Annotated in this window: 109 protein-coding genes and 1 pseudogene (2 of these 110 running past the window's edge); 28 read left to right on the top strand and 82 right to left on the bottom strand. The window is 66.0% G+C overall.

What is annotated here, in order from left to right:
* From CXY78_RS19215 to CXY78_RS19145, 15 genes are all read right to left on the bottom strand, one after another.
* On the bottom strand, window positions 1-617 hold the 5' portion of the coding sequence (locus CXY78_RS19215) for a YggS family pyridoxal phosphate-dependent enzyme (RefSeq protein WP_199182642.1). Its footprint begins 100 nt before the window's first position; only the first 617 of its 717 coding nucleotides appear in the window; the start codon lies at window positions 615-617; its stop codon lies off the left edge, out of view.
* 93 nt (window positions 618-710) lie between these two features.
* A complete protein-coding gene (ftsZ, locus tag CXY78_RS19210; protein WP_092339767.1) occupies window positions 711-1,922 on the bottom strand; it encodes a cell division protein FtsZ in 1,212 nt (403 codons plus the stop codon).
* Window positions 1,923-2,332: 410 nt separating this feature from the next.
* Entirely contained in the window at window positions 2,333-3,229 is an 897-nt protein-coding gene (locus CXY78_RS19205; RefSeq protein WP_233206243.1) for an FtsQ-type POTRA domain-containing protein, read from the bottom strand.
* Window positions 3,230-3,521: 292 nt separating this feature from the next.
* Window positions 3,522-4,943 carry a UDP-N-acetylmuramate--L-alanine ligase gene (murC, locus tag CXY78_RS19200; RefSeq protein WP_104090729.1) on the bottom strand — a complete coding sequence of 474 codons (1,422 nt, stop codon included), beginning with the start codon at window positions 4,941-4,943 and terminating at the stop codon, window positions 3,522-3,524.
* 61 nt (window positions 4,944-5,004) lie between these two features.
* Complete coding sequence (locus CXY78_RS19195) at window positions 5,005-6,096, bottom strand: glycosyltransferase (RefSeq protein WP_104090727.1); 1,092 nt, start codon at window positions 6,094-6,096, stop codon at window positions 5,005-5,007.
* On the bottom strand, window positions 6,093-7,478 hold the full coding sequence (gene ftsW, locus CXY78_RS19190; protein WP_104090725.1) for a putative lipid II flippase FtsW: 1,386 nt from the start codon (window positions 7,476-7,478) through the stop codon (window positions 6,093-6,095). Before ftsW ends, CXY78_RS19195 begins: the two co-directional genes overlap by 4 nt.
* A 5-nt stretch (window positions 7,479-7,483) precedes the next feature.
* Window positions 7,484-8,968 (bottom strand): UDP-N-acetylmuramoyl-L-alanine--D-glutamate ligase, encoded by a 1,485-nt coding sequence (gene murD / locus CXY78_RS19185; RefSeq protein WP_092339763.1) that lies wholly within the window; start codon window positions 8,966-8,968, stop codon window positions 7,484-7,486.
* Entirely contained in the window at window positions 8,968-10,059 is a 1,092-nt protein-coding gene (gene mraY, locus CXY78_RS19180) for a phospho-N-acetylmuramoyl-pentapeptide-transferase (RefSeq protein WP_092339762.1), read from the bottom strand. The genes murD and mraY overlap by 1 nt, the downstream gene beginning before the upstream one ends.
* Complete coding sequence (murF, locus tag CXY78_RS19175; protein ID WP_092339761.1) at window positions 10,056-11,465, bottom strand: UDP-N-acetylmuramoyl-tripeptide--D-alanyl-D-alanine ligase; 1,410 nt, start codon at window positions 11,463-11,465, stop codon at window positions 10,056-10,058. Before murF ends, mraY begins: the two co-directional genes overlap by 4 nt.
* On the bottom strand, window positions 11,466-13,010 hold the full coding sequence (locus CXY78_RS19170) for a Mur ligase family protein (RefSeq protein WP_104090724.1): 1,545 nt from the start codon (window positions 13,008-13,010) through the stop codon (window positions 11,466-11,468).
* A 15-nt stretch (window positions 13,011-13,025) separates the two neighbouring features.
* Window positions 13,026-14,843, bottom strand: a complete 1,818-nt coding sequence (locus tag CXY78_RS19165) for a penicillin-binding protein 2 (protein WP_092339759.1) — start codon at window positions 14,841-14,843, stop codon at window positions 13,026-13,028.
* Window positions 14,844-14,870: 27 nt separating this feature from the next.
* Window positions 14,871-15,437 carry a hypothetical protein gene (locus CXY78_RS19160; protein ID WP_092339758.1) on the bottom strand — a complete coding sequence of 189 codons (567 nt, stop codon included), beginning with the start codon at window positions 15,435-15,437 and terminating at the stop codon, window positions 14,871-14,873.
* Complete coding sequence (rsmH, locus tag CXY78_RS19155; protein ID WP_104090722.1) at window positions 15,434-16,405, bottom strand: 16S rRNA (cytosine(1402)-N(4))-methyltransferase RsmH; 972 nt, start codon at window positions 16,403-16,405, stop codon at window positions 15,434-15,436. The genes CXY78_RS19160 and rsmH overlap by 4 nt, the downstream gene beginning before the upstream one ends.
* 98 nt (window positions 16,406-16,503) lie before the next feature.
* Window positions 16,504-16,935 carry a division/cell wall cluster transcriptional repressor MraZ gene (gene mraZ / locus CXY78_RS19150; protein WP_092339873.1) on the bottom strand — a complete coding sequence of 144 codons (432 nt, stop codon included), beginning with the start codon at window positions 16,933-16,935 and terminating at the stop codon, window positions 16,504-16,506.
* A 276-nt stretch (window positions 16,936-17,211) separates the two neighbouring features.
* Window positions 17,212-17,589: a DUF3040 domain-containing protein gene (locus tag CXY78_RS19145; protein WP_092339756.1), complete on the bottom strand. Its 378-nt coding sequence runs from the start codon at window positions 17,587-17,589 to the stop codon at window positions 17,212-17,214.
* A gap of 119 nt (window positions 17,590-17,708) precedes the next feature.
* Between CXY78_RS19145 and CXY78_RS19140 the strand changes: the two genes are divergently transcribed.
* Window positions 17,709-18,887, top strand: a complete 1,179-nt coding sequence (locus CXY78_RS19140; RefSeq protein WP_104090721.1) for a polyprenyl synthetase family protein — start codon at window positions 17,709-17,711, stop codon at window positions 18,885-18,887.
* 44 nt (window positions 18,888-18,931) lie between these two features.
* Here CXY78_RS19140 and CXY78_RS19135 read toward each other — a convergent pair whose 3' ends face one another.
* On the bottom strand, window positions 18,932-19,264 hold the full coding sequence (locus tag CXY78_RS19135; protein ID WP_369827365.1) for an Rv2175c family DNA-binding protein: 333 nt from the start codon (window positions 19,262-19,264) through the stop codon (window positions 18,932-18,934).
* 209 nt (window positions 19,265-19,473) lie between these two features.
* Here CXY78_RS19135 and CXY78_RS19130 point away from each other — a divergent pair, with 209 nt between their 5' ends.
* Window positions 19,474-20,790, top strand: coding sequence for a LysM domain-containing protein (locus tag CXY78_RS19130; protein ID WP_104090719.1), 1,317 nt, complete (start codon window positions 19,474-19,476; stop codon window positions 20,788-20,790).
* 82 nt (window positions 20,791-20,872) lie between these two features.
* On the top strand, window positions 20,873-22,834 hold the full coding sequence (gene pknB, locus CXY78_RS19125) for a Stk1 family PASTA domain-containing Ser/Thr kinase (RefSeq protein WP_104090718.1): 1,962 nt from the start codon (window positions 20,873-20,875) through the stop codon (window positions 22,832-22,834).
* A gap of 626 nt (window positions 22,835-23,460) precedes the next feature.
* Here the strand turns inward: pknB and CXY78_RS19120 are convergent.
* The 3 genes from CXY78_RS19120 to CXY78_RS19110 all read right to left on the bottom strand — a co-directional run bounded on the left by CXY78_RS19120 (window position 23,461) and on the right by CXY78_RS19110 (window position 26,647).
* Complete coding sequence (locus CXY78_RS19120; protein ID WP_092339752.1) at window positions 23,461-24,831, bottom strand: class II 3-deoxy-7-phosphoheptulonate synthase; 1,371 nt, start codon at window positions 24,829-24,831, stop codon at window positions 23,461-23,463.
* 99 nt (window positions 24,832-24,930) lie between these two features.
* Complete coding sequence (locus CXY78_RS19115) at window positions 24,931-25,620, bottom strand: 1-acyl-sn-glycerol-3-phosphate acyltransferase (RefSeq protein ID WP_092339751.1); 690 nt, start codon at window positions 25,618-25,620, stop codon at window positions 24,931-24,933.
* Between the two features lie 82 nt (window positions 25,621-25,702).
* Window positions 25,703-26,647, bottom strand: coding sequence for an ROK family glucokinase (locus CXY78_RS19110; RefSeq protein WP_104090716.1), 945 nt, complete (start codon window positions 26,645-26,647; stop codon window positions 25,703-25,705).
* Window positions 26,648-26,821: 174 nt separating this feature from the next.
* On the opposite strand from CXY78_RS19110, the gene CXY78_RS19105 reads away from it, so the two are divergent.
* Complete coding sequence (locus CXY78_RS19105; protein WP_104090715.1) at window positions 26,822-28,654, top strand: long-chain fatty acid--CoA ligase; 1,833 nt, start codon at window positions 26,822-26,824, stop codon at window positions 28,652-28,654.
* A 155-nt stretch (window positions 28,655-28,809) separates the two neighbouring features.
* On the opposite strand, the gene CXY78_RS19100 is transcribed toward CXY78_RS19105, so the two are convergent.
* The 3 genes from CXY78_RS19100 to CXY78_RS19090 are packed head-to-tail and all read right to left on the bottom strand — an operon-like array spanning window position 28,810 to window position 34,131.
* Complete coding sequence (locus CXY78_RS19100; protein WP_092339748.1) at window positions 28,810-29,301, bottom strand: peptide deformylase; 492 nt, start codon at window positions 29,299-29,301, stop codon at window positions 28,810-28,812.
* A 54-nt stretch (window positions 29,302-29,355) separates the two neighbouring features.
* Window positions 29,356-30,690, bottom strand: coding sequence for a MinD/ParA family protein (locus tag CXY78_RS19095; protein ID WP_233206242.1), 1,335 nt, complete (start codon window positions 30,688-30,690; stop codon window positions 29,356-29,358).
* A gap of 36 nt (window positions 30,691-30,726) precedes the next feature.
* Window positions 30,727-34,131, bottom strand: a complete 3,405-nt coding sequence (locus CXY78_RS19090) for a pyruvate carboxylase (RefSeq protein ID WP_104090713.1) — start codon at window positions 34,129-34,131, stop codon at window positions 30,727-30,729.
* A 78-nt stretch (window positions 34,132-34,209) separates the two neighbouring features.
* Between CXY78_RS19090 and CXY78_RS19085 the strand changes: the two genes are divergently transcribed.
* Window positions 34,210-35,022 carry a ParA family protein gene (locus CXY78_RS19085; RefSeq protein ID WP_104090712.1) on the top strand — a complete coding sequence of 271 codons (813 nt, stop codon included), beginning with the start codon at window positions 34,210-34,212 and terminating at the stop codon, window positions 35,020-35,022.
* 116 nt (window positions 35,023-35,138) lie between these two features.
* On the opposite strand, the gene CXY78_RS19080 is transcribed toward CXY78_RS19085, so the two are convergent.
* From CXY78_RS19080 to CXY78_RS19050, 7 genes are all read right to left on the bottom strand, one after another.
* The gene (locus CXY78_RS19080) at window positions 35,139-35,690 is read right to left on the bottom strand and encodes a MerR family transcriptional regulator (protein WP_092339744.1); all 552 of its coding nucleotides are present in this window, start codon (window positions 35,688-35,690) and stop codon (window positions 35,139-35,141) included.
* 288 nt (window positions 35,691-35,978) lie between these two features.
* The gene (locus CXY78_RS19075; protein WP_369827364.1) at window positions 35,979-36,677 is read right to left on the bottom strand and encodes a MerR family transcriptional regulator; all 699 of its coding nucleotides are present in this window, start codon (window positions 36,675-36,677) and stop codon (window positions 35,979-35,981) included.
* A 29-nt stretch (window positions 36,678-36,706) separates the two neighbouring features.
* Complete coding sequence (locus CXY78_RS19070; RefSeq protein ID WP_092339870.1) at window positions 36,707-37,141, bottom strand: FHA domain-containing protein; 435 nt, start codon at window positions 37,139-37,141, stop codon at window positions 36,707-36,709.
* Between the two features lie 190 nt (window positions 37,142-37,331).
* Window positions 37,332-37,949, bottom strand: coding sequence for a CDP-alcohol phosphatidyltransferase family protein (locus tag CXY78_RS19065; RefSeq protein WP_233197507.1), 618 nt, complete (start codon window positions 37,947-37,949; stop codon window positions 37,332-37,334).
* Window positions 37,950-37,979: 30 nt separating this feature from the next.
* Window positions 37,980-38,495 (bottom strand): NUDIX domain-containing protein, encoded by a 516-nt coding sequence (locus CXY78_RS19060; protein ID WP_092339743.1) that lies wholly within the window; start codon window positions 38,493-38,495, stop codon window positions 37,980-37,982.
* Window positions 38,496-38,551: 56 nt separating this feature from the next.
* Complete coding sequence (locus tag CXY78_RS19055; RefSeq protein ID WP_092339742.1) at window positions 38,552-39,100, bottom strand: adenine phosphoribosyltransferase; 549 nt, start codon at window positions 39,098-39,100, stop codon at window positions 38,552-38,554.
* Between the two features lie 9 nt (window positions 39,101-39,109).
* Complete coding sequence (locus CXY78_RS19050; RefSeq protein WP_092339741.1) at window positions 39,110-39,679, bottom strand: MarR family winged helix-turn-helix transcriptional regulator; 570 nt, start codon at window positions 39,677-39,679, stop codon at window positions 39,110-39,112.
* Window positions 39,680-39,761: 82 nt separating this feature from the next.
* On the opposite strand from CXY78_RS19050, the gene idi reads away from it, so the two are divergent.
* Genes idi through CXY78_RS19010 form a run of 8 tightly spaced genes read left to right on the top strand, consistent with a single transcriptional unit; the run spans window position 39,762 to window position 45,843 of the window.
* Entirely contained in the window at window positions 39,762-40,301 is a 540-nt protein-coding gene (gene idi / locus CXY78_RS19045; protein WP_092339740.1) for an isopentenyl-diphosphate Delta-isomerase, read from the top strand.
* A complete protein-coding gene (locus CXY78_RS19040) occupies window positions 40,294-41,340 on the top strand; it encodes a polyprenyl synthetase family protein (RefSeq protein WP_158252881.1) in 1,047 nt (348 codons plus the stop codon). The genes idi and CXY78_RS19040 overlap by 8 nt, the downstream gene beginning before the upstream one ends.
* Window positions 41,340-42,248 (top strand): squalene/phytoene synthase family protein, encoded by a 909-nt coding sequence (locus CXY78_RS19035; protein ID WP_092339738.1) that lies wholly within the window; start codon window positions 41,340-41,342, stop codon window positions 42,246-42,248. The genes CXY78_RS19040 and CXY78_RS19035 overlap by 1 nt, the downstream gene beginning before the upstream one ends.
* Window positions 42,245-43,903, top strand: coding sequence for a phytoene desaturase family protein (gene crtI / locus CXY78_RS19030; protein WP_104090710.1), 1,659 nt, complete (start codon window positions 42,245-42,247; stop codon window positions 43,901-43,903). Before CXY78_RS19035 ends, crtI begins: the two co-directional genes overlap by 4 nt.
* On the top strand, window positions 43,900-44,223 hold the full coding sequence (locus tag CXY78_RS19025) for a lycopene cyclase domain-containing protein (protein ID WP_092339736.1): 324 nt from the start codon (window positions 43,900-43,902) through the stop codon (window positions 44,221-44,223). Before crtI ends, CXY78_RS19025 begins: the two co-directional genes overlap by 4 nt.
* The gene (locus CXY78_RS19020; RefSeq protein ID WP_092339735.1) at window positions 44,220-44,540 is read left to right on the top strand and encodes a lycopene cyclase domain-containing protein; all 321 of its coding nucleotides are present in this window, start codon (window positions 44,220-44,222) and stop codon (window positions 44,538-44,540) included. Before CXY78_RS19025 ends, CXY78_RS19020 begins: the two co-directional genes overlap by 4 nt.
* The gene (locus CXY78_RS19015) at window positions 44,533-45,432 is read left to right on the top strand and encodes a prenyltransferase (RefSeq protein WP_092339734.1); all 900 of its coding nucleotides are present in this window, start codon (window positions 44,533-44,535) and stop codon (window positions 45,430-45,432) included. The genes CXY78_RS19020 and CXY78_RS19015 overlap by 8 nt, the downstream gene beginning before the upstream one ends.
* Before the next feature lie 33 nt (window positions 45,433-45,465).
* Window positions 45,466-45,843, top strand: coding sequence for an RNA-binding S4 domain-containing protein (locus CXY78_RS19010; RefSeq protein ID WP_092339733.1), 378 nt, complete (start codon window positions 45,466-45,468; stop codon window positions 45,841-45,843).
* Window positions 45,844-45,893: 50 nt separating this feature from the next.
* On the opposite strand, the gene csrA is transcribed toward CXY78_RS19010, so the two are convergent.
* From csrA to CXY78_RS18845, 33 genes and pseudogenes are all read right to left on the bottom strand, one after another.
* Complete coding sequence (csrA, locus tag CXY78_RS22220; protein WP_104090708.1) at window positions 45,894-46,271, bottom strand: carbon storage regulator CsrA; 378 nt, start codon at window positions 46,269-46,271, stop codon at window positions 45,894-45,896.
* Between the two features lie 9 nt (window positions 46,272-46,280).
* Window positions 46,281-47,279, bottom strand: a complete 999-nt coding sequence (locus CXY78_RS19000; RefSeq protein WP_104090707.1) for a hypothetical protein — start codon at window positions 47,277-47,279, stop codon at window positions 46,281-46,283.
* Window positions 47,254-49,305: a flagellar biosynthesis protein FlhA gene (locus tag CXY78_RS18995; protein WP_092339730.1), complete on the bottom strand. Its 2,052-nt coding sequence runs from the start codon at window positions 49,303-49,305 to the stop codon at window positions 47,254-47,256. The genes CXY78_RS19000 and CXY78_RS18995 overlap by 26 nt, the downstream gene beginning before the upstream one ends.
* Window positions 49,302-50,444, bottom strand: a complete 1,143-nt coding sequence (locus tag CXY78_RS18990; RefSeq protein ID WP_092339729.1) for a flagellar biosynthesis protein FlhB — start codon at window positions 50,442-50,444, stop codon at window positions 49,302-49,304. The genes CXY78_RS18995 and CXY78_RS18990 overlap by 4 nt, the downstream gene beginning before the upstream one ends.
* On the bottom strand, window positions 50,444-51,202 hold the full coding sequence (locus CXY78_RS18985) for a flagellar biosynthetic protein FliR (RefSeq protein WP_092339728.1): 759 nt from the start codon (window positions 51,200-51,202) through the stop codon (window positions 50,444-50,446). Before CXY78_RS18985 ends, CXY78_RS18990 begins: the two co-directional genes overlap by 1 nt.
* Window position 51,203: 1 nt before the next feature.
* Window positions 51,204-51,479: a flagellar biosynthesis protein FliQ gene (fliQ, locus tag CXY78_RS18980; protein WP_092339727.1), complete on the bottom strand. Its 276-nt coding sequence runs from the start codon at window positions 51,477-51,479 to the stop codon at window positions 51,204-51,206.
* The gene (fliP, locus tag CXY78_RS18975) at window positions 51,476-52,354 is read right to left on the bottom strand and encodes a flagellar type III secretion system pore protein FliP (protein ID WP_369827362.1); all 879 of its coding nucleotides are present in this window, start codon (window positions 52,352-52,354) and stop codon (window positions 51,476-51,478) included. Before fliP ends, fliQ begins: the two co-directional genes overlap by 4 nt.
* The gene (gene fliO / locus CXY78_RS18970) at window positions 52,351-52,806 is read right to left on the bottom strand and encodes a flagellar biosynthetic protein FliO (RefSeq protein ID WP_092339726.1); all 456 of its coding nucleotides are present in this window, start codon (window positions 52,804-52,806) and stop codon (window positions 52,351-52,353) included. The genes fliP and fliO overlap by 4 nt, the downstream gene beginning before the upstream one ends.
* Window positions 52,807-53,514 (bottom strand): flagellar motor switch protein FliN, encoded by a 708-nt coding sequence (gene fliN / locus CXY78_RS18965; protein WP_092339725.1) that lies wholly within the window; start codon window positions 53,512-53,514, stop codon window positions 52,807-52,809.
* Window positions 53,511-54,422, bottom strand: a complete 912-nt coding sequence (locus tag CXY78_RS18960; RefSeq protein WP_174775005.1) for a flagellar motor switch protein FliM — start codon at window positions 54,420-54,422, stop codon at window positions 53,511-53,513. The genes fliN and CXY78_RS18960 overlap by 4 nt, the downstream gene beginning before the upstream one ends.
* A gap of 72 nt (window positions 54,423-54,494) precedes the next feature.
* Window positions 54,495-55,352: a flagellar motor protein MotB gene (locus CXY78_RS18955; protein WP_174775006.1), complete on the bottom strand. Its 858-nt coding sequence runs from the start codon at window positions 55,350-55,352 to the stop codon at window positions 54,495-54,497.
* Entirely contained in the window at window positions 55,349-56,215 is an 867-nt protein-coding gene (locus CXY78_RS18950; RefSeq protein ID WP_104090705.1) for a motility protein A, read from the bottom strand. The genes CXY78_RS18955 and CXY78_RS18950 overlap by 4 nt, the downstream gene beginning before the upstream one ends.
* The gene (locus CXY78_RS18945; protein WP_104090704.1) at window positions 56,215-56,448 is read right to left on the bottom strand and encodes a flagellar FlbD family protein; all 234 of its coding nucleotides are present in this window, start codon (window positions 56,446-56,448) and stop codon (window positions 56,215-56,217) included. Before CXY78_RS18945 ends, CXY78_RS18950 begins: the two co-directional genes overlap by 1 nt.
* Before the next feature lie 134 nt (window positions 56,449-56,582).
* A complete protein-coding gene (locus tag CXY78_RS18940; protein WP_104090702.1) occupies window positions 56,583-57,506 on the bottom strand; it encodes a hypothetical protein in 924 nt (307 codons plus the stop codon).
* 115 nt (window positions 57,507-57,621) lie between these two features.
* The gene (locus tag CXY78_RS18935) at window positions 57,622-58,830 is read right to left on the bottom strand and encodes a flagellar hook protein FlgE (RefSeq protein ID WP_104090701.1); all 1,209 of its coding nucleotides are present in this window, start codon (window positions 58,828-58,830) and stop codon (window positions 57,622-57,624) included.
* A 64-nt stretch (window positions 58,831-58,894) separates the two neighbouring features.
* The gene (locus CXY78_RS18930) at window positions 58,895-59,380 is read right to left on the bottom strand and encodes a flagellar hook capping FlgD N-terminal domain-containing protein (RefSeq protein ID WP_369827361.1); all 486 of its coding nucleotides are present in this window, start codon (window positions 59,378-59,380) and stop codon (window positions 58,895-58,897) included.
* A gap of 10 nt (window positions 59,381-59,390) precedes the next feature.
* Entirely contained in the window at window positions 59,391-60,833 is a 1,443-nt protein-coding gene (locus tag CXY78_RS18925) for a flagellar hook-length control protein FliK (RefSeq protein ID WP_104090700.1), read from the bottom strand.
* Window positions 60,830-61,486: a C40 family peptidase gene (locus tag CXY78_RS18920; protein WP_104090699.1), complete on the bottom strand. Its 657-nt coding sequence runs from the start codon at window positions 61,484-61,486 to the stop codon at window positions 60,830-60,832. The genes CXY78_RS18925 and CXY78_RS18920 overlap by 4 nt, the downstream gene beginning before the upstream one ends.
* The gene (locus tag CXY78_RS18915) at window positions 61,483-61,932 is read right to left on the bottom strand and encodes a flagellar export protein FliJ (protein WP_092339718.1); all 450 of its coding nucleotides are present in this window, start codon (window positions 61,930-61,932) and stop codon (window positions 61,483-61,485) included. The genes CXY78_RS18920 and CXY78_RS18915 overlap by 4 nt, the downstream gene beginning before the upstream one ends.
* Window positions 61,929-63,266, bottom strand: coding sequence for a FliI/YscN family ATPase (locus tag CXY78_RS18910; protein WP_104090697.1), 1,338 nt, complete (start codon window positions 63,264-63,266; stop codon window positions 61,929-61,931). Before CXY78_RS18910 ends, CXY78_RS18915 begins: the two co-directional genes overlap by 4 nt.
* Window positions 63,263-63,880 (bottom strand): FliH/SctL family protein, encoded by a 618-nt coding sequence (locus CXY78_RS18905; protein WP_104090696.1) that lies wholly within the window; start codon window positions 63,878-63,880, stop codon window positions 63,263-63,265. Before CXY78_RS18905 ends, CXY78_RS18910 begins: the two co-directional genes overlap by 4 nt.
* On the bottom strand, window positions 63,870-64,886 hold the full coding sequence (fliG, locus tag CXY78_RS18900) for a flagellar motor switch protein FliG (RefSeq protein WP_092339715.1): 1,017 nt from the start codon (window positions 64,884-64,886) through the stop codon (window positions 63,870-63,872). The genes CXY78_RS18905 and fliG overlap by 11 nt, the downstream gene beginning before the upstream one ends.
* Entirely contained in the window at window positions 64,883-66,499 is a 1,617-nt protein-coding gene (gene fliF, locus CXY78_RS18895) for a flagellar basal-body MS-ring/collar protein FliF (RefSeq protein ID WP_092339714.1), read from the bottom strand. The genes fliG and fliF overlap by 4 nt, the downstream gene beginning before the upstream one ends.
* Window positions 66,499-66,804 (bottom strand): flagellar hook-basal body complex protein FliE, encoded by a 306-nt coding sequence (gene fliE, locus CXY78_RS18890; RefSeq protein ID WP_092339713.1) that lies wholly within the window; start codon window positions 66,802-66,804, stop codon window positions 66,499-66,501. The genes fliF and fliE overlap by 1 nt, the downstream gene beginning before the upstream one ends.
* Window positions 66,804-67,193, bottom strand: coding sequence for a flagellar basal body rod protein FlgC (locus CXY78_RS18885; protein WP_092339712.1), 390 nt, complete (start codon window positions 67,191-67,193; stop codon window positions 66,804-66,806). The genes fliE and CXY78_RS18885 overlap by 1 nt, the downstream gene beginning before the upstream one ends.
* Window positions 67,190-67,531 carry a flagellar basal body protein gene (locus CXY78_RS18880; RefSeq protein ID WP_092110173.1) on the bottom strand — a complete coding sequence of 114 codons (342 nt, stop codon included), beginning with the start codon at window positions 67,529-67,531 and terminating at the stop codon, window positions 67,190-67,192. Before CXY78_RS18880 ends, CXY78_RS18885 begins: the two co-directional genes overlap by 4 nt.
* Window positions 67,532-67,710: 179 nt before the next feature.
* Entirely contained in the window at window positions 67,711-68,022 is a 312-nt protein-coding gene (locus CXY78_RS18875) for a hypothetical protein (RefSeq protein ID WP_104090695.1), read from the bottom strand.
* Window positions 68,015-68,443: a flagellar export chaperone FliS gene (gene fliS / locus CXY78_RS18870; RefSeq protein WP_104090693.1), complete on the bottom strand. Its 429-nt coding sequence runs from the start codon at window positions 68,441-68,443 to the stop codon at window positions 68,015-68,017. The genes CXY78_RS18875 and fliS overlap by 8 nt, the downstream gene beginning before the upstream one ends.
* Window positions 68,444-68,448: 5 nt before the next feature.
* Window positions 68,449-69,828 (bottom strand): flagellar filament capping protein FliD, encoded by a 1,380-nt coding sequence (fliD, locus tag CXY78_RS18865; RefSeq protein WP_104090691.1) that lies wholly within the window; start codon window positions 69,826-69,828, stop codon window positions 68,449-68,451.
* A 171-nt stretch (window positions 69,829-69,999) separates the two neighbouring features.
* Entirely contained in the window at window positions 70,000-71,190 is a 1,191-nt protein-coding gene (locus CXY78_RS18860; protein WP_369827357.1) for a flagellin, read from the bottom strand.
* 281 nt (window positions 71,191-71,471) lie between these two features.
* Complete coding sequence (locus CXY78_RS18855; RefSeq protein WP_104090688.1) at window positions 71,472-71,813, bottom strand: hypothetical protein; 342 nt, start codon at window positions 71,811-71,813, stop codon at window positions 71,472-71,474.
* Between the two features lie 68 nt (window positions 71,814-71,881).
* Window positions 71,882-72,715, bottom strand: coding sequence for a sigma-70 family RNA polymerase sigma factor (locus tag CXY78_RS18850; protein ID WP_092339705.1), 834 nt, complete (start codon window positions 72,713-72,715; stop codon window positions 71,882-71,884).
* A gap of 220 nt (window positions 72,716-72,935) precedes the next feature.
* Window positions 72,936-74,234: pseudogene (locus CXY78_RS18845) on the bottom strand (ISL3 family transposase).
* 233 nt (window positions 74,235-74,467) lie between these two features.
* Between CXY78_RS18845 and CXY78_RS18840 the strand changes: the two are divergent.
* The 4 genes from CXY78_RS18840 to CXY78_RS18825 are packed head-to-tail and all read left to right on the top strand — an operon-like array spanning window position 74,468 to window position 77,761.
* Window positions 74,468-74,953: a flagellar protein FlgN gene (locus CXY78_RS18840; protein ID WP_104090687.1), complete on the top strand. Its 486-nt coding sequence runs from the start codon at window positions 74,468-74,470 to the stop codon at window positions 74,951-74,953.
* Window positions 74,954-74,987: 34 nt separating this feature from the next.
* Entirely contained in the window at window positions 74,988-76,439 is a 1,452-nt protein-coding gene (gene flgK, locus CXY78_RS18835) for a flagellar hook-associated protein FlgK (RefSeq protein WP_104090685.1), read from the top strand.
* 3 nt (window positions 76,440-76,442) lie between these two features.
* On the top strand, window positions 76,443-77,366 hold the full coding sequence (flgL, locus tag CXY78_RS18830) for a flagellar hook-associated protein FlgL (protein ID WP_104090684.1): 924 nt from the start codon (window positions 76,443-76,445) through the stop codon (window positions 77,364-77,366).
* Window positions 77,363-77,761: a flagellar assembly protein FliW gene (locus tag CXY78_RS18825; protein ID WP_104090682.1), complete on the top strand. Its 399-nt coding sequence runs from the start codon at window positions 77,363-77,365 to the stop codon at window positions 77,759-77,761. The genes flgL and CXY78_RS18825 overlap by 4 nt, the downstream gene beginning before the upstream one ends.
* Before the next feature lie 62 nt (window positions 77,762-77,823).
* Here the strand turns inward: CXY78_RS18825 and sufU are convergent, their stop codons facing one another.
* The gene (gene sufU, locus CXY78_RS18820; RefSeq protein WP_104090681.1) at window positions 77,824-78,318 is read right to left on the bottom strand and encodes a Fe-S cluster assembly sulfur transfer protein SufU; all 495 of its coding nucleotides are present in this window, start codon (window positions 78,316-78,318) and stop codon (window positions 77,824-77,826) included.
* Complete coding sequence (locus CXY78_RS18815; RefSeq protein WP_104090679.1) at window positions 78,315-79,655, bottom strand: aminotransferase class V-fold PLP-dependent enzyme; 1,341 nt, start codon at window positions 79,653-79,655, stop codon at window positions 78,315-78,317. Before CXY78_RS18815 ends, sufU begins: the two co-directional genes overlap by 4 nt.
* A gap of 95 nt (window positions 79,656-79,750) precedes the next feature.
* Here CXY78_RS18815 and clpS point away from each other — a divergent pair, with 95 nt between their 5' ends.
* Together clpS and CXY78_RS18805 are read left to right on the top strand one after the other, a co-directional pair.
* Window positions 79,751-80,035 carry an ATP-dependent Clp protease adapter ClpS gene (clpS, locus tag CXY78_RS18810; RefSeq protein ID WP_092339698.1) on the top strand — a complete coding sequence of 95 codons (285 nt, stop codon included), beginning with the start codon at window positions 79,751-79,753 and terminating at the stop codon, window positions 80,033-80,035.
* Window positions 80,032-80,577 carry a DUF2017 family protein gene (locus CXY78_RS18805; RefSeq protein ID WP_233206241.1) on the top strand — a complete coding sequence of 182 codons (546 nt, stop codon included), beginning with the start codon at window positions 80,032-80,034 and terminating at the stop codon, window positions 80,575-80,577. Before clpS ends, CXY78_RS18805 begins: the two co-directional genes overlap by 4 nt.
* Here the strand turns inward: CXY78_RS18805 and CXY78_RS18800 are convergent.
* The gene (locus tag CXY78_RS18800; protein WP_233197506.1) at window positions 80,559-82,052 is read right to left on the bottom strand and encodes an NAD(P)/FAD-dependent oxidoreductase; all 1,494 of its coding nucleotides are present in this window, start codon (window positions 82,050-82,052) and stop codon (window positions 80,559-80,561) included. The genes CXY78_RS18805 and CXY78_RS18800 overlap by 19 nt on opposite strands.
* Window positions 82,053-82,289: 237 nt before the next feature.
* Between CXY78_RS18800 and CXY78_RS18795 the strand changes: the two genes are divergently transcribed.
* The 5 genes from CXY78_RS18795 (at window position 82,290) to CXY78_RS18775 (ending at window position 89,446) form a co-directional block, all read left to right on the top strand.
* Entirely contained in the window at window positions 82,290-83,120 is an 831-nt protein-coding gene (locus tag CXY78_RS18795) for an FAD binding domain-containing protein (RefSeq protein WP_233197505.1), read from the top strand.
* The gene (locus CXY78_RS18790) at window positions 83,117-85,972 is read left to right on the top strand and encodes a molybdopterin-dependent oxidoreductase (protein ID WP_233206240.1); all 2,856 of its coding nucleotides are present in this window, start codon (window positions 83,117-83,119) and stop codon (window positions 85,970-85,972) included. The genes CXY78_RS18795 and CXY78_RS18790 overlap by 4 nt, the downstream gene beginning before the upstream one ends.
* A 354-nt stretch (window positions 85,973-86,326) precedes the next feature.
* The gene (locus CXY78_RS18785; RefSeq protein WP_104090674.1) at window positions 86,327-86,920 is read left to right on the top strand and encodes an amidohydrolase family protein; all 594 of its coding nucleotides are present in this window, start codon (window positions 86,327-86,329) and stop codon (window positions 86,918-86,920) included.
* 31 nt (window positions 86,921-86,951) lie between these two features.
* Window positions 86,952-87,857 (top strand): factor-independent urate hydroxylase, encoded by a 906-nt coding sequence (gene pucL / locus CXY78_RS18780; RefSeq protein ID WP_104090673.1) that lies wholly within the window; start codon window positions 86,952-86,954, stop codon window positions 87,855-87,857.
* A 176-nt stretch (window positions 87,858-88,033) separates the two neighbouring features.
* Window positions 88,034-89,446 carry an amidohydrolase family protein gene (locus tag CXY78_RS18775; RefSeq protein ID WP_104090671.1) on the top strand — a complete coding sequence of 471 codons (1,413 nt, stop codon included), beginning with the start codon at window positions 88,034-88,036 and terminating at the stop codon, window positions 89,444-89,446.
* Window positions 89,447-89,510: 64 nt separating this feature from the next.
* Here the strand turns inward: CXY78_RS18775 and uraH are convergent, their stop codons facing one another.
* From uraH to CXY78_RS18740, 7 genes are all read right to left on the bottom strand, one after another.
* Window positions 89,511-89,912 (bottom strand): hydroxyisourate hydrolase, encoded by a 402-nt coding sequence (uraH, locus tag CXY78_RS18770; protein ID WP_104090670.1) that lies wholly within the window; start codon window positions 89,910-89,912, stop codon window positions 89,511-89,513.
* Window positions 89,909-90,082: a hypothetical protein gene (locus CXY78_RS21135; RefSeq protein ID WP_158252880.1), complete on the bottom strand. Its 174-nt coding sequence runs from the start codon at window positions 90,080-90,082 to the stop codon at window positions 89,909-89,911. Before CXY78_RS21135 ends, uraH begins: the two co-directional genes overlap by 4 nt.
* Window positions 90,083-90,096: 14 nt before the next feature.
* Entirely contained in the window at window positions 90,097-90,948 is an 852-nt protein-coding gene (locus CXY78_RS18760; protein WP_233197503.1) for a MurR/RpiR family transcriptional regulator, read from the bottom strand.
* Window positions 90,945-92,222: an allantoate amidohydrolase gene (locus CXY78_RS18755; protein ID WP_104090667.1), complete on the bottom strand. Its 1,278-nt coding sequence runs from the start codon at window positions 92,220-92,222 to the stop codon at window positions 90,945-90,947. The genes CXY78_RS18760 and CXY78_RS18755 overlap by 4 nt, the downstream gene beginning before the upstream one ends.
* A complete protein-coding gene (locus CXY78_RS18750) occupies window positions 92,219-92,857 on the bottom strand; it encodes an alanine--glyoxylate aminotransferase family protein (RefSeq protein ID WP_104091011.1) in 639 nt (212 codons plus the stop codon). The genes CXY78_RS18755 and CXY78_RS18750 overlap by 4 nt, the downstream gene beginning before the upstream one ends.
* Before the next feature lie 146 nt (window positions 92,858-93,003).
* Window positions 93,004-94,188 (bottom strand): amidase family protein, encoded by a 1,185-nt coding sequence (locus CXY78_RS18745; RefSeq protein WP_092339861.1) that lies wholly within the window; start codon window positions 94,186-94,188, stop codon window positions 93,004-93,006.
* A gap of 4 nt (window positions 94,189-94,192) precedes the next feature.
* Window positions 94,193-95,275, bottom strand: a complete 1,083-nt coding sequence (locus CXY78_RS18740; RefSeq protein WP_104090665.1) for an acetamidase/formamidase family protein — start codon at window positions 95,273-95,275, stop codon at window positions 94,193-94,195.
* Between the two features lie 220 nt (window positions 95,276-95,495).
* On the opposite strand from CXY78_RS18740, the gene CXY78_RS18735 reads away from it, so the two are divergent.
* Complete coding sequence (locus CXY78_RS18735; RefSeq protein ID WP_104130783.1) at window positions 95,496-96,092, top strand: NTP transferase domain-containing protein; 597 nt, start codon at window positions 95,496-95,498, stop codon at window positions 96,090-96,092.
* Between the two features lie 80 nt (window positions 96,093-96,172).
* Here CXY78_RS18735 and CXY78_RS18730 read toward each other — a convergent pair whose 3' ends face one another.
* The 3 genes from CXY78_RS18730 to CXY78_RS18720 form a co-directional block, all read right to left on the bottom strand.
* Entirely contained in the window at window positions 96,173-97,486 is a 1,314-nt protein-coding gene (locus CXY78_RS18730; protein ID WP_104090662.1) for a glycosyltransferase, read from the bottom strand.
* Window positions 97,483-99,801, bottom strand: a complete 2,319-nt coding sequence (locus CXY78_RS18725; protein ID WP_104090660.1) for a glycosyltransferase — start codon at window positions 99,799-99,801, stop codon at window positions 97,483-97,485. The genes CXY78_RS18730 and CXY78_RS18725 overlap by 4 nt, the downstream gene beginning before the upstream one ends.
* A gap of 432 nt (window positions 99,802-100,233) precedes the next feature.
* Window positions 100,234-101,628, bottom strand: a complete 1,395-nt coding sequence (locus tag CXY78_RS18720; RefSeq protein WP_104090659.1) for an OFA family MFS transporter — start codon at window positions 101,626-101,628, stop codon at window positions 100,234-100,236.
* Window positions 101,629-101,835: 207 nt separating this feature from the next.
* Between CXY78_RS18720 and CXY78_RS18715 the strand changes: the two genes are divergently transcribed.
* Complete coding sequence (locus CXY78_RS18715) at window positions 101,836-104,136, top strand: FdhF/YdeP family oxidoreductase (protein WP_092339687.1); 2,301 nt, start codon at window positions 101,836-101,838, stop codon at window positions 104,134-104,136.
* A 6-nt stretch (window positions 104,137-104,142) separates the two neighbouring features.
* Here CXY78_RS18715 and fdhD read toward each other — a convergent pair whose 3' ends face one another.
* The 7 genes from fdhD to CXY78_RS18680 all read right to left on the bottom strand — a co-directional run bounded on the left by fdhD (window position 104,143) and on the right by CXY78_RS18680 (window position 113,688).
* Window positions 104,143-104,994 (bottom strand): formate dehydrogenase accessory sulfurtransferase FdhD, encoded by an 852-nt coding sequence (gene fdhD, locus CXY78_RS18710; RefSeq protein WP_104090657.1) that lies wholly within the window; start codon window positions 104,992-104,994, stop codon window positions 104,143-104,145.
* A gap of 50 nt (window positions 104,995-105,044) precedes the next feature.
* Complete coding sequence (moaA, locus tag CXY78_RS18705) at window positions 105,045-106,163, bottom strand: GTP 3',8-cyclase MoaA (protein WP_104090656.1); 1,119 nt, start codon at window positions 106,161-106,163, stop codon at window positions 105,045-105,047.
* A 144-nt stretch (window positions 106,164-106,307) separates the two neighbouring features.
* Entirely contained in the window at window positions 106,308-107,525 is a 1,218-nt protein-coding gene (fdhA, locus tag CXY78_RS18700; RefSeq protein ID WP_092339684.1) for a formaldehyde dehydrogenase, glutathione-independent, read from the bottom strand.
* 181 nt (window positions 107,526-107,706) lie between these two features.
* On the bottom strand, window positions 107,707-109,728 hold the full coding sequence (locus CXY78_RS18695) for a PhoX family phosphatase (RefSeq protein ID WP_233206264.1): 2,022 nt from the start codon (window positions 109,726-109,728) through the stop codon (window positions 107,707-107,709).
* Window positions 109,729-109,912: 184 nt separating this feature from the next.
* On the bottom strand, window positions 109,913-111,271 hold the full coding sequence (locus CXY78_RS18690; protein ID WP_104090652.1) for a GntP family permease: 1,359 nt from the start codon (window positions 111,269-111,271) through the stop codon (window positions 109,913-109,915).
* Window positions 111,272-111,300: 29 nt separating this feature from the next.
* The gene (locus CXY78_RS18685; RefSeq protein ID WP_092339681.1) at window positions 111,301-112,473 is read right to left on the bottom strand and encodes a glycerate kinase; all 1,173 of its coding nucleotides are present in this window, start codon (window positions 112,471-112,473) and stop codon (window positions 111,301-111,303) included.
* Window positions 112,474-112,548: 75 nt separating this feature from the next.
* Window positions 112,549-113,688, bottom strand: a complete 1,140-nt coding sequence (locus CXY78_RS18680) for a sugar diacid recognition domain-containing protein (protein ID WP_158252879.1) — start codon at window positions 113,686-113,688, stop codon at window positions 112,549-112,551.
* Window positions 113,689-113,911: 223 nt separating this feature from the next.
* Between CXY78_RS18680 and CXY78_RS18675 the strand changes: the two genes are divergently transcribed.
* Both CXY78_RS18675 and dnaE read left to right on the top strand, forming a co-directional pair.
* Window positions 113,912-114,184, top strand: a complete 273-nt coding sequence (locus CXY78_RS18675) for a hypothetical protein (RefSeq protein WP_092339679.1) — start codon at window positions 113,912-113,914, stop codon at window positions 114,182-114,184.
* Window positions 114,181-115,343, top strand: partial view of a DNA polymerase III subunit alpha gene (gene dnaE / locus CXY78_RS18670; protein ID WP_104090651.1) — the start only. 2,332 nt of this gene lie beyond the right edge of the window; 1,163 of the gene's 3,495 nt are visible here — the first part of the coding sequence; the start codon lies at window positions 114,181-114,183; its stop codon lies beyond the right edge, outside the window. Before CXY78_RS18675 ends, dnaE begins: the two co-directional genes overlap by 4 nt.

The raw sequence follows: 115,343 nt of genomic DNA, 5'->3' as shown, positions 1-115,343 counted from the left end.
AGTGCGGTGGCGTCCGGGGCCTGGCCGCGGATCTGTTCGCTGAACTCGCGTACCTGGGCAAAGGCCCGTCGCGGTTCAGCGCCGAGCGGCGCCACGGCCATGAGGCCGAGCAGGACGAGGCCCGGTGTGGCCTGAACGCTGTCGACGAGGGCCGGCAGGTTCGCGGGATCCACACCGCCGCGAGCCGCGTCATCCGTTAAATTCACCTGAATGAAGCAGTCAACGCTCGCTTCCTCCGAGCCGAGAGCGCTCACCAATGACTCTCGATCAATCGAGTGGATGACGTTGGCGTAGGCCCGCACCTGGCGCGCCTTTTTGCCCTGAATCTGACCGACGAAGTGCCAGACGAGGTCGAGATCAGTGAGCGACGCTGCCTTGCCCTGCGCCTCCTGGTGTCGGTTCTCCCCCAGGTTGCGAACACCCAGGGCGTAGAGCTCTTCGATCAATGAAATCGGGTGAAACTTGGTGACGACGATCGTGGTGATGTCGGCCGGGTCACGGCCAGCCTCACCCGCGGCGTCGGCGACGCCAGCGCGCACGGTCTGCAGACGGGTGGCCAGATCGCTCGGTGCCGTTATGCCCGGTGCCGGTTCGGCCGCCGCGTCAGGAAGTGCCATGCTCATGCTGCTCTGTTCGTCACGTGCGATTAAGGCAGTGCGCCCGGGGTCGACATTCTGACACATCGTCCCCGGGACTACTGTAAACGCGCCTTATTTGAGGAAGTCGGGGATGTCCAGGTCGTCGGCCTCTTCTTCAAAGGCCGGGTCGGCCACGGTCACGCCGTTGCCGGCGTCGGAGCCGCCCCAGACGGAGGCCGCGAGCTCGCCGTCGCTGTAGCTGCCCGAGTCGGTCGCTGGGGTTCCCGTGGCGCTGCCAGCGGATGCCGCAGCTCCGGCGGCAGCCGTTCCGGCGCCGGCCGCGATGCCAGCCGCGACGAGGTCGGCACGGCGAACCTCGACCGCCTTGGCGCCGGGCTCGCCGCCGTCGAAGCCGGCGGCGATGACGGTGACCCGTACCTCGTCACCCAAAGTGTCGTCGATGACGGCACCGAAGATGATGTTGGCTTCGGGGTGCACGGCTTCCTGCACGAGGCGGGCCGCGTCGTTGATCTCGAAAATACCAAGGTTGGATCCACCCTGGATCGACAGGAGCACGCCGTGCGCGCCGTCGATCGAAGCTTCGAGCAGGGGCGAGGCGACGGCCAGTTCGGCCGCCTTGATGGCACGGTCGGCGCCGCGAGCTGAGCCGATGCCCATGAGGGCCGAGCCAGCACCCTGCATGACCGACTTGACGTCGGCGAAGTCGAGGTTGATCAGGCCGGGGGTGGTGATCAGGTCGGTGATGCCCTGCACACCGGCGAGGAGCACCTGGTCGGCGGTCGCGAAAGCTTCGAGCATGCTGATGCCGCGGTCGCTGATCTCGAGCAGGCGATCGTTGGGTACGACGATGAGCGTGTCGACCTCGTTCTTGAGCGAGGCGACACCGGTCTCGGCCTGCGCCTGGCGACGCTTGCCCTCGAAGCCGAACGGCTTGGTGACGACACCGATCGTGAGGGCGCCGATCGACTTGGCGATGCGGGCGACGACGGGGGCGCCACCGGTTCCGGTGCCACCACCCTCGCCGGCGGTGACGAAGACCATATCGGCCCCGGCGAGGGCTTCCTCGATCTCCTCGGCGTGGTCCTCGGCGGCGCGGCGACCCACCTCAGGGTCAGCACCGGCACCGAGGCCGCGGGTGAGGTCACGACCGACGTCGAGCTTGACGTCGGCGTCGCTCATGAGCAGGGCCTGGGCATCCGTATTGATGGCGATGAACTCGACACCGCGGAGGCCCAGTTCGATCATGCGGTTGACGGCGTTGACGCCACCACCGCCGATGCCGACAACCTTGATGACGGCTAAATAATTTTGATTGTTTGACACGTCCGGCCTCCGGGTGGAACCCTAAACCTCTAGTCGAAGTTTAAAGTTATGCTGAGTATGCAATTCCTGATTACGAAAGTATGCGGGCGCGGCGCGTCGCTGGGGAGGCGCGCCCGCGTGTCGCGAAGAACTCGAAGAATCCGTTGCCGCGACCCGTTGCGGGGCTCCGCGCGAACCCCTTCACGCCCATTTTGGGTTTCACGCGCCCATATACTGCTCGCGCGCGCGGCACGCCAGCTGCGCCAGCCGCGCAAGCAGCTTTCAGCCGCTCGTGCAGCATCGCGGCGCGCCGAATCTTGCCGAGCGGTTGCCGCCCTTCACCGCGACCGCGCCCGAAACAGGTGGCCGTTACGGCGGTTACCGTAGCGCGCATCCGTTTCGGGCACGGTCGCGAGGCGGAACGCCGAAAATCAGCGCAGCACGGCGCTGTCGGGCGAGGAGACGTCGTATTCGTTCACGGTGCCGGCTGGGTGGCCCACGAGCAGGGCGGCCAGCACGACGGCCTTGTACTCGGATTTTTCCGGGCTGCCCCAGACCACGCGTTCGCCACCGAGCAGGCTCAGGGTGACGTCGTCGGTAGTGACCGCGGTCACCGAGTCCAGCTGGGTGCGAATGCTCTCCGGCAGCACGGCGAGGACCGCGGCAGCGGCCTTGAACCCGGCGCTGGAGATGCCGTCCGGCGCGTCGATCAGCGGGTAGCCTGCCGCGCGTTCCGGCGTCGTCTCGATGACGACACCGGCGGCATCGACCAGGTCGAATCCGGTCGGTCCGGTCAGCACGCCAACCGGCACCCGCTCGACAATACGCACCACGAGTGTGCCGGGCGGGCGACTCTCCGTGACGTAGCTCTGGATGAGCGTGAACTTCGACAGTTCGCCCTTGACCACGCCGCTGTCGATGAGCGGCAGCGGGGTGCCGAGCTGATCGGCGAGGGCCGCTGACACATCCGCCGCCGGAATCCGGCTGGTGCCGACGACCTCGATCGTGCGCAGGGCCATCAACGGTGAGTAGGCCGCCCCGATGATGAGCCCGAAGGCAAGCACGATCGAGCCGACTCCGAGAATCCACGCTGTGCGCTGGCGCCGGGTGCGTCCGGTGAACCGTCGCACCTCGGCGCGTTCGAAGCGTTTGCGGGCGCGCTGGGCCGCCCGCAGCACCGACCGGGCCGCGCGGGCGCCGGGCGTGCCGCCGGAGGCCTCTCCAAGCGATTCTGCCTTTCTGCCCGCCCGTGCCGATGACGGGGCCGAGTCAGACGGCACCGGTTTGACCGTGACCCGCGAAGCGGATGCGCCTCCCCCGGCCAGCACGATCGGTTCCGTCGTAGTGTCGGAGGGATCAAAGGGTTTCGGCGTAGATTTGAGCGCTGCGACGCCGCCGCGCGTTTTCTTCGGTTTCGCCGGCGTTGGAGCCCGTTTCGTCGGCGCTGGAGCCCGTTTCCTTGGCGGTCGGGCTGACGCCGGAGCGTCGTCAGATTCTGCGAGTGGCTGCACTGCCGGCTTGGCGCGCGGCGATTTCGCGGCCGGGGCCGCGGTCGGGGTCGGGCGCGCTGGCTGCGGCTCGTTCGGTCGGTCGAAGCCGGCCGGCCGCCTCACCGCCGCCTCATCCGCGTACTTTTTCGAGCGAGGCGAGCAGCTGGGGCACGATGCGGTTCACATCGCCGCAGCCGAGGGTCACGACGAAGTCTCCGTCGCGGGCGATGCTGGCAAGGTAATCGGCGGCATCCTGCCAATCGGGCACGTAGGCGACGTGGGACGGGTCGCGGAATCGTTCGGAGACAAGCGCACCGGTGACCCCGGGCTCCGGGTCTTCGCGGGCGCCGTAGATGCCGAGCACGATGGTCTGGTCGGCGAAACTTTCGAGGGTCTCGGCGAATTCCCGCGCGAACAGACGGGTGCGGCTGTACAGGTGCGGTTGGTGGACCGCGATGATGCGCCCCTCACCGACCACGGTGCGGGCGGCGGCGAGGGCTGCGGCCACCTCGGTCGGGTGGTGGGCGTAGTCGTCGTAGACGCTGACACCGCCGACCGTTCCGTGCAGCTCGAACCGGCGCTGGGTGCCGCCGAACCCGGCGATGGCATCGAGGCTGGCCGCCGGGTCGAAGCCGAGGCCGACCAGCACGGCGAAGGCGCCGGCCGCGTTGATGGCGTTGTGCTTGCCGGGGATTCGCAGGGTCGCGTTGTAATCCTGACCACGCCAGGAGACGCTGAAGCTGACCGGACCCGTCGTGGTGATGGAGTGCACGCGCACGGTGGAATCCGGGTGCTCGCCGAACGTCATGACGCGGGCGGCGGCATCCGCTGCGCTCAGGCCCGCGGTGATGGCCCCGGTGACCCGTACCGCGCCGACGTCGTCGGAGGAGATCACGACGAGCTCCGTTGCGTTGCGGCTGAATTCGACGAAGGCGGCCTCGAAGGCTTCGAGGGAGCCGTAGTGGTCGAGGTGGTCTGGATCGACGTTCGTGACCAGGGCGACGGCCGTGTGGTACAGCAGAAAGGAGCCGTCGGATTCGTCGGCTTCGACCACGAACAGGTCGTCGGTGCCGCTGGCGGAACTGACTCCGAGCGATTCGATCACGCCGCCGTTGACGAAGCTGGGGTCCTGGCCGAGGCCGAGCAGACCTGTGACGATCATGCCGGTGGAGGTGGTCTTGCCGTGCGCACCGGCCACCGCCACGAGCCGGTGCGCTCGAATGAGCCAGGCGAGGGCTTGCGCCCGGTGCAGCACCGGAAGGCCGCGTTCATTGGCGAGCACGTACTCGGGGTTGTCCTGCCAGAGCGCTCCGGTGACCACGAGGGTGTCGGCCTCACCGACGTTGGACGCTTCGTGCCCGATGAACACGGTCGCACCGAGATCGCGCAGCGCCGTGACGTTGGGCGAGTCCTTCGCGTCTGAGCCGGTGACGGTGTAGCCCTGGTCCAGAAACAGACGAGCAATACCGCTCATGCCCGATCCCCCGATGCCCACGAAGTGCACACGTCCGAGCTGGTCGGGAATGGTCAGAGTGAGGTCTGGTGCGATCACGGTTGTGCTCTTTCTCGATAGCAGTTAGAGGCAAATTAAAACAGATGCTGCGGGAACTACGTTACGCGTGCGAACGCCCGATGGGCGCGAGCGCGCCCTGCACCAGGTCGAGCATGCGGGCCGTTCCATCACGCGCACCAACGGATGCCGCCCCCCGCGCCATAACGCCCAGCCGCGCCCGGTCACCCAACAAAGTCACCAACTCACCCTGAACGAAGGCCGGCACGAAGTCCGCATCAGCGATCACCACGCCCCCTCCCGCTGCCAGCACGGGCGCGGCGTTGAAACGCTGTTCACCATTGCCGACCGGATACGGCACGTAGACCGCCGGAATACCGAGCGCACACAGTTCGCTCACCGTGGCAGCGCCCGCGCGCGTCACGGCGAAATCGGCGGCGGCGAGGGCGAGATCCATGCGGTCGCAGTACGCCAGCAGGTGGTAATCCGGCAGCTCGGGGTCGGCGACCTCGGCTTTCGACCCGGTGATGTGCAGCACCTGCCAGCCGGCGGCCGCGATCTCCCGCGCCGAGGCGACCATTGTGGCGTTGAGTGTGCGAGCACCGAGCGACCCGCCGGTGACGAGCAGCACGGGGCGTTCCGGGTCGAGGCCAAAAAATGCCAGCGCCGCGGGCCGCGCCTCCACCCGGTCGAGTTCTTCGATTTCGGGCCGCAGCGGCATGCCCACGAACCGGGCGTGCCGAATTGGCGTGCCGCTGAAGGCGACTCCGACGTGCCGGGTGAAGCGAGCGCCGAGTTTGTTGGCCAGCCCGGGCCTGGCGTTGGCCTCGTGAATGACGATCGGCACCCCGGCACGGCGGGCGGCGAGGTAGGCCGGTGTGGAGACGTACCCGCCAAAACCGACGACGACATCGACGTGCCTTGAGCGGATGACGTCTCTCACCAGTCGCACGGCGGCGCTGAAGCGCGGCAGAAAGCGCAGGGCGGCCCGATTCGGGCGGCGCGGAAACGGCACCCGGGGAACGACGATGAGTTCGTAGCCGCGCGCGGGAACCAGGCGAGCCTCGAGGCCCTCGGCGGTTCCAAGAACCAGCACCGTGGCATCCGCTTCAAGAAAACGGATGCGGTCGGCGACGGCGAGCAGGGGGTTGACGTGGCCGGCGGTTCCGCCGCCCGCGAGAAGGTACGTGGTCATGCCCGGTTAGCCTCAATGGAGTCGGTGAAATCGTTCTGGGGTTCGCTCGAGCGGTCACCGCGCGCAAAGGAGAGCACGATGCCGATCGCGACCAGGGTGGTGAGCAGAGCGGTGCCACCGGCCGAGATCAGCGGCAGCGGTACGCCCAACACGGGGAACACTCCGAGCACCACGCCGATGTTGACGAAAGCCTGGCCGATGATCCAGACCATGGCGGCGGCCGTGGAGACCTTGGCCTGCACGGTCGTGGCGGTGCGCATGACGCGCAGAAAGGCGAAGGCCAGCAGAATGAACATGCCGAGCACGACTATGCAGCCGATCAGGCCGAGCTCTTCGCCGATGATGGCGAAGATGTAGTCGTTGTCGGCGGCTGGCAGCCAGGACCATTTGGCCTTGGAGTTGCCGAGGCCGACGCCGAAGACGCCGCCGCTGGCCAGCGCCCAGGTGCCGTGCAGCGGTTGCCAGCAGCTCGAGGAGATCTCACCGCTCAGCTCGGTGCAGCCCTCGTTGAGAAAGCTCATGATGCGGGTCAGACGGTTGGGGCTGGCAATGGCCAGAACGATAGCGCCACCCACTCCCACCAGCAGGGGCACGGCGAGCAGGCGCAATTTGACGCCGGCGAAGAACAGAGCGCCGAACAGAATGCCGGCCATGATCATGGTGGTTCCGAGGTCGCCGCCGATCATGACGAGCAAAGCGGCGCCGCCACCCACCCCGAACACCGGAATGAACACGTGCTTCCAGTCGTCGAGCTGGTGCTGTTTCTTCGATAGAATCACACCGAGCCAGATGACCAGGGCCACCTTGATGCCCTCGGACGGCTGGAACTGAATGCCGAAGATGTTCAGCCAGTTGGTGTTACCGCCGGTACCGCGGCCGAGCCCGGTAGCCACCACCAGAAACTGAAAGAAGCAGGTGATGAGCATCGCCGGCCAGGCCACGCGCCGCCAGAACGCGAGCGGCAGTCGGCTGACCACGAGCATGAGCGGAATACCGATCAGCGCGAACATGCCCTGACGCAGCAGTCCGCCGAAGAAGCCCATGTCGGCCAAAAACGAGTCCACCGACGACGACGACAGCACCATGACGAGGCCGAAGATCACCAGGAACAGGGTGGTGCCGAGCAGCAGAAAGTAGTTGCCGCCCTCGGACTTGAACACCCGCCCGAGGTTGATCCGCACCTGTGGTCCGCCCGGGCCGTCCGATGCCGCCGGTTTTTCGGGTGCCCCGGGCGGGCGCCCCGCAGCGGCACGGGAACCGGAGGCCGGCCGTGATCCGGGCGTGGATCGTGAACCGGCAGCAGGTCGTGAGCCGGAGGCCGACGCCTGCGCCTGCGTGGTCGGCCGGGTGCGGGAGGAGGGGTTACGCGGCACCTGTACCATCCGCGTCACCTACCCAAAAAGTCGTGTACTGCCTGATTGAAAAGTCGCCCGCGTTCGACATAGCTCTCGAATTGGTCCATCGATGCGGCGGCCGGTGCCAGCAGCACCGTGTCACCGGCCCGAGCGAGTTCGGCGGCCAGCCGCACAGCCCGCGTCATGACTAGTTCAGTGTCGTCCGGGTCGATCTCATACACGGTCAGGTCGGGGGCGTGTCGCGCGAATGCCTGGCGTAATGCCAGGCGGTCCACGCCGATGATGATCGCGCCGCGCAACCGGCCGACGTGCTTCTGCACGAGCTGGTCGATATCCACGCCCTTGAGCAGCCCGCCGACCAGCCAGACCACCGACTCGTACGCGGCCAGGGAGGCGTCGGCGGCGTGCGGGTTGGTGGCCTTGGAATCGTCGACCCACTCGACGCCGTCGCCGATGGCGACCGTTTCGATGCGGTGGGCGTCGAGGTGGAAGGTTTCCAGCGCCGTGTGAATGGTGGCCGGCAGGGCTCCGTACGAGCGCGCGAGGGCGCTCGCGGCAAGCACATCCATGATCACGTGCGGCGCACCGAGTCCGGCCGCGACCAGGTGCGGCACGGTGGTCAATTCCAGGGCGCGTTCGAACCGGTCCTCGAGAAAAGCGCGGTCGCAGACGATGCCGTCGACGATGCCCAATTCGCTCGGTCCGGGCACGCCGAGGCCGATACCGATGGCCCGGGCGCCGTCCTGCACGTCGGCGTCCTGCACCATCGCGAGGGTCGCGGCATCCGCTGTGTTGTAGACGCAGGCGACAGCCGTGTTCGAGTAGACCTTGGCCTTGGCAGCTCGATAGGCCTCGGCCGACCCGTGCCAGTCCAGGTGGTCGTCGGCAACGTTCAGGCAGAGGCTTGCCCAGGGCCGCAGGGCGCCCGGACCGCTCAACGGCAGGTGGTGCAGCTGGTAGCTGGAGAGCTCAACGACGAGCACGTCCCAGCCGGCGGGATCGCGGATGGCGTCGAGCACGGGCACACCAATATTGCCGCAGGGGGCGACGCGGCTGCCGTGGGCGGCGAGCATGCTGGCGGTGAGCTGCACGGTGGTGGTCTTGCCGTTGGTGCCGGTGACGAGCAACCACTCGGCAGGCGAGCCGACCTTGTCGCGCAGCCGCCAGGCCAGTTCGATGTCGCCCCAAACTGGCACGCCGTTCTCGTGCGCCCAGACCAGCAGTGGGTGGTCGGGGTGGAAGCCGGGCGAGACGATGATCACGTGCGGATGTTGCGCCGCGAGTTCCGCGGGCACCTCGCGCAGGTCAGCCTGCACGAACGGCACGCCGAGCACCGTGAGCAGGTCGAATCGTTCGTCGGGGCCGGGCGACGCGAGCACGAGCACGTCGGCGCCGAGTTCGGCGAGGGTGTCGGCGGCGGCGAAACCGGTCACTCCGAGGCCGAGCACGGCGACGCGCAGGCCCTTCCAGTCGGCGTGCCAGCTGGTGAGTGTGTTCAGGCGATCAGCGTCGCTCATTAGCGAGACAGCCACTCGAGGTAGAACGACCCGACGCCGGCGGCGACGAGCAGGCCGCCGATGATCCAGAACCGCACGACCACCGTGACTTCGGCCCAGCCCTTGAGTTCAAAATGGTGATGGATCGGGCTCATCAAAAAGATGCGTTTACCGTGGGTGATTTTGAAGTACGCACGCTGCACGATCACGGATCCGGCTTCCATCACGAAGAGGCCGCCGATGAGCACGAGGAGCAGTTCGGTGCGGCTGAGAATAGCAAGGGCGGCCAGCGCGCCACCGAGGGCGAGCGACCCGGTGTCGCCGAGGAAGATCTTGGCCGGTGAGGTGTTCCACCAGAGGAACCCGATCAGCCCGCCGACGATGGTCGCCGAGACGATGGCGAGGTCGAAGGAGTCGGGGCCGAGGTAACACTTGAACTGGTCTGAGGCATCCGCTCCCCCAAAACAGCTCTGGTTGGACTGCCAGAACCCGATCACGACGAAGGAACCGATGGCGAAAATGGAGGCCCCGGTGGCGAGGCCGTCGAGGCCGTCGGCTACGTTGACCCCGTTCGACGTCGCGGCGACGATCAGGCAGATCCAGAGCAGGAACACGGCGATACCGATGAAGGTGCCGAGTTTCATGAAGTCCAGCGGCAGGTCGCGAATGAACGAGATGCTGGTCGAGGCAGGCGTCTGGCCGTTACGGTCGACGAACTGCAGCGACAGCACACCGAAGGCGCCGGCCACGATGACCTGCCCGAGTACCTTCGACCAGCCGCCGAGGCCGAGGCTGCGCTGGTTGCGGGTCTTCAGAAAGTCATCGAGAAAACCGACCAGGCCGAGGCCCACCATCATGAACAGAACGAGCAGCGGCGACGGGGTGAACGGTCGTTGTTCGATCAGCATGGCTGTGAAATAGCTGATCAGCACGCCCAGAATAATGATGATGCCACCCATGGTGGCGGTGCCGCGTTTGGCGTGGTGACTCTTGGGGCCGTCGTCGCGAATGAACTGACCCCAGCCTAACTTCTTGAACAAACGAATGAACAGCGGGGTCAGAAACAGGGTGAACGCGAGCGAAAACGCTCCGGACAGCAGAAGGACTCTCACGAGAACAAGTCTCCCAGTCGATCGCCGAGGAATCGCAGACCCGCGGAGTTGGATGACTTCACGAGCACGGTGTCCCCCGGATTCACGCTGGTGCGCACGAGTTCGAAGGCTTCGTCGGGCGTGTCGACATACGCCGATTCGCCGTCCCAGGACCCCTCGTTGATGGTACTGATGTGCATGCGGCGGGCGGCGGGGCCGACCACGATTATCTGGGAGATGTTCAGGCGCACGGCGAGCAGTCCGACGCGATCGTGCTCTTCACCGGCTAGTGCACCGAGTTCGGCCATCTCGCCGAGCACCGCGATGGTGCGCCGTCCCGGAGTGCCGATCTGGGCGAGCGTCTTGAGCGCTGCGCTCATGGAGTCGGGGCTCGCGTTGTAAGCGTCGTTGATGACGGTGACGTCATCCTTGCCGCCGAGCACCTCCATGCGCCAGCGTTCGGCCCGGGTGGTTGCCTCGAGAGCGGCGACGATATCACCGAGTGATACCCCGAGCACCTCCGCAGCGGCGGCCGCGGCGAGGGCGTTCATCACGTGGTGCTCCCCGAGCACCGGGAAGGTGACCGGTGCTCTCTGCCCGCTCGCCAGGTGCAGGGTGAAGGTGGTGCCGGTCCGTCCGGAGTGCAGGTCGCTCGCCCGCACATCAACCTGACCATATTCGCCGAAGCGAACGACACGTGCCGGGGTCATCGCCTGCATCTGCGCGACGCGCGGATCGTCGGCATTCAGCACCGCGACATCCGTGGGAAGAAGGTGGGTGACCATCTCGGATTTGGCGCGCACGGTGGCGTCGAGGTCGCCGAACTCGCCGGCGTGGGCGAGACCGATGGTGAGCACGATGCCGACGTCGGGGCGCGCCAGACGCACGAGGTGCGCGATGGCGCCCTCGCTGCTGGCACCCATCTCGATCACCAGGAAACGCGTGCCCGGGGTCACCTCGAGCATGGTCATCGGCGCGCCGACCTGGTTGTTGAAGGAGCCGCGCGGGGCGACGGTCGGGCCCACCCGCTCGAGCATGCTGCGGAGCAGGTTCTTGGTCGTGGTCTTGCCGTTGGAACCGGTGACCGCCACGATCTTGAGCGCTCCGTCAGCGCGCACGCGGGCGACGACCGTGGAGGCGAGGGCACCGAGTGCGGCGACGACGTCGGCGACGACGATCTGGCTGACCGGCAGGTCGAGCAGGCGTTCCACGATGAGCAGCGCGGCGCCCTGCGCGGCGGCGACGGGCGCGAACACGTGCCCGTCGGTGACGGCGCCGGGCTTGGCGACGAAGATCGAGCCGGGTTCGATCAGGCGGGAGTCGGTCTGCACCGATCCGTCGATCAGGTCAGCGGCGGTGGCCGCGCCGGTCAGGTGCAGCGCACCGTCGACGGCGTGGCTGATCTCGGCCAGGGAGAGGGCGATCATTTACAGCCACCCAGCGTCGCGGAGCGCCTGGCGGGAGTCGTCCCTGGCCGAATACGGCAGTTTCACGCCTTGTACCTCGTGGTAGTCCTCGTGGCCTGGGCCGGCGTACAGAATGGTGTCTCCTTCGTGTGCGAGTGACAACGCCGTACGGAATGCCGTACGGGGGTTGGCCACCTCGTAGAACTCGCCGTCTGGCACGGCGTCGCGCGCTGCTTTCAGCAGTACGGCGCGGATGCTCGCGGCGTCTTCAAATCGCGGGTGAAAGTCGGTCACGACCACGATATCGCTGCCCTGGGCTGCAATTCGGCCCATATCGGCGCGTTTCGTGGTGTCGCGGTCACCGTCGGCGCCGAACAGCATGATCAGCTTGCCCGGCGTGAACTTGCGCAGGGCCGCGAGGGTGTTCAGGAACGCATCGGGGCTGTGTCCGTAGTCGATGTAGACGAGCGGGCCCAGGTCGCCGGAGATGCGCTCGGCGCGCCCGGGGATGAACGCGACGATGCCGCCGTCGCGGTTCAGCGTGTGCTGGATCGCGTCGAGGTCGAATCCGCTCTCGACCAGCATGACGATGGCCAGGGCGGCGTTGGCGGCCATGTACCAGCCGAGCAGCGGCACCCGGGTGTGCAGGCGGCGACCGTCGGGACCGTCGAGTACGAAGTCGGTGTGGGACGCGGTTTCACCGACCACGGTCATGCGCCAGTCGGCGTCTACATCGGCCCGGTTGGTGATGGTCGTCACCGGAATGCGGCATTCGTCGGCGACGCGGCGGCCCCAGTCGGTGTCGACGGTGATCACGCCGCGGTGCGAGCGGTCGGGTTGGAATAGCTCGAGCTTGGCCTGGAAGTAGTCGTCCATCGCGGCGTAGTCGTCGAGGTGGTCGTGGCTGAGGTTGGTGAATGCGGCGATATCGAAGACGAGGCCGTCGACCCGGTAGCGGCTGAGGGCCTGCGCCGAGACTTCAATGCCGACGGCGCGCACTTCGGCCTCGTTCATGCGGGCCAGCAGGGCGTGCAGTTCGCTGGCTTCGGGCGTGGTCAGCGAACTCGTGACGGCGAGGTCGCCGATACGACGTTCGGCGGTGGAGGTGAGTCCGGAGACGACGCCGAGTTGGTTCAGGATGCCGAACAGCAGGTAGACCACACTGGTCTTGCCGTTGGTGCCGGTGACGGCGAACAGGGTCGCGGGATTGTCGTCGGTGCGGTAGATCCAGGCGGCGACGGCGCCGAGCGCGGCGCGGGCATCCGGTGTCAGCAAAACCGGCAGGCCGCTGGCCGCGGCGAGCAGCGCTCCGGCCTCGTCGGTCAAAATAGCCACAGCCCCGGCTTCAGCGGCCGCCGCGGCGAAGGTGGCACCGTGCTGGTGTGCCCCGGCAACGCCGACGTAGAGGTCGCCTGGTTGCACCGTGCGCGAACTCAGGCTCACTCCGGTGACTTCGAGACCGTCGATGTCTCCACGTAGTTCCAGATCAAATTCGGCAACCAATCCCGACAAGGACCGCGGAACGGGGTGCTCGGGACGGAGAGCCGACGGCGCCAATTCAGACACGCAGGGCTCGCTTTCTTACCAGGTGGAAGGGAGGTCAGGCGCAGTCGCGCCCGAGGGAACCGCCCGGTACTTTTTCAACACCTGGCTCATGATCTCCTGGAAGACCGGAGCCGGTGCGGCAGACGTATTCAGTTTAACAGGGTCGGCGATGTTGACCGAGACGACATACTGTGGATCGTCGGCCGGTGCGAAGCCCGACACCGACACCAGATACCCGTTGGAGTACCCGCCCTTGCCGTCCGGCATCTGCGCTGTTCCGGTCTTGGCGGCCACGCGGTAGCCCGGAATGTTCCACTTACTCTGCACCCAGCTCTTCTGGTACACCATCTCGAGCACGTCGCTGGTTTCGTTCGCCGCCGTCTCGGACAGCACCCGGGTTCCGGTGGCATCGGGCACGTTAGTCATGGTGCCATCAGCCTGACGGCAGCCCTCGACCAGCTGTACCGGCATGCGAACACCGTCATTGGCGATGGTCTGGTAGATGCTCGCGACCTGCAGCGCGCTCGTTGTCAGACCCTGTCCGAACATGGTCGCGTAGCTGGTCTGGTTGTCCCACTCGTCGACCGGGTGCAGAATTCCGCCGTCTTCGCGCGGAAAGCCAGTTTCAGTCGGGGTGCCAACGCCGAACGCCTTCATGTAGTCGTAGCGCTGCTGGTCGGTGAGTTTCTCACCGAACTTGGACATGCCGGTGTTGCTCGAGTCGATCAGCACGCCGGTGAGGGTCATGTTCTGGTCCGGGTGCGAATGGCTGTCATTGATGTTCGCGCCGTTGGCCGGCAAATACCGGTAAGGCGCGACGATTCCGGTCTGCAGGGTGGCGACGCCGGAATCGAGAACGGATGCCGCGGTCAGCGCTTTGAAGGTCGAGCCGGGTTCGAAGGATTGGGTGAAGGCCCGGGAGCCGCGGTCTTCGGGGTTCTCGGTACCGCCGACGTTGTTCGGATCGACCGAAGGGTAATCGGCAACGGCGAGGAGCTTGCCGGTCTTGGCGTCCAGCACGACAGCGGTCGCCCAGGCCGCCCCGGTTTCCTGCGCCCGGGCCGCGAGGGTCTGCTGCACGAACCACTGGAGGTCGGAGTCGATGGTGGTGACGACGTCACCGCCGTCGACGGCGGCGGTGCTCGTGACGCTGCTGCCGGGGATGCGCACGCCGTCGGCACCCTTTTCGTAGGTTTCCTTACCGTTGGTCGAGGCCAGGCAGGCATGCTGCCCGGATTCGAGGCCGGCCTGCGGCACGCCCTCCCCCGAAAGATAGCCGAGCATATTGCCGGCGACGGCGCCGTTCGGGTAGACCCGACTGGGACTGTTCTCCGAGTAGGTCCAGGGAATGTGCAGGTTTTGCACGGCACGGAGTACGTCGACATCGACTTTCTGAGCGATGTAGGCGAAGTTGGCCTCGGCGTTTGCCTCGAGGGCGGTGGAGATGGTCAGCAGAATGGCGTCGCCGGTCTGGCCGGTGGCGGCACCGATTTCGGCGGCGGCGTCGGCCACCGAGATTTCGACCTTCTTACCGTCGACGGTTCGTTTGAAGGGCGTCGCGTTCACGGGCGACATGGTGATGTTGTACCGCATGACCGTTCCGGCCAGCACGACACCGTTGGTGTCGACGATCTCGCCGCGGGAACCGTAGACGACCTGGCCGACCGAGCGGTTTCCTACTGAGTCTTTGGTGAGCGAATCGGCCTGCACGACCTGGATATCGACCAGGCGCACCAGGAACACGGCGATGACGGCGAACAGCACGAGGATGGTGACAAGCGTGCGACGACGGCTGGACCGCGAATTGGTCGGGTTGTTTCGGGCACTACTGCTTCGGGTATTGCGCACGCTCATCTGCCCATCATGGTCGAGTCACGGAAACTATCGGGTAGTGGGCGCCGCGAGTCCCGCAGGAACTACCGGTGCGCTCGTGATCGCAACAGCACCGGCGGCCGCCGGATCCGCCGGAAGCTGTGACAGCAGGGTACTGCCGTTCAGCAGGGCGTTGGGAACAAGGCTGGCCGCTCCGGCCTGCGAGCCCGACGCCGAGGCCGGAGCGCCCAAAACAGCGCCGTCAGAGAGGCGCAGGTAGACGGGGTTGGAGTTGCTGACCATGCCGAGGCCCTCAGCGTTGGCGGCGAGGCTCTGCGGGGAGGATACCCGCACGAGGTCTTCGCTCACGCTCGCGGCCGTGCGGCCGAGTTCCGACTGACTCGACTGCAGGCTGGAGATTTCATACGCGCCCTGGGAGATGCCGACGCTCAGCAGCAGCTGGGCGACCATGATGGCAGCCATGCCTGCTACCGCGGTGAGGGCGTAGAAGATGCGCGGGCGGGCACGGCGGCTCGGCGTCGGCGAGACCAGTCGAAACCCACGCCGTGCCGGTGCGCTGGTCTCGAACGGTTCAGGTTCGAAGGAAAAGGCGACGCGTGCCAGGTTGTCGCTCATGCGGCGGCCCTTCTCAGTCGTTCAGCTGCGCGCAGCCGAACCGGCGTCGCGCGGGGGTTGAGTGCTTTTTCTTCGTCGGAGGCCAGTTCGGCACCGCGGAGCAGGAGGGTAAACAGCGGCTTGTGTTCGGGCAGTTCCACCGGAAGCCCGGCCGGAGCGGTGGAGCCGGATGCCGCGGCGAGTGCCCGCTTGACGATGCGGTCTTCGAGTGACTGGTAGGCCATGACGACGATGCGGCCACCGACCTGCACGCGGTCTAGCGCAGCCGGAATGGCCCGTTCGAGCACGGCCAGTTCCTGATTGACCTCGATGCGCAGCGCCTGGAACACGCGCTTGGCCGGGTGGCCGAGACGCTGGATGGCGACCGGGGTGGCCTTGGTGATCACGTCGACCAGTTGCGCGGACCGCACGAACGGTATCGTTTCGCGGGCTTCGACGATGGCCTTGGCATACCGGGCCGAGAGTTTCTCTTCGCCGTAGTCCTGGAAAATGCGCTTGAGATCGCGTTCGCTGTAGTCGGCGAGGATGCTCTCGGCGGTGAGGCCGGCTGTGCCGTCCATGCGCATGTCGAGCGGGGCATCCTTGGAGTAGGAGAAACCGCGTTCGACGCGGTCGATCTGCAGGCTGGAGACGCCGAGGTCGAAGAGGACGCCGGCGACCTCGGTGATACCGAGTCCGTCGAGCGCGTCGCCGATACCGTCGTAGACGGTGTGTACGAGGTGCACCCGGCCTGCGAATCCCTTGAGGCGCTCTTCGGCAATAGCGAGGGCCTCGGTGTCGCGGTCGAGGCCGACCAGGGTTAGTTCCGGAAAGCGCGAGAGGATCGCTTCGGCGTGGCCGCCCATGCCGAGTGTGGCGTCGACGAGCACGGCGCCGGGCTTTGTGAGTGCCGGAGCGAGCAGCTCGACGCAGCGTTCGAGCAGCACCGGGGTGTGGATTTCATTGCTGGGGATTTCGTTACTGGCCATAATGCCGGGCTAGTCCGTGAGGTCTGATTCCCCTCCATTTCGTCCTGGCACCGGGGAAGTGTGTCAGGGCAAAACGGCTGGGAGTCAGGCGCCAAGGGCTAGAAAAGTCCCGGAATCACCTCCTCCGTCGTGTTGGCGTACGAGGTTTCCTGCTCGGCGAGGTAGGTGGCCCACGCTTCGCTGTCCCAAATCTCGACTCGGCTGCCAGCACCGATGACGGTCAGTTCCCGGTCAAGCCCCGCATAGCTGCGGAGGTTGCCGGGGATGGTGACGCGGTTTTGTTTGTCGGGTGTTTCCGAACTTGCGCCCGACAGGAACACCCGGAGGTAGTCGCGAGCCTGCTTGCTCGTGACCGGCGCCTGGCGGATCTTGTCGTGCAGGGTTTCGAATTCGCGGGTGCTGAACACGTAGATGCAGTGTTCCTGCCCCCGCGTCATCACCACACCGGTGGAGAGCTCTTCCCGAAACTTCGCGGGAAGAATAATGCGACCTTTTTCGTCGAGCCGGGGGGCGTAGGTGCCAAGGAACACGCTCACCCCTTTCTTCCGGCCAGATTCAGGTGTGGCTCCACTTTACTCCACCTTCAACCACTAACCTAGGTTTTTACGCCAATTTTCAGAATTGATCGCCAAATTTGCCCGAAATCACTGGGGACTAACAGTGGAGGGAAATGGAGCGACAGTTCTAAGAACGGATGCTTTCGACCCGCTTTTGGGCACAAAAAAAGGGCCGATCAGATGATCGGCCCTACAGCGCAGCGATTTATTGAGTTATGGGTGCCCGGTGGAGGTTAGCGCGAGTAGCCGCTACTGACCATCCTGGCGACGGTCCCACCGGTCGTTCAATCGTTCCATGAAACCCTGGTTGGACTTGGCCTGCGCCGGACGGCGACCGGGTGACGATGGTCCGGGCATCGAACGAATGGCCTTGCCGGGCGTCACGGCGATCAGCACACCGCCGAACATAACGATGAAGCCGAGAATGCCGAGCCACAACTGCGCAATGGCTACACCCGCGATGAGAGCGACAATGCCGGCGACGGCGAGCAGTACGCCGATCGCGATGGAACGATAGTTCGGGCGAAGCCTGGACACTCCAACGCTGGCGACAAAGTCGGCATCGTTGTGATAGAGGCTGCGCTCCATCTCTTCAAGGAGTCGCTGCTCCTGTTCCGAAAGCGGCATCTCATTCCCTCCAGTTACGGGATCGAGCGGGTGGGTAGACTAATTCGAACCGACCAGAATCGAATGACCCGGTTCGAATTATCTCATTCTAGCCCCGCCAGGATGGCTAGGCTATACGGGTGCCTGAAAGCAAACGCCTGGTCGACTTGGTTCAATCTCGCATCGACGAGTACCTCATGTCCCGCGAACCAATTGTGACCCTGATCAGCTCCGATTTGACTCCTCTAATCGACTACTCACGGCAGTTTCTCAGCGGTGGAAAGCGGTTTCGAGCCCAGTTTTGTTACTGGGGTGCGCGGAGCGTTCTGCCGCAGGATTCCGGCCCCGAATCGGGCCAGCCAACGGCCATCCAGCCGTCAGTCAGTGCGGACGACGAGGCCGCGGCATCCGCTGCCCCGGTACCCGCCGCAGGCGGCCTGGCCGCGGTGGTTTCGGCCGCCAGCGCGCTGGAGATTTTTCACGCCGCGGCACTCGTGCACGACGACATCATCGACAACTCAGACACCCGTCGCGGAGCTCCGAGCGCCCACAAGCTGTTCGAAAGTTTGCACGAGCGAGAGGGTTGGGCTGGCGACTCCGCCTCGTATGGTCGGGCGTCGGCGATTCTGCTCGGCGATCTACTTCTGGGCTGGAGCGATGAGCTGCTCGACGAGGGGCTGGACGAGCTGGCCGATCGGGCTTCGGCACGGCGCGCCAGGCTCGAATTCAACTTCATGCGCACTGAGGTCACGGCCGGGCAATACCTGGACATTCTCGAGGAGCGCGCTTGGCTGGCCCAGCCGGAAGCCGAGTTGCTCGATCGGGCACTGCGCGTGATCGTCTACAAGTCAGCCAAGTACAGCGTTCAGGCCCCGCTGGTGATCGGAGCGGCCCTGGCCGGAGCCTCGGCCACGCAACTGAACTCGCTGCGTGCCTTCGGCCTGCCGCTTGGTATGGCCTACCAGCTTCGCGACGACCTGCTCGGCGTGTTCGGCGACGCCGCCGTGACCGGCAAGCCGAGTGGCGACGACCTGACCGAGGGCAAGCGCACGGTGTTGATCGCGCTGGCGCGGGAACGTCTGAGCGACGCCGACCGAGCATCGCTCGACGCCCAGCTCGGCAACCCCACGCTCAATACCGCCCAGATTCGCGCCTTGCAGCAACTCATCAGCGCCAGCGGTGCCGTCGACCGGGTCGAGGCGCTCATCGAAGCTCAGGTGGCTGAGGCTGTCGCGGCGCTCGAGACCGCGCCGATCAGCGCCGGGGCCAGGCAGAAGCTGCTGGACCTGACCGATCGGGTGACACGCCGGGCGTTCTGAGGGGCAGTTCGGCCGGCGCCCGGCCGGTCCGGGCGAGTGCCCGGTTAGGCGAGTGCCTGGGCGACGCGACGCACCTCGGCCTTGCGACCGGCCCGAAGGGCTTCGATCGGGGGCACGCCCAGGCTGTCGTCGACCTCAAGCAGCCAGGTCATGGCCTGCATGTCGGTGAAGCCGTCGTCGGCCAGCACGAACAGCGTGCCGCGAAGTTCGGGAACGGGAGCGCCGTCACGCAGAAACAGGGAAGGAACCGACACAACGTTGTCCCGCCGGATGGCCAGCAGGTACTTGTCGTCGATCAGGTGCCGCACGCGGCTCTGGCTCATTCCGAGCAGGTTGACTAGGGCAGGAATAGTAAGCCACTCGGGCTCTGAAGACACATCACTCACTCTTTTAGCTTCCCATGATTTGGGTCCGAGGCAAAACCTTCGGGCACTTTTTCCTCGCGAACCGGCCATTTCATGTCGCCCATTCAATTGACTCCCCCTCATAATTGTGAAAACCTCGCAGTGGGGATTGCTGCATTCGAGACGATGCTGTACGAACTTGCTGTACGGGTAGCGCGCGTGCGCACAATGAACGGAGCACCATGTCGACCAAGGTGAAAACGAATACGACGGATGCCGCGGCGTCCGCCGCACGAAACGCGACCGTTCCCGAGACGGTTGGCGTGGCCTTCTCGGGCAGTGACGCTGCTGCGAAGCGGCGGGCGAAGAAGCCCGGTGACTCGCATTCCCGCTCGGCATTGCTGACCGTGCCGATCGTGCTGGTCAGCACGCTCGCGATCAGCCTTAACCTGGCGGCGCCGGCCCAGGCTCAGGCCCTGGCTAAGAAGCCGCTCAAGTCGAAGCTCGCCGAGGCCACTCCCGTTCTATCGGTGACCGCGGTGGCAGCCGCCGTTCAGGTTGCGCCCGCCCAGTATTCGGTCGTTGACGGTGACACGGTGAGCGGAATTGCCGCCCGGTTCGGCCTGTCGACGGCGGCCGTGCTGGCGCAGAATGGTCTCGATTCCCGGGCCCTGATCTTTCCGGGCCAGGTTTTGACCCTGACCCAGGCGGCGGCGCCGGCCGCCGTCGTGGCCGCGCCGGCCGCATCCGCTGCCAGCTACTCGGTGCAGAGCGGCGACACCATCAGCGGTATCGCCGCCGCGCACGGGCTGAAGACCGCTGACGTTCTGGGGGCCAACGGCTTGACCGGGGCCAGCGTCATCTACCCCGGCCAGGTCATTGTGCTCGCCGCAGCACCAGTGTTGGAACCGGCCGCCTACGTCGAGCCGGTCGCCGAGATTGCCGCAGCAACGACCCACACCATCGCGTCGGGCGAGACCATCACCGCCGTGGCCAACGCGGCCGGGGTCAGCGTGCAGGCTGTGCTCGACGCCAATGGCCTCGGCTGGTCAAGCATCATCTATCCCGGACAGGTTTTGACCCTGCCGATCACGGTGGCGCCGGCATCCGTGGCGGTCACTTTCCCGGTGGCGACGTCCGGGGTGGTCACGCCCATGTCGGAGGAGATGCGACAGAACGCGCAGACGATTGTTTCGGTCGGGCGGGGCGCCGGCGTGAGCAATGCCGGTCTCGTTGTGGCGCTGGCGGCGGCCGCCCAGGAATCCGGGCTGCGCAACGTGGACTACGGCGACCGGGACTCGCTCGGTCTGTTCCAGCAGCGGCCGAGTGCCGGCTGGGGTACCCCGGAACAAGTCATGGACCCGGTGCGGGCCAGCCTCGCCTTTTTCGGTGGCGCGAGCAACCCGAACCCGAACGTGACCCGCGGTCTGCTCGACATCGCGGGCTGGGAATCGATGACCGTGACCCAGTCGGCGCAGGCCGTGCAGATCTCGGCCTACCCCGACTATTACGCCAAGTGGGAGGCGTCAGCGCAGGCCTGGCTCAACCAGCTCGGCTAGCCGGGCGGCCGGTCCCGACCTGCATGCCGCGCCCCTGCGCGCCGTGCAGTGGTGCCGTCGCCGAATTCCGTAGAATCAAGGAGTGAGCGTTCCCTCGACCGACCCGATGATTGGCCGTCTTATTGACGGCCGGTATCAAGTGCGCTCGCGAATTGCACGCGGGGGCATGGCCACGGTGTACCTCGCCACCGATCTGCGCCTCGAGCGCCGGGTCGCGATCAAGATCATGCACGGCCATCTCGCCGATGACAGCGCCTTCAAGATTCGGTTCATCCAGGAGGCGCGCTCGGCCGCCCGCTTGGCCCACCCTAACGTTGTGAACGTCTTCGACCAGGGCCAGGACGCCGACATGGCCTACCTCGTCATGGAATATCTGCCCGGCATCACCCTGCGCGACCTGCTCAAGGATTATGGCCGGCTTACCCCGGAGCAGACCCTCGACATTCTCGAAGCCGTGCTCAGCGGCCTGGCCGCCGCACACAAGGCCGGCATCGTGCACCGCGACGTCAAACCCGAGAACGTGCTGCTGGCTGACGACGGCCGTATCAAGATCAGCGACTTCGGGCTGGCGCGCGCGGTCAACAACAACACCGCGACCGGCCAGGCCCTGCTCGGCACCATCGCCTACCTCTCCCCCGAACTCGTCACCCGGGGCATCGCCGACGCCCGCAGCGACATCTATGCGCTCGGCATCATGACCTTCGAGATGCTCACCGGCGAGCAGCCTTATGTGGGCGAAGCTCCGATGCAGATCGCCTACCAGCACGCCAACGACACAGTTCCGATGCCGAGCAGTAAGGTCGCCTCGGTTCCGCACGAGCTCGACGAGCTCGTACTCTGGGCTACCGCGCGCGATCCGGAGGACCGTCCCCGTGACGCCAGGGTCATGCTCGACCAGCTGCACGATGTGAGCGCGCTCGTGCGCGGCGGTACCCAGGAACTGGCCCTGCAGTCGACTATGGTGCTGCCCGCCAGCCTGCGCACCGGGGCGAACGCGGTAGCGGACGCCGAAACCCAGGTGCTCGGCGCCAAGCTCGCTCCCACAAAACCTCCCGCCGCGACCCTGCTGGGCCTTCACCCGGCCGGCACCGCCCCGGTCGGTCCGCCGGACAGCGGCGACCTGCTCAGCAAGAAGGCCGACAAGCGCAAGCGTCGCGGCTTCTGGTTGTTCGCCCTGGTGATTCTTCTCGCCGCCGCGCTCGGCGGAACGGGCTGGTATTTCGGCTCCGGCCCGGGCTCTGACGTGTCCGTGCCCGACTTCGCGGCGGCCTCCCCCGAGGCTGCGTCCGCGCAGCTGACCAAGCTCGGCCTCAAACCCGAGCTGGCGGGTGCTTTCAGCGCCACTATCGCCGAAGGGCTCGTCATCGGCACCGATCCGGATGCCGGCAGTCGCGTCCCCAAGGACAGCACGGTCACGGTCATCGTCTCCCAGGGGCTGCAGCCCATCACGCTGCCCGCGCTGGCGGGTTTGACACAGGAGGCGGCATCCGCTGCGATTACGGATCTGAAAGCCGTCGTCGGCGCTGTGGACCCGGTCTTCGATGGTGAGGTGGCGGAGGGTTCGGTCATCTCGGCGAGCAAGGAATCTGACGGCGCCGATGTCTCGGCCGGCGGTGAATACTTTGAAGGCCTGACCGTGAACCTGGTCGTGTCGCTCGGCGCCATTCCGAATGTCGACGGCAAGACGGTTGCCGAGGCCACCGACATCCTGGTCGGCAAGAACCTGCTCGTGGTGTCGGGAGAGCAGACCTACAACGACACGGTCGCTGAGGGTGACGTGGTCACGTCGCAGATTCCGGAGGGGACGCTACGTGAGGGTGCCACGATCACCCTGGTGATTTCGAAGGGTCCTGAGCCGGTCATTGTGCCCAATGTCGTGGGGATGTCCTGGAGCGACGGCAAGGCTGCGCTGACTGCGCTCGGCTTCGAATTGATGTATGACATCCGACTCGATGCCGTCGGACTGTTGCTGAAGATTTCAGCGACTGACCCGGTAGCCGGTACGTCCGTCGCAAAGGGAAGCAAGATTGCAATAAGCCCGTAGGTCTGGGCCCGGAACTCACTTGGAAGCTGGCTGGCTCCACCCACAGATGCGGTGACCGCATTCATATTCGTGGGGGCGGGCCAAATCCAATGCGAAGAGCAGCCAAATACGAGGCCACATGGCCCCAATCCTTCCGGGGCAAATGACGTCGTCAAAGGGGTGCAGGTGGTCGGGGTCGGCATCCGCTCACCGACCCGTGAGTTTTGGTCACCGAGGTGTGAGTCTTAGCCCGATTTCGGCCGTTGAATCGTTCAAAACTCACACCTCGACGATGCCCCACCTCGAAAACTCACGGCTCGATCAAATCCGTGGCTTCAGAGCGGCTTCGGGGAAGCGGCGGAGGCGGGTTGTCCGCGGGGTTGCGAGTTTTGCGGTGTTTCGGCGGCCTTGCGCACGCTGGCTGTTGAGCCTGTCGAAACACGCGCAAGGCCACCGGAACATCGCAATGTTTGAGCGAGGAGCGGATGACCCGCCTCCTTGTGCTGGCCGCCTCGTGAACGTTCCGGGCGGAACGACGCAACTCGCCGCATCCGCTCACCGGGCCCACCTTATGGCCACGGGCCCAGTTTATAAGCTGGGCCCGGGGACGGGGCCTGGGCCCCGTCCAGAGAATGGGGCGGGCGGGGCTAGCGGGCGGCCAGCTCCTCGGCCACCAGGAAGGCCAGTTCCAGGGACTGCATGTGGTTCAGGCGCGGGTCGCAGAGCGACTCGTAGCGGGTCGCCAGGGCGGCCTCGTCGATGTGCTCCGACCCGCCGAGGCACTCGGTGACGTCGTCGCCGGTGAGCTCCACGTGAATTCCGCCCGGGTGCGTGCCGACGGCGCGGTGTGCCTCGAAGAAGCCCTTGACCTCGTCGACGACGTCATCGAACCGACGGGTCTTGTAGCCGGTCGGTGTGGTGACACCGTTGCCGTGCATCGGGTCAGTCACCCACAGCGGTGTCGCCTCGCTCGCCTTGATGGCTTCGAGCAGCGGCGGCAGGGCGTCCCGAATCTTGCCGGAACCCATGCGCGTGATGAAGGTCAGGCGACCGGGTTCGCGGTTCGGGTCGAGCTTGTCGACCAGGCGCAGCATGTCGTCGGCCGAGGTGGCCGGGCCGAGCTTGACACCGATCGGGTTGCGTACCCGTGACAAAAAGTCCACGTGCGCGCCGTCGAGGTCGCGGGTACGCTCCCCGATCCAGATGAAGTGGGCAGAGGTGTTGTACGGCGTTCCGGTGCGGGAGTCGATGCGGGTCATCGGGCGCTCGTAGTCCATCAGCAGGCCCTCGTGGCTGGTGTAGAACTCCGTTCGGCGCATCGCCTCGAAGTCGGCGCCGCAGGCGATCATGAATTTGATCGCGCGGTCAATCTCCTTGGCCACCTTCTCGTACTGCTGGTTGGCCGGGTTGGCGGCGAAGCCCTGATTCCAGCTGTGCACCTGACGCAGGTCGGCGAAGCCACCCTGCGTGAACGCACGAATCAGATTGAGGGTCGACGCCGACGTGTGGTAGGCCTTGACGAGCCGGTCCGGGTCGGCCTCGCGCGACTCGGGCGTGAACGGGTAGCCGTTGACGATATCGCCGCGGTACGCCGGCAGCGTCACGTCGCCGCGGGTTTCGAAGTCGCTCGAGCGGGGCTTGGCGAACTGGCCGGCCATGCGCCCCATCTTGATCACCGGCATCGACGCACCGTAGGTGAGCACGACGGCCATCTGCAGCACGGTCTTGACCCGGTTGCGAATCTGATCGGCCGTGGCCCCGCTGAACGTCTCGGCGCAGTCGCCGCCCTGCAGCAGGAAACCCTGCCCGCCGGCCGCCTGAGCGAGCCGGTCGCGCAGAATGTCGACCTCACCGGCGAAGACCAGCGGCGGCTGCGTCGCCAGTTCAGCGGATGCCGCAGCCACCTTGGCCGCGTCGGGCCAGGTCGGCTGCTGCTTGATCGGTAGGGTGCGCCAGTGGTCCAGACCCGTGATGACAGAGGCTTCTGCGGCAACAATGGGCTCGGTGGGGTCTACCACGGGATAGTTCCTGTTTTCTGTACTGGACCGGTGACGCGCACCGAACCGAAATGGATGAGGTGCCGCAGCGCGCAAAGCGCAGACAGCACTTCTGGCAGCCTAGCGCGAAAGGCTGGCCCGCTTCTCTTTGACCGAGGAGGCGTAGACGTCGACGTACTCCTGCGTGCTGAGTCGCTGCAGTTCGTACATGAGCTCGTCGGTGACGCTCCGCAGCACGAACCGGTCGCCCTCCATTCCCTCAAAGCGGGTGAAGTCGAGCGGTGTGCCGATCACAATGCCGATCCGCCGCACCTGCGGAATCCTGGTGCCGGTCGGCATGGCCTTCTCGGTATCAATCATGGCCACCGGAATGACCGTCACGCCCGATTCCAGCACCATGCGGGCTACCCCGGTGCGCCCGCGATACAGGCGGGAGTCCGGGCTGCGAGTGCCCTCCGGATAGATTCCGAGGATGCGACCCTCGCCGAGTACCCGCAGGCCGGTATTGAGCGAATCCTCCGAGGCTTTACCGCCCGACCGGTCGATCGGAAGCTGCCCGGCGGCGGTGAGAAACTGCCGGGTCGCCCAACCTTTCAGGCCTTTGCCGGTGAAATAGTCGCTCTTGGCCAGAAACGCCACGCGGCGCGGCACGACCAGCGGCAGAAACACCGAGTCGATGAACGACAGGTGATTGCTGGCCAAAATGACCGGCCCGGTCTTGGGAATGTTCTCCAGGCCGATGATCCACGGTCGAAACAGCGAGAGCAGCAGCGGGCCGATGACGATGTTCTTCATGATCCAATAGAACACTCGCACTCCTTTATCCGACTAGAAAAGCTTAGTCCGCCCGCCGCATCGAAGCGGATGCCGCCCCGACGTCCATAGCGCCCGATCAACGCACCGCGTGCAGCCGGGCCAAATCGGCCGCGCCGACCACGCCGGCGTCATTCACCAGCTGGGCGATGGCGAACTCCGCTTCGGGGTGGTAGCCGCGCGCCGGCAGGTAGTCGAGGTAGGCCGCGCGAATCGGTTCGAGCAGCAGGTCGCCGGCGGCCGCCACTCCCCCGCCGAACACGAACACCTGCGGGTCGAGTACGGCGCCGAGGCTCGCGCAGGCCTGCCCGAGGGCACCGCCGAGCTGGCGCAGGGCAGCGAGGGCGCCGCCGTCACCGTCCTGGATCAGACGCCCCACCTCTTTGCCGGTGAGTTTGCCGCGCCGCTCGCGGGCGCCGGCCAGGCCGAGACCGATGCCGCCGGCATCCGCGAATTCGTTGGCGATGCGCAGCAGCGCCCGACCGGAGCCATATTGTTCCAGGCAGCCGTGCGCGCCACAGCCGCAGGGCAGCCCGTCGGGAACCACCCGGAGGTGGCCGAGTTCGGCGCCGGCACCGAAGCCGCCGCGGAACAGGGCATTATTCGTCACGATCGCCCCGCCGACGCCGGTGCCGACGGTCAGGGTGACCATGTCGGTGTACGGCCGGCCCGCGCCGAAGCGAAACTCAGCCCAGCCGGCCGCATTGGCATCGTTTTCGATGATGATGGGCAGGTCGAGCCGAGCCTCGAGCTTGTCGCGGAACGGCTCGTTGCGCCAGCTGATGTTCGGCGCGTAGTAGACGGTCGACTGGGCGGCGTCGATGAACCCGGCCGCAGCCACCCCCGCAGCGACGACAGCTTCACCCTCGGACAGAGCCAGAATCATTGCGACGACGGTGTCTTCGATCTCGCCCGGGTTGCCGGGCGTGGTCGGCTGCCGGTCAGAGCGGATGATGGTGCCCGCCTCGTCGACCAGCGCCCCGGCAATTTTGGTGCCCCCGATATCGATACCTATGGCGTGCACGGGGCACCTTTCGTTCGGGGCGATCGGGAAGTGGGCTCGCGGCACGGGGCGGCTGCCAGTGACACCCTCTAGAGTGTAGTAAACCAGTTTGCCGCTGGACGAAACACCCGCTCAACGCAGAATTCTTCGGCGCTCGAGCAGGCGGCACGTTCAGCCGGTACCAAAGGAGTTGCCGTGAAACAGTTTGATATGCCCGCCGTCGTTCCCGCCGATCCTGGCGCCAACATCACCGACCTGCTCATGGACCGCCTCGCCGCGTCTCCCGACCTCATTCTGTTCTCGCTGCCGCGGGGCGGCCAGTGGCTTCCCGTGACCACTCGGGAGTTCCACACCCAGGTGGTGGCACTGGCCAAAGGTTTCGTCGCCGCAGGCATCGAGCCCGGCGACAAGATCGGGCTCATCTGCAAGACCCGCTACGAGTGGACCCTGATCGACTTCGCCGTCTGGTTCGCCGGAGCAATTCTGGTACCGGTCTATGAGACCAGCTCGCCCAGCCAGGTACAGTGGAACCTCAGCGACTCCGGCGCCATGGCGGTCATCGTCGAAACCGCAGACCATTTCGCGCGCTTTGACGAGGTGCACCCGGAGCTGGCCGCCATTGGTTCGGTCTGGCAGATCGACCTGGGCGACCTCGACAAGCTCGTGGCCGGGGGCGTCGAGGTGACGGACTCCGAGATCGAACGCCGCCGCAACCTCGCCGTCGGCGACGACATGGCCACCCTCATCTACACCTCCGGTTCAACCGGCAAGCCCAAGGGCTGCGTGCTCACCCACGCGAACTTCCTCGAGACCAGCCGCAACGCTGCGGTAGCCCTGAAGGAAGTCTTGGTTCACCCCGAGGGCGCCTCGACCCTGCTGTTCATCACGACTGCCCACGTCTTTGCCCGATTCATCTCGGTCTTGTGCGTGCACGCCGGCGTGCGCGTCGGGCACCAAGCTGACACCAAAACGCTCCTGGCCGCGCTCGGCAGCTTTCAGCCGACCTTTCTACTCGCAGTGCCGCGGGTGTTCGAAAAGGTCTACAACTCGGCCCAGCAGAAGGCTGTCGCCGGCGGCAAGGGCAAGATCTTCGATGCTGCGGCCCACGTGGCCGTTGAGCATTCCAAGCTGGTGCAGGCCGAAACGGCGATTCCGCTCGGCATGAAGATCAAGTTCGCGCTGTTCGACAAGCTCGTCTACAGCAAGTTGCGGGCCGCGATGGGCGGCAAAGTCGTTTGGGCGGTCTCCGGTTCGGCGCCGCTGGGTGCTCACCTCGGTCACTTCTTCAAGAGCCTGGGTATCGTCATTCTCGAGGGCTACGGTCTGACCGAGACGACGGCCCCGGCCACCGTTGGGCTGGCCACCCGGGCCAAAATCGGCACTGTCGGGCCGCCCCTGCCGGGTGTCTCGGTGCGCGTCATGGACGACGGCGAGATCGAGGTCAAGGGCGTCAACGTCTTCAAGGAGTACTGGAAGAACCCGCAGGCCACCGCGGACGCCTTCGATGACGGCTGGTTGAAAACCGGCGACATCGGTGACTTCGACGCCGACGGTTTTCTCACCATCACCGGACGCAAGAAGGAAATCATCGTGACGGCCGGCGGCAAGAACGTGGCCCCGGCGGCGCTCGAAGACCCCATTCGCGCGAATCCGCTGATCGGCCAGGTCGTCGTCGTCGGCGACCAGAAGCCGTTCATAGGCGCGCTCATCACGCTGGACCCCGACATGCTGCCGGTGTGGTTGAACAACAATCAAGAGGATGCCGGAATGTCGCTCGCGCAGGCATCCGTCAATAAGACTGTGCTCGCGGAGATTCAGCGCGCGGTCGACCATGCCAATGAGGGTGTGTCGCGGGCGGAGTCGATTCGTAAATTCACGCTGCTGGCGATTGAGCTCACCGAGGACAGCGGGCATCTAACGCCGAAGATGAGTATCAAGCGCAATATCATTCTGCGGGACTTCGCCGGTGAGATTGAGGCGATGTACTCTGGGGCGCCGGTTACTGAGGGGATTTCGCTACGCGAGTAGTTTGAGGGCGGGCCCGGCTCACTTTCGTTGTGGGTCGGGTTCGGTGCAGGTAATTGGTGGGTAGGGCTCGGGAAAAGCATTCCGCTCCCCGCTCCCTCACATTCGGACCGCTCAAGGCTTCGCCCGAGCTCGCTGTCCGGAATCCTGGGTGGGGGCTAGAACCAGGTGGACTCTCGGATTTCCTTCATCGCGGCCTTGCGGTTGTCCTTGTCGAGGCGGTCGATGTAGAGGTAGCCGTCGAGGTGATCGGTTTCGTGTTGTAAAGCCTGGGCCATGATGCCGGTGCCGGAGAGCTCGATGAGATTATTGTCGAGGTCGATGCCGGTGACCCGGGCGAACGGGTAGCGCTTGGTGGGGTACCAGAGTCCCGGAACGGAGAGGCAGCCCTCGTCGACGAGGTCGGGCTCTCCGGAGAGTTCAACGACCGTGGGGTTGAGGATGTAGCCGATGACACCGTCGACGTTGTAGCTGAACGCTCGCAGGTTCACGCCGATCTGCGAGGCCGCGACGCCGGCCCGCCCAGGCAGTCGCACGCTGTCGACCAGGTCCTGCACCAGGCCGCGCACCCGGTCGTCGATCCCGTCGATGGGGTCGGAGACGGTCTTCAGCACCGGATCTCCGAAGAGACGGATCTGGCGTTCGGGCACGGGGAGACTCCTCGGTAGGCGGGTGGTGTGAAAGACGAACGAGCGCGCGGCTCGCTACAGGTTGCGGTCGGTGGGGAGCCCCTCGACGACCAGTTCGGCGAGCGTTCGTGCTGCCAGCCGGGTGATCGGCTTGAGATCTTTGTAGGAGACGACGCTGCCGGCGGCAAGTTGAGGGTCGTAGGGGATGCGCACGATCTCGCGTACGCGGGAGCGAAAGTGCGACTCGATTTCTTCGAGGCGAACCAGGTTGGTGCCCTGGGTGGCGGTGTTGAGGGCGACGATCGCGTTGCGCACGAGGTCGCCGTAGCCGTTGGCTTCGAGCCAGGTGAGAGTTTCGGAGGCCAGACGGGCCTCGTCGACGCTGCCGCCGGAGACGATCACGATGGAGTCGGCGCGCTGCAGGGTGGCCCGCATGACCGAGTGCACGATGCCGGTACCGCAGTCGGTGAGCGCGATCGAGTAGTAGCGGGCCGCGAGGTCGGCGACGACGTTGTAGTCGTTCTCGTCGAACGCCTCGGAGAGCAGCGGGTCGGTGTCGGAGGCGAGAATGTCGAGGCGGGTTTCGTCGCGGGAGACCAGAGCGGAGAAGTCGGTGAAGTTGCCGATCGACGCGGCCTTGGAGACGACGTCGCGCACGGTCGACCTGGTCTGCTTGCTCACGCGTTCGGAGAGTGTGCCGCGGTCGGGGTTGGCGTCGATGGCGATGATGCGGTCGTCGCGGGCATCGGCCAGGGCCATTCCGAGCAGGGTCGTGACCGTGGTCTTGCCGACGCCGCCCTTGCGGGTGAGAATCGGAACGAACCGCGTGCCGCCCTCAAACTGGCGGCGGATGCGCTCGTCCATCTCCTTGTAGGCCTGCACCTTGGCGGAGTCGCCCAGGTTGACCAGGTGCAGAGTGAGGGCGTAGACGAATTCGGGCCAGGAGCCCTGCGGCGCCTTGCGGGTCTTACGGTTGACCGCGAGCAGGCGATCAGAGGTGAGCATGGCGGCCGACTCGGGGGCCGTGCTGTTTTCGGTACGGATGCGGTCGCGCCGAACTGTGGAGGCGGCATCCGCTCGGGAGAGCGATTCGATGGCCGAGCTAGCCCCTGCTGAACGGGCCGGCGCCGGCGTCGAGATTTCAACGGTGTGGGTGGCCGGGGTGGACACGATCCGGGTCGTGTCGAGGCCGGTGCCCCTGGCCGACCGGCCCACGGCAGGCACCGAGCGGCGGGGCCCGACCGGCACCTCGATCGGAACGCTCAGGCTCTCGGGCAGGGACGCAGCGAGGTTGTCGATCGTGTGCGGCGGCAACTCGCTGTGATAGTCGTCGCGCTCGTCACGGGTTCGCTTGGCGGCAGACACCGGTCGCGCGGGCGCGCTCTCGTCGTCAGTACGTTTGTCTGGCACGGGTACATCCTCAACTGGTCGATAACGGCCCTAATCTTAGCGCGGACGCACAACCACGAGCAGATCGCCCGCATCGACCTGCTGGGTGAGCGGGACGGCGACACGTTCGATGGTTCCGGCGATCGAGGTGGTGATCGCCGCTTCCATTTTCATGGCTTCGATCGACGCGACGCTTTGGCCGGCTTCAACGTGAGCGCCTTCCTCGACCTGCAGGGTGACCACGCCGGAGAAGGGTGCGGCGATCTGGCCGGGCTGGTTGGCATCCGCTTTTTCGGCGATCTTGGTCTGCACCGTGATGCTCGTGTCGCGCACGAACACCGGGCGCAGCTGGCCGTTGAGGATGGTCATGACGGTGCGCATACCCTTGTCGTCGGCTTCACCGATGGCTTCCAGGCCCACGTAGAGTCGCACGCCCTTAGCGATTTCGACGGCGTGTTCCTGGCCCTGCTGCAGGCCGTAGAGGTAATCGACGGTATCGATGACGGACAGGTCACCGTAGCTTTCCTTGACCTGTTCGAACTGGCGGGTCGGCGCCGGGAACAACAGCTGGTTGAGCATCGCGCGACGTTCGGCACTCGATGCGCCGAGGGCGGTGCGCTCCCCCGCGGTGATCTCGGTGACACCAACGCGTACGTCGCGGCCCGCGAGCACCTTGGTGCGGAACGGCTCCGGCCAGCCGCCGGGCAGTTCGCCGAGCTCGCCAGCCATGAATCCGATGACGGAGTCGGGCACGTCGTACTTGTCAGGGTTCGCCTCGAAGTCGGCCGGGTCGGCCTTCACCGCGGCGAGGTAGAGGGCGAGGTCGCCGACCACCTTCGAAGACGGGGTCACCTTGGGCACGCGGCCGAGGATAGTGTTCGCGGCGGTGTACATGTCTTCGATTAGTTCGAAGTGGTCGGCCAGGCCGAGCGCGACGGCCTGGGTGCGCAGGTTGGAGAGCTGCCCGCCCGGGATCTCGTGCGAGTAGACCCGGCCGGTCGGGGCGGAGAGGCCCGATTCGAACGGCGTGTACAGGGTGCGCACGGCCTCCCAGTACGGTTCGAGGTCGGTCGTGGCCTTGAGCGAAATGCCGGTGTCCCGTTCGGTGTGAGCGAGGGCCGCCACCAGTGAGGATGCCGACGGCTGGCTGGTCGTGCCGGCCATCGGAGCCGAGGCCACGTCCACGGCGTCGGCGCCCGCACGGGCTGCGGCGAGCAGGGTGGCCAGCTGGCCGCCCGGAGTGTCGTGGGTGTGCACGTGCACGGGCAGGTCGAAGCGTTCGCGGAACGCGCTAACGAGCTTCTCGGCTGCGCTCGGGCGGAGCAGCCCGGCCATGTCCTTGATGCCGATGACGTGGGCGCCGCTTTCGACGATCTGGTCGGCCAGGCGCAGGTAATAGTCGAGGGTGTAGAGGTTCTCGGCCGGGTCGAGCAGGTCGCCGGTGTAGCAGACGGCAACCTCGGCCAGGGTGGTACCGGTGTTCAGCACCGCGTCGATGGCCGGGCGCATCTGTGACACGTCGTTGAGGGCGTCGAAGATGCGAAAGATGTCCACGCCGGTGTCCGTGGCCTCTCGCACGAACGCGTCGGTCACCTCGGTCGGGTACGGGGTGTAGCCCACCGTGTTGCGGCCGCGCAACAGCATCTGCAGGTTAATGTTCGGCAGGGCTTCCCGCAGGGCGGCGAGGCGTTCCCACGGGTCTTCGCCGAGAAAACGCAGCGCCACGTCGTAAGTAGCGCCGCCCCAGCCCTCGACCGAGAGCAGCTGCGGGGTCAGCCGGGCCACATACGGTGCCACGGCCACGAGATCTTTGGTACGCACCCGGGTCGCCAGCAGCGACTGGTGGGCATCCCGGAACGTCGTGTCGGTGACGGCCAGAGCGGTTTGGGCCCGAAGATCGGCGGCGAATTTGGTCGGGCCGAGCAGCTGCAGCTTCTGGCGGGAGCCGTCGGGGGCCGGGGTCGTGATGTCGAACTGCGGCAGCTTGTCGCGCGGGTGCACCGTGGTCGGCGGCACGCCGTTGGGCTGGTTGACCGTGACCTCGGCAAGCCAAGTGAGAATCTTGGTGCCGCGGTCCTTGGATTCCCGGCCGCGCAGCAGCTCGGGGCGCTCGTCGATGAACGAGGTGCTCAAGTCGCCGGCGGCGAAGTCGGGGTCGTCGAGCACCGCCTGCAGGAAGGAAATGTTGGTGGAGACGCCGCGGATACGGAACTCGGCCAGCGCACGCTTGGACCGCACCACGGCGGCTGCATAATCACGGCCGCGGCAGGTGAGCTTGGCGAGCATCGAGTCGAAGTGCGGGCTGATCTGCGCGCCCGTGTTGACCGTGCCACCATCCAAGCGGATGCCGGCGCCGCCGGGTGACCGGTAGGTGGTGATCTTGCCGGTGTCCGGACGGAACCCGGCCGCGGGGTCCTCGGTGGTGATGCGGCACTGCAGTGCCGCGCCGCGCAGGCGGATCTCGCCCTGCGTGAGGCCGATCTCGGCCAGGGTCTCCCCCGCCGCGATGCGGATCTGCGCCTGCACGAGGTCGACATCGGTGACCTCTTCGGTCACGGTGTGCTCCACCTGGATGCGCGGGTTCATTTCGATGAACACGTGCTGGCCGGCGCGTTCGCCGACGGTGTCGAGCAGGAACTCCACGGTGCCGGCGTTGACGTACCCGATGGAACGGGCGAACTTGATGGCGTCGGCGTAGAGCTGCACCCGGATCTCATCGCTCAGGTTCGGCGCCGGAGCGATCTCGATGACCTTCTGGTGGCGACGCTGTACCGAGCAGTCGCGCTCGAACAGATGCACCGTCTCACCGGCGGCATCCGCCAGAATCTGCACTTCGATGTGACGGGGGCGCAGCACTGCGGCCTCGAGGAACATCGTGGCGTCGCCGAACGCGCTGTTCGCCTCGCGCATGGCTTCTTCGAGGGCTCCGCGCAGCTCGCTCTTCTTGGCGACGCGGCGCATGCCGCGCCCGCCACCGCCAGCGACGGCCTTGGCGAAGATCGGGAAGCCGATTTCGTCGGCCTGGCTAATGAGCAGTTCGACGTCGGTCGATGGCTGCGTCGATTTCAACACCGGAACGCCGGCCGCAATGGCGTGCTCTTTCGCGGTGACCTTATTGCCGGCCATTTCGAGCACGTCGGCGCCGGGGCCGATGAAGGTGATGCCGGCCTGGGCGCACGCATCGGCGAGCTCGGGGTTCTCCGACAGAAAACCGTAGCCGGGGTAGATGGCGTCAGCGCCACATTCCTTGGCCACCCGGATGATTTCACTCACGTCCAGATACGCGCGAACCGGATGCCCGGTCTCACCAATCTGGTACGCCTCGTCGGCTTTCAGACGGTGCAACGAGTTGCGATCCTCGAATGGAAACACCGCCACAGTCTTGGCTCCGAGCTCGTACGCCGCGCGCATGGCACGGATCGCGATCTCTCCGCGGTTGGCAACAAGGATTTTCTCAAACATGCAAGCCTTTCGAGGGCGTACGGGGCGCACAGCTAACGGTTAGGTTCTCTAACACTAGTGAAGGTAACCTTGCTACTCATGCACGTACTCAGCGTAAGTTCCCTCAAGGGTGGTGTCGGCAAGACCACTGTGACCCTTGGTCTGGCTTCTGCTGCCTTCGCCCGCGGCGTGCGCACACTCGTCGTGGATCTCGATCCGCAGTCTGACGTGTCAACCGGTATGGATATCCAGGTAGCCGGTCACCTCAACGTTGCCGATGTTCTCGGCTCGCCCAAGGAAAAGACGGTGCGCGCGGCTATTGCCCCGAGCGGCTGGACCCGCAACCGTCCCGGCACGATCGACGTCATGATCGGCAGCCCGTCGGCGATCAACTTTGACGGGCCGCACCCGAGCATCCGCGATATCTGGAAACTCGAGGAAGCGCTCTCGACGATCGAGAAAGACTATGAGCTCGTGCTCATCGACTGTGCACCGTCGCTCAACGCCCTCACACGCACCGCGTGGGCCGCGAGCGACCGCGTCGCGGTCGTTACAGAGCCCGGCCTGTTCTCGGTTGCTGCAGCAGACCGTGCGCTGCGCGCGATCGAAGAAATTCGCCGAGGCCTCAGCCCGCGCCTGCAGCCGCTCGGCATCATTGTGAACCGGGCCCGCACGGCGTCGCTCGAGCACCAGTTTCGCATCAAGGAGTTGCGCGACATGTTTGGGCCGCTCGTGCTCAGCCCGCAACTGCCGGAGCGTACGTCGCTGCAGCAGGCGCAGGGCGCCGCGAAGCCGCTGCACATCTGGCCGGGCGACAGTGCGCTCGAGATGGCGGGCTACTTCGACCAGTTGCTCGACCGGGTGCTGCGCACGGCGCGCATCGGCGAGTACGTCGAGGCCCCTGCGGTCTAGTTCGAACCTAGGCTTCTGCGAGGTCTCTAAATCGAGCCTGGGCTTCTGCGCAGATGCAGCTTGGCCAGAATTCCAGCGCACCGCGAATGGCGGCACCTGGGACCGAAAAGCGGATGCTAGGAGATTTTGCGGGTGGAACGACGGGCGGCGAGCTCGTCGGCGGGGTCGACCGGATGCATGTCGAGTTCGACCAGGCTAGTCTCGACCTCGCGGAGAACTTTGCCCACGGCGATCCCGAAGACGCCCTGGCCGCGGCTGACCAGGTCGATGACCTCATCGTTGGAGGTGCACAGGTACACGCTTGCGCCGTCGCTCATGAGCGTGGTCTGGGCGAGGTCGCTGATTCCCGACTCGCGCAGCTGGTTGACCGCGGTGCGAATCTGTTGCAGAGAGATGCCGGTGTCGAGCAGACGTTTGACAAGCTTGAGCACGAGGATGTCGCGAAAGCCGTAGAGGCGCTGGGAACCAGAACCGGCCGCGCCACGCACTGTGGGTTCGACCAGGCCGGTGCGGGCCCAGTAGTCGAGCTGACGGTAGCTGATGCCGGCCGCACGCGCGGCGACAGCGCCGCGGTAGCCGGAGTTTTCATCAAGCTCGGGCATGCCATCGGTGAACAGCAGTCCTAACGAGTAACGCGAAGCGTCAGCGTCAGGCTTGAGCTCACTCATATGGGTTGCCTCTCGGGGGTTACGCGGTGCCGTGACCTGCAGCTGCGATGAAGCGAGCGTAAAGCCACTGTGTTGCGGAATTATCTGTGGTGCGGATGTGAACGGAATACTGATGTTATGACGATGTCCTGCTGTGCATCGCTCTACCTACGGTACCGAGGTGAAGTGCCTCGCAGCATGACATTCGCGTGACCGATTTGGCGTGTCGGTCGAGTGCAGGCGGCCCCGCCAGGAAGCGACCGGATCAAATCGACGACGGTGTCTCTTGAACCTGAATCAGTCTACGACCTAGTTGGTCAGTCGGCCCAGTGCGGAGCGAATCAGGCTGCCTCGAATGACCTCGAGTTGCCCGGCGATCTCGACCGCCATTTCAGCTGCCTTCGCCCGGCTGGAGGCGTCTTTACGCCGGGCGAGCGGCACGAGCGCACTTTCGATGAGGCCGAGTTCGCGTTCCGCCGCACCGCGAAAGCCTCGGAGGTGCCGCGGTTCGATTCCACTGCGTTGCAGCTCGACGAGGGCCCGCAGCACGTGCAGCACGCTGTCGCCGTAGTGTTCGGCGGGCAGAATGATCGACGCGGAGACAGCATCGTGCAGGAGCGTGGCGGATGCCCCGGCTTCGCGCAGCAGTTCGTCGCGGGTGAGACGACGCGACGTGCCGAGCATCGACGCTCCGGGGGTGGTTCCGCCAGGCAAGACCGGCGACAGCCCGGCATCCAGATCATCCAGATAGGAGCGGATGACCTTCAAGGGAAGGTACTGATAGCGCTGCATCGACAGGATCAGTCGCAGGCGATCGACGTCGCTGGTGCAGAACTTGCGGTAGCCGGATTCCGTGCGGGCCGGGGCGACGAGGCCCTGTTCCTCGAGAAAGCGCAGCTTCGACGGAGTCAGTTCGGTGAATTCCGGGGTGAGGCGTGCCAAGACCTGGCCGATACTCAGCAGCGGCGCTGATCCCGGAGCTTGCCCTTGAGCTTCCGACACAGACACGGAACGAGCCTGGGCGGAGTTTGCCGCCACTACTCGCTCGCCGCGCGGGCGAGGTCGAGGCGCGACGCGTAGAAGGTGAGACGAAACTTGCCGACCTGCACCTCGGCGCCGTCGGTCAGAGCGGCGGTTTCGATGCGCTCACCATCGAAGTACGTGCCGTTGAGCGAGCCGAGGTCTTTCACCGTGAAGGTTGTGCCGTTACGCAGGAACTCGGCGTGCCGACGCGAGACCGTGACGTCGTCGAGAAAGATGTCGGCGTTCGGGTGGCGACCGACGCTCGTGAGATCGGCGTCCAGCAGAAAACGGGCACCGGCATTGGGTCCGCGACGAACGACCATGAGCGCCGACCCGGAGGGCAGAGCGGCGATGGATTCCTGTTCCTCGGCCGTGACGTTCGAGTTGATCGACGCGATCTGGGCGGCGAACTCCTGGCTGAAATTCATCGTTGTGTCGGTGCTGAGCATGTCGTGCACCGTGGTCGATTCGCCGGGCGTCTCGACACCGGTGGAGCCAGGAGTGGAGGATGCTGGGGTGGACTGCGCCTTGCTGGGCATTGCTTCGCCTGTCGTCGGGTTTTCGGGCTGATCTGTGGGCACGGGCTCGTTCTGCTCCTCGGAATTATTCTTTCCGGCTAGATCGACCATCATGCACCTCCTATCGTTCCAGCGTATCGGAAGATACACCCGGGGCGACCCTTGGCAGCCGAATCACTCGCATCGTTTCAATGGCATAAATAATGCCGGCCCACCAGTACAGAAAAGCGCCCCAGAGGCCGAACGCCCAGCCCATCGGCTGCGACCACCATTCCAGTGCAGGAAAGGCCTGTCCGAGCATGATCATCGGCAGGGCGTAGAACAGGCAGAAGGTCGCCACCTTGCCGAGGTGGTGCACCGGCAGCGGGCCAAACCCATAGTTTGCGAGGATGACGCCCAAGGCCAGCAGAAAGACGTCACGCCCCACGATGACCAACACAATCCACCACGGGACCAGATCGCGCCAGGCGAGTCCGATCAGAGCCGCAAAGATATAGAGGCGATCGGCGGCCGGGTCCAGCAGTTGGCCGAGGCGGGTGATCTGGTTCCAGCGCCGCGCGAGAAACCCGTCGAGCCAGTCGGTGAAACTGGAGATGCTGAGCACGACCAAAGCCCAGGCATCCTCTCCCTGGGCGAGGAGTACGAGAAAAACCGGCACCAGTACCAGCCGCAGCAGGCTCAGCACGTTGGGCAGGGTGAGCACCCGATCGCTCACCACCCCGTTCACTGCCGTCGTCACGAGAAAGAGTCTATCGAGTGGGGCCAGATTTCAATCCAGCCGCCCCCGCAGCGTGGGCCAGCTGGCAGCGAAACCGGGATGAAGGGCGAGCAGATCAACGGAACCAGCCGGAACCCAGCGCAGGGCGATGCTCTCCTGGTCGCTGATCACCGGTTCGAACTCCTCGGTCGCCTCCACGACGACGGTCGTGTACGACCAGAATCCTAGGTCGAATAGGGACGTGAATTTGACCTGCACCAGGTGCGCTGGCACGCCGGCCTCTTCCCTTGCTTCGCGCAGGGCGGCGTCGATCGCACTTTCGTTCTCGTGGCGAGCTCCACCCGGAAGCCCCCACGTATCGCCGAAATGACTCCAGACGGCGCGATGCTGCAGCAACACTCCGAGGCGCGGATGATGAACGAGGAGTCCGGCCGCACCGAATCGGCCCCAGAATTTGCGACCATCGGGAGCGTGAACCCAGGCGTCGCCGCTGTCCCGGCCCGGGCCGACCGGCGGGACGGCCGCCCCGCGCGCGACGCTCGCATCGACACCCGAACTCTCAGTCATGCTCCAAGCATGCCCCACGCAGCCCTGAGGTTCGTGCGAAATTTGGCTCAGCTGACCTAGATCGACATGATCGCGTGTACCGCCGTGGTGCCCAGACGCTCACGACCGTGCAGGTCGGTCAGCTCGAGCACGACACCGACGCCGGTGAGGGTGTAGCCGGCCCGATCGATGAGACGGCTCGTGGCCGCGATTGTGCCACCCGTGGCGAGGACGTCGTCAAGGATGAGAACGCGGCTGCCGGCCGGCAGCTGGCCGATTTCGAGTTCGAGTCGGGCCGAGCCGTATTCCAACTCGTATTCTTCGGTCAGCACGGTGCCTGGCAGCTTGCCGCCCTTACGCACGGCCAGGACAGCCACGTTCGCCGCGTACCCAACAGCGGCCGCCAGCAGAAAACCGCGAGCCTCGATACCGGCTACGGCATCGAATCGGCCTCGGTGCTGGTCGGCCAGGTCGTCGATGATCGCGCGAAAAGCCACCGCGTCGGCGAATACCGGGTTGAGGTCGCGGAACAGGATATCGGGCTTGGGAAAATCGGGGTACGAGGCCAGCAGGGCCTCAACGTAGGAGGCGGCAGATTTCGGCGCAGTGGCAGAGAGTTGAGTCACTGATCCATCTTAAGCGGATGCCGGCTCTCCGCCCGGCGCTGCAGCGGCCGCCGCTTCCCGGGCCACTGTGTCCGGGTGCGGCATCATGGCGATGGCGCTCATCGCGTCAAGAAAATGCACAACGGCCGCCTGGTGGTCGGCGGCGAGCCCCACGGCGACCTGCATGAGCTGCTCGTGCGTGCCCGACAGCGCCTGCCGCATCTGCTCGTGCGAGGACGAGGTAGCGAACAGGCGCTGGGCCCGACCGTCATCCGGGTTCACCTCCCGGCGAATGTGGCCAGACGCCGTGAGTCTGGAGAGGAGCTTCGCGGTGGCGGCCGACGAGATGTTCAGGAATTCGCTGAGATCCTTGGGGCTGGCGACGCGGTTTTGGCGTTCGCAGGCGATGAGGTGACGGATGGCCATCAGGTCTGTTTCATTGATCTGCATCTCAGCCTGGGCGCGGTGACGCATCGCGGCGTCGGCCACGCGAAACCGGCGCACGGCACGCAAAACCTCCATGGCCGAAGAAACTCCGGCGTTCTTGGGGTCGTACCAGTACGTCCCGGGCGCTGGGGGGTTACTCTCATCGTGGGACATATCCCCATGGTAACGTGGGCAGTCGCTAACTTGGTTAGTTATTTCCGATCATGTTAAGGTTAAAAAGAGAAGGGGAGCACACGTGCACACCGCCAATACCCTTGATGAGCACGTAATCCTCCTCGATGACGAGGGCCGCCACATTGGTACCGCGCCGAAGCACAGCATCCACGGATCGGACACCGTCCTGCACCTGGCGTTCTCGTGTTATGTCCTCAATCCGCTCGGCGAAGTGCTCGTCACTCGACGGGCGCTGACCAAGAAGGCTTGGCCGGGTGTCTGGACCAACTCGTTTTGTGGGCATCCGCTTCCCACCGAACCGCTGACGCAGGCCGTCACACGCCGGGCCGGATTTGAACTCGGGCTCGACCTCGACCACATCGATCTCGCACTCCCCCTGTTTCGGTACCGTGCCACCGACAGTAATGGCATCGTCGAGAACGAGATCTGTCCCGTCTATCTGGCCACGACCGTCGCCGAACCCACGCCGAACCCCGACGAGGTCGCCGAATACGCCTGGACCCGCCCCGCAGACCTGTACCGGGCAGTGACGGATGCCCCGTGGGCGTTCAGCCCGTGGATGGCTCTGCAGGTGCAGCAGCTGGACACTTTTCGTGCTTGACACGGTTGCGACGGGCGTCGAAACCGATCTGACCCGGTTTTTCGCGGCCGCACGACTGCGCGCGAGCGACTACGGCGAGCACTATGTGGCGTTGTGGGATTCCCTGGAGCAGGCCAGCAGTGGCGGCAAGCGCGTGCGCCCCGCGCTCGTGCTCGCCGCCTATGCCGGTTTCGGTGGTCGTGATCAGTCCCTGGTAGCACCGGTCGCCGTGAGCTTTGAGCTGCTGCACACGGCATTTCTGATTCACGACGATGTCATCGATCGCGACCTGGCGCGTCGCGGGGTCGCCAACATTGCCGGGCGTTTCAACGACCGGGCGCTCGCGCACGGAGCCGTTGCCGACCAGGCCGGGGTCTGGGCGGCGGCGGCCGCTATTCTCGCCGGCGACCTGGCGCTCAGTGAGGCGCATCGTGCGCTGGCCAAGCTGCCGGTCGACGTGCACACCAGGCTGCGGCTGCTCGACCTGCTCGACCGGGCGGTGTTCGTCTCGGCCGCCGGGGAATTGGCCGACGTGACCAACAGTTCGGCGCAGCATCCGCTCAGCGTGGAGGAGGTCATCACCACCCTGGAGAACAAAACCGCCGTCTACTCCTTCGAAGCGCCTCTCCAAGCCGGGGCGGTGCTTGCCGGAGCCTCGGCCGAGGCGATTCGCCTGCTCGGGCGGTACGGACGTCTCGTCGGGGTGGCCTTTCAGCTCACCGACGATCTGCTCGGGGTGTTCGGCGACCCGGTCAAGACCGGCAAGAGCGTCACCGCCGACCTGCGCGAGGGCAAGCAGACCGCGTTGATCGCCCACGCCGGCGGCACCGAGAGCTGGTCGCTGATTGCACCGTATCTCGGCAAGATCGACCTCAGCGAGGAGGAAGCGGAACGGGCGCGGGAGCACCTGCGCGCCTGCGGTGCGAAAGCGGCCGCTGAGGGGCTGGCCTACGACCATTCTCGACTGGCAGTCGACACGCTCGACCCGGCGATCATTCCCGCCGAGCTGCGGGCAACCCTGATCGAGTTGGCCGAGGCCGCCGTGAATCGGGCCCGCTGATGACGCCGCTGCGAGCTGTATCGGCTCGAACGGTCTCTGACACGAATCTGCTCAAATACGCGGAGACCGCGCGGGCCAGTTCCGCGACGGTGATCGGACACTATTCCACGTCGTTCGGCCTTGCCGCCCGGCTGCTCGACTCCCGGGTGCGCACCCCGGTACGAACGATCTATGCCCTCGTGCGCATCGCCGACGAGATCGTCGACGGAGCCGCCACCGAGGCCGGCGTCGGGATAGAGGAACAGCGGCAGCTGCTCGACGAACTCGAACTAGAAACCGAACGTGCCATCGTGCGTGGTTACAGCACCAATCTGGTCGTGCACGCCTTTGCCGCTACGGCCAGGCAGTGCGGAATCGACTCCAGCCTGATCGCCCCCTTCTTCGCGTCGATGCGCCGTGACCTTGACCCGACCCCGTTCAGCGCCGAGGGCGTAGCCGAGTACATTTACGGTTCAGCCGAGGTGATCGGGCTCATGTGCCTGCGCACTTTCGTGCACTGGTCCCCGCGCAACGACTCCGAACTCAGTGTGCTCGAAGACGGTGCACGCCACCTCGGCGCGGCTTTTCAGAAGATCAATTTTCTGCGCGACTTGTCCTGTGATCGCGAGGTCCTCGGCCGCAATTATTTTCCGGGGATCGACCCGCTGCACCTCACCGACGCGCAGAAGAACGTGATCCTCGACGACATCGATGCCGACCTCGCAATTGCCAGTGCCGTTCTGCCGCTGCTGCCTGCTGGCTGCCGGCGCGCCGTCGCCGCCGCACAGGGCCTGTTCACCCGGCTGTCCCGACGGCTGCGGTCGACCCCGGCCAACCAGTTATTGCGCTCCCGCGTGCGGGTGCCGGATGGAGAGAAACTAATGATCGCCCTGAACTCCACCATCGGCCGCGGCGCGTGGAAGCGATGACACGCACTATCGTGATCGGCGGCGGGATCGCCGGTCTGGCCAGCGCCGCCCTGCTTGCCAGGGAAGGCCACGACGTCACCCTCCTGGAATCCCGCGCCGAACTCGGCGGCCGGGCCGGCCTCTGGGAGACCGAAGGATTTCGCTTCGACACGGGCCCATCGTGGTACCTGATGCCGGAGGTGTTCGACCACTTCTACCGTCTGTTCGGCTCCAGCGTGGCCGAGCAGCTCGACCTCGTGAAACTCGACCCCGGCTACCGGGTGCTCTTTGAGGGTGACCCTGTTCCGGTGGATATTCGCGCCGACCGGGCCGCAAACATCCGCTTGTTTGAATCGGTGCAGCCGGGGGCCGGACGGGCGCTCGATCGGTATCTCGACTCGGCGACCGAAACCTATGACATGGCCGTGAAGCGATTTCTGTATTCGAGCTACGAATCGTTCCGCCCGTTCCTGGTGCCCGACGTACTGCGCCGGCTCGGGCGACTGGCGCGCCTGCTGCTGCAACCACTCGACAAATTCGTCGCGGGCTTCGTGACTGACGCACGGCTGCGTCAGATTCTCGGGTACCCCGCGGTCTTCCTGGGTTCGGCGCCCAACCTCACGCCGTCGATGTATCACCTGATGAGTCATCTCGACCTCGCCGACGGAGTGCTTTACCCGCAGGGCGGATTCAGCACGCTGATCGACAGCATCGCAGCGATAGCCCGATCCGAAGGCGTTCGAGTGATCACCGAAGCTACGGTCACAGCTGTTCGGGTGAACGGTGACAAAACCGTCGCCGGGGTCAGCTACCGGGATTCCGCTGGGCAATCGGTGAGCCTCGACTCCGAAAGCGTCGTCTCGGCCGCCGACCTGCACCACACCGAAACCGAATTGGTGCCGACCGCATTGCAGACCTACCCGGAACGCTGGTGGCAGAAGCGCCGGTCGGGCCCGGGAGCCGTGTTGGTCATGCTCGGCGTGAGCGGTGAGCTCCCCCAGCTGCAACACCACTCACTGTTTTTCACGACGGACTGGGGCAAGAACTTCGGCCAGATCTTCGGTAAGACGACATCGGTGCCGTCGCCCGCGTCGCTGTACGTCTGCATGCCGAGCGCGACCGACCCCTCGGTCGCACCGACCGGCGACAGCAACCTGTTCGTGCTCGTGCCCGTTCCGGCCGATGTGACCCTCGGTGCCGGCGGCATCAACGGTGCCGGTTCAGTCACGATCGAGCTGATTGCGGATGCCGCCATCGCGCAGGTCGCCCAGTGGGCCGGAATCCCCGACCTCGCCGCCCGCATCACGGTGCGACGCACCGTCGGCCCGGCCGACTTCGCCGATGACCTGAATAGTTGGAAGGGCGGCGCTCTCGGGCCGGCCCACACGCTACGACAGAGCGCCTTCCTGCGTGGATCGAATATGTCGAAGAAGGTTTCCGGCCTGTATTACGCTGGCGGTACCACGATTCCCGGCATCGGACTGCCGATGTGCCTGATCAGCGCCGAAATTCTGCTCAAGCGGATACGCCACGACACCACCACCGGACCGCTGCCCGAACCGCTGCCGGCCCGGCCAGGCCGGCCGGCCGTGCCTGGTGGGTTCGGAGGATTCGGAGGATTCGGAGGATTCGGAGGATATTCCGACACCCCAGCGGAGTCTGCGCCGCCCTCGTGAGCGTTCTGTACCTGCTGACGCTGCTGGTCTCGCTTGGAGGCATGGTGGTGCTGGACTGGCGTTTTCGGCTGTTCTTCTGGCGTTCGCCCGGCCGGGCAGCCCTGGTGCTCGGTATCGGTGTGCTGTTCTTTCTCGGTTGGGACCTCGCCGGCATCGGCCTGGGCATCTTCTACCGCGGGGAAACATCGCTGATGACCGGCGTGCAGCTGGCGCCGGAACTGCCGCTCGAGGAATTCTTCTTTCTCACTTTTCTCTGCTACCTCACCATGAACCTGGTGCAGGGGGCCCGGCTGGTTCAGGGCCGGCGGGCTACCAAGTGACCTACCTGCTCCTGAACGCGGTCTTTCTCGCCGTCGCCGCACTCGTAGCCGCAGTGGCCGCCCTACGCCGGTTGATTTCGGCCCGCTTCGTTGCGGGCGTTGCCTCCGCGCTGCTGCTGACCCTGGTACTCACGGCCCTGTTCGATAACCTGATGATTAGGGCTGGATTGTTCAGCTATGACCCGGAGCACATTTCGGGCCTGTTCGTTCTTCTCGCCCCGATCGAAGATTTTGCCTACCCGCTCGCCGCGGCGATTCTGCTTCCGGCGCTGTGGACATTGGTGGGCGGCACCAGGTTAGGACAAACGGATGACTGAGCAGCTCGGCACTTCAGGGTGGAAGACCCGGCAGGTTGTGCAGTCGTCGCGGCCGCTCAGCTGGATCAACACGGCTTTTCCGTTTGCCGCCGCCTACGTTGTGACCACCGGGCGTGTGGACGCGACGCTGATCGTGGGCACACTGTTCTTTCTGATTCCGTACAACCTGCTGATGTACGGCATCAACGATGTTTTTGATTACGAGTCCGATTTGCGAAACCCCCGGAAGGGCGGCGCCGAGGGGGCACTGCTGCACCCCGCACTGCACCGAACGGTGATTGCCGCGGGCGTCCTCAGCTGTGTGCTTGTCGGCGGTGCGATGGTGTGGTTGGTGGGGGCTGGACATCCGCTCTCCTGGGTCGTGCTTGCCGTCAGCCTGTTCGCTGTGGTGGCGTACTCGGTGCGCGGGTTGCGGTTCAAGGAACGGCCCATTCTGGACTCGATCACCTCGAGCACCCACTTTGTCAGCCCCGCCATCTATGGCCTCGTCGTGGCCGGTGCCACCGTGAACTTCGGGCTGCTGGCCCTGCTCGCCGCCTTCTTTCTGTGGGGCATGGCCAGCCACGCCTTCGGTGCCGTGCAGGACGTCGAGCCCGACCGCCAGGCCGGAATCGCGTCCATCGCGACAGCGCTCGGCGCCTGGCCGACGGTGCGCCTCGCGATCACCTTCTGGGGTCTGGCCGGTCTGCTGATGCTCGCCACCCCCTGGCCAGGGCCGCTCGCCGCGGTGCTGTCCTTTCCCTACATTCTGGCGGCGCTGCCGTTCTGGTCGGTCAGTGACGAGCTGTCCGAGAGCGCCAACCGCGGCTGGAAACGATTTCTCTGGCTCAATTTCTTCACGGGTTTTGTCGTGACCATGCTGCTGATCCTCTGGGTGCGGCAGGGCGGCTGAGTTTCGACTCGGCCCGTTGGCTAGAGTGAAGGGATGGAGCTTACCTCTGCCCGCGTCGACAGTTGGAGCTGGGGCGTGCGCTTGTTCAAAACCCGATCGATGGCCACAACCGCCTGCCGCGCCGGGCACGTGCGGGTGAACGGCGACAAAGCCAAAGCCGCGCAGGCCCTGCACATCGGTGATGAGGTTCGTGTGCGCAGCGACGGTTTCGACCGGGTGCTGATTGTGTCGCGTCTCGTGGTCAAACGGGTCGGCGCCGTGATCGCCGCCGAGTGCTACGTCGACAAGACTCCCCCGCCACCGCCCCGCGAAGAGGTCGCACTCGTGCCGATGCGCGACCGCGGCGCCGGGCGCCCGACCAAGCGCGAGCGCCGAGAGATCGACGAGCTGCGGGGCCATGTCAACGAGTGAGCACTACGACAAACGCACGTCAAAGCGGATGCTGCGCTTGCGCTGACCGCTCAGGCGTGTGTCGGCGGGTGCGGCAGAGCCGGCCTGGGCCGGGGCTCGGCTGATTCCGGCGCTGGGGCCGGTATCGGCGCTTCCGGTGTTACTGCGGGTGCTGGCTGCGCCTGGCGCGACTGGGCCGACTGGGCCGACTGCAGCGCGGCGAGAACGCCGAGGGATCGTTTGATGCGATCTTCGGCGGCGGTGTCGATGTGGCTCGCCGCGAGGTTTGCCTCGCTGACCGCGCGCACGACCTCGTCGCGTTGAATCTTCACGCCCCGCGGTGCGTCGATGCCGATGCGCACACTGTCGCCGCGGGCGTCAAGCACGGTGATGACGATATCGTCACCGATGAGGATCTTTTCCCCCGGTTTGCGTGTCAGAACGAGCATCGTTCCAGCCTACCGTTCGCGCTCGGTGGGTCGAGAATGCGGCGGTGCAGCCCGGCGGCCGGTCGGCGCCGCCGCGACCCGCCCGTCCATCCACTCCACCGGCAGTCCCAGGTCGTCGACGGTGGCCGGCGAGGTCGTGAATTGGCGACCGAGCGCGGCCACGGCGTGCACCTGAATGGCGGTGACGACCATATTGACCCAGCGGATGGTGTCCTCGGGTTTTCGACTCGCGTCGACGACCACCCAAACCTGGTCGGCACCGATTGCGGTGAGGGTTGCCGCTCGAGCGAGAGCGTCGGACGCGGGTTCGAGGCCGTAGGCGATGAAGGTGCTGTGGCCGATATCCACGCCGTGGGCTCTGGCCAGCATGGCACCGCGCCGGTCGTCGACCCGCTCGATGCGCTCCTCCAGCAGGGTGCCGGCGATGCGCAGCTCGCCCGCACCGGCCACGCGCAGCATAAGACGAGCGATCGTGAGTGGGTCTTCCTCGAGCCCGACGATCAGAACCAGGTCTCCGGGCCGAGTGAGCGGGGCCGGTACCGGGGGTCGGGCCAACGCCGGGCGGGCGGTGCTCGGTGCTGGTGCCGAGCCCCGGGCGGGAACTGCGTCCGCGACCGGCTCGGGTGCGGCATCCGGAACCACATCGCGGCCGGTCGCGAAGGTGAGTTCGTCCATGAGCTTGGCGAAACCGTCAGAGGTCGTCGAGAGCTGCGGCGACGGCTGGGCCGGGTGGAGTTGGAATTCAGCCTCGTCGGCGTCGTCGAGCAGCGCCGCTATACCCAGCCGGGCCGAGATATCAAGGCCGGCATGCGCCGACTTCTTACGCTCTGCCGGCTCCAGCACCTCGACGGTGATCTCGTAGTGCTGGCGCGCGAAGAATCCGCGGATCCCGCCGACTGTGACCCGTTCGGCGGCGATGATGGTGGCGTTGGCACCGTGCTCGGCGACGACGCGTTCCTGCAGCTCCCGCAGGGTCGGACCCTCAAGCAGAAATCGTTTCGGCTCCACGGACCACACCCACTGTCTCAATGGTCACATTCGCCGATGTTACTTCCTGATACGACAATACCGGCAGACCGCCGGTCTGCGTGGAGATGAGGCGGCGGATGGCTGGCCGCAGCGCCGGAGCGCACACCAGCACAGCAGTCTGCCCGCTCGCCTCCACCTTGGCCACCGAGCTGCGCACCGAGGCGAGCACCGTCTCCAGGCGCGCCGGATCCATCAGAATCTGCGTGCCCTGATCGGAGGGGCGCAACCCCTCGAGCATGGACTGTTCGAGAGTGGGGTCGATCATGATCACGCGCAGCAGCGTGCCATCGAGATACTGTGCGGTCAGCGCCGGGCCGAGCGCCTGCCGCGCGGCCTCAACCAGACCCTCGGCATCGTTCGAGGCCTTCGCGCGCAGCGAGAGCGCCTCGTAGATGCGCGGCAGATCGTTGATCGGAATCTGCTCGACCAGCAGGCCCTGCAACACCCGCTGCACCTCGGCGAGGGAGAGCAGACCGGGAATGAGGTCGTCGACGGCCGAGGGATTGACCTGTTTGACGCCATCCGTGAGCACTCGCACGTCTTCCCGGGTGAGTAGTCGGGCCGCGTTCGTGGTGATGATCGAAGACAGGTGGGTGACCACGACCGAGACCCGGTCGATCACGGTGGCTCCGGTCATCTCGGCGCTGTGCCGCATTTCGCTCGGCACCCATTTGCCGGCCAGGCCGAACACCGGCTCGATCGTGACCTGCCCCGGCAGGGTGTCCAGGGCGTCGCCGAGGGCGAGTACTTTGCCGGCCGGGGCCAGGCCGCGCCCATATTCGACGCCGGCGATGCGAATCACATAGGTCGACGACGGCAGATCGACGCTGTCCCTGGTACGCACCGGGGGCACGACCACGCCAAGATCCATGGCGATTTTGCGCCGGAGGCCCCGTACCCGAGCGAGCAGGTCGTCGGAGGCGCCGGAGACGAGATCGACCAGGTCAGGCGAAAGCATGATCTCAAGCGCGTGCACGCGCATCTGCTCGATCAGGTCTTCGGTGGTGTCGGTCTTGGGAGCGCTCTTCTCCGACGCCGTGCTGGCCTCGATGCTCGCCTGTTTGCTGACTTCGCCGGCCTTGATTCGTTGGGCGATCAGCATGAGCGCCATCCCCACGATGAGGAACGGCAGCACCGGCATACCAGGGATCAGCGCCATGAGCACTGCTGCGGCACCGGCGATGGTCAAGGCGTTCCGCGACTGCGTCAGCTGAGCGGATGCCGTCGAACCGATGTCGGTCTCCGCGTTCGAGCGGGTGACGATCATACCGGTGGAGACCGCCATGAGCAGTGCCGGAATCTGGGTGACGAGGCCGTCACCGATGGTCAGCAGGGCGTAGGTGTTGACCGCCTCGCCGATCTCCAAACCCCGCTGCAGCATGCCGATCGCGATGCCGCCGATGATGTTGATGATGATGATGATCAGGCCGGCGATCGCGTCACCCTTGACGAACTTCGACGCACCGTCCATGGCGCCGTAGAAGTCGGCCTCGGCCGAGACTTCAGCTCGACGATCCTTGGCCTGCGCATCCGTGATCAGGCCGGCGTTGAGGTCGGCGTCGATGGCCATCTGCTTGCCCGGCATGGCGTCGAGGGTGAATCGAGCCCCGACCTCGGCCACACGCTCGGCACCCTTGGTGACGACAACGAACTGGATGACGACAAGAATCAGAAAGATGACGGCACCGATGATGATCGAGCCGCCGACGGCGACGTGCCCGAACGCCTCGATCACCTGGCCGGCATAGCCTTCGCCCAAAACCAGACGAGTGGATGCCACGTTGAGACCGAGACGAAACAGGGTCGCCACCAGCAGCAGTGACGGAAATACCGAGAAGTCCAGCGGCTTCTTCACGAACATGGTGGTGAGCAGGGTGACCAGGCCCAGCATGATGTTCAGGATGATCAGGATGTCGAGCAGACCGGCCGGAATCGGCACGACCAGCAGCAGAATGATGCCGACCACGCCGACCGGAACGGCGAGCTTGATGAGATTGCGATTCACGAGCGGCCTCCGGCAGTCTGCGGTGTTGATGAGGATGATGGAGCAAACGGTGCAGCGGCCAGTGCGCTCATGGTGTGGGTTCCCGCCGTGCTCCCCCGCTTCTTCAGTGCCATGACGAAGGCGAGCACCCTGGCGACAGCGTTGTACAGTTCCGTGGGTATCTCGTCGCCGATCTCGCACGCAGCGTGCAGCGCCCGCGCGAGCGGCACGTCCTGCACGATGGGAACGTGATCGGTGTCGGCCTGCGCGCGGATGCGAGCGGCCACATGACCGACCCCCTTGGCGACCACACGCGGCGCCGATTTGCCCGGCTCGTATTTGAGGGCGACGGCCACGTGGGTGGGGTTTACCAGCACGACATTGGCATCGGTCACCGAGGCGATCATGCGGTTGCGGCTCATCATCAGCTGCCGGGAGCGGCGCTGCGATTTGATCAGCGGGTCGCCCTCCGAGGCCTTGTTCTCGTCCTTGACCTCTTTTTTCGTCATCATGGTTTTCTTGCGGTTGCGTTTCATGATGACGAAGATGTCGGCGGCAGCGAGCACGAGGCCGGCCGCGACGGCGGCCTGCAGCAGCGCGGCCGTTCCGCCGCCGGCCGCGATGAGCAATTCAGAAACCGGCAGCCCTCCGGCGGTCAGCAGCACCGGCATCAGGCCCTGAATCACCGAGTACAGTACGAAGCCCACGGCGGCCGTCTTGGCGAGAACCTTGACGCCTTCCCAGAGTGCCTGGGTGCCGAACACGCGTTTCATGCCCGTGACGAGATTGAACTGCTCGAACTTTCCGGCGAATTTCTTGAAGTGGATGCCGCCCTGCAGCATTGCTCCGCCCAGCACGACGACGAGCACCACGACGAAAAACGGCGTGAGAATATCGGTCAGCGAGGCCAGCCCGTTGCCGAGGGCTTCAACGGCCACGCTGGGATCTGGATTGCGGGCGAGCGTGCCGATCAGATACATCTGGTCCGTGCCCGCATCGCCGCCGGCCGCGATGGTGACTGGCAGCATGAGACCGGCCGCGCCAACGCCGAGCCAGGCGGTGACATCCTGCGATTTGGAGAGTTCGCCCTTTTCGCGCACCCTCTTCATACGTTTTTGGGTGGCTTGTTCGGTCTTTTCGCCGGAATCGGTGTCGGACACTACCTCACCCCCATGAGCGCATCGAGGGCCTGCCCGGTGAGGGAAGAGACGATGCGCGGCAGGGCCACGAACACCGTCGCGGCGAGGCTCAGCGTGATGAGGATCTTCAGCGGAAAGCCGAGGGCGAACGCGTTGAGCGCGGGGGCGACCCGAGTGAGCAGGCCGAGGCCGGCATCCGCTAGAAACAGCACGACGAGCAGCGGGCCGGCGATCTGCACGGCGGCGAGGAACATCTGGGTGGTAGCGGCGATCATGGCCTGGGCTGGCGCGGCCAGGTCGATGCCCGAGCCCAGCGGAATGGCGGTGTAGCTGCGAAACAGACCGCCGAGCACGAGTTGGTAGGCGCCAGAGGCGAACATGAGTGCGAGGGCGGTCATCTGGAACAGTCGGGTGAATTGGGCGCCGTTGACCATCGACTGCGGGTCGAAACCCTGCGCCATCTGGAATCCGCTGAACATGTCGATGAGGCCACCGGCGGACTGAACGGCGGCGAAAACGAGAAAGACCAGGAAGCCCAGGGTGGCGCCGACCAGGATTTCCAGGATCAGGGCTCCGACGAACCCGGCGGTGTCCTGGGAGACGTACTCGGCGGTGACCCGCGGTGAGACGGCCAGGGCCAGTCCGATGGCGAGCATAGCTTTGATGCGGGCCGGAAAAGCACGGTAGGAAAACGGCGGTGCGATGACCAGAAAAGCCACCATGCGCACACCGGCCAGCATGACCGCTTCGATCCAGGCGAAATTGAGGTTGAACTCCACGTCAACCTCCGCCGAGCAGCGCGGGAATCTTCTCGAACATCGAGTTGGTGAAGGCGACCGATTCGGCGATCATCCAGTGGCCGCAGATCAGCAGGGCCAGGGCGACGGCGACCGCTTTCGGCACGAACGACAGCGTCACTTCCTGAATTTGAGTGATCGACTGCATCAGCGAGATGGCAAAACCCACCACGAGCGCGGTGATCAGCACGGGAGCCGACAGTTTCGCGGCCAGAATCAGCGCCTGCAGGCCGATATCGAGCACCGCATTGGTATTCATGTGGCCAGCTGATAACTGCCGATGAGGCTCGTGATGATGAGCCCCCAGCCGTCGACGAGTACGAACAGCAGAATCTTGAACGGCAGCGAGATCATGACGGGCGGCAGCATCATCATGCCCATCGACATCAGCGCCGCGGAAACCACAATGTCGATGACCAGGAACGGGATGAAGATGACGAACCCGATGATGAAGGCGGCGCGCAGTTCAGAGATCATGAACGCCGGAATGAGGGTGAGCAGGGTCACGTCGTCGGGATTGTCGGGGTTGGGCTGGTCGGCGGCCCGAGTCATCAGGGCGAGGTCTTCGCCGCGGGTATTGGCCAGCATGAACTGCCGCAACGGCTCCGAACCGAGGTTCAGGGCATCGGTGAAGTTCAGCGAACCGTCGAGGTAGGGCTGAAGTGCCACGTTGTTGATGTCGGTCAGCACGGGAGCCATGATGAAGAGCGACAGAAACAGGGCGAGGCCGGCGAGCACCTGGTTCGGTGGAATCGACGGCAGCGCGAGGGCGTTCCGGGTCATGGCCAGCACGACGAAGATCTTGGTGAAGCTCGTCATCATGAGCAGCAGAGCCGGGGCGACGGACAGCAGGGTGATACCCAGCAGGGTGACGATCGCTGACGAAGGTGCACCGTCGGGTCCGTTGATGTCCACGCTCAGCCCGCCGCCGCCGGTGTCGGACGGGTCGGTGGGGTCGGTCGGCAGGGTCGGGTCGATGGGGCTGTCCGGCATGGCCGGGTCGACTGGCAGGGCGTGCACGACGCTCACGCTCAGCCAGACGAGGGCTGCGGTGATGACGAGACCACAGAGAATCAGCAGGCCGAGCCGGGCAGAGGCCTGACGGTGTACCTGCCGGTCGACCGCGGAGTTCACCGTCCCTGCCGAAGCAGCGCGGCGGTCTGGCGCCAGGTTGATGGTGACAGGATCGACCCGGCCAGCGGGGCGGGGCGGGTCGGCGTCGGGGCCGGGGCGGCGTCATCCGCTTCGGCCGTGGCCAGGGAACGGGCAAAGGCGTCGCTCGCGTCGGGGCTGCCGAGCGCTGCAACGGCGGTCTCGAGGGTCGACGTGGAGACGGCAGCGACGGATTTTTCGTGCAGCACAGTCACGGCCTGCTCGGTCACGCCGAGAACGAGACGAGTTCCGTCGACCTCCACGACGACAACGGATGCCTTCTGCCCGATGGGTTGCCGGCCCACGACGGTCACCGGGTTAGCGATACCGTGCGCGCGTGCCCCGCGCGACAGTCGTCGCTGCAGGTACCAGAGCAGTGCGAGAACCACGCCCAAGGACAGGACGACGCGCACCGCGACTATAAGGGTGTCCACTTACGACAGGCCATCCGCGACATCGAGAATCTGGGTGATACGCACGGCGTAGTCCTGGTCGACGACGACGATTTCACCGTGCGCGATCAGACGGCCGTTCAGCAGAATATCGGCCGGTGCACCGGCGGAACGGTCCAGTTCGATGACCGCGCCGGGCTTCAGCGACAACACGTCGCGCACGGACATACGGGTGCGCCCGATCTCAACGGTCAGGGACATTTCGACGTTGCTGATACGCCCGAGGTTTCCCATGGCGACGCGGCTAGAGGCCGTAACGGGCCCGCCGACAACGCCGTTCTGGCGCACTCGAATGGCGAACCAGCCGGTCACGACGCCGCCGGCACTCAGCTCGAAGACGTCGGTGTCGTCGGCGGCGAACAGCGCCGAGGCGTCTTCTACCCTCGAGTCGCCGAGCACGCCGATTCCGAGCACGCCGGAGGCGCTCTCCAGGGCCGGACGCAGAACATCCTGGCTGGAGACGAGCTGGGAGTTCGCCCCGGCTGCGGCGTCGAGGGAGGCCGAGTCGCTCAATACCACGGCCAGGTCAGCGGAGGTCGTGCCCACAAACGAGGCGACCACGGCGGAACCAGCGCGCGAGCTCAGCTCGGCACTGCCGGTATGTGGCACCGCCAGCAGCGGCACCGACGTCGGCAACACGCGGATGAGAGCGTCAACGGCGACCTCGGGAATGGATCGGGTAGAAATCATTGAGCTGTCTCCTCGGTATCAATGACGATGCAGGCCAGCCGTGAACCGTTTGCCCCCACGGCCGCGCGGGCGAGCGACTGGCCGTCGACGGTCAAATTGAGCGGACGATGCTGGGGATGCGGAACGTGCAGAACATCGCCGACGGCCAGCGTCAGAATGCGACTGGGCAGTACGTGGGCCGTCTCCAGCCGGAGCGACACGTCGACCGGTACGGCCGCGATCTGGGCCTGCAAAAATTCGGCGGCATTCGACGTGGTGCTGGTGGGGTTCGCTTCGCCGAGTTGCGGCATCAGCGCCGCAGCAGGGATGGCCACCGTCGCCGTCGCGGTCACCTTCTCCACCCGAATGGCAAAGGTCGCGACCACCATCAGGTCGCCGGTTGCGGCCGCCTGGGCAAACTGGGAGTTGTACTGGATCGCCTCGACCCCCATCTCGTCGACGAGCAGCGGTCCGAAAGAATAACGCAGGTCTTCGAGGCTTTCGGCGATGAGCTTGCGAATCAGGGCGAGCTCGATCTGGGTGAAATTGCGTTCGGCGATCACGGGGATGCTGCTGTTGCCGCCAAGCATGTGGTTCACCCAGGTGAGTGCCGACGTGGTCGGAAACTGGATGACGGCTCGGGCTTCGAGACCGGCGACCGTGCACAGCACCATGGCCGTTTTCGGCGGCAGAGAGCCCGCGTACTCGTCGTAGGTGGCCATGAGTACCTGCTCGCAGGTGACCATGCAGAGCACGCGCACACGTGCGGTCAGCTGGGTGCCCCACTGCCGGGCGAACGTCTCAAAGGCCAGTTCCAGAACACGAGCGTGTTCCCGAGCCAGGGTGGTGGGACGCCGAAAGTCGTACAGCTCAACGCTCTTCGCCGCTTTCGCGGGCGCACTGCTGTCGACCTGATCCTGGACTGTCACGTTGGGACTATCGGCGGGGTCAGTCGAATGGTAAGGAGTCTCAGCCCGCGGATGCAGCGCGTATGTTCCGGGTCAATCCTTCCCGGCCACACCGGGGATGAGCGCCCGCACGCTGTCCGGCTGGTCCGACAGCAGCACGACATCCACCCGGCGGTTCTGGGCCATGTCGTCGAGGGTTGATCCGGTGTTCACCGGCTGAGCCGAGCCGAAGGCGACAGCGGATATCATCTCTCCGCCAATCCCACCCTGCTCCACCAGACGACGCAATACCTGCGTCGCCCGGCTCGCGGACAGTTCCCAGTCCGTGGCAAACGTCGCGGACTGGCCGTGTTTGTCGGCGTGCCCCTCGACCGATATCTTCTGCCCGCTGGCCACCATCGCCGGAGCGGCAGCGTCGAGCACCGCAGTCGCCGCCGCGGTGAGCTGGGCGCTGTCCGGTGCGAAGAACGTCTCGCTGCCAACCAGGCCCAGGGTCAGGCCACGGTCGGTGATGTGAAACTCGACCAGTTGGGCCACACCGGCTGCGGTCAGATTGGCGGTCACAGCAGCCTCCAGCTGATCGAGCTTCGCCACCTCCTTCTCGGCCGCTTCGGCGTTCGCGGTGGCCACGGCCGTGGCCTCTGCCGGGTCGATTGCCTCGGACGAGTGGGTGACTTCCGTGGGTGATTCGCCCTGGTTGTCGATGAGGTCGGCCGGAACGACGACTCCCTCGGCGGTATCCACCTTGCCAGCATCGACGGCACCGAAGCCGGTGGCAAGGGAGTTGGCCAGTTGCTCGTACTTGTCTTGGTCGACAGTCGACATGGCAAACAGAACGATGAACATGCACATCAGCACCGTGACCATGTCCATGTAGGAGGCCATCCACCGCTCGTCGGGGTGGACGTCCTCTTCTTCGACCATTTTGCGCCGCTTGGCGCGCACACTCATGCTGCTTCGGGAAGGTCTTTGTCTTTACCCTTTCCCTTACCCTTGGCTTTGATCTTTCCGGCGGGTGAGGCAGCATCCGCCTGAACGTCCTTGCCCTTGGCGCCGACCTTGGGCAACAGCTCGGCCGGAACCATGGCCCGCAGTCGTTCACCGAGCAGCCGCGGCTGGCTTCCGGCCTGCACGGCCAGGGCGCCTTCCATGACCAGGGTCATGCGGTCGACGTCGAGGTCGGCAAGACGGCGCAGCCTGGAGCCGATCGGCAGCCAGATGAAGTTGGCGGACAGCAGGCCCCACAGTGTCGCGACGAACGCGGCCGCGATCATCGGGCCGAGGGTAGCGGGCGTGTCGAGGTTTTCGAGGACGTGGGTCAGAGAAACGACCGTGCCAATGATGCCGACAGTCGGGGCGTAGCCGCCGAGGCCGGTAAAGAATTTGGCCGCGTTGCGGTTGGAGCGTGCCTTGGTTGCGATCTCGTCTTCGAGCAACATGCGCAGTTCGTCACCGTCGGTGCCGTCGGCGATGTTCTGCAGGGCCCCCCGCAGAAACGGATCCTTGACGGTGTCGGCTTCCTGGTCGAGGGCGAGCAAGCCGGAACTTCGAGCGGTTTCGGCCAGGCCGACGACCTGGTCGATGACGGACTGCGGGGGCGTGGTCTTCCCGCGGAGCGCACCCGGCAGCGCCTTGAAGGCAGAAGTGAAATCCTTTATTGTGCCGCCAGCGAGCCCGACCGCGATGGTGGCGCCGAAGACGAGGATCATGGGAGCCGGCAGCAGGATTGACATGACCGAAGAATGCTCGAGGGTGATCATGGCCAGGAGCGCGCCAAAGGCGAGCACCAGACCGATCAGAGTTGCGGGATCCACTAGAGCTTCCTGGGGCCTCGCGGCAGGTCCCCGGCGCTCGGGTCGTACGCGAGCGCGATCACGTGCGCCCGGTAGCTGGCGATCTTCTCGATCACTTCTTCCATGGACTCGGTGACGATGAAGTTGGCACCGTCCACCATGACCAGGGTGGTGTCCGGGTTCGCATGAATGCGTTCGATCAGGTCGGGGTTAATCGCAAAGTGACTGTCGTTCAGCCGCGTTAGTACGATCATGTGCTCATCCCTGGGTCAGAACACCGCAAGCGAGGTGTCAATCAGTACTGTCGGCTGTTTGTGGACCGGCGTAAGGCATCCGCTCAGTGGACAATTTTGACGGGTGCGCGGCCCTGCCCACCCACGAAAATCGTCTACTGAGCGCGGCGGGGTGTGCCACACCATCCACGACGGCTCAGATTGCGCGCGATTCGAGCCACGAGTTGGGACTCCTGACGCAGATCGTCGGCGTTGACGCGGGTGACGTGCAGCCCTTCCGACTCGACGTCGGCTGTACGGGTGAGGTCGCGGCGCCACTGTCGTTGGTCGGTGCGATGCTGATCTCCCTCGTATTCGAGGAGCTCGCCGAATTGTTTGAAGTACAGGTCGGCACGACACAGGAACCGACCCGATGCGGCAAAGATGTTTTCGTTGACGAGGGGTTGAGGGAGCCCGTTCGTCACCACGATCACACGCAGCTCGGATTCGGGCGACGACTCGCTGCGCTCGTCCAGCAGTGAGAGGGCACGGCCCAGGAGCAGCTTGCCGCGCCGGTGGCGTTCAACGGCCTGGACCAGTTCGTTGATGGTGACCAGCGGTGAACTCCAGCGGATGAGGTAGTCCCCGACCGCTACGAGCTGCCGCAGGGTAAGGCTCTCCGCGAGATCGCACCAGGTGCGCGCCGGGCATGTGACGCTGAATCCGAACCAGTCGAACAGCTCGTCGTCATCAACCGCCATGGCATGGCCGGCGACGCCGTTCACACGCAGGGCACGCCCCGGCAGCGGAACGGTGACGTGCAGGGTGTTCATGGTGGCGAGCTGGGGCGGCAGCGGCGCTCCGAACAGGAGCGCGGCCGTGTGGTGGCTGAAGAACGCGCCCACGGGCATCCGCTGTGCGAAGGCGTTGCACAGGTCTCGCGTGCTGGCGTGAGCTGATGCGGGTGCGCGCACGCCCCAGAACGGGCGGGCGAGGTCGCTGGCCCGCAGGCGACCGGGTGACAAGCCGTGCGCAGCGCCCTGGGACACGGCGAATGGGCCGGCAAGGAGGTGGGGCGGGAGCATTCGGCGCGTGGTCATGCCATGAGGATGCCGCATTCTGCCCCGAGGTCTGATGGTTATGCACAGGGCGGCGTTCACTCGACACAATTGTGGGGTGCGGACGGTTCCGCACCCCACAAACGTGTCTACTGAACTAGCGCTTGAGGTTGGTCAGCTCTTGCAGGACCTCGTCCGAGGTCGTGATGATGCGGGCGTTGGCCTGGAAACCGCGCTGGGCGACGATGAGGTTGGTGAATTCCTGCGACAGGTCGACGTTGGACATTTCGAGGGCACCGCTCGTGAGGGAGCCCATGCCGGCCGCGCCGGGGGTGCCGAGTTCGGCCGCACCCGAGTTGAACGTGGCGCGGTAGGCCGAGGAGCCGGCCTTCTCCAGGCCGCCCGGGTTGACGAAGTTAGCGAGGGCGATGCGACCGATGGCCTGCTGCTGGCCGTTGCTGAACAGGCCGACGAGGGTGCCGTCGGCGCCGAGCGTGTAGCTGTTGAGCGTGCCAGCCTCGTTGCCGTCGTCGGTCTTGCCGGCGACCGTGGCGAGGCCGGAGAAGCCCTTGAGTTGGGCTAGGTCCATATCGATGCCGTCAACTCTCAGGGCGCCGGAGGCGGTGAAGTTACCCGTGGGGCCGTCGGCGTCGGTCTCAGCGGTGAGCTGCACGGGGGTCGGCGTCGTGCCGTCCGCCAGCTTGGATTGCCCAACAGTCCAGCCATCGTCATCCGGTGCACCCGTGCGAGTGAAGGTCAGCGAGATCGTGCGAGAGTTGCCGAGGTCGTCGAAGACGTCGACGGTGCGTGTGAGCGTGCTATCGACCGCAGAATCCGACGGCAGGTTGCCGGTGAATGTTGCGGCGGTAGAGGCCTTAGCCGGCACGATTGCGCCGACGGGCAGGGTGATATTGCTGGTCGCCCCGCCAGCGTTGACGACGCCGTTGAGGGCGCCCCAGCCCTGCACGATCGCGCCGTCGGGCGAGACCAGTCGGCCGGCCGAATCGAAGTTGAATGACCCAGCGCGGGTGTAGAGGGTTTCGCCGCCGAGCGAGGTGACGAAGAAGCCGTCACCGGAGATCATGAGGTCGGTGGTTTTGCCGGTGGACTGTGACGATCCCTGGGCGAAGTTGGTGGAGATTCCAGCGACCTGTACGCCGAGGCCGACCTGGGCGGGGTTGGTGCCACCGGTGGTGGCCGTGGCGCCGCCGGCGGCCTGGGTCAGCTGTGACAGGGTGTCCTGAAACTGGGCCGCGGACGCCTTGAACGCTGTCGTGTTGACGTTGGCGATGTTGTTGCCGGTCACGTCGAGCATGGTCTGGTGTGAACGAAGGCCGGAGATGCCGGAGTAGAGAGAACGAAGCATGGGGTGCTGCCTTTCAGAAAAGAACTATGCGGTGAAGTAGGTGGGGTCGAGGACAAGCCGCGGATCAGGCCGCGGTGGTCGCCCCCGCTGAATCTTCGGAGTCGTCGGTGTCGTCAACGGCGGCGGTGGCGCGCGTCACGCCGGAGATGACATCGAGGGCGATGGGTTCCCCGTTGACCGTGACCATGGGCACCGGGCCAGCGAACGAGACGGACGAGGCGAGCCCGGTGATTTCGTCGCCATCGGCATTGGTATAGGTGACCGTCTCCCCCACCAGCGCGGCCGCCGAGGTGCGCATCTGCAGGGAGAAGCCCTCCTGGCTCGCGGTGGCCATTTCGGTGAGCTTCTCCATCATGGCGAGCTGGGTGGTCTGGGCGATCATCTCGTTGGTATCCATCGGCGAGCTGGGATCCTGGTTTTGCAACTGGGTCACCAGCAGCGACATGAACACCTCCGAGTCCATGGACTGGTTGGGCGTACGCGTCGTGGTCGTGGACGTGTACATTCCGGTCGGAGCGGCGGCATTGCCTGCCAGGGCATCGATTGTCACGGTTGTTCTCCTAAGCCAGTACGTCGATAGTGTGGGTGGACCCGAATCGGGACGCGCGGTTCTCCAGCGGAGTGTCCGGTGCTCGCTCGGCGGGACTCCGAGCGTTGGGATTGCGCCCGTCGGCCTCCGAGCGGGGCTGGCGGGTGGCGCCGGGATCGCCGGCCTGGCTGTCGCTCGACAGGTCGAGCTGGGCGCTCAGCCCGGAACCGGCGAGGTCCCGGCGCAGGTCAGGCAAAATCACGCGCAGCGCATCACGGGCCAGATCGGTGGGAGCGAACAGCTCCACCCGAATGCCCTCCCCCGTCACATGCGCCCGCACGGTGACCGGCCCGAGGTTGTCGGGCGTGACGCTGATGGTGAGCACGTGCTCGCCCGGCGCAGCATTGGTCAGCGAGAACAGCGGCTTCATGATCTGCGCAGTGAGCGGCACGGCGGCAGCCGGCGCGGGCGCTGCAACCGGCGTGGCTGTGCTGGTCGCCAGCGGGGTCGGTGCAACGCTGGGCAGAGCGGATGCCGTCGGCGCGACGGCCTCCGTGCTCGTGGCGTGCAGCCGCACGGAGTCGGGCAGCGCGGAGCGCGCCGACCCGTCGGTGGCCGCGGCGAGGCTTTGTGCCCCACCTGCAAGGCTTTGTGCCCCACTGGTCGGCGCGGCGGGGTTCTGTGCCGTGCCGGGCACGGGCGGCGCGGCGGCCGGACTGAGTGCGCTCGCGGGCGTCGCTGAATCTGCGGTTGTCGAAGGGGCCTGGGCCGGCAGCGCCGCGGCATCCGCTTCGGGGGACGTTGTCGGTGCGGCACTGGAAGCGGCTGCACCGGCGTCGGCGGTGCGCCCCTGGGCGGCCCGCACAGCAGCGACCGGAACGGCGGCGGCGGCCACTGCGACGACCGCCGCCGCAGGCGGGACGGCGGCGGTATCAGCAGCGGGCACCGCAGCGGCGGCGTTCGCTGCGGCGTTCGGCACAGCCGTGACTGCTCCAGCGACGGGGGCGGAAGCTACACTCGAACCGCCCGCCGTCGCCGGCGCGGCAACCGACGCGGTTAGGTCGACATTGGTGCTCGCCACGGCGTCAACCGACGGGCCGGGAGCAGCAGTGCTGCCCGCGGTACTGTCGGCTACGGTACTGTCCGCCGCCGGGGACGCGGCTGCGGCAGCGGCAGCGGCAGCCCAGGTCAGAGCTGGGGAAAACGCCACCGGGGCGGTTGCATCCGCCGGGGAACCGGCCGCAGTGGCCTCGGCCGCGGAATCCTGCGCGGGGTCCGTCTTCTGCTCCGTTGACGACATCGCCGTCTTAGGGCCCGATGTCGACGAGGCGGCGCTGCGATCGGTGAGGGTGTCTTGCAGAATAGAGCCGAACGCTTCAGCGCCCGACGAAGCCGAGCCCTGACTGGTCTCGCGCTGGACCGGCGCGGTGGCCGGAGCGGCAGCCGGCCGAAATTGGCCGAGGGTGAGGGTCATAGTGTGCTTCCCGTGGCGGTTGAATTCTGCTGGGCGAAAGCGGCGAAGGCGGCGCTGAGCATGTCGGTGGAGCCGGTGCCGGCGGCCTGGGTGGTGACGGGGATGATGCGGCGGATAGTGGTGATATCGGCATCCGTCATGTAGGCCTCGCGCAGGCACACGGTGCGGCCCGGATACGGGGCGTGGATGACCTTGTTATCGCCGGCGTAGATGAGAATGTGGTCGCCACCGCCGGTGACGATGAGGTCGCCCGGCTGGGCTTCGGCGAGGGAGGCGACTTCGGTGCCCATCTTCATCTGACCAGAAACGAGGCGTGGCAGTTCTATTCCGATATCGGCATATACGGTTTGAACGAGTCCGGAGCAGTCCATTCCGCTGGAATCTTCTCCGCCGAACACGTAGGGCACGCCAAGATATTTCTCAGCGGACGCCACGACGTCGGTGCCGGTCGCGCCGTTGGCCGATCCGGTCGCACTGGTTGCACTCGTTCCGAGCGCCGCAGCGAGGGTTGCCGCGAAACTATCAGCCGAAGCGGATGCCGCTGCGGTCGTCGCTGCGGCCGTGGTCGTGACCCGTTCGGTCGACACGCTGGAGAGCTGCTGCAGGGTCGCCTGAATCTGGCTGATTCTGCCCATGGCCGCGATCATCGTCATGGTGTCTCCCCCTTGTTCAGGCTTGCCGAGCGGCTGCGGTGCCAGCGAGCTCCGGCAATCTCGTCGAGCACGGTCTGCTCGGCGTGCAGGTCTTCGGCCAGCACTGCGGCCGCGTGCCGGTCATGCAGTTTCTCGAGCGCGACCGACTCGGCCCGGGCGGCGTTGTAGTTGGACTGGGCGGAATCGAGGGTCTCCTGGTGGTTACGCCCCATGGCGTCGAGCTCAGCGAGCATGCTGCGCGACGACGACCGGGCCGCGGCCATGGCGTTGAGCGCGGCGATGGTCTGCGGAGTGTTCCCAAGAGCGCCTAGGGCCGAGCGGGCACGACCTCGGCGGGCCTGGAGCGCGGCCACGCGGGCATTCGCCTCGGCGAGGTCGAGGGCGGCCTGGTTCTGCTGCAACTTGCGCAGACGCAGCAGCCCGGCCAACGGAAAGAGGCGGCTCATGCGACAGCCCCGAACGCGCGGGTCAGCCGCGTGAGCTGGGACCAGGCCTGGTCGCTGGGAGTCTGGTCGTCCATCCGCTGCTGGAGAAAAGCGTTGATGGCCGGGCCGTTCTCAACGGCCGCATCGACCAGCGGGTTCGTGCCGGGCCGGTAGGCGCCGACGTCGAGCAGATCCTGCGCGCCCAGGCGGGCCGCCATGACCTTGCGCAGCGTCGTCGCGATCTGGTTGCGTTCGGGGCTGTTGACCCGGGAGGCAACGCGCGAAATGGAGGCCAGCACGTCGACCGAGGGAAAATGGCCGATGATAGCGAGCTTGCGGTCGAGAACGACGTGGCCGTCGAGGATAGAGCGCGCCGCGTCGGCGATGGGTTCATTGTGGTCGTCGCCGTCGACGAGCACCGTGTACATTCCGGTGATCGAGCCTGTCTCACCGGTACCGGCACGTTCCAGCAGCCGGGCCAGCACCGAGAACGTCGACGGCGGGTAGCCGCGAGTGGCTGGCGGTTCGCCGACCGAGAGCCCGATTTCGCGCTGGGCCATGGCCACGCGGGTGAGCGAGTCCATCATGAGCATGACGTCGGCGCCCTGGTCGCGAAACGATTCGGCGATGCGGGTGGCGGTGAATGCGGCGCGCAGCCGCATCATCGCGGGTTCGTCGGAGGTCGACACGACGACGATGGAGCGGGCCAAGCCTTCTGGGCCCAAGTCGTCCTCAAGAAACTCGCGAACCTCACGCCCGCGCTCCCCCACCAGTGCGATGACCGAGACCTGGGCATCCGTTCCGCGGGCGATCATCGACAGCAGGGACGACTTTCCAACGCCGGAGCCGGCAAACAGGCCCATACGCTGACCGCGGCCAACCGTCGTGAGAGTGTCGAGAACGCGCACGCCCAGGTGCAGCGGGGTCGTGATGCGCGCCCGGTGCATGGCCGAGGGGCTGTCATGTTCCAGGGAGACGAAGCCGTCTGAATCGAGCGGGCCCTTGCCGTCAAGGGGGCGGCCCAGGCCGTCGATGACGCGCCCGAACAGGCCACGGCCGGTGGGCACGACCAGCGGCGAGCCAGCCGATCGCACGCGGGCACCGGCCTGCAAACCGGTGATGCGGCCAAGCGGCATGCATCGGATTCCGGTCTGGGTGGTGGCGACGACTTCAGCGTCGATACCCGCCTGGCCCGGTCGGGCGCCGAGCGTGACGATGTCACCAATCGCCGAGCGCAGGCCTCGCACCTCGACGCCCAGACCGACAATGGACGACACGACACCGACCCGCTCCGGGCGACCGGCTTCGATTGCCTGCACGAGCTGCGTGGCGCGTGGGCGCCAGGTGGTGATCATGCTTCGACCTCGGCGAGAGCGGCCTTTGCGCGGGCAAAGGCCGTGCTGATACGCGCGTCGAGAAAGCCGTCGCTGAACTCGGTGATGGCGTCACCGCGCTTGAGTCGGGAATCCCCAACAAAACGGATGCTCTCCAGCGCGCGCGTCTGCGCGCCCAGCACCACGAGGTCATCCGGGTGCATGCGAATGCTGTGCACCTCGCTGCGGTCGAGCTGGTCTGGCTGGTGCAGCGCACGTTCCAGAGCGCGGCGGGCCGACGGTTCGGTATGGCTGAGTTCACAGCCGAGAATGGCTTCGGCCAGTTGCAGGGACGTGTTGACGAGCGTGGCTTCCGCCTGCTGAATGAGCGGAATGCTTCGTTCATTGAGGGCGCGGGCGGCGGCAGCGAGCAAACGCACCGCGCTGTTGACCTGCGCTTCACCGTAGCGTTCGTTCTCGGCGTGCTGGGCGTTGATCTCGTCGGCGCGCCTGGCGACGTCTGCGGCCGCCAGCCGTAGCCCCTCGGTGTACCCGGCGGCGTGACCCTCGGCACGCGACTGCTCGTCGACGCGGTCCTGCTCCTCGTCGCGCAGTCTCGGAAAGGCCATGCGGCCAAACCCGGTGTCAGTTGACATATTCGTCCTCGGCACCGCGTTGCACGGTGATGCTGCCCTGCGCTTCCATGTCGCGAATAGCGCGCACGATTTCGGCACGGGCGTCTTCGACCTGACGCATCCGCACCGGTCCGAGGCTTTTGGTTTCGTCGTCGAGTACGTCGCGGTTGCGCTCGGAGAGGTTGGCGCGGATGACCTCGGTGACGGCATCGGACGTGCCCTTCATGGCCATGGCCAGCACGGTCGTGTCGATGCCGCGCAGTACCTGCTGCACGTCCCGGCTCTCCAGTTTGACGATGTCGGCAAAGGTGAGCATGCGAGAACGAATCTCTTCGGCCAGGGCCGGGTCACGTTCCTCGAGGCCTTCCAGAAGTGCACGCTCGGTGGCGGCATCCGCTCGGTTGATGATGTCGACGAGCGGCTGAATTCCGCCGACCACTTCGATGCTCTCGCGCGCGACAATTTTACCGGTGCGAAGTTTGAGCGTGTCCGTCACGACCCGAATGGCTTCGGGCGTCGCACTCGACATAGTGGCGATGCACTGGGCGACGTCGGTGCGAAGGCCCGGTTCCATGCTGGCCAAAATAGCGGATGCCTGGTCGCGTCGCAGGTGCGCCAACACCAGTGCAATGGTCTGGGGCATCTCGCCGTCGAGCAGGTTGAGCACATCGCCGGGCTCGGAGGGATCCAGAAATTCAAAAGCCTTGCCGGCCATGGAGGTGGCGACGCGGTTCATGACACCGGCCGCGCGTTCGGCACCGAAGGAAGCCTCAAGCAGACCGACGGCGAACTCGTGCCCGCCGCGGGACAGCCGACGACCCTTCAAGGTGATTTCGTGAAATTCGTTGAGCGTGGACTCGGCGACGGCCGGGTCCACGTTGCGCAGCTGCACGATTTCGCCGGCGATGACTTCAGCTTCGATGTCGCTGAACTGCTTCATCACCTCCGTTGCGCGCTGACGATCCATGTTCATGAGTACGACGGCAACTTTCTGGGTGCCGGTCAGTGCTGTGCCTGGCTCGTTCATGCGCGCTGCCGGTCATCCATCAGGCCACGCAGGAACTCGGCCGTGCTGCGCGGGTCGGACTGCGCCAGGGAATCGATCTCGGCGCGGCGCAGGTCGGTGTCGGTCGGTACGAATTTGACGGTCGGGATGATTTTGGTGGGGGTGTCGGTCGGATTGTCGAGGAATAGGGAGCCGGCGGATGACGTCACCGAGAGCGGGACGGTGGCCTCTCCGAGGGCGTTCTGCATTGCGGTGAGATCACCGATCTCCACCGATTCACGGCTCTGGCGACGTGACCGGCGTGCGTAGAGAATGAGGCTGACCACGAGGGTGATGACGATGCCGGCGGTGATCACCGACACCCGCAGAATCTCGGCGAACCGTGCGGCGGCCGCGGCATCCGCTGCTGCTTTGAGCGCTGCAGCTGCTGCGGCGGCGCCCGTGGTGTCGAAGGCCATGACTTCGACGGTCACGGCGTCGCCGCGCACGGCGTCGATGCCGGCGGCCGAGGTCACAAGGGAGGTGATGTCGGCAACGTTGAGGTTAGCGGCGGCATCGGCATCGACGGCCACGGAGACCGTCTGCCGGGTGATCGCTCCGGCTGGAATGGTGCGGTTCTCGGTGACCTTGTTCACGGCGTTGTTGCGGGTCGTCGACTCGCTTGAGAAGGTGCCATCGGTGGCGCCATCGGCCACGGCGGCCGTGTCGGATCCGAGCACGCCAGCGGCGCTGCCGCCGGTTCCCGAGTAGGTCTCGGTGTCGACGGATTCATTGAGAGCCAGTGCTTCGGTCGGGCTCGTGAAGGACTCTTCGACCCGTTCGGCCGATTCGTAACTCATGTCGGCGGCGACGACGACGGTGGCGTTGCCAGCACCGACGACCTTGTCGAGCATGGCCTGCACGGCGCTGCGCACGCGGGTCTCATAGTCCGAGGCCTGCTGATCGGCTCCCCCGGTGGCGCCGACGCCGACGGCGGAGAGCACGGTTCCGGTGGAGTCGACGACGGCAACGTCGGCGGCGGTCATGCCGTCGATCGAGGCGCTGGTCAGGTGCACGATCGCCTGCACCTGGTCGTTGGAGAGGGTGACGCCGTTCTGGGTTTCAACGAAAACGGATGCCGTCGGGTCGTTCTTCTGCGACACGAACACGCTGTCTTCGGGGATGGCAAGCTGCACGGAGGCCATCTTGACACCGTCGAGGGCACCGATGGTCTTGGCCAGTTCACCCTCGAGCGCTCGCTTGTAGGTGACCGACTGCTGGAACTCGCTCGAGGTCACGCCCATGGTGTCGAGCAGGGAGTAGCCGCCGGTGCTCGAGGTGGGCAGGCCGGCCGAGGCCGACTTGATACGTTCGTCGTAGACGCTCGCTTCGGGCACCAGAATCGTGGCGCCGCCGTCGGCAAGCTCATATTCGACGCCGTCGGTGCGCAACTGCTCGACGATGCTGTTGGCGTCTTCGCCGCTGAGGCCGGAGAAGAGGGGCGTGAAAGCCGGCTTGGTGACCCACATGCTGAGTGCGGCGATGCCGAGCACGAGCACGGCGACGCCGATGATGGCGACAGTGCGCTGGGCAATGGTGAACTCGCGAATCGCGTTTCCGAAGCGCTTGAAGACGCTGGTGACTTGCCGGGGCATCAGGCTTGCATCCTCATGATCTCGTTGAACGCGTCGACGCCTTTGTTACGCACGGCGGCTACGAGTTCCATGGTCACCTGGGCGCGGGTGGCCGCGATGGTGGCGGTGTGAATGTCACCCAGGTCACCAGTGACAGCCTGGATGGCGAGGGTGTTGGAGGTGCCTTGCAGCTGCTGCAGGTTGTCGACGGCACCGGAGAGGGCGGTGCCGAAGCCCGAGCCGTCGGTGCGCTGGGTGGCGGTCGTGGCTGAGCTGCCCATGACACCCGAGAGGGCGGTGGTTGCGTTGATGGCGCCAAGTGGCATCAGCCACGTCCGATCTGTAGTGCGGCTTCATAGGCGGTCTTGGCCCGGTCGACGACGGCGGCGTTGGCCTGGTAGCCGCGCTGGGCCATGATGAGGTGGCCCATCTGCTCGGCCATGTCGATATCGGGGTAACGCACGTAACCATCGGCATCGGCGAGCGGATGCTCCGGCTCGTACACCAGGGTTCCCTCGGCACCGCCGAAGGCGGCCGTGGTACTGGCGCCCACGTTGCCGGGGCCTTCCTGCGCGAGGATATAGCGTTCCTGAAAGGCAGCATCCGTTGTGGCGGTCACGGTGTTGGCGTTGGCGAGGTTGTCGGCGATGGCGTCGAGCCACTTGCGGTGCAGCGTCATGCCGCTGCCGGCGATGCCGATGGCGTCGACCATCAGGCGGTCTTCATCGCGGCGCGAATCGACGAGACCGGGCCTTCGACGGCCTTGGCGGCGAACTGGTAACGCAGCAGCGCGTCGATGTTGGCGAGGGTCTCGGTGTCGAGGTTCACGTTGTTGCCGTTGAGCAGCGTCGGGTCGAGCGAACGCTCCGTCGTCGCGGCCGAAACGCCGTTGCCGTCAGCGACCGATTTGGCCAGTGCGTTCTCGAACGAGACGACCTTGGCGTGGTAATCGGGGGTGTTGATATTGGCGATGTTGTTCGCGATGGTGCGCTGGCGTAGCGCGAGGCCGTCCAGGGCGCTGGTGAGAGCCAGGGAGGTCACGGAATCAAGCATGATTACCCGCTTCGTCGACAAAAAGACAAGACGGCCAATCCGTGGCCCGGTGGTGAGCAATCCGTGCTCACTCCTTGCTATCGGTCGCCCCGACAGATGGGTAAGGAGTTCGTAAGAACATTCCCCAAGTTTGTTGCGCTACGGCGTGTCGCCGGTGTTTCACTACCCTCAGACGGGGGTCACCCGTTCACATCCAGATAAACGGATGCCCGCGCGTCGCGCTCCGGAGGCACCGACCGTATCGCTGCGAGGTGCTTCAGGGTGAGGGTGCGCGCCTGTTCGAGTTCCCCGATGAGCTTCTGCTGGTTGTGCAGCAGGTCCTGCGCGCGCTCGGCGAGTTCCGGCGGAATGTTTCCGAGCACCGTCGGCACCGTCCACTCCCCTACGGCCGCGACACCATCGCTGGTCGAGCCTCCCATCGACCGCGCCGCAGCATCCAGCCGATTCTCGAGGTCGTCGAGCGCGGCCTCCCAGACGGCCAGACTAGCCAATGCCCAGTTCACCACTCAAGCGCGCGATCGGTGCTGGCGCCGCCGGCAGCAGCTCGGCAGCTTCGTGCCAGGTGAGCCGCAGCGGTTCGAGCAGCGAGATGCACTCGCGGGTGCGGGCCGAGTCGCGGTGCGTATTCGCACTGACCATGGCGGTCGAGACATAGGTATAGAGCGAGAACAGCCCCTCGCCGCCGTCCCAGGCGTCGACGTTGAGCGAGGTGCTCAGCTCCGACACGATCGCTTGGGCGTGAAGCAGGTTGTCTGACGCGATCTGCCAGTCCTGGCGTTGCTGGGCCGCTTCGGCGCGGTTCAGGTCGAGCAGCAGGCGGTCGTAGAGCATGGTGAGCAGACGAACCGGGGTGGCCGACAGAACCGCGTCGCGGTTGTAACGCGAACGCTGGGCGTTGGTTCCCATTGTCATAGTCATCATTTTCCGTTCGCGCTGTTGAGACCGTCAACCTGGGCGGTGAGCCAGGCGGATTGGGCGTTCATGTTGCTGAGCTGAACCTCGAGCGAGGCGTAGGTGCGTTCCAGGGTCGATCGGCGCGATGTCAGGCGCAGATCCCAGTTGTCGATCTGCGTGCCGAGGCTCTTGACCAGACTCTCCTGGCCGGTGATCTTGCCGGTGATCATGCCGTCGTACTTGTCGGAAGCGCTCGTGGCCGCGGCGGCGACACGGCTGGAGATCTCACTGAGTACCGACTTCACGAAGTCGGGGTCGTCCTTCATCGCTGCGGCGAATTTCGTGGCGTCGAATTCCAGGGTGCCGGTCTTGGTGATGCTGATGCCGATCTCGCTCGGCGAGCGACCCCCGACCGGGTACGACGCCGCGGTCAAAATGAGCTGTTTCACATCGCGCACCGTGCTGTCACCGCTGAAGACTCCGGCCGAAACGATGGCGTTTCCCGAGCTGTCGGTGCTGTTCACAACGGCAGACTTGGTGGAGATCAGCGCGAACACGCCGTTGAGCGAATCGACGAGACCCTTGGCGATGGTGCTGACGGCCGCGTCGTCCCGGCTGACGCTCACCGTGACCGGGTCGGCCGACACTGCGGAGACCGTGACAGCGACGCCGGGGAGAAGATCGGCGAAGGTGTTCGTCGAGGAAGTGATTGCCTGCTCGGCGGCCGTTCCCTTCCAAAGGATGATCGAGGCGTCCTGGGAGGCGCGGATGACGGCGGCGCCGGGGGCGGTGAGCAGGTTGGTCGAGGTGCCGTCGTCCACCATGGCGGAGGTTCCCGCGTGCAGGGCGAAAGCGCTGGCCAGTCCGGTTTCGCCGGCGACGAGCTGCAGGCGATACTGCGTCACTCCCGCGCCGTCGGTGCCGGAGGCGATTTTCGTGGCGGTGATGCCGGCATCCGCTGTGTTGATGGCGCTGACCACGTCGTCAAGAGAGGTGCTGGCGGACGTGATTGAGGTCTTGGTGCCGTCGCTCGCGACGAGGGTGTAATCGACGGTCGACGCCACGGTCATGGCGGCGGTGACGCCGGACTGGGCCTGGGCGAGCTGGGTCACGACGAGGTCGAGCGAGCCCGAGGTCGCGCTGGTCGACGCCGAAGTCGTGACCGTCGACGAGCTGCTCTTCGCCGCGTAGAGGTTGAGGGAGTCGACGGTGACGCTCTTGTTGGCGAGGGTGGCAAGCGAGGCAATGGAACTGTTCAGGCCCTGCAACGCCGTCACCAAAGTATTCGAGGCGGTGACCTTGGCCTTGAGCAGCGTTTGCGGCCCGGCCTCGAGCGTCATGAGGGAGTTGATCAGCGAGGTGGTGTCCAGGCCGCTGATCAGGCCATCGACTGCGAGAGACATTGCGAGTCCTTCTGGTTCGTGCGCCCGGTGAGCTGGGGACTGCTGATCAGAGCGGATGCTGGTGCTGCTGTGCAGAAAGCCTGGCAGCAGCCGAGGCGCAAAATTGAGTTCGCGCCTCGGCTGCAGCCAAGCTCAGATCAGGTCTGACCTGTTCGTGCTGTCGTGCCGGTGTTACTGGAGCAGCTGCAGAACGCCCGAGTTGGACTGGTTCGCCTGCGCGAGCATGGCGGTACCGGCCTGCGACAGGATGTTCGCGCGGGTGTACTTGACCATCTCTTCAGCCATGTCGGTGTCGCGAATACGCGAACCGGCAGCGGTGAGGTTCTCCTTGGAGACGGCGATATTCTTAATGACACTTTCGAACCGGTTCTGGTTCGCTCCGAGCTCGGCGCGAGCAATGGAAATGGCCGAGATCTGACCATCAATCGTGGTGATCGCGTCGTTGGCTCCGTCAGCAGACATGAAGTCGAGACCCATAACAGCAGCCTCACCGGCTGCACCGTTCTGAGTCACACCCAGATTGGAGGTGCCACTGTTGTCAACGACACCGCCATCCTTAGCGCTGACCGTGATGCCAGTTCCGGTACCTTCGGCGTTACGATCCACGGTAACTGTAAAGTTCGCAGAGAACTTGGCATCAGCCTTGAGCGCGTCCGCGTAAGCTTCAACGCTCTCGAAATCACCCGTCCCGGTTCCAAGGGCTGCCGTTTCAATTGTCCTCACAGTGCCGTCGGTACCTGTGCTGGTGAAGAACGCCGTGTCTCCCCGCTGAACAGCTGCATCTGCCGTTGCGATATCGACGCTGAAGGCAGATCCAGTCCCGGACTGCCCGCCAAGCGCCGACACCACGGAAAGAACGTTTGCACTCGACAGATCAACTTGAATCTGGCTCGACGGCTCTCCATCAGCCCCGACCTGGAAGTTCAGGACCCCGTTATTTTCCGGTGCGCCGTTCAGGAGTGAAGTCCCATTGAAGTTCGTCGAGTTGCCGATTCGAGTCAATTCTTCAGTCAGCTTGGAAACTTCTGTACCGATGGCGGTGCGCGACTGCTCGTTGTTCGAGTCGTTACCGGCCTGCACAGCGAGGTCACGCATGCGCTGCAGAATCGAGGTGACCTCATTGAGCGAACCTTCAGCGGTCTGGATAACGCTGACGGCGTCCTGCGCGTTGCGGGCGGCGACGGTGAGGCCACCGACCTGCGACTTCAGGCCCTCCGAGATGGCGAGGCCGGCAGCGTCATCTGCTGCGCGGTTGATGCGAAGACCACTGGAGAGCTTCTCCAGCGACTTCGACAGGTCGTTCTGTGTTGTTGCCAGGTTGCGGTAGGCGTTGTTCGCCGCGACGTTTGTGTTTACCTGCATGCCCATGATGAATCCTCCGTGAGTGGGTCAAAGTACGCCGGCCCCTCCATGGGCCAGCACCATGAGCTATCGACCGATTGCGATAGCGGGTTAGAAATCTGGGTGAACTGGTTTCCAGAAATGCAGCGCATCGAACCGACTCGTGCCTTGTACTCCTGAACGCAGAAATGACCGCTGCAGAATGGAGCGCCTGCCGCACATCGGCGGGGTGAGCAATTCTGCAACGGTCACCACGGTCAGCGCGACACCGGCAACATCCGCTGCCGGCAAAGCGCAGCCGGCTACGCGGCGGGGCGCAGCAGCTGCAGAACGTCGGAGTTCGACTGGTTGGCCTGGGCGGAGACCGCGGTGACCGGTTGGGCGAGAATGCTCACTCGGGTGAGGTCCACCATCTGTTCGGCCATGGCATTGTTGCTCAGGCGGGAAGCGGCGGCGAGGGTGTTTTCGGCCGACACCGCACGGGTCTTGCCTTCGAAATCGACGCTGTCAGCGGCAACGACAGACTCGGTCGAGGCGAGTCCGCTCGAGATGGCCACGGTCGGCTGCGCGAGACTGGTCTGTGAGGCCGCGAGCTTGCGGTACGCGTCTGATGCCGAGGTGTTGGTGTTGACTTGAATACCCATGATCGATTCTTCCGTGAGGTGTTATGAAGCCGGCCCATCCATGGGCTAGCGGTGAGATTACTGAAAAGTCAGGATGCTGCGCGTTCGACCGTGTCGAGCTGCAGGTGTTCGTGCGCGGTGCGAGTCATTCCCACCGTGGCGAGGTCGGCAAGTCGGGCGAGGTAGGCGCTGCGGCGAGCCGGAGCAATGCGCGACTCCGGCTGATACGCAGCCGCGGTTTCGATTTCGTCTGCGTAGTGCGTGCTGAGTCCGTCGCGCAGCAGGCGAATCGCCTCGGCGCGCATTTGGGAGACGGCGGAGTGCGTGGTGCCGAGTTCCGCGGCGATGTCTTTGACCGGGCGGTCGTCGAAGTAGATCTGCTCGACGATGGCGCGCATCTTTTCCGGCAGGGCCGCGATGGCAGCCCGCAGGTAGACGAGACGTTCGGTGGAGAGCAGTGACTCTTCGGGCATGGCGGTGTCGGCCACGAGAAACTCGGCGGTCGTGTCGTCGAGGGCTGAGAGGGTGCGGGCCGCGTCGGCCAGGCCGGCCGCGGCGGTGTCGCGGTCGACACCGAGAGCATCGGCGATCTCGTTCACGTTCGGGGTTCGCCCGAGGGCGGCCGCGAGGGTGTCTTGTACGGCGAGAGTTTCTTTGATGCGGCGGCGAGCGGAGCGGGTGGCCCAGTCGCTTGAGCGCATCTCGTCGGCGAAAGCGCCGATGATGCGGCGCCGGGCGAAGGCTCCGAAGGGAACCCCGAGGGTGGGGTTGAAAGCATCCGCTGAGGTAATGAGGGCAACAGCGCCGGCCGAGGCGAGGTCGTCGCGGGAGAGGTGGCGGGCCTTGGCCCAGACCTCCGACACGAGGTAGCCGACTAAGGGCAGATTTTCGACGACGAGGGCATTGCGGTCAGTGCGATTCACGTGCGGCCCCCGAGCTTCTCATGCCAATTTTCGAATGTGCACGGAAGGGCTTACGTGCCTCCCGCGAGAGGCCCCAATGCCTGCGAAATCAAAGCTACCCCCACTAGGAGGCAAATGGGTAGCGCTACAACGCCCATTTGGTACATTAACTCGTCCTCTCTTTAGAGGACACGGTTGGGCAATTCGGCAAGAAATCAGGCTCTCCTGACTCTTCCGTGGGTTAATTTCGTCCGGGGAGCACGGGTTTGTGCCCGCCGAGGCTGAGCATGGCGAGGGCGATGAGGGCGTCGGGTGATGTGAAGCCGAAGGCGATACGGGTCATGAGGCGGATCTTGGTGTTTATGGATTCGACGCGGCCGTTGGAGAGGCCGTGTTCGATGGACGCGAGGATCGCGGTGCGGTGCTTGACGATGCTTTTCTGCAGTTTCACGAAGGACGGGATGCGGCAGCGTCGGGCCCAGCCGACCCATTTGTCGAGGGCTTCGGTCGCTTCGTCGAGGGGCAGTGTGAAGATCACCCGGAGGCCTTCCTTCAGGTAGTAGGCGCGTGCCAGGCGAGGGTTGGTCTGCACGATCCAGGCGAGCTTGGCTTGCTGCTTCTCGGTCAGGTTTTCCGGGTTCTTCCAGAGGGCGTAGCGGCAGTTTTGATGCCGGCAGCTCGAGCACTGTCCGGGCGAGCAGGAGCGTCGGCGGCAGGTCGGCCACGGGTGCGTCGGGCATCGTTGTGGCGGGCGGCTGTGCGGGCATCGTTCCACGCGGTCCGGCGGACCTCATCGAGGGCTTCGGTGGCCCATTTCACGACGTGGAACGGATCAGCGCACCGAACGGCGTTGGGCGCTCGTTCCTTGACAACACTGGCGATCCAGGCCGCACCGTCCGCGGAAACATGCGTGATCTGCGCTGAACGCTCTGGTCCTAACGCGTCAAAGAACGTCGCGAGGGTGGCTTTGTCCTGGCCCGGTGCGGCCCAGACGAGGCGGCCGGAATCGTGGTCGACGACGCAGGTCAAATACTTGTGGCCGCGCTTGTAACTGATCTCGTCGATCCCGATCCGCGTCAGGTCCGCGAACTGGTCGTACTGCTTCTGGGTATCGGCCCAGACCCTGGTGACGATTGCGACGACGGTGCGCCAGGCGATGCGCATCAGCACGGTGATGGCGGTCTTGGATGTTTGCGTGGCCAGCCACGCGACCTGGTCGTCAAAGAATCGTGTGGCCGCTGTGGTGCCGAGCCCAGGGGACGGCGGCGACGGTGACGCCGTGGACGCGGCAGGACACTCAGGGTGCGTCGGCTTCGAGGTGAACTTGAATCGAGCCCACGTCTAACCCTCGCCAGCGACGCCGCCCGTCATCGAGGTCGTAGCGTGGGCTGCGCTTCTGACAGGACCCGCATCGGTTCCGCCTCGGCGCCATCGGACGCACCAACGCGATCAAAATCCTGCCCTCCAGATCAAGATCGACGTCCTCGACGAACGTGTTCTCGACACCGAGGAGAGTTCGCCATATTCTTAGAGTTCGCACGCCGCTTTTTCCGTTCCTAAGTTTCTTACCTTTGACAGTTAGAAACCTAGGCGGAGAGCGGCGTGCGGCCGTTAAGGCGCTCCCAACGGACCCACGGTTACGTCAGGAGAGCCAGAAATCAGGCTATTTTGCCTAACCGCGATGTTTTCTCGGCCGATAGTGCCAACGAATGAACCAGAGCACACGCACCCGTGTAGCCCTGAGCGCGAGTGAAATTGTGGGCTGGAGGAGTCATGGGCGCCAACGAATTGTCTGCGTTGCTGTGGCGAGAACGTGAACTTCTCGAGTTGCTGGTCTTCAAACTCGAAGAGGAACAGCTTCTGCTGCAGGGCGGTAAGTCGCGCTGGCTGCAACACGCCACTCGCGAGGTTGAACAGGTTTTGAATCTCGTGCGTGAAGCCGGACTTGGGCGTTCCGTTGAGGTAGCCGCACTGGCTACCCAGTGGGGAACAGCCGAAGACGCCACCCTGCGTGAACTCGCCGCCAATGCTCCCGCGGGGCCGTGGGGCGAAATCTTCGCCGCACACCTCAAAGCCATGGGCGATCTCACCAGCCAGATCAAAGAACTCCGCGACACCAACGAACGTTTTATTCGTGCCGCGGCCCGCTCCACCCAGGAGACGATGACCACGGTCAGCGCCAACCCCAAAACCTACGACGCCAGCGGAGTGACCGGCGCCCCGGTGACCGCCGCCCGCATTTTCGACCGCAACCTGTAACTTTGCACGACCAACGAGAAGAACGGAGAACACGGTGAGCACATTTGGTGGCTTGAACACCGCGTACACCGGCCTCGTTGCCGCGCGCCAGGGCCTCGACGTGGTCGGGCAGAACATTGCCAATGCCAATACGGAGGGTTACACCCGCCAGCGCATATCGACCTCCGCTCTCGGCGCCACGGCTCCTACCGGCATCTTCACCCAGGGCGCCCGCGTCGGCGAGGGCGTTGCCATGGACGGCATCGCTCGCCTGGCCAGTGCCCAACTGGATGCCCGCGTGCGAGCAACCGCCGCAACCGCCGGCTACACGGCGGTGCGTGCAAACGCGCTCGCTTCGGTTGAGGACTCGCTCAACGAGCCCGGCGAAGACGGCATCTCGGCCAAGCTTGATGAGTTCTGGGCCGGCTGGCAGACCCTGTCGAACGGCACCGACACCGCAGCCCCCGCAGCGCTGCTACTCGGCACGGCCGGCGAACTGCTCACCCAGATCTCCGAGGGCTACCAGGCCGTCTCCGACGAGTGGTCGAACGTGCGCAGCGACCTGAACAATATGGTCTCGGAACTCAACGGCGCGGCCACCCAGGTCGCAGCGCTCAACGTGCAGATTCGCCAGAGCCTCGCCACGGGCGGTACGGCCAACGAACTGCTCGACCAGCGCAGCACCCTCACAACCACGATCGCCGCCCTGACCGGGGCGAGCGTCACCGAGCAGGCCGACGGCACCGTCACCGTGCTCGTGGGCGGCAACGCACTCGTCTCCGGCGGCACCGCGCATCAGGTGCAGGTCACCGCCGACTCTCCGCGAGTGATGCAGGATAGCCGTGACGTAACCCTGGTGTGGGCCGACAACGCCGACACCGCCGTGACCATGGACCTGGGCGAAATGGCCGGCGCACTGTCTCTGCTCGGCGAGGCCAACGTCAGCGGGTCCGGTGGCGCGCTGGCTGAGGCTGCCGCGTCGTACAACACGTTTGCGACCGAACTGAAGGCCACGGTCAACGACATCTACAAGACCGGCTTCAACCAAGACGGCGACGATGGCTTCGAGTTCTTCTCGTCTATAGATGGCGCACCCGCCGCACAGGCTCTCAGTATTGTGCCGAAATCATCCGCTGACATGGCCGTACGCGCATCCGCTGACTCTGGCGCCTACGACGGCACCATAGCGGATGCCATCGCCCAGCTCGGCGCCGGATTCGCGACCGACGTTGACGGCGCGATCGTCTCGCCGAGCACCACCTGGTCGGACTTCGTCACGAAGACCGGCGTGCTCACTCAGACCGAGCTGCAGTCGGCGGCGCTGGCCAGCTCGACGGCATCGGGCGCTGCCAACCAGCAGCTCGCCAACTCCTCGGTCGACCTCGACGAGGAGAACGTCAACCTGCTGATGTTCCAGCACGCCTATCAGGGAGCGGCCCGCATGATGACGGCCGTCGACGAGATGCTCGACACGCTCATCAACCGCACCGGATTGGTCGGGAGGTAACTCATGGTCGATCGGGTAACCACCCAGACGCAGATGCGCGCTGCCCAGCGCAACCTGCAGGAGAACATGACGCACCTCGCGCGGTTGCAGGAGCAGGCCAGCACGCTCAAATCCATCAACCGTTCCTCGGACGATCCGACCGCGGCCGCCGCGGCTATGGCGGTGCGCGCCGAGATGCGTGCAGTCGATCAGTACAGCGCCAATGCCGACAACGGCAACGACTGGCTGACCACGATCGAATCCTCGCTCGGGTCAGTGTCGGACATCATGAACCGCGTGCGGGACCTCACCGTGCAGGGCGCCAATTCCGGCTCGCTGTCAGCGACGGCCAAAGAGGCCATTGCGATTGAGATCGACGGACTCAAAACCGATCTCCTCTCGCAGGCCAACACGAAGTTTCTCGGGCGCAGCGTCTTCGCCGGCAACTCGGATGATGCCACGGCGTTCACCGCCGTCACCGACGGCAGCGGTTCCACCACCTATGCGTACTCGGGTGACCCTGCGGGCTCGAGCGGCGTCGAACGGCGCATCAGCGCGACGAGCACCGTGCGCGTCGACGCCGACGGCGGCACCATCTTCGGCAGTGACGAAGCATCGGTATTTGCGCTGCTCGACAATATTGTTGCTGACCTGCGCTCCACCGACAACTCGGTCAACGTGGGCTCTCGCCTTGAGGAACTCGACGATCGGATGGCCATCATGACCGGTCAACGCAGTGAAATGGGTACCCGCCAGGTGCAGATGGAACGCGCCCAGTCGACCCTGCTCGAAAAGACCGGCACACTGGATGCCCAACGGTCCGGCATCGAAGACGCCGACCTGGGCCAGGTCATCATTGATTTGAAACTGCAGGAAGTGACCTATCAGGCCGCACTCGCTGTTACCGCCCGTGTACTTCAACCAACCCTGATGGACTTTCTCTCATGACGATTACCCTCACCAGCCCCACCCTCAGCTTCGTGTCTCCCCCGCCCGGGCTTGCGCCGCTCACCGACTTCGTGCTCAACGAGATCGAGGGGGCCGCTGGACTCTACTCGCTGCAGGCATCCGCTCACCCGACCACGCGCCTGTTCGTTCTCGACGCGGCCATCTTTCTGCCCAACTACACCCCGGCGATCTCGAGCGAGCAGTCGATCGCGTTGTCGCTGACGACGCCCGACGATGCTCTCGTGCTCGTGGTCGTCAACCCCGGCGAGAGCACCACGACGGTGAACCTGATGGCGCCCATCGTGGTCAACGCCCGCACGGGCGCCTGCGCGCAGCTCATTCTGGACGACCAGGACTGGCCGCTGCACGCCGAGCTCGGCACCGGCGAAAACTGAGGCCTGGCCCACTTTCCGGGCCCGGGCCCGGTCGATCTGAGCGGGCCGCAGGCACGAGCAAACTAGTGCGACTCAGCGTCGATCAGGGCAGCCTCGAAGGCGACCCAGGGCAGCATGGCGCACTTGACTCGGGCCGGGTAACGCGAGACTCCCCCGAAGGCGGCGGCGTCGCCGAGAATCTCCTCGTCGGGCTCGATCTTTCCGCGGGAGCGCAGCATCTCCCGAAAGTTGTCGAGCAACGCGCGTGCCGAGGTTATGCTGAGACCGCGCAGGGTGTCGGTCAGAATCGAAGCGGATGCCTGCGAGATCGAGCAGCCCTCGCCGGTCCAGACCAGGTCGGTCACGGCAGAATCCGTTTCAGCGCCGACGCCGAGCGAGACGCGCAGGGTGACCTCGTCACCACAGGTCGTGTTGATCTGGTGCGATTCGGCTACCCGCAGGCCACCGGCCGCGCCGAGAGCCACGGCCTCGGCGAGTGGCGTGAGTTCGACCGCCCCGTGCCGGGCTTTGGCGTGCTCGAGAATGATCGTCTGATACAGCTGCTGCAAGTCACTCATTGCTTGACTCCGAAGAAGGGGGCGACCTCGGCGAGGGTGGCCAGAAACAGGTCGACCTCATCGGTCGTGTTGTAGAGATAGGTGCTCGCGCGGGTGGACGCGGTCACGCCGAGTCGGCGATGCAAGGGCTGCGCACAGTGATGGCCGACCCGCACGGCGATGCCGGCGTCGTCGAGAAACTGACCGACGTCGTGCGCGTGCACTCCGGCGACGTCGACGGCGGCAAGTCCCAGGCGTTCCACGCCGAGACCGGGGCCGAGCAGCCGTACACCGGGGATTTCAGCCAGGCCGGCAACCAGGCGCTGGCCGAGCTGGGCCTCCCAGGCGTGCACTCGATCCATGCCGGTTTCGCTCAGGTAATCGACGGCCGCGGCCAGGGCGATGGCCTGCGAGATGCGCTGGGTGCCGGCCTCGAAGCGCTGCGGCGGAGCGAGAAACTCAGCTTGAGTCATGTCGACGGTCGTGATCATCGACCCGCCGGTGAGGAACGGCGGCATGTCGGCGAGCAGTTCGGCTTTACCGTAGAGCGCGCCGATGCCCGTGGGGCCGAGCATCTTGTGGCCCGAGAAGACGGCGAAGTCCACGTCGAGCGCCTTGACGTCCACGGGAAGGTGCGGCACGGTCTGGCAGGCGTCGAGCACGACCAGCGCACCGACGCGGCGGGCCAGGGCCACGAGTTCGGCCACCGGGTTGATGGTGCCGGTGACGTTGGAGCCGTGGGTGAAGGCGAGCAGTCTCGTGTGGGGGCCGACAACATCCGCTGCGGCCAGCAGGTCGAGTGTGCCGTCGTCGAGTACGGGAATGAAGCGCAGCGTGGCACCGGTGCGCAGGGCGAGTTGCTGCCAGGGAATGAGGTTGGCGTGGTGTTCCATCTCGGTGACCACGATCTCGTCACCGGCGCCGAGACTGAAGCGGCGGGCGGCCGGGCCGCCGAGGCCGAGTGAGGCGTTGGAGAAGCTGTAGGCCAGCAGGTTGATGCCCTCGGTGGCGTTGGAGGTCCAGACGATCTCGTCGGTCTGGGCGCCGACGAACGCGGCAACCTTTTCGCGGGCGGCTTCGAACCCCTCGGTCGCTTCGACGGCGAGCGTGTGGGCGCCGCGGTGCACGGCCGCGTTGCGCTGCTCGTAGTATTCCTGCTCGGCTTCCATCACGCTGATCGGATTCTGCGAGGTGGCGCCAGAGTCCAGATAGACAAGCGGATGCCCGTTCACCGTTTGGTGCAGCACCGGAAAGTCATTGCGAATGCGCTCAACATCGATGTTGGTCAGCGGGGCCAGCTCAGGGTGCTGAGCGCCGAGGGCTGGGGACAAAGCGGACGATGGTGCAAAAGACGTCATACTCAAGGATATTCCCTCGCCCCAAACCCGCACGCCGCGCGGGCAAGTATGACGCGGCGGTGGAAAACCCGGCGGGAGCGTGTGAGGCTTAAGGGGTGACGCAGACTACCGAACAGACCGACCTTCGCGAGGACGTGTCACTCGACCGACCGTGGGTGACCCTGGTCTGGGACGACCCGGTGAACCTCATGTCCTACGTGGCCTACGTCTTTCGCAGCTACTTCGGCGTCTCGCCCAAGCAGGCCGAACGGCTCATGCTGCAGGTGCACAATAACGGCCGCGCCGTCGTGGCCACTGGCAATCGCGAATCCATGGAACGTCACGTCGAAGCCATGCACGGCTACGGCCTGATGGCGACGCTGGCGAAGGCCGACGAGTGAGTCGATTCACCACTCAGATGGATGGCACCCTGCACGGCCGCTTCGAACCGATCGAAGCCGACCTGCTGCGCCTCGCTACCACCCAGCTTCTCGAGATGCTCGACTCCGGTGCCGGCGACCCCTCTCTCGCCGCGAGCGACGGAATCTTCGGGCGCCTGCTGCCCGACGCCTACCGCGACGACGACGACGCGGCCGCCGAGTTTCGCCGGTTCACGGCGACCGACCTGCTCGATCGCAAGGCGCAGAACGCCCAGGTCGTGCTGAATTCGCTGGGTTCCAGTGAAGCGGATACCGACACTCCCGATTCCTCCCCCGACGACGACAGCGACGACCTCCAGCCGCTCACGATCAGTCTCGATCCCGATGCCGTGCAGGCCTGGCTGCGAAGCCTCACCGACCTGCGGCTGACCCTCGCCGACCGGCTGCAGATCACCCCGGACGGGGTCGTGCACCTCCTTGGTGACAACACCCCGTTTCTGCGCGAACTCTACGAATGGCTCGGTATGCTGCAGGAAGAACTCGTCTACACGATCGACGTCTGACCATCCCGCGTGGCCGAGCGATCGGCGTGCTCGGCCAGCAGGGCTCGTGCAGCGAGTCCGATCACGGCGCTGTAGGTGGGGTAGGCGAATCGCACGTTTGCCAGCGTGGCCACGTCGATCCCGGCAGCCATCGCCGTCGTCACGGACTGAATGACCTCCACGGCGTTTTCACCGACCGCGTGGGCGCCGAGAATGAGCTCCCGCCGGCGGTCGGCGATGAGCTTGAGGAATCCCCGCTGGCGATCATCGATCACCGCCCGATCCAGCAGCGAATAGGGCACCACCGTTACGACGCACAGCTCGTCGCGCCGCCGGGCATCGGCCTCGGTCAGACCGACACCTGCGTAGTCCGGATCGGTGAACCCACCCGCGGGAAGCAGGTGGTGCGGGGTTCGTCGATTGGCATCCAACACGGCGTTCTCGGCCGCGGCCTCTCCTTCGAATTGTGCGGCCTGCACGAGCATATCTCGGCCGTTGGCGTCGCCAACAGCGAAAATGTGCGGTACCGAACTTCGAAAATACGCATCGACGGAAACGGACGAACGACTCGTGAGGACACCGGCATTTTCCAGTCCGAGGTCACCGATATCCGCAGGCCAGCCAGTGGCCATGATCACAGCGTCGAAGCTGCTCGCACTCTCGAGCCCGTTCTCCCGCCAGGTCAGTGTGATCGAGCCGTCAGCGGCGCGTTGAAGTCCGTCAATTCCGTCGATGCCCAGGCGGAGTATGACACCTTGCTCGACGAAAGCCTGGGCGACGGCGTGCGAGACGGACTCGTCAGACGTGGCGAGCACGCGGTCGGCCACATCGAGCAGGGTCACAGCCGAGCCGAAGGAACGAAACACAGTGACCAGTTGGGCACCGGTGTTTCCCCCGCCGATCACGGCCAGGCGACTGGGAACACTCGGAAGGTCGAGCACGTGCTCCGGTACCGTCGCGAGCTCAGCTCCTGGAACCGGCAGCCGCCGGGAATGACCGCCGACGCACACCAGTACGGCACCGGCGGTCACCCGACGCCCAGATTCCAGTCTGAGCGTGGAGGCATCCAGAAAGCAGGCGCGCCCCTCAAGAATGAGTTCCACACCGGCGTCAGCGAATCGCGTCGCCTCATTTTTCATCAAACGCACCCGGTCAACGGTTTGCCGGACGCGGACGACGGTGGCGGGCCAGTCCAGGGGGCGCTCGGACACGGAGATGCCGTACGCGTTGGCGGTGCGGATCTCCCGCATGAGCCGAGCCGTTTTCGCCAGTACGCGGGTGGGTACGCATCCGGTGTTCACGCACGTGCCGCCGAGACGGTCAGATTCGCAGACGGCGACGGATGCGCCCAGTTTCGCCGCGCGCAGGGCTGCAGCGGTTCCAGCCGGGCCGGCACCGATCACGACCACATCGAAATGATCAGGATCCGGCCGGTTCGAATCGGCATCCCGTTGTTCGAACGGCATCGTGTGTTCGGAGGTTGGGCCAGCGGTCATCTCGGTCTCCCACCGTCGTAATCGACCAAATAATGACAGCGTCGGCTGGGAATCAACCTGCGGGTGCTCTCGTGTCTGCTAATCCCGGGCCGCCAAAGGTAGTCTGGTCCCGACCAGGCGGGGCGCCTACTCCCGTGCTCGCTTCGCCCTCGTGAACTCAAACCGTGTGCCAGCGCCGCTCGCATGGATGCGCCACCGCATAGTGAGTGGGATTCACAGCATCCAACGGAGACAACAATGGACCTCAGTACCGTGACCCGTATCATCCCGGCTCGAACGCGCAGCGACCTCATCGCGCTCGGGCCGACCGTCGTACCGTTGGCCGGGGGATCCGAGCTGTTTGCCGACCCGCGCGCCCACCTCAGGGCACTCGTCGATTTGCAGACCCTGGGGTGGCCGGCGCTCACGATTACCGAGGATGGCCTCGAGATCGCGGCAACATGCACTCTGGCCGAGCTCTCCCGGCTGCCCATGCAGGCCGGGTGGGCGGCGCATCCGCTTTTTTACCAGTGCTGCACGGCCCTGTTCGGCTCATTCAAGGTGTGGAATGTGGCGACGGTCGGCGGCAACCTGGCCACCTCGCTTCCAGCCGGGCCCATGATCACCCTCGCCGTCGCGCTCGATGCCGAGCTGCTGGTCTGGCGCGGCGACGGCAGTGACGAGGTCGTACCGGCCCGACAGTTCGTCACCGGCAATATGACCAATGCGCTTGCGGCCAATGATGTGTTGCGTTCCATTCGAGTGCCGCTGACCTCGCTGCAGGCCACGACGGCGTATCGCAAGATTGCCCTGTCACCGCTCGGACGCTCGGGCGCGGTGTTGGCCGGGCGGGTCGACGCCGACGGCGACTTCGTGCTCACGGTCACGGCGGCGACGCTGCGCCCCGTGCAGCTGCGGTATTCGGAACTGCCCGCCGCCGACGTTCTCGCCGGCGATATTGCCGCGATCGACTGCTGGTTCACGGATGCCCACGGCGCCGCCGACTGGCGACGCGCGATGGGACTGCTGCTCGGCGAAGAGATTCGCGCCGAACTCGCCGCCTCGACCGACGTCGCAAGTCAGTCATGACGCTGGAGCAGGCCGCGATGGTCGCCACCGTCACCTTCGAGGTCAACGGCACCCGGGTCGAGGCGACGCCCGCTGCCGGCCAGTGCCTGCGCACGCTGTTACGGGAGCAGGAACACTTCGAGGTGAAGAAGGGCTGCGACACCGGCGACTGCGGCGCCTGCACGGTGCAGGTCGACGGAACACCAGTGCACTCCTGCATCTACCCGGCGTACCGGGCGGCCGGAAAGCAGATCACGACCGCGGCCGGCCTCGGCCAGCCCGGCAATCTCGCGCCCGTGCAGCAGCGTTTCGTCGATTCCGCGGGCTTTCAATGCGGCTTCTGCACGCCCGGCATGGTCGTGACCGCCGCCGCCATCGAAGCCGATGCCGATGCCGACACCGAACCGGGCGCGTTGCCGCGACTGCACGACCTGCCCCGACTACTCAAGGGCAACCTCTGCCGGTGCACCGGCTACCGCTCGATCACCGACGCAATTACCAGCCAGCACACCCCGCCGGAAGGCTCTTGCCACGTGGTGCCCGGGCGCGAACAGTCGGACGCATCAATGCTCGGCCGGGTGCGTGCGACCGGCCGAGCCGGCCAGGCCGTCGGCCCGGTCGGCACCTCCTCCGGGGCGATCGCCGGAGAACGCGTGGTCAGCGGGCTCGAGCCGTACACCCTCGATGTGGCTATTCCCGGGCTACTGCACCTTGCTGTGCTGGGCAGTCCGCACGCGCATGCACGCATCCGCTCTCTAGATTCCACCAGGGCGGCCGCGCTGCCCGGCGTGCACCGCGTGCTCACCCACGCCGACTCCCCCGCGACGCTGTTCTCCACGGCACGGCATGAAAGCCGATTCGACGACCCCGACGACACCCTGGTCTTCGATGCGACGCTGCGCTTTCGCGGACAGCGGGTTGCGGCGGTCGTGGCCGACTCGGTCGCCATCGCCGAGGCCGCCTGCCGGCTGCTCGAGGTTGAATACGAGCTACTCGATGCCGTGTTCGACCCGCAGCTGGCCGGCGCTCCCGGTGCGCCGCTCGTGCACGGCGACAAGGACCCGGTCGTGTCGCGCCTGGCCGACCCTCGGCGCAATCTGGTCGCCGAACTGCACGGCGAATACGGCAACGTCGTGGCCGGCCTCGCCGAGGCCACCACCATCGTCTCCGGCAGCTGGCAAACCCAGCGCATCTCGCACACCCACCTCGAAACCCACGCCACAATCGGCTGGCTCGAGCAGGGCCGGCTGAACTTGCGCACGAGCTCGCAGGTGCCGTTCCTGGTGCAGAAGGAGATCTGCCGTCTGTTCGACCTCGAACCGGCCGATGTGCGCGTCTTCACCGCCCGGGTCGGCGGCGGCTTCGGGGGCAAGCAGGAGCTGCTCACCGAAGACCTCGTCACCCTCGCCGTGCTGAAAACCGGGCGGCCGGTGCAGTACGAATTCACCCGCACCGACGAGCTCACCATCGCCCCGGTGCGGCATCCCATGACGCTGGACGTCACCCTCGGAGCCACGGCCGACGGCCGCCTGACCGCCCTGAAACTCGGCGTGCTCGCCGACACCGGCGCCTACGGCAACCACGCGCCCGGTGTGATGTTCCACGGCACGAGCGAGTCCGTCGCGCTGTACAACGTGCCCAACAAACAAGTGGATGCCCAGAGCGTCTACACAAACAACCCCCCGTCGGGCGCCTTCCGCGGCTACGGCCTCGGCCAGATCATCTTCGCCATCGAGTGCGCGCTCGACGAACTGGCCCGCAAACTCCACGTGGACCCGTTCGAACTGCGCCGACTGAACTCGGTGCGGCCCGGCGACCCGCTCGTGGTCACGCACGAGGAAGGCCCCGACCTGATCTTCGGAAGCTACGGCCTCGACCAGTGCCTCGACCTGGCCGAAGCGGCGCTGAAGCGTGGCAATGGGGCCGTCGTTCCGGCCGGGCCCCCGTGGCGGGTCGGTACCGGCATGGCGTCGTCGATGATCGCGACGACGCCGCCGCGCGGCCACCGGTCGCAGGCATCCGTTCAGCTGCTCGCGGGCGGCCGCTATCTGGTGCGGGTTGGCACGACCGAATTCGGCAACGGCACCACGACCGTGCACGCCCAGATCGCCGCGACGGCCCTGCACACGACGGTGAACCGCATCGATTTGGTGCACTCCGACACGGATGCCGCCGGCTACGATTCCGGCGCGTTCGGCTCGGCCGGGGTGGTGGTAGCCGGCAAAGCCGTGCTCGCCGCGGCGACCGCGCTGGCCGAGACGCTCGGTTCAGCCGCGGCGTCGCGCAGTGGGTCGGCCGACGTGACGTGGCAGCTCGAACGGGATGGGCTGCGCGCGGCGGGCACGGTCGTCTCGCTCGACGAGCTTGCCCCCTGGGCGACCGCCAACGACATCGATCTGACCGCCACGCGGCGCGAAGACGGAGCGCTGCGCTCCCTGGCCTTCAACGTGCACGCCTTTCGCGTGGCCGTGAACACCGACACCGGTGAAGTGCGCATTCTGCAGTCGATCCAGACCGCCGACGCCGGCTTCGTCATGAATCCCGAGCAGTGTCGCGGGCAGATCGAGGGCGGCGTCGCACAGGCGCTCGGTACGGCCCTGTTCGAGGAGGTGCTGCTCGACGGCGCCGGCGCGGTGACGACCCGAGTGCTGCGCAACTACCACGTTCCCCAGCTGGTCGATCTGCCGGTCACCGAGGTCTACTTTGCGCAGAGTCACGACGTGCTCGGGCCTTACGGAGCCAAGTCCATGAGCGAATCGACCTACAACCCGGTCGCGCCGGCGCTGGCCAATGCGGTGCGTGACGCGATCGGCATCCGTCCCACCGAGTTGCCGATGTCGCGAGACCGCATCTGGCGGTTGCTGCACGGTTGAGCGGATGCTGCGGGCCCGGGTCGCTTAGGCCGGCTCGCGTTGGGCGATGGTGGCCTCGACAGGCTCGACCAACGGGTGTGGCAGGTCGCGTGGGCAGGCTGCGTCGGGCGATGGCTGTCTCAGGAGTAAAAGCGGCCTGATCCGGCGGCAGAATGGCTGAGTTCCCCGGGCCGGCGCGGGCCTGTCGCCCCCACTTCGCGGCGCGCGGCAGTTGATGGCCCCAGCCGCGCAATATTTCGGCCGGATCACGGGGCAGGTCGGGCACGTTTCCAAACCCCCAAATGGGCTGAATCTGATTTCAGTAGGGTGAAAACAGGCACAGCAGCCGCCGGTATTCACACCCGAGAGGACCCTATGACCGACCCCGATCTCGTCATCCGCTCCGAACGGGTACTGACCGCGCAGGGCTTCATTCCGGCCGCCGTCTGCGTCACGAACGGGGTCATCACCGCGATTCTCCCGATCGATGCGGTCATCGACGCCCCGTCAAAAACGGATGTCGCCACCCCCGACCAAGCGCCGACCGCCACCGCCCTGCGTAAGGTGCGCCTCGCCTGGGGCGGAATCTCCGGCCTGCAGGTCAGCCTCGCCGCGGTGTGGTCGGCCGGCCTCGCCCGCGGCCTCGGCCTGGAGCAGGTCGTCGAGTGGATGAGCGCGGCCCCGGCCCGCTTCGTTGGCCTCGCCGGTCACGACGGCCTGGCCGGCAAGGGTGCCATCGCGGTCGGAGCGGATGCCGACCTCGTCGCGTTCGCCCCGGCCGAGGAGTTTCTCGTCGACGCCGAATCCTTGCGGCACAAGAACAAGGTCAGCGCCTTCGACGGCGCACTTCTGGTCGGCCGGGTGCATACGACCTGGCTCGCCGGACGCGAGGTGTTCTCGGTGTACGACGACGTGGCCGGGCGGCCGACCGGAGCGTTGCTCATGCCCGAGGGCGGCATCTGTTTCTAGATCTATTCGAACAACCAGCAGGGAGCACCAGATGTCGATCGTTCTCGGATCCAACCGTTATGGCAAGGCGGAGAACCGCATCGTGCGCATCTACCGGGATACGCCGCGGCATGAGATCCACGATGTGAGCGTGTCGACGGCGCTGCACGGCGATTTCGCGGCGGCGCACCTCGTGGGCGACCAACTGCACGTACTGCCGACCAACACGCAAAAGCAGACCGCCTACTCGTTCGCGAAGGAGAAGGGGCTGCTGTCGATCGAGAGCTACGGCATCGACCTCGCCACGCACTTCGTCGACCACATCGAACCCGTCGCGGGGGCGCGCATCGAGATCGAGGAATTCGCCTGGGAACGCGTGGTCGTGGACGGCGCCGAGCACAACCACACCTGGATGCGGCGCGGCCAGAAAACACGCACGGCGGCGATTTCGGTCGAGGGAACCGGGCCGGCGCAGCAGGTGTGGGTGGTCGGCGGGCTGAAGGACCAGGCGATTCTCAAGTCGACCGGGTCGGAGTTCGCCGGATTCATGCAGGATCCGTACACGCTGTTGCAACCGACCAACGACCGGATGATGGCCACGTCTTTGACGGCGGGCTGGCGGTTCATGACCACCGACGTGGATTGGGAGGCGATCTATGCCGGCATCAAGCAGATTCTGATGACCCAGTTCGCGCTCGTACACTCTCTCGCGCTGCAGCAGACGCTGTACCGCATGGGCGAGGCCGTACTGGAGGCGTATCCGTTCATCGCCGAGATTCGGCTGTCGGCGCCGAACAAGCATCACTTTCTATACGACCTGTCGCCGTTCAACGTGGCGAACAACGACGAGGTGTACCACGCCGCCGACCGGCCCTACGGACTCATTCAGGCGACCATCACGCACGATGATGCGTCCGACGCCGGTCCCGCCTGGGATTCGTATGCCGGGCTGGTTTAGGTGCTGTGGGCGGCGCGGCGTGACGGGCCGCCCGCACGAGTGGGGCTCGGTTTTGCCGGGCGGCTCGGCGACGTCGGGCCCGGTTCCGGTGGGCACCGTGCAAATCTGCGGAGAGTTTCACGAGATGGTGCCGAAATCGCCGATCTCCCAGGTTCGAGGCGATAATCTCCGTAGATATGTACGAAGCATCGGGTAGCGCGGTCTTCCGCGGCCACATCTTTCACATTGCCGACGCGCCGACCGTGGATCAGGCCCGTTCGCACCTCGTTTCGGTGCCCGACGGCGCCCTGGTCACGACGGCGGGCGGCACGATCGCCTGGGTCGGTCCCTTCGTCGAGCTGCCGACGGCGTTCGCCGCGCTGCCGGTGACCAGGACCGGGTACATCCTGCCGGGGTTCGTCGACACCCACATTCATTTTCCGCAGACCTACACGACGGATGCCTACGGCGGCGGCCAGCTACTGGAATGGCTCGACGAGTGTGTGTTTCCGGCGGAGTCCCGGCTGGAAGACCCGGGGTTTGCGCGACAGGTAGCGCGGGATTTCACGAGAAGGCGGGCATCCGTCGGCACGACCAGCGCCCTCGTGTTCGGGTCGGCGTTTGCGCCGGCGCAGGACGCGCTGTTTGAAGAAACCCAGGCGGCCGGCCTGCGGCTGGTGAGCGGGCGCGGCATCCAGACCGTGGGCACCGACTCGGCCGCCACGCTCCTGACTAGCGAGGAGCAGGCTCTTGAGCTCGCGGCCGCCGAGATCGACCGCTGGCACGCCGTCGACACCGGTACGGCCCAGACCGCGCTGCTGCAGGTCGCGATCGTGCCGCGATTCAGCCTTTCGGTGACGCCGACAACCCTGGCCGGGCTCGGCGAACTCTACGACTCGGTGCGCGGGCGCGGCGTCTACTTTCACAGCCACCTCAACGAGAACGACCGGCCCGATACCGGCGAGATCGCCGCCGTGCGATCGGTGTACGGCACAAAAACGTACCTCGACACCTACGACGGATGCTTCCTGCCGGGCTCAGCCCGCGGCGGCACCTCGCTGCTCGGGCGGCGCAGCATCCTGGCGCACGCCGTGCACTGCCAGGACTCGGAGCTCGCCCGCCTGGCCGACACCGGCACGTCGATCGCACACTGCCCGACCTCGCAGGGGTTCCTCGGCTCCGGCACCATGCCGTGGCGTCGCACAACGGGTTTCGGCGTGAATGTAGCGATCGGAACGGATGTTGGCGGCGGCGACGAATGGCTCGTCGCGCGGGTGCTCAACGACTGCTACAAAGCACATTTGTCGGAACCCGGCGAGGCCGGCGTGGCGATCGACCCGGCCGCGCTGCTGTTCACCGGAACCCTTGCCGGCGCGCGAGCCCTCGACATGGAGGACCGGTTCGGCAACTTCGATCTCGGCAAGGACGCGGACTTTCTGCTCATCGACCCCGATCGCTGGGAATCGCTCGCGCTCGTGCTCGCAAACGCCGTGCGGGCCGACGACGCCGCGCTGGCCGCTGAGCAGACCCTGTTCGCGCTGCTGCTAGCTTTACGGGAGCCCGCGATCACCGGGGTGTATGTGCGCGGTCGCCGGGTGAGCGTGGAGTAGTCGCGGGGTGGTGCATCCGCCCAAGACTCACGCCTCGGCGTTCGAAACTCACGGCTCGGCGCGGTCAGCTGCCTCGATAGGTTGAATAGGCGAACGGGGCGAGCAGCAGGGGTACGTGATAGTGCTCCGCAACGTCGGCGAGGTCGAACGTGATCGTCACCTCCGGGTAGAAGGTGTCCCGCCCGGCCTGCGCGAACCAGGCTCCGGTATCGAAGCTGATGCGGTACCGGCCGGCCGGCAGCGCCGCCGGGCCGAGCGCGGTGAGGCGCCCGTCAGCATCCGTTTCGCCGGTCGCGACCAACACCCACGCGGTGCCGACGCGCTGCTCCAGCGTGACCGCCACGCCCGCCGCGGGCCGGCCGGTGACGGAGTCGAGCACGTGCGTCGTGACGTGGCTGCGTGCCGCGACATCCGCGAGCTCCAGTCCCGGCGTGCGCGCCGCCCGCTCGGCGCCGTCCGCGCTCATACCGCGCCAGCGTCGAGCAGGGCGGCGAGGCGCAACAGGGCGATGTCGCGCAGGAGCAGCGCACCGGCCTCGACGTAGGGGGCGCCCGCCGCGACCTCCTCGGCCCAGCGGTCGACGGCCAGGCAGGTGTGCAGGCGATCGCGCAGCGCAGAGACCGAGAGAGTCAACATGGTGCCCAATCTACTCACCAGGGCGCCTCGAGTTCGTCGAGGTCTTCGTACACCTGCGTGATGGCGGCGATGCGGGTGCGGGTTTCGCGCACGTGCGCCCCCATCGCGCCGGTCGCGAGCAGGTTGATCAGGCTCATCGCCGTGGCATAGCTGTCGAAGGCCGAAACGCTATCGATCGGGCATTCCAGCCAGACCGCCGCGCCGTCGGCATGCTTGCGGGCCGACGGGTCGGCGATCAGCACGAGCGGGATCCCCCGCCGCTGGATCGCCGCGACCAGCTGCCCGAAGCCCGCGGTGCGGCGCCGAAAACCGAGCAGAACGACCACGTCGTGCGGGCCGAGTCCGGCCAGATCCTCGCCGATCGACTGCCCGGGCAGCGGCGCAAGCCGTACGCTCTGGCAGGCCTGGGCGAGTTGCTGGCGCAGGTGCAGGGCCAGCGGGTAGCTGTTGCGCAGCCCGATCACGACGACGTTGCCGGCGTGCGCGATCAGCCGCGCCGCGGCATCCAGTCGACCGTCTTCGAGGTTTTGCAGCAGTCGCCGCAGGTTCTCCTGCTCACCCTCCAGGTGCGCGGCCAGGCGCGACGGCGTACCGGCGGAGGCTCCCGGCCCACCCACCGGGGCGCCGTGACTGCGCAGGGTGCGCGCGTGCTCGCGTACGTCGGCGGAATCCTGAAAGCCCAGCCGGCGAAACAGTCGCGACACCGTGGCCTTGGAAACACCGCCGAGTCGGGCCAGCTCCGACGCGTTGTACACCACGAGGTCGCTCAGGTGATCGAGGATGAAATCGGCCACCCGCTGCTCCTGCGGCGACAGCTCGCCGTAGCGACCGTCGATGCGCTGCCCGATGTTCATCGTGTCGGTCACCTCAGAGCCGCACGTGCGTCGTACTCGGAGTCCATCTCGTCGGCGTCGTACTGGTCGGCCAGGGCCAGCACCGCTGCTTCGAACGCATCGAGCGCGACGGCCACGTCGGCCTCGGTGACCGATTCGTCGGGGTGGTGACTGACGCCGCCGAGGCAGCGCACGAACAACATGCCGATGTCGGTGAGCGCCGCGATCGCCATGGCGTCGTGGCCAGCCATAGAGAACAGCGTCGTCGGCGACGACTCACCACCAGCCAAGCGGATGCCGGTCGCCACGGCCGCCCGCAGGTGCGGGCTGCAGTGCGCGGCCGGTGCGCCGTGAGTTTGAACGCTCGTCAGCGTCAGCCCTCGGCGTTCGCAAATTTGCTCCGCCGTCTGCTCGATCAGGGCCCACGCCCGGTCTCGTTGCGGATCAAACTCGCCGCGCAGGTCGAGACTGAACTCGACCCGCCCCGGAATGACATTCACCGCGTCGGGAAAGAGGGCGAGGTGACCGACCGTGCCGATCAGGTCCGCCTCGCGGGCGATGCGTTCGATCGCGAGAATGACCTCGCTCGCCCCGGCCAGGGCGTCTCGGCGCAGCGCCCACGGCGTTCCGGAGTGCCTTGCAGCCCCCTCGATCACGACCTGGAACCGTCGGGCTCCGGCGATCGACAACACGACGCCGAGCGCGAGGCCGGCGTCATCGAGTACCGCGCCCTGTTCGATGTGCGCTTCGAGGTAGCCGATCAGTTCGACCGGGGTGCGCGCGGCCTCGCCGATCAACGCCGGGTCGAGGCCGAACGCACGATAGGCCGCGTCGAGGCTCACACCGTTCGCATCGAGCAGGCCCCACCACTCGTTCTGCCAGGTTCCGGCCAGGGCGTGGCTGCCGAGCAGGGTGGTGCCGAATCGGGTGCCCTCTTCGTCGCCGAAGGCGGCCACCTCAAGGGCGAACGGTAGGGGGCGACCCGACTGCGCGAGGCGTTCGGCCACCGCGATGGCGAGCAGCACCCCGAGGATTCCGTCGTACCGCCCCGCCGCAGGAACCGTGTCGAGGTGCGAACCGAGCAGCAGTGCGGGTAGCCCGGGGGTGGCTCCTTCGAGCCGACCGCACTGGTTTCCCGCGGCATCCTGCCAGGTGGCCAGGCCGGCCGCGGTCATCCACTCGGCGGCGAGGGCGTTCACGGCGGCGTGTTCGGGCGAGAGGTAGACCCGCTCGATCAGGCCGTTCGGCAGAGAGCTGTGCCGGGCGAGCTCGTCGCACCGGTCGAGGATGTCGGCCGCGGTCGTCACAGGGCATCCTGTCGCGCGTTATCGGCGTACACATCGTAGGCGGCGCCCACACCGCTGCCACCCACAACGGATGCCCCGGCGCGGCGCAGCACCTGCTCGAGCGCGGCGAGGGTGGTCAGCACGGTGTCTTGGCGGGCGTTGTAGCCCATGGTTCCGATGCGCCAAACTTTGCCGTGCAGTGGGCCGAACGAGGTTCCGATCTCGATGCCGAAGTCGTTCAGCAGGGCCCCGCGCACGCTGTCACCGTTCACCCCGTCGGGGATCACGACCGCGACGACGTTATTCATCTTGTGCCCGAGGTCACCAAACGTATCGAGGCCAAGAGCCTGTACCCCGGCCAGCATCGCGGCGCCGTGCCGACGGTGCCGCTCAACGGCCTCCGGCAGCCCTTCCTCCACGAGCAGCCGGGCGCATTCGCGGGCACCGTCGATCAGCGAAACCAGGGCGGCCTCGATGCCGGCCCGGGCGGTACCGTCCACGAGCAGCGTGTGCTCGTTCGTGGTGCCGAAGACGGTGCGGTAGAACGCTTGCGTCTCGGTCATGTAGCCGGTCATGGCGGGGTCGTACTGGCCCACCAGTTGTGCCGCCATGGCGCGCAGCACCCGAGGATCGGCGTTGATCGGGCCGGGACCCATGAGAAGTCGCGCGGGCGGGTTGATCGGAAGACTGGAAATGTGTTTCACTCCCTCGGCATGGTGAAACAGGTGTTTCAGGTGCCCAGTTTAGGCAGCAGACGTTTCCTGCACGTTACGGGGATGTCGCAGTGTTGAAACCCGGTGGCTCACCCGAGCGCGGTGGCCAGTTCCACTGCGGCATCCACGAGCGCCAGGTCGCTGAACCTCGGCCCGACCAGGCACAGCCCGAGCGGGCCACCGCCCACCGAAAGCAGCGGCGCCGACAGGGCCGGGTAGCCGCCGATCGCGGCCAGGCAGGTCAACGCGAGGGTCGCGCTGCGGCTGCGATCGAGCGTCGCCGGGTCGCTGTCGCGGCGGGGCGCCGTCGACGCGGTGCTCGGAAGCAGCAATACCCGGTCGTTCAGAATGTGGTCCAGTCGCTCGCGCGCTACCGCGAGAACGCCCCGCGCCGCGCGGTCGGCGCTGCCGGTGACCTGAGACGCCCCGGCGAAACGTGCGGCCACATCGGGGCCGAGCGCTCCGGGGTGGGCGCGCACCCAGCCGCCGTGGATCTGCCAGGCCTCAGCCGCCTGCACGGTGCGAAAGGCCTGGAACAGGGCGGTGACATCGCCGACATCGACGAGATCGACCGGCAGTCGGCTGGCAGCACCGAGAAACTCCGCCTGCACGTCGTCCTCCAGACCGAAAACAACGGATGCCGCCACCGCGTAGCGCTGCGGCGCAATACGTTGCAGGTGCGGTTCCACCGACGCGACCACGGCCGCACGCAGCACGTCGGGGGTGCGGGTGAGCCAGCCGACCGCATCGAACCGCGGCGCGAGTGGCAGCAGTCCACTGCGATTCACGGCGTCCTGGGTGCTCCGAAGGCCCCACAAACCCTGGTACGACGCGGGCACGCGAATGGATCCCGCGGTGTCGGTGCCGAGCCCGATGTCGGCGTGGCCGAGCGCGACCGCTGCGGCCGGGCCGCTCGACGACCCGCCGGGGAGCCCATCGGGAACCCGCGGGTTCGGCGGGGTGCCGTAATGCACGTTGGCTCCGGCGATACTGTAGGCGAACTCATCGGTCTGCGCGATACCGCGCACACTGGCGCCCGCACCGAGCAGTGACCGCAGGGCCGGGGCGCTTTCCGTCGCGACGGACTGCTCGCGCAGGTATTCCGGACTACCGGCGCCGACAGCGAAACCGGCCACGTCGTAGAGATCTTTGACGGCGACGGTCAAACCGTGCAGCGGAGCGCCGGTTTCACTGCCGGATTCGCTGCCCACGAGGGGGTTGCCCAGGACCCGCCAAATGCTGGTGTCAAAGGCCGGCACCGCTGCCGAACGCATCGAATCAACCACGAAAGTCGGCCACTCGAATGCGGGCGTGCACGCCGGTGACACGGTCAACCACCTGCGAGATGTTGAAGTCGGTTGCGGCGCTGAGATAGGCGTAGGCGAGGGTGCGATCCATGCCGTAGCGGGCGGCGAGCAGGTTGATTGCCGCCCGCACGCACTCGCGCACAGCCTCGTCGAGGTCGACGTTCAGGCCGGTCGGCACGAGAAAATCGCTCGTCTCGGCGAGTGGGCCGACGAGCGCGCCAAACTGTGTGAGGGCATCCGCTTGGCTGATCACGTCGAAGCGTACCCTGACGCGCAGCGACGCCTCCATGGCCGTGAGGGCGACCGCGCCATCGCCCTGAGCGAAGTGCGGGTCGCCGACGTAGGCGAGCGCGCCCGGGACCTGCACCGGCAGGTACAACGACGATCCAACGGTGAGCAGGTTGATATCAAGGTTGCCGCCGTGCGCGCCCGGCGGCACGGAATGCGCCCGAACGTCGCCCGCGACGGCGACGCCCATGATGCCGAGGAACGGGTTCAGGGGAAACCGCACCACCCGGTCGCCGCCGGGCTGGAGCGGCAGTGTGCCCACTTGACGGCCCTCGTACTCCTCGACGGCCGCGAACACGCTCACATTTTCGTTACCGAGCGGATACTCGCCCGGCAGGGTGCCGCGACCGTGCCGGTTGGAGATGATTCCGTAGGGCACCCGCGGTGTCGCCTCGAGGACGGTCATTTTGAGCAGGTCGCCGGGCATCGCCCCGCGCACGTGGATGGGGCCGGTGACAACGTGCGGGCCGTCGCTGCCCGAGTCGCGGTCGATGTCCGAGGCGGCCAGCGCGACGGCGTCGTCGAGTACGAATTCGCGCGGCACACCGTTTCGGCCGAAGAACGCGGCCGGGTCGCGGCCCTGATCTTCGAGCACCCCCTCGTGGCTGATCGTGTCGATGGTCAGCTCCTCGCCCGAGTCGACAGTGATCACACCCACGTCCCGCGCGCACGGCAGACGCCCCCAGAGCACAGTATTGATAGTCGCGGGAAGATATTGCCCCGAGCGGATGCTGCAGCGCTGCGGCTGAAGGATCAAAGCGTTCATCGTAGCCTTCCAGACAAGCAGGTACCAAACAATGCGCCGAGCGACGCATCGTTGTTGATCCGGCGAGGGCCAGGCCGAATCGGAGTGAATTTCACGCGGCAGGGCTGAAAATATCGGGCTCTTCCTGCGAGCGTATAGCGCCGCGGCCAGCGAAACGCCCATTCACCCCCGTGGTGGGGGGATCGTGACCGTCGCAGGATTGGCCCGTACGATGGCAGTCATGCAGACGCCGCAGCCCGCCAGCCACGCCGCGGGGCTGGTGCTCGCCGCCGGGGCCGGTTCACGCTACGGTCAGCCGAAGGCGCTCGTGCACGACGCCGCCGGGCACTCCTGGCTTCGGCACACCATCGATGTCCTGACAGCGTCTGGCTGCTCCCCCGTGATCGTGGTACTGGGGGCCCGCGGGGCCGAGGCCGCGGCGCTGCTTACGCCTGCGGCATCCGTTCTAGTCGTGCAGGCCACCGATTGGGCCGACGGGCTCTCTGCCTCGCTGCGTGCCGGGCTGCTCTGCGCTCTCGATCAGCCCGGTCTGACCAGCGTCGCCGTGGTTCCGGTGGATGTGCCCGACCTGAATCAGGCGACGATCGAGCGGATGATCGGCACCAGCACCGAGACCACCCTGCGCCAGGCACGGTTCGCCGGGCAACCCGGTCACCCGGTCGTGATCGGCCGCGCACACTGGGAGCCCCTCATTGCTGGTGCGACCGGTGACTCCGGCGCCGGTCCCTATCTGCGCTCGCACGCGGCCGAGGCCGTCGAGTGCGGCGATCTAGGCACCGGAGTTGATGTCGACCGGCCGAACTGGCCGGTTGTGTAGAGGGCCGGGCCCAGCTTAGGAAGCCGGGACCATGATCTATCCTGGGCCCAGTGTCCGGGCCCGGGCCCGGAGAGAAGGGGCTAACCTCGGGCGGGCACTTGGGTGACTGCCGCGTAGGCGCGCGACGCTCCGGACTGCAGGGTCAATGACACCGCGAGTAAGTCGAGGTGGGTGCGCGCGGAGCCGGTGAGGCGCAGCATCCGCTCACAAGCCTCCCGCAGGTCGAGAACGGTCGCGGTGTTGGGTGGCAGAGACGTGCCGAAGCCGGCGTCGTCGAGGGCGGCCGCCCCGGCAAACTGGTCGGTTGAGAACGGGAGCACGACGAGCGGCACCCCCTCGCGCATCGCCTCGGTAACCGAATTATTGCCGCCGTGCGTCAAGGCGAGGGCGGCATCCTGCAGCAGGCGCACCTGCGGCAGGAACCCGCGCACCAGCCAGGAGTCGGGGATGGACCCGAGCACTGTGGGATCAGTCGCCCCGACAGCGAGAGCGACCCGCACCGGCAGGCCTCTCAGGGCGGCGGCAACGCGCGTGAGCACATCACCACGTACCGAGAGAAAACTTCCAAAACTGACGTAGACCACGGGCAGCGAATCTGCGGCCAGCCACGCCTCGACCTCGGGATCGACGGCTTCGGTGCGCACGGCGGAGCCGAGAAAGACGTGCGGCGGCAGCGCCTTGGTGCGCTCGGGGGCGTGCAGTTCGGCCGGGTAATTGAGAAGCAGCACGTCGCCGCACTCCTGGAAGGCGTCGCGGCTCGGCGTCGCCTGGGGGTCAAGCTTATGCAGGGCGTCATTCCACTGGCGGGTGAACGAATCCCGCACGGCCTCACACTGCAATTCGAGCAGGGTGAGTTCAGTCGCATCGGGCGCGAACACGGCAGGCCAAGAAGGCGGGTAGCCATAGACCTCGGTTTCAACGGGCAAGGCCGACGGATGCCCGAGCACGACGTCGGCGTGCGGCACTCCGGCGCTGAGCAGGCCGAGCCGGGCACTGAAGGCGAGGTGGTCAACGATGATCTGGTCTGGCCGCACCTTGGCGACGATGCGCTGCACCTCGCGGGCGATCTCTACCGGATTGTAGAGCAGGTCGCTGCTGCGCTCCTTGGCTTGAAAACGCAGGGTATCAACCATGCCGCGGCGGGTGGCGTCGAAGAAGCCGCGCAGGGCATCGTCTTCACCGACGGGCTGCTGTTCGGCCCGAATCGTGCCGGGGTTGGAGCCGCGGCCCAGCTGCAGATTCTCCCGTTCGAACCCGAACGCGGTCACGATGTCGGCCGTCGCCGGACCGGTCGCCACCACGACGCGTTCGCCGGCCTGCGCCCAGGCGGTACCGAGCGTGGCGAGCGGGTACAGGTGCGAGGCATAGTCCGGGCTGATGATCAGAAGGGTCACGACACGCTCAATTCCCAGGCGATCGGCTCGCTGGCCAGAGCAACGTCACGGTAGACCTCCGTCAGGATCGACGCCATTGCCTCGATGGTAAACCTGTTCGCGACCATGCTGCGAGCCCGTGCCGCGTTGGCGCCACCATGCGCTCCCGCCGCCAGGGTCAGCGCGTCAGTGATGGAGTGGGCCAAGGCGTCGCAGTCACCAGTGTCGACGAGCAACCCGGTCACGCCGTGCTCAACGTAGGTCGCCGGTCCGCCGCCGTTGGGGGCAACCACTGTGAGCCCGGTGGCCATCGCCTCGAGCAGTGCGATGCCGAACTCCTCTTTCATGCTCGCGCAGACATAGACGCCGAACGGAGCCGCGAGGCCGGGACGTCCATAGCGGGCGGCGGCAAGCCAGCGCGCGACGGTGTCGTTGGCGCGGTGCCCAGCCAGCAGCAGGCCTCGAGTTGATGCTTCGGCGCCCGCCACTGCTGCCTGCATCCGTTGCAGCTCGATGCCTTCATCCCGCGACGGATGCTCCAGGTCGCCACCCACAATCAGCAGGTTGCAGCGAGCCTGCAGTTTCGGGTCGCTGCTCCACGCCTCGACCAGGGCGGCCATACCCTTGACCCGGTGCAGTCGGCCGACGCTGATCAGCAGCGGCAGTCCGCGCCGGTCGGGCGGGAGCGTACCGAGCAGGGCGTCGAGCTGGTCGAAGGCCACGGCGGCCGGTTCGACGGCGGCCCGCGCGTGGGCGGCGCGGGAGACCAGCAGGCTGCCGCCGGTGAGGCCGAGCGAGCCGAGGGCATCCGTTCGCGAACGGTCGATCACTGCCAGGTCGATACCTTCGGGAATGACGGAGTGACGTTCGGGGTGCGCGTCGATGTCGATGCCGATCAGTCGTTCGATGTCCTGCTGCAGTTGCGGGCGCGGAAACAGCACGGTGTGGGCGGCATCTGCGGCGAGGCGCTGCACCAGGCGGGCGCGAAACCAGAAGTGTTCGGCCGCGTCGACGGTGCCGAAATTGGCCCGGGTGAGCGCGCCGCTCGATTCGAGAGAGTCGATCACGCCGTGCGGGTCGGGTGCCACGGTGAACACCACCGGAATGTCGAGGTCGCGGGCGACCGTGGCCGCGGCGAGGCTGCCGACGTCGGCCATGCGCAGGTGAATGGCGTCGACCGTGCCGGCCGAGCGCAGAATACGACGGATGCCGCGCTGCGCGGCTACCCGGCGCGGCCACGCGTCGATCGACGGCACCGGACTACCGACGAACGGAACGGCCGCAAACGAGTGCCCGGGCTGGGTCGATCCGACGTCGGAGAGAGCGTCGAGCGCGTACTCGTGGGTGCCGCGGGAGATGGTGATGACCCGGTCGACCCCGGCTGCCGCAGAGTTCGGCCCCCCGGCCGGACCGGCGACGAGGGCGTCGCCGAGGCGCACCAGCAGTGTGGCGATGCCGCCATTGTCGCCGACGCCTACCTGAGAGAGCTCACCGTCGATGTCGGCGTGCAAAAACAACTGGGCGATCGTGGCGCTCTGGCTGCCGTGCTGCCACGATCCGCGCGGGGCCGCCGTGGCCGTGAGGTCGAACAGGGCCAGGCGGGCGACCGCGGCGAGTTCGAGGCTGTCGTCCGGGGCGTTGTCGTCATGGGCTTTGTCATCGGGGGCCTCGTCGGGAGCCTCGGCACCGGGCGTGAGGGCATCAGCTTGGGATAGCGTGGAGAGCAACGACATGACGGCCGGTGTCGGGGCCCGGTCGCCGAGTGCCGCGATGGCGACGACGCGAGCGTGCAGTTTCTCGGTGCGATCGACGGCGACGCGGCGCAGCAGGCGCTCCGGTATCCGGCCGGGGATAAGGCCGATGGTCTCGACCAAGCGGGCGCGGGCATCCGCTTCGCTCGTGCCGAGCAGGATGCCCTCGAGGAACAGGCCTACCTGATCTGCAGCGGAGGAGCCCCACTGCTCGAGGGTGCGCTGGGCGAGCATGCCGGTGAAACCGCCCTGCCGCACGAGTGTGACCAGCCCAGCAATGGCGTCGTAGCGGGGCAGCCGGGTGCCGAGCGCCCAGGCAGCGTGCTCGCGCAGGAACGCCGAGTCGTGGTGCAACAGGGCCACGAGAACCTCGTCGGCCGAGTCATCGAAGACCTGGGCGAGGGCGTGCACCGCTGCAATGGCGGTGAGCTGATCGGCGGGGTCGGTCGCCGCCTGGGCCAGCAGCCGCACGGCGCGAACACCGCCGTCGCGTGCAGCCGCCACCGTGAGATCGTCAGCCCGACGGATGCCGTCGAGAATGGTGGCGGCAGAGCGCTGCTCGTCCAGGGCAGTGTGGGTGGCCACGAGCTTCTCCTCCCCGCGGACTCCTCCACGGATCGATCGCGGCGATTCGGGCACGCCGCGAGTGAACGGGGCTTCCCTCGGCCAGTCCACGCCGAGAAACTCAGGAATCCGAGCACTGATGTGGCCGGACCAGATTTAGCTAGCTGAGTTAGCTAATTCCCCACTCGCCATCATGGCATGAATTAGGGCCTCAAAGCTGGGAGACTTCTCACATCGCCTGAAAGCGCCGGATTTGTAGCGAAATTCTCGATCCTTTGCCGGAATACGAATAGAGTCACGCCCCAATGAATGGAGCGTGACTCTATGCTGGTGACGCGCGTTGACCGGCCCGGGTTTAGCCGAACAGGGCCGTCACCTTCGCGAGTGTCTGAGAAATGCCAAAGGCCAGCGGGATCCCTACCAGCGCCCAAGCCACGATGACTTTTAGAACCTTCATGCGTGCGCCTTCCTAGCTGTTGCACCGACGAGCGGCTTTTCGGGTTCGTGAAAGTCGGTGTGAACCGGTCGCACGAAAAGGTTCGCCACAAAACCAACAACGAGCAGCCCAACCATGGTGAGCAGGGCCGGCTGATAGGCCGCGGCCGTCAACTCACCCGGAGCGCCCTGAGCATCGAGGAACGAGTTGACAATGAGCGGACCGGCAATGCCGGCCGCCGACCAGGCCGTCAGCAGGCGACCATGGATGGCCCCCACCTGAAAGGTTCCGAACAAATCCCGCAGGTAGGCCGGAGCTGTAGCGAAACCGCCACCGTAAAAAGAAATGATAACGAAGGCCAGTACAACGTAGAGCGCCGTCGTACTCGATCCGAAGAGCGCCAGCAGCACGTACAACACCGTGCCAACGCCGAGGTACACCATGTAGATGTTCTTGCGTCCGGTCTTGTCCGACGTGGCCGACCAGGCGAATCGTCCGCCCATGTTAGCGAGCGACAACAAGCCCACAAAGCCTCCGGCAACGGCCGCCGAGACCAGCGAGTTGCCGTCGCTCTGCCGGAAGAAGTCCTGGATCATCGGTGCGGCCTGCTCGAGAATGCCGATACCGGCCGTGACGTTGCAGAACAGGACGACCCAGAGCAGCCAGAACTGACGCGTGCGAATGGCGTTCCTGGCTGAAACGTGGTTGCTCGTGACGAGGGCCTTGACCCGCACCTTCGACGGATCGAAACCGGCCGGCACCCAATCAGCAGCCGGAACCTTGATCGTGAAAGCCCCGAACATCATGTACGCGAGATAGATCACGGCGAGGGTGAGAAAAAGCTTGCCCACGGAGTCGCCGCTTGCCACCCAGTTCGCTGCCCCGGAGTTGGGGTCATAGAAGCTGAGGAGCGCCGTCGACACTGGGCTGGCGATGAGGGCGCCGCCGCCAAAGCCCATGATGGCCATGCCGGTAGCGAGGCCTGGGCGGTCCGGAAACCACTTGATGAGCGTCGAGACGGGCGATATGTAGCCGATGCCGAGGCCGATACCGCCGATGAAGCCGTAGCCGACGTAGACCAGCCACAGCTGGTTCGTAAAGATTCCGAGCGAACCGATGAGGAATCCGCCCGACCAGAACAGTGCCGCGACGAACATGGCCTTGCGCGGCCCGTTGGTGTCGACCCAGGTACCCATGATGGCCGCCGACAGGCCGAGCATCACGATGGCGATTGAGAAGATCACCCCGATCTGCACCAGGCTGGCGTCGAAGTGCGCCACAAGCGCGGTCTTGTAAACACTCGTGGCGTAGGCTTGGCCAATGCAGAGGTGCACGGCGAGTGCGGCCGGCGGAATCAGCCAGCGGTTGAATCCGGGTGGGGCGATGGTGCGGTCTCGGTCGAGCCAGCTCATGGAGATATCCTTGCTGCCGGTATGGCGATAGCGACTCTGCTGTGCGTTTCGGCTGTCCACGATGGCCGTGGACGTACTCCGCAAACGGATTGACTGAATAGTCTGCGGAGGCAATCCTAGACGATTCATCGAGCACATTTCGTTCCAAAATCTCGCCCATTTGGTAATTCGGGGGAATTCCCCTTGGCGGCAAGGCAGGATAGATATATGACACGTTCAGCACCTATCGACGACATCAACGAAAAAAATCTTGTCGTCACCGCGCCCAAGACCCATGCGGCGGGCATCCAAGCCGTAGCGGTGGCGCTCGATCGGGGTATTGCCCAGGCTGGTATCGTTCGCACCGCACGGTCGCTGCTGCGCCTCAACCAGCGCGACGGCACCGACTGCCCCGGATGCGCGTGGCCGGAATCCCAGGGACATCGCAAGACCGCAGAATTCTGCGAAAACGGCGCGAAAGCCGTCGCTGAAGAGAGCACGCTACGCACGGTGACGCCCGCGTTCTGGGCAGAGCATTCCATCGCCGAGCTCGCCACCAAGACCGAGTATTGGCTCGGAAACCAGGGCCGCATTACGCACCCCGTCGTCATTCGCCCGGGCGACACGCACTACTCGCAGATCTCCTGGGATGATGCTTTCGAACTCATCGGTGAGCAGATTCGCGCCACGGTGCCCGACCGCACCGTCTTCTACACGTCTGGCCGCACCGCCAACGAGTCGGCGTTCATGTACCAGCTGTTCGCCAGGTCGATCGGCACCAATAACCTGCCCGACTGCTCCAATATGTGCCACGAGTCCTCCGGCTCAGCACTGAACCCCACGATCGGCATCGGCAAGGGCACGGTCTCGCTCGAAGACATCCACCAGGCCGAACTCATTATGGTGGTCGGCCAGAACCCGGGCACCAACCACCCGCGCATGCTGTCGGCCTTGGCCGAATGCAAGGACAACGGCGGCAAGATTGTGGCCGTCAACCCTCTGCCCGAAGCGGGACTGTTCAACTTCATGGACCCGCAGACTCCGAAGGGCGTCGTCGGCAAGGGCACCAACCTGGCTGATGAGTTTCTGCAGATCAAGGTCGGCGGTGACCTGGCCCTGTTCCAGGCGCTCGGTCATCTGTTGCTCGAGGAGGAGGCCCGCATACCAGGGTCGGTCATCGACCACGAGTTCGTCGCCGCGAACACCGACGGAATCGAGGCCTATCGGGCCGCCCGATCGGTGATTGACTGGGCCGAAACGAAAAAGGCCACCGGCCTGGACCGTGCCGCGATCGAGACGGTGGCGCAACTGCTCATCGCGAGCAAGGCCACCATCATCTGCTGGGCGCTCGGACTGACCCAGCAGCCGCACTCGGTGAACACCCTCAAGGAGATCATCAACCTATTGCTCCTGCAGGGCAACTTCGGCAAGCCCGGCGCAGGCGCCTGCCCGGTGCGCGGCCACTCCAACGTGCAGGGCGACCGCACCATGGGCGTGTGGGAAAAGCCGAAGGAGCCCATGCTCGCCGCCCTCGACGCCGAGTTCGGCATCGTATCCCCGCGGGAGCATGGCCTCGACTCCGTCGACACGGTGGATGCCTTCGTGCACGACCGCGTCGACGTGTTCGTCTCCATGGGCGGCAACTTCGCCCTGGCTTGCTCCGATACCGACCTGCTGGAGAAAGCCATGCAGCGCGTCGGTCTCACCGTGCATGTGTCGACCAAACCCAATCGCTCGCACGTTATGCACGGTTTGACCTCGCTCATCCTGCCGACGCTCGGCCGAACGGACACCGATGACAAGCATCCGTCGGGCCGCCAGGTGCTCTCAGTGGAAGACTCGATGTCGGTCGTTCGTACCACTCAGGGACGCCTCGAGCCGGTGTCTGAGCACCTCCTCGCCGAACCGGTGATCATTGCCCGCATGGCCAACGCCACGCTCGGAGAAGACCACCCGGTCGATTGGAAGGCGATGGCGGAAGACTACGACGTCGTTCGTGACCACATCTCCCGCGTCGTACCCGGCTTCGTCGACTTCAACGTTCGGCTCAAGACCAAGAATGGGTTCGTGCTGCCCAACCCGCCGCGCGATACGCGCAGCTTTGCCACCGATATTGGTCTGGCCCGGTTCACGGTGAGCCCGATCGAGTACCTGTCGGCGCCAGAGGGTCACTTGATTCTGCAGACCATCCGCAGCCATGACCAGTACAACACCACGTTCTACGGTCTTGACGACCGCTACCGCGGCATCAAGAACGGTCGTCGCGTCATTCTCATCCACGAAGACGATGTCACCGAGCTGGGCTTCGCCGACCGCGATATGGTAGACGTGATCAGCACGTACCAGGGCGTCGAGCGCCGAGCCGACACGTTCCGCCTCGTGGTCTATCCGACACCGCGCGGCTGCGCGGCTGCGTACTTTCCGGAGGCGAACGCACTCATGCACCGCGAGCTCGTTGCCCGCGAATCGAACACCCCCGGTTACAAGGCCATGACCGTGCGCTTCGTTCCGGCCGGCGCCACTGCCTAGTCTGAGTCAGGCGGCCTGCTCGTCACTGTGTGCGTCGATGATCCGGTCGCCGCCGGCATAGACGACCATGGAGTTGCCGCGGAGAAAGCCGACCAGGGTCATGCCAACCTCGACGGCGAACTCCGCGGCGAGTGACGAGGGCGCCGAGACCGCCGCGAGCACGGGAATGCCCGCCATCAGGGCCTTCTGGGTGAGTTCGAAACTCGCCCTACTCGATACCATGAGCACCGTGCCGGTCAGCGGCAGCCGGTTCTCCTTGACCGCCCAGCCGATGACCTTGTCGACGGCGTTGTGCCGGCCGACGTCTTCGCGCAGCACGAGCATTTCGCCGGAAGCGGCATCGAACAGACCGGCCGCGTGAATGCCGCCGGTCTTCTCGAACACGTTCTGCCCCGCGCGCAGCTTGTCGGGAAAAGTCGTGAGCAATTCGGCAGTCACTCGCACCGCATCATCCGCTATCTCAAAGACTGATTTGGTGCGCACGGCATCGATGCTCTCCTTGCCGCACAGGCCACAGGAGCTGTTGGTGATGAGAGAGCGCTCCAAGCTCGGTGCCGGTGGCGCGACGCCGGCACCGAGGGTGACGTCCAGCACGTTATAGGTGTTGACCCCGTCGATCGCCCCAGCGCAGTAGCGGGCCGCATTAAAATCGTCGCCCTGCGTGATGACGCCCTCCGAGACCAGAAACCCCGCCGCAAGGTCGATGTCGTTACCCGGGGTACGCATCGTGACGGCAAGGCGGCGGCCGTTCACTCGAATTTCCAGCGGTTCTTCGACCGCAAGCAGGTCCTCGCCAGCCAGAGGCTGGGCACCGACGGTGATTCGGGTAATTTTGCGTCGCGCGGTAATTCTGTTCATTCTAAAGTCTCCAAAACGCTGGTGCCGTTACCGCACTCCAGCCTTGCCGATTAGCCGCCGATGTAGGACATTTCGATTTTCTTGGCACCAGACGCCCGCAGCTCACTGGTCTTCGCGCTCCGCAGCTGCGAATAGCGGTCGGTGCGCTCCCGCCATAGGTGCGCCATAACGGTGGAGAGTTCCGCGTCGGAGCATCCGCCGCGCATGAGCGCCCGCAGGTCGTGGCCCTCGGTGGCGAACAGGCAGGTGAACAGCTTGCCATCGGTCGACACGCGGGCGCGCGAGCAGGTCTGGCAGAAATTCTGGGTGACACTGGAGATGACACCGATCTCGCCGCCGCCGTCCTGGTAGCGCCAGCGGCGGGAGGTCTCGCCGCTGTAGTTCGGGGCGATCTCTTCAAGCGGCAGCTCGGCGTGGATGCGCGCGATGACATCTTTCGACGGCACGACGGCGCCCATCTCCCAGCCGTTGCTGGTGCCCACGTCCATGAACTCGATGAAGCGCAGAATGTACGGGGTGTCCTTGAAATGACGGGCCATGGCCACGATGTCCTGGTCGTTCTTGCCGCGCTGCACGACCATGTTGACCTTGATCGGGCCGAGGCCGACGGCTTCGGCCACATCGATGCCGTGCAGCACCTTGGCGACGGGAAACTTCACGTCGTTCATGGTGCGAAACGTGGTGTCGTCGAGCGAGTCGAGCGACACCGTTACGCGCTTCAGGCCGGCATCCTTGAGCGCCTGCGCCTTCAGGGCCAGCGCCGACCCGTTCGTGGTCAGGGCAATGTCGATCTCACGACCGTCGGGGGTGCGCAGCTCGGCCAGCAGGGCAATGAGGTCTTCAAGCCCCCTACGCAGCAGTGGTTCACCGCCGGTCAGCCGAATCTTCTCAACGCCATGGGCGACGGCCACGCGCGCGAGCCGGGTGAGTTCCTCGAAGCTGAGTAGTTCGTCGTGTTCCATGAACGCGAAGTCCCGGCCGAAGATTTCCTTCGGCATGCAGTAGACGCAGCGAAAGTTGCAGCGGTCGGTGACGCTGAGGCGCAGGTCGTGCAGCGGCCGGTTCAGCCGGTCGGTCACGGTGCCGGTGGGCGTTTCAAGGTGCACCGGAATGTCCGAGCGCTCTCGATAGAAGCGCGGAGCTGGTTCTGCAAGGTCGGCGCCGGTCATGTTTCCACCCTAACCCCGCGCTCCGCCCGGAGATACCCAGAACACCGGTAATAAGCGGATGCCCGGGGCCGGTACAGGAGATGGCCTGGCCGGGAGATTTCCCGGCCGGGCCATCCGCTTCACCTGTGCCGTCCGGCAGTGCTGTTAGCCCTTGACGTAACCGTTGGGGTTCAGCACGTACTTCGTCGCCGCACCGGCGTCGAATTCGGCGTAGCCACGCGGGGCGTCTTCGAGGCTGATGGCTTTGGCGTTGACGGCCTTGGCAATCTGCACCTTGTCGTGCAGGATCGCCATCATCAACTGGCGGTTGTACTTCATCACCGGGCACTGGCCGGTCGTGAAGGACAGCGACTTGGCCCAGCCGAGGCCGAGCCGAATCGACAGCGAGCCCACCTGCGCGGCCTTCTCCTTGGCGCCCGGGTCGCCCGTGACATAGAGGCCCGGAATGCCGAGGGCACCGCCAGCTGCCGTGACCGTCATGAGCGAGTTGAGCACGGTGGCCGGAGCCTCATGATCGGCGTCCTTGCCGTGGCCGCGCGCCTCGAAGCCCACGGCGTCAACACCGGCGTCGACCTCTGGCACGCCGAGGATCTGCTCGATCTGCTCCCCCGGCTCACCCTTGGTGAGGTCGATGGTCTCGCAGCCGAAACTGCGGGCCTGCGCGAGACGATCCGCGTTCATGTCACCGACAATGACGACGGCCGCACCGAGCAGCTGCGCCGAGACGGCGGCCGCAAGGCCCACCGGGCCGGCCCCGGCCACGTACACGGTCGTTCCGACGCCGGCACCGGCCGTATAGGCCCCGTGGAAGCCGGTCGGGAAGATGTCGGACAGCATGGTGAGATCCATGATCTTCTCGAGCGCCTGGTCCCGGTCGGGAAACTTCAGCAGGTTCCAGTCGGCATAGGGAACCAGCACGTACTCGGCCTGGCCTCCCACCCAACCGCCCATGTCGACGTAGCCGTAGGCACTACCCGGACGGTCCGGGTTGACGTTGAGGCAGATGCCGGTCTTACGTTCCTTACAGTTGCGGCAGCGACCGCAGCTGATGTTGAACGGTACCGACACGATGTCGCCGACCTTGATGAATTCCACGTCGGGGCCGGCTTCGACCACTTCGCCGGTGATTTCGTGCCCCAGCACCAGGTTGCTCGGTGCGGTGGTACGCCCACGCACCATGTGCTGGTCCGAGCCGCAGATGTTGGTGGTCACGGTCTTGAGAATCACACCGTGCGGCACCTTGCGGCCGACGTTGGCCGGGTTGACACCCGGTCCGTCTTTGAGTTCAAACGTAGGGTAATCGATGTCGATGACCTCGACGACTCCCGCGCTCTTGTAGGCAACTGCTCTGTTCCCCGTCATGAACTACCTTCCTCGTTTTTCTTCGCGGAGCAAGTCAGACGACCTTCTCCACATTGAATGAGCGCTGCCGATTCTGACTGCAGCCCTTTTACTTCACCACGGTTTTCAGAAATTACAATCAGCCAACTCCCAGTTCGTGCCCCCCGTTCTGGCCTATGGGACGACCAGATCGGGGAACGACTCAGGACTTCCAGACCTGCACGACGGATGGCCGGGGCCCCGCCCACGCACCGGCCGGCGCCGCAGCACCCAGCGCAACGTAGTCCGGGAATCGACTGGACTGGGCGGCCCAGCTGCCGTTCTCCCCCGGATGCTGCACGGCCACGTACACCATCGATTGCTCAGAGCGGATGACCGGCCCGCACGTCTCCGCCTGCCGCGGCACCGAAAGGAACTGCTGCACCCGCCCGCGCTCGGGGCCGGTGAGCGGCACCTTGAACAGGCCGTCGCAGAATCCGATCGTGCTCGGGGCACCGTCGGTGGAGATCCACAGGTTGCCCTCGGCGTCGAAGGCAACGTTGTCCGGGCAGGAGATGGGCGAGACCTTCTCGCTCGGGAAACCGGCGAAATAGGTGCTCGTGTTCGTCTTCGGATCGCCGCAGACGAGCAGCAGGTTCCAGTCGAAGGTCACCGCGGTGGCGTCGGAGCCGGTTTCGGTGATCTCCACGATGTGGCCATCCCGGTTGATCGCGCGGGGGTTGGGCTCGGTGGCGCCCTCCTTGCCCGGCAGGCCACGGTCGGTGTTGTTGGTGCAGGCGACGTAGATCTTGCCGGTCACCGGGCTCGGCTCGACGTCTTCGCAGCGGTCCATTTTGGTGGCGCCGACGGCATCCGCTACCAGCCGGGTGTTCACGAGGGCGTCGTCGGTGCTGAAGCCGGGCACCTGGCAAACGCCGTCGATGACGAGCGCGACCCACTGGCCGGTGCCGTCGAACTTTTCGTCGGCGGGCAGCTGGCCGGTGCCGGTGATCTCGCCGGCCGGCGAGTTGCCGGTGAACCGGGCCACATAGAGGGAGCCACGGGTGAGCAGGGTCTTGTTGTGGGTGCGGGCTTTCGGGCCCTTCTTCTTATCGAACCGATCGAAGGAGACGAACTTGTAGAGGTAGTCGAAGCGTTCATCGTCGCCCATGTAAGCGGCGACGTGGCCGGTCTTTCCGACGATAACGTTGGCGCCCTCGTGCTTGAACCGGCCGAGGGCCGTGTGCTTGACCGGCGGCTCGTTCGGCGCCTCCGGGTCGATCTCCACTATCCAGCCGAACCGGTTCGGCTCGTTCTCGTTGCCGGCGATGGTGGCGTCGAACCGGTTGTCGACCTGCTCCCACAGCCGGCCGGTAGGGCGGTTGGCGAGGCCGTAGCGGGCATCCGCTGCGCTGGTGCCCGGCGTGCGGAAGTACCCGTTGAAGTTCTCCTCGCCGGAGAGCACCGTGCCCCAGGGTGTGGTGCCGCCGGCGCAGTTGCCGAGGGTGCCGAGCACGGTGCGGCCGGCCGGGTCTGCCCTGGTCTTCAGCAGGTCGCTGCCGGCGGACGGACCGGTGACGGTGAACGGGGTGCTCGCGGTAATGCGACGGTTGAGGCGGTCACCGACCCGGTAGGTCCAGGGCTGACCGGCACGCTTTCGTTCGAGGGCGACCACGGACATGCCGTGGGCCATCATCGCGACGCGACGCTGCTCATCCGCTTCGGCCGGTGTCGTGGCCGGGGTGAACATGATGCCTTCGTTGGTGTACTCGTGGTTGGTGACGAGGGTGCCGGAACGGCCCTTGGTCTCGAGAATGGCGAGGTAGTCGTTGTTGTAGCCAAACTGCAAGGCCTGCGACGCGGCGGTCTGGTGATCAGGGTCGAACACGTCGGTGGCGGCGAACAGCGGGTCGCCCCAGCGGATGATCGGGTTCCAGGAATACCCCGCCGGTACCGAGAAGGCATCGACGGCCGCCGGAACCGGCGCGATCGGCGTGAACGCGAGGCCGCCGCCCGCCGGACCGCCCGGTGCCGCCAACGCGGGAGTCGTCTGGCCAGCCCCCAGTACGATCGCCGCAGCGCCGACGCCAACGCCCACGAGCAGGGAACGGCGGCTCAGGGCCGCTCCGACGATGTCGCGAAAGTAGTCATTCGTGCTCTCATTGGGCACCGGGTGAAAGCAGGCGTCTGCACACTTGAGGTGACAGGTGACCGCACTGCGCTTACCGAGCGTATGGCCATCCATCGGCAGCAGAGGGATCAGCGGCCGGTCACGATCGGTGACGCTCTGACGGAGATCTTTGGCTTCACGATTCAACATGCGGGCACTCCTGATGGTTTGGTGAACCCCGAACTGGGGGCAGAACCACCCTCCCGCCACCCGGTGACTCCACGGTGAACCGAATATGAACGTTCGGTGCCGATCAGTGTTACAGGACGATGAGACCGATCACCCAGACGGCGGCGAAACCGGCGACGCCCTGGATGGCCGTGGCCGGGGTGAGCGTGCGGTAGGCCGTCGCGACCGGGATACGGCTGAGCTGCGACACCACCCAGAAGAAGCTGTCGTTGGCGTGCGAGACGACCATGGCTCCGGCGCCGATCGCGAGCACCGAGAGCACTTTGCCGAGGTCGGAGTCGAGGCCGAGGGCCGGCAGCAGCGGCAGGAGCAGCACCGACGTGGTCACCATGGCGACCGTGGATGAACCCTGCGCGGTCTTGAGCGCGGCCGAGATGAGGAACGGTACGGCCAGTCCGAGCCCGAGCGTCGAGAGGGTGCTGCCGAGAAAGTCGGTAAGGTCGGAGGCCGCAAGCACGGCTCCGAAGGCGGCGCCCGAGGCGGTGATCAGCAGGATGGGCGCCGAGATGCGGATGCCCTCGGTCACCCGATCGCCGAACGCGTCGAGCTTGCCCTTACCGCGTAGCAGGAACAGCGAGGCGATCAGGCCGACGGCCAGGGCGATCACCGGGGTGCCGACGAAGACGATGGCGATATACAAGCCGGAGTCACCGAAGGGCGCGGCCGGCAGTTTGGCGATCGACGCAAGGCAGATCAGCAGGATCGGGGCGAGAATCGGCAGGAAAGCCAGAAAGGCGTTGGGCAGCTTGCCGTAGGCGGCGCGAATCTTCTCGTAGTCCTGCTCGCTCTCCTCGCCGCTCGGCTCGGGCATGAGCTCGATGTTTTTCTTCAGGAACCGGTTCGCCCAGAGCAGCCCGGCCAGTGCCGAGACCACGGCGGCGATCAGGCCGAAGCCGATGATGAGGCCCAGCTGGTCGATGATGTTCAGGTTGCCGGCGGCGGCGAGTGGGCCGGGAGTCGGCGGTACGAAAACGTGGGTGGCGTACAGGCCGGTCATCAGGGCGATGGTCATGGCTACGAGCGATACCTTGGCCCGGGCGGCGAGCGACTTCTTGAGGGAGTTCAGAATGACGAAGCCGGAGTCGCAGAACACCGGGATCGACACGATGAAGCCGATAACGCTCATGGTCAGCGTCGGAAACCGGGTGCCTAACACGCGAATCAACGCTTCGGCCATGGCAATCGCGGCGCCGGTACGCTCCAGGATCACGCCGATGATGGTGCCGAACAGGATGATCAGGCCGATATTTCCGAGCGTGGCCCCAAAGGCCGTCGTCATGGTCGGGGCGATCGTGTCAACCGGTAGACCGAACGCAAAACCACCGACCAGCGCCGCAGCGAGCAGCGCCAGGAAGGGATTGATTTTCAGCTTCGCGGTGGCGAAGACGATGGCGGCGACGAGAGCCACCAGGATGGCGATGCTCAGCATTGAGACGGCCTTTCTATTTCAGGGTGGAACTAGTGGGTCTGGAGAAAGAAGGAAACGACCTGCGCCGTGGTCTCGCGTAGGCGTTGGGCCGCGTGCTCCTGCAGGTCGTCGAGGGTCGCCGGTCCGCCGGCGATCGAGAATGCGGCGCTGACACCGGATGCCGCGGTGTCGGCTGGCGACAGCGCCACCCGCCCGGCGATGACGACGACCGGGCATCCGGTCGGCGCCAGACGTGCGACTGCCACGGCCACCTTGCCGCCGAGCGATTGGGAATCGAAGCTGCCTTCACCGGTGAGTACGAGGTCGGCGCGGGCCATCTTGTCGGCCAGGCCCACGGCATCCGCTACCAGGGTGGAACCGGGTACCAGCTCGGCGTGGAGCAGCGGCACGAGGGTGGCCGGCATACCGCCGGCCGCTCCGGCGCCTGGCCGGCCCTGCATGTTCTCGCCGGTTTCAGCGAGCACGATGGCGGCGAGGTGGGCCAGGCCCGCGTCGAGCTCCACGACATCGTTGGGCTGCGCGCCCTTTTGCGGGCCAAACACAGCGGCTGCGCCGTTCGTGCCGCAGAGCGGGTTGTTCACATCGACCGCGACGCGCCAGCTGACCTCGCGGGAGCGCGGGTGCAGGCCGGTCAGATCGATGGACGCAATCTCGGCCAGGCCCGCGCCGCCGGGCGCGACCGGTTTGCCGGCGGCGTCGAGAAAGCGCGCGCCGAGCCCGGCGAGCAGACCGGTTCCGCCGTCGGTGCTGGCGGAGCCGCCGACGCAGAGCAGAATCTCATCGACCTGCTGATCGAGTAGTTCCCGGGCGAGCAGCCCGACGCCGAAGCTGTCAGCGCGCTGGGGCTGGGGCTGGGCATCCGCTGTCAGGGGCAGGCCGTTGGATTCGGCCGCTTCGATGAGGCCCGTGCGGCCGTCGGACGAGGTGGCGTAGCGAGCCCGGCGGCTGCGCCCGAGCGCGTCGACGGTGAGCATGGTGCGGGGCAGGACGCCCCAGACGGCGGCGATGGCATCGAGCGTTCCCTCGCCGCCGTCGGCCATCGGGCAGAGGATCAGCTGCGGGTCGGGCCGGCCGAGCGCGAGGCCGGCGTCGCGGGCACCCTCGGCCATGGCGGCGGCGGCTTCGGCCGCGCTGAGGCTTCCTTTGAACGAGTCCGGCGCGATGACTATGGTGAGCGGCTTCAGCGCCGTGCGATCGTGCATTGGTTCAGGCTAGAACACAACCAGACACAAATTCAGGTGGAATCACACCACAGTTCTCGGCAAATCATGGGCTATTTACTGTGCATCGTGCACATAGCGAGCGGCATCGGCCGCCAGTGCGACCCGCATCCGCACGGCGGCGTGAAACTGTCGGAGGTTGAGGCCGGTCAGCAGCTCGATGCGGTCGAGTCGCTGCACGAGGGTATTGCGGTGCACGCCGAGTTCCCGCGCCGCGCCGGCAATCGACAGTTCGGCCTGCAGGAACACCCGTGCCGTCTCGTTCAGGGCCGCGCTGAGCGGCGCGAGCACCGATTCAGCGAGATCCTCGATCATGGCGGTGGGCAGGCCGGCGATCGCGAGCTCCAGACCCAGGGCGTCGAGGCGAGTCTCGGACCCGACGTCTACCAGCTCGAGCAGCCCGGGCCGGGCCAGCAGCGCGCCCAGCCGTTCAGCGTCGCTCGCGAGTTGTTGCATGGTGGCTCCGACGCGTCCGATCAGAAAACGCAGGGGCGGCTCGCCGGAGCGCTGCAGACGCTGTCGAAGCAGCTCGTGGCCCAGCGCAGACGACGATCCGCTGAGCACCCAGACGGCACCGTTAATGTCGGCGGCCACCACTCCCGTGAACTCGCGCAACCCACGAAGCAGCGCCACCGACTGGTTCTCGGCCACGATTCCAGTGAGGTTCCACGGTGGCTGCAGTGGCGCGTCGATGCCCCGCAAGCCCGCCATCAGGCGACTCTCGGTGAGATTACCCCGCGCAAGGGCCCCGAGGATGTCCCGAATCGCGGATTCTCGCCACGACGCGTTATCGCGCTGCCGCTCCTGGCTGAGCAGCATCTGAACGGTCAGCACGAGCACCTGCGCGACCGGCAGCACCTCGGCGGGGATTCCGGTGACCCCGACGACGGCCACGACCTGTCCGTCGACGATCAACGGAATATTCACTCCCGGCCGGGTTCCCTGATGCTCGTCGCCGGGAGCGATGTGCACCGCTTCCCCGCGAACAGCGGCATCCCGGGCACCGTCATGCAGGGTGCCGATGCGGGCAGCATCCAGTGAGCCGATGATCACCCCGCCCGCATCCATGATGTTGACGTTGTGCACGAGGCTCGGCGCGACCTGCTCCACCAGGCGCTGGGCGAGCTCACGGGTGATCTGTGCGGTGCCGGGTGCACTGCCGGTCGGTGCGGTGCCGTTCGGTATTGCGTCGGTCATTTGACCATCGTAGATCGCAGGCTCCGGCTGTCTCACGAGCATCCGCCCATGGCGCATGTCGGTGGAGTGACATACACTTTTACCTAGAAGACATATTCGATAGCAGTTGATTTCGACGAGATTTTGCTCGAACTCATTGTGGGATTTTTTTAACCATCGCTCATCAGGTTTTTACCATTATCGCCCACCCCGAGCCACCCGTCACGAGCCTAGGGAGCCCACCTTGCCCCACATTATTGACGCACCAGTCGACGTTGAGCTGTCCCCCGACGGCGACCCGCGCGCGTTCATCTGGAATCGGTTCGAACACACCGTCATCGGTCAGCCGCAGGCCGTATTCAAACGCACCCGATGGTGGGAAAACGAGGGAACCCCCACCCGCATCGACACCGAACTGTGGCGGCTCGATGCCTGCCGTGGCGGCGAAGAGCAGCACCGCTACGACCTGCGCCGCAGCACCGACGGGTCCTGGACTTTAGCATTGGACTGGGGATGAGCACCGCACCGGGGACGACTTTCAGTCACCTGCACGTCGCGAGCGCCTACTCGACCCACTACGGGGTGACGCTTCCCGAAGCCCTGGCCGAGCAGGCGGCCGCGCAGGGCGCGAATTTTCTGGCCGTCACCGACCGTGACGGACTCTACGGCGCAGTCAAACACGTGCGCGCCTGCGTGGCCGCCGGCATCCGCCCCGGGCTCGGCGCCGAACTCGCCGTGCACGACGACCAGTATCGCCCGCTCGGTCGGGTGGTCGTGCTCGCCCACGGCCAGACGGCGGGTAGAGGCTACGCCGCACTTTGCCGCGCGGTCAGTGCCGCCCACAGCACCGATCGAGACGCACTTCAGCACGGCGCCGCCGGCCACGACGCACCCCAGAACAGCACAGCCCAGCACAGCACCGCCCACGGCGCAGCTGCCGGCCCGAGCATTTCGCGCGCCCGCCTGGCCGACCTGGCCGGCCTGGCCTCCCTCACCGTGCTGCTCGGCCCCGATTCCGACGTAGGCCTGGCCATCGGCCGCCGCGACAATTCAGATGCCGCGGCGCGGCTGGCCCACTGGCAGCGCGCCCTGCCCGCAGGCACCGTCGTGCTCGAAATCGTCTGCCACCTCGCCGAAAGCGGCACCGTCGGCAGTGTCACTCCGGCCACGCGCATGCTCGCCCTGGCCGAGAACGCCGGACTGCCGGCGGTGCTCAGCAATGCCGTGCGCTACGGCACCCCCGACGAAGCGGTCACCGCCGACCTCGCCGATGCCGCCCGCTTTCTGCTGCCGCTCGCCGAGCTCGAAACCCCCCAAACCAATGGTCAGGCCTGGCTCAAACCGGCCGGCGCGATGCGCCAGGTGGCCCGCATGGTCGTCGACGCCGGCCTGCACGACAACGGGGCGCTCGAACGACTGCTGGGCGACACCGAGCAGCTCGGCGACCGCTGCAGCCTCGACCCCGTGAGCGACATCGGCCTCGGCCGCCCGCGCATGCCGGAGGCGCGCATCATCGGCGTCACCGGCGACCCGGTCACCGAGCTGTGGCGCCGCGCCCGAAGCGGCATCGCCGAGCTGTACTCGGCGAGCGGCTCACGCGCGGTCGAAGCGGCCCACCATCAGCTCGCCCACGAGATGAAAACGGTCGAACACTTAGGCTTTGCCAGCTACTTTCT

It is taken from the genome of Cryobacterium sp. N19 (genome assembly GCF_002929595.1).
In the GTDB taxonomy this organism is placed as follows: Bacteria; Actinomycetota; Actinomycetes; order Actinomycetales; family Microbacteriaceae; genus Cryobacterium; species Cryobacterium flavum.
This window is presented reverse-complemented; position numbering and strand designations above follow the sequence as displayed.

Excerpts from the sequence above, each read along its gene's own strand:
- CXY78_RS19195 (WP_104090727.1), bottom strand. The coding sequence starts at position 6,096 with ATGACCACGTACCTTCTCGCGGGCGGCGGAACCGCCGGCCACGTCAAC.
- ftsW (WP_104090725.1), bottom strand. The coding sequence starts at position 7,478 with ATGGTACAGGTGCCGCGTAACCCCTCCTCCCGCACCCGGCCGACCACG.
- murD (WP_092339763.1), bottom strand. The coding sequence starts at position 8,968 with ATGAGCGACGCTGATCGCCTGAACACACTCACCAGCTGGCACGCCGAC.
- murF (WP_092339761.1), bottom strand. The coding sequence starts at position 11,465 with ATGATCGCCCTCTCCCTGGCCGAGATCAGCCACGCCGTCGACGGTGCG.
- CXY78_RS19165 (WP_092339759.1), bottom strand. The coding sequence starts at position 14,843 with ATGAGCGTGCGCAATACCCGAAGCAGTAGTGCCCGAAACAACCCGACC.
- CXY78_RS19160 (WP_092339758.1), bottom strand. The coding sequence starts at position 15,437 with ATGAGCGACAACCTGGCACGCGTCGCCTTTTCCTTCGAACCTGAACCG.
- rsmH (WP_104090722.1), bottom strand. The coding sequence starts at position 16,405 with ATGGCCAGTAACGAAATCCCCAGCAATGAAATCCACACCCCGGTGCTG.
- CXY78_RS19145 (WP_092339756.1), bottom strand. The coding sequence starts at position 17,589 with ATGCCGCTTTCGGAACAGGAGCAGCGACTCCTTGAAGAGATGGAGCGC.
- CXY78_RS19130 (WP_104090719.1), top strand. The coding sequence starts at position 19,474 with ATGTCGACCAAGGTGAAAACGAATACGACGGATGCCGCGGCGTCCGCC.
- CXY78_RS19090 (WP_104090713.1), bottom strand. The coding sequence starts at position 34,131 with ATGTTTGAGAAAATCCTTGTTGCCAACCGCGGAGAGATCGCGATCCGT.
- CXY78_RS19085 (WP_104090712.1), top strand. The coding sequence starts at position 34,210 with ATGCACGTACTCAGCGTAAGTTCCCTCAAGGGTGGTGTCGGCAAGACC.
- CXY78_RS19080 (WP_092339744.1), bottom strand. The coding sequence starts at position 35,690 with ATGAGTGAGCTCAAGCCTGACGCTGACGCTTCGCGTTACTCGTTAGGA.
- CXY78_RS19070 (WP_092339870.1), bottom strand. The coding sequence starts at position 37,141 with ATGCTCAGCACCGACACAACGATGAATTTCAGCCAGGAGTTCGCCGCC.
- CXY78_RS19060 (WP_092339743.1), bottom strand. The coding sequence starts at position 38,495 with ATGACTGAGAGTTCGGGTGTCGATGCGAGCGTCGCGCGCGGGGCGGCC.
- CXY78_RS19050 (WP_092339741.1), bottom strand. The coding sequence starts at position 39,679 with ATGTCCCACGATGAGAGTAACCCCCCAGCGCCCGGGACGTACTGGTAC.
- CXY78_RS19035 (WP_092339738.1), top strand. The coding sequence starts at position 41,340 with ATGACGCCGCTGCGAGCTGTATCGGCTCGAACGGTCTCTGACACGAAT.
- crtI (WP_104090710.1), top strand. The coding sequence starts at position 42,245 with ATGACACGCACTATCGTGATCGGCGGCGGGATCGCCGGTCTGGCCAGC.
- CXY78_RS19015 (WP_092339734.1), top strand. The coding sequence starts at position 44,533 with ATGACTGAGCAGCTCGGCACTTCAGGGTGGAAGACCCGGCAGGTTGTG.
- CXY78_RS19010 (WP_092339733.1), top strand. The coding sequence starts at position 45,466 with ATGGAGCTTACCTCTGCCCGCGTCGACAGTTGGAGCTGGGGCGTGCGC.
- csrA (WP_104090708.1), bottom strand. The coding sequence starts at position 46,271 with ATGCTCGTTCTGACACGCAAACCGGGGGAAAAGATCCTCATCGGTGAC.
- fliQ (WP_092339727.1), bottom strand. The coding sequence starts at position 51,479 with ATGAATACCAATGCGGTGCTCGATATCGGCCTGCAGGCGCTGATTCTG.
- fliN (WP_092339725.1), bottom strand. The coding sequence starts at position 53,514 with ATGATTTCTACCCGATCCATTCCCGAGGTCGCCGTTGACGCTCTCATC.
- CXY78_RS18955 (WP_174775006.1), bottom strand. The coding sequence starts at position 55,352 with ATGAGTGTGCGCGCCAAGCGGCGCAAAATGGTCGAAGAAGAGGACGTC.
- CXY78_RS18945 (WP_104090704.1), bottom strand. The coding sequence starts at position 56,448 with ATGATCGTACTAACGCGGCTGAACGACAGTCACTTTGCGATTAACCCC.
- CXY78_RS18940 (WP_104090702.1), bottom strand. The coding sequence starts at position 57,506 with ATGACCACGCGCCGAATGCTCCCGCCCCACCTCCTTGCCGGCCCATTC.
- CXY78_RS18935 (WP_104090701.1), bottom strand. The coding sequence starts at position 58,830 with ATGCTTCGTTCTCTCTACTCCGGCATCTCCGGCCTTCGTTCACACCAG.
- CXY78_RS18925 (WP_104090700.1), bottom strand. The coding sequence starts at position 60,833 with ATGACCCTCACCCTCGGCCAATTTCGGCCGGCTGCCGCTCCGGCCACC.
- CXY78_RS18920 (WP_104090699.1), bottom strand. The coding sequence starts at position 61,486 with ATGACGATGATCGCGGCCATGGGCAGAATCAGCCAGATTCAGGCGACC.
- CXY78_RS18915 (WP_092339718.1), bottom strand. The coding sequence starts at position 61,932 with ATGAGCCGCCTCTTTCCGTTGGCCGGGCTGCTGCGTCTGCGCAAGTTG.
- CXY78_RS18910 (WP_104090697.1), bottom strand. The coding sequence starts at position 63,266 with ATGATCACCACCTGGCGCCCACGCGCCACGCAGCTCGTGCAGGCAATC.
- CXY78_RS18905 (WP_104090696.1), bottom strand. The coding sequence starts at position 63,880 with ATGTCAACTGACACCGGGTTTGGCCGCATGGCCTTTCCGAGACTGCGC.
- fliG (WP_092339715.1), bottom strand. The coding sequence starts at position 64,886 with ATGAACGAGCCAGGCACAGCACTGACCGGCACCCAGAAAGTTGCCGTC.
- fliF (WP_092339714.1), bottom strand. The coding sequence starts at position 66,499 with ATGCCCCGGCAAGTCACCAGCGTCTTCAAGCGCTTCGGAAACGCGATT.
- fliE (WP_092339713.1), bottom strand. The coding sequence starts at position 66,804 with ATGCCACTTGGCGCCATCAACGCAACCACCGCCCTCTCGGGTGTCATG.
- CXY78_RS18880 (WP_092110173.1), bottom strand. The coding sequence starts at position 67,531 with ATGCTTGATTCCGTGACCTCCCTGGCTCTCACCAGCGCCCTGGACGGC.
- fliS (WP_104090693.1), bottom strand. The coding sequence starts at position 68,443 with ATGACAATGGGAACCAACGCCCAGCGTTCGCGTTACAACCGCGACGCG.
- fliD (WP_104090691.1), bottom strand. The coding sequence starts at position 69,828 with ATGTCTCTCGCAGTCGATGGCCTGATCAGCGGCCTGGACACCACCTCG.
- CXY78_RS18860 (WP_369827357.1), bottom strand. The coding sequence starts at position 71,190 with ATGCAGGTAAACACAAACGTCGCGGCGAACAACGCCTACCGCAACCTG.
- CXY78_RS18855 (WP_104090688.1), bottom strand. The coding sequence starts at position 71,813 with ATGGGTATTCAAGTCAACACCAACACCTCGGCATCAGACGCGTACCGC.
- CXY78_RS18840 (WP_104090687.1), top strand. The coding sequence starts at position 74,468 with ATGGGCGCCAACGAATTGTCTGCGTTGCTGTGGCGAGAACGTGAACTT.
- flgL (WP_104090684.1), top strand. The coding sequence starts at position 76,443 with ATGGTCGATCGGGTAACCACCCAGACGCAGATGCGCGCTGCCCAGCGC.
- CXY78_RS18825 (WP_104090682.1), top strand. The coding sequence starts at position 77,363 with ATGACGATTACCCTCACCAGCCCCACCCTCAGCTTCGTGTCTCCCCCG.
- sufU (WP_104090681.1), bottom strand. The coding sequence starts at position 78,318 with ATGAGTGACTTGCAGCAGCTGTATCAGACGATCATTCTCGAGCACGCC.
- CXY78_RS18815 (WP_104090679.1), bottom strand. The coding sequence starts at position 79,655 with ATGACGTCTTTTGCACCATCGTCCGCTTTGTCCCCAGCCCTCGGCGCT.
- CXY78_RS18800 (WP_233197506.1), bottom strand. The coding sequence starts at position 82,052 with ATGACCGCTGGCCCAACCTCCGAACACACGATGCCGTTCGAACAACGG.
- CXY78_RS18795 (WP_233197505.1), top strand. The coding sequence starts at position 82,290 with ATGGACCTCAGTACCGTGACCCGTATCATCCCGGCTCGAACGCGCAGC.
- CXY78_RS18790 (WP_233206240.1), top strand. The coding sequence starts at position 83,117 with ATGACGCTGGAGCAGGCCGCGATGGTCGCCACCGTCACCTTCGAGGTC.
- CXY78_RS18785 (WP_104090674.1), top strand. The coding sequence starts at position 86,327 with ATGACCGACCCCGATCTCGTCATCCGCTCCGAACGGGTACTGACCGCG.
- pucL (WP_104090673.1), top strand. The coding sequence starts at position 86,952 with ATGTCGATCGTTCTCGGATCCAACCGTTATGGCAAGGCGGAGAACCGC.
- CXY78_RS18775 (WP_104090671.1), top strand. The coding sequence starts at position 88,034 with ATGTACGAAGCATCGGGTAGCGCGGTCTTCCGCGGCCACATCTTTCAC.
- uraH (WP_104090670.1), bottom strand. The coding sequence starts at position 89,912 with ATGAGCGCGGACGGCGCCGAGCGGGCGGCGCGCACGCCGGGACTGGAG.
- CXY78_RS21135 (WP_158252880.1), bottom strand. The coding sequence starts at position 90,082 with ATGTTGACTCTCTCGGTCTCTGCGCTGCGCGATCGCCTGCACACCTGC.
- CXY78_RS18750 (WP_104091011.1), bottom strand. The coding sequence starts at position 92,857 with ATGGGTCCCGGCCCGATCAACGCCGATCCTCGGGTGCTGCGCGCCATG.
- CXY78_RS18745 (WP_092339861.1), bottom strand. The coding sequence starts at position 94,188 with ATGCGTTCGGCAGCGGTGCCGGCCTTTGACACCAGCATTTGGCGGGTC.
- CXY78_RS18740 (WP_104090665.1), bottom strand. The coding sequence starts at position 95,275 with ATGAACGCTTTGATCCTTCAGCCGCAGCGCTGCAGCATCCGCTCGGGG.
- CXY78_RS18735 (WP_104130783.1), top strand. The coding sequence starts at position 95,496 with ATGCAGACGCCGCAGCCCGCCAGCCACGCCGCGGGGCTGGTGCTCGCC.
- CXY78_RS18720 (WP_104090659.1), bottom strand. The coding sequence starts at position 101,628 with ATGAGCTGGCTCGACCGAGACCGCACCATCGCCCCACCCGGATTCAAC.
- CXY78_RS18715 (WP_092339687.1), top strand. The coding sequence starts at position 101,836 with ATGACACGTTCAGCACCTATCGACGACATCAACGAAAAAAATCTTGTC.
- fdhD (WP_104090657.1), bottom strand. The coding sequence starts at position 104,994 with ATGAACAGAATTACCGCGCGACGCAAAATTACCCGAATCACCGTCGGT.
- moaA (WP_104090656.1), bottom strand. The coding sequence starts at position 106,163 with ATGACCGGCGCCGACCTTGCAGAACCAGCTCCGCGCTTCTATCGAGAG.
- fdhA (WP_092339684.1), bottom strand. The coding sequence starts at position 107,525 with ATGACGGGGAACAGAGCAGTTGCCTACAAGAGCGCGGGAGTCGTCGAG.
- CXY78_RS18695 (WP_233206264.1), bottom strand. The coding sequence starts at position 109,728 with ATGGATGGCCATACGCTCGGTAAGCGCAGTGCGGTCACCTGTCACCTC.
- CXY78_RS18690 (WP_104090652.1), bottom strand. The coding sequence starts at position 111,271 with ATGCTGAGCATCGCCATCCTGGTGGCTCTCGTCGCCGCCATCGTCTTC.
- CXY78_RS18685 (WP_092339681.1), bottom strand. The coding sequence starts at position 112,473 with ATGCACGATCGCACGGCGCTGAAGCCGCTCACCATAGTCATCGCGCCG.
- CXY78_RS18680 (WP_158252879.1), bottom strand. The coding sequence starts at position 113,688 with ATGACCGACGCAATACCGAACGGCACCGCACCGACCGGCAGTGCACCC.